Genomic DNA, 113,101 nt, shown 5'->3' with positions numbered 1-113,101 from the left:
TGGACATCGCCCCGCCCCCGTCACCCGCGCCCGCCCCGCCCCCGCCGTTCCCCGTGCTCGGCGTCGCCGCGCCGCTCGTGGTCAGCGTCGCCGTCTGGGCCGTCACGCGCTCGCCGTACGCGCTGCTGTTCGCGGCCCTCGGGCCCGTCGTCGCGGTGGCGGGCGTCGCCGACCAGCGCATCGGCGGCCGCCGGTCGGCCCGTCGTGCCCGGCGGGAGGCGCGGGCGGCAGCCGAGCGCCTGCACGCGGAGGTCCGGGCCCGCATCGCGGCCGCGCGCGTGCTCCTGCGCTCCCGCGCGCCGTCCGCGCGCGGCATCCTCGACGGATCCGCCAACCCCGCGCTCCTCTGGCGCACGGATCCCGGCGGCGACGGCGCCGCCTCGGTCCTCGTCCTCGGCACGGGGGAGGTGCCGAGCGGCCTGGTGTGGCGCGGTGACCCCCACGCGCTCGTGCCGGAGGAGTCGCCCGCCGAGCGGGGGCGCCTCCTCGTCCCGTCGCGCGGGGTCCCCTCCCGCCGGATCCTGCCCCGCCGGCCCGCGTCCCGCCGGCACCCCGCGGCGGATCGACCCGCGGCCCGGTGGGCGGATCTCGTCGGCTGGGTCCCGGACGCCCCCGTCCTCGTGCCCGCGGCCGGGGGCCTCGGCCTCCGCGGCGCACCCGCCGTGGTCGCGCCCGTGCTCCGCGGCGTCGTCGTGCAGCTCGTGCACGCGCTCCCGCCCGACGACCTCCGCATCGTGTCCCGTCCGCCCGACCCCGCGTGGGACTGGATCGCGCGCCTTCCGCACGCCGCCGACCTGCGCGAGGAGGCGCCCGACGCGGGCGGAGCCTCCGAGGCGGGAGCGTCGTGCATCCGGTTGCGCATCGGCGCGCGGGAGGTCGTGCTGGCCGCCGCCCGGCGCGTCGAGGCCCTCCCCGCCGCGTGCCGCACGGTGCTGGACGTCGGCACCCCCGGGTCCGCGCGCGTCCTCGCCGCGGGTCCCGCCGCGGGTCCCGCCGCGGAGGACGCCGCGCCCCGCCTCGCGGGCCGGGCGACCGGCGCCCTCGCGCTCGACGATGACGGGGACGAGGCCGGGACGCCGCGGCTCACCCGCACGGGCCGCGTGCGGCTCGAGCTCGTCTCGCTCCGCGAGGCGGAGCGCCTGGCCGACGAGCTCGCCGACCTCGCCCGCCGTCGCGGCCTGGCGGCGGCCCGGGCGCCCCTCCCCGCACGGGTGCCCTTCGCCGACCTGACGGCTCCAGCGGGCACGGCTGCGGGCGGGACCCGCGGTCTCGCGGCCGTCATCGGCGTCGGGCACGCGGGTCCCGTCGCCGTCGACCTGGTCGCGGACGGCCCGCACGCGGTCGTCGCGGGCACGACGGGCAGCGGCAAGAGCGAGCTGCTCGTCACGTGGATGGCGGCGCTGGCCGCCGCGCATCCGCCGGAGGAGGTCACCGTGCTGCTCGTCGACTTCAAGGGCGGCGCCGCGTTCGACCCGCTGCTCGTCCTCCCGCACGCAGTGGGCCTCGTCACCGACCTCGACGGCCAGGGCGCCCACCGGGCCCTGGACAGCCTGCGGGCGGAGGTGCGCCACCGCGAGCGGACCCTCCGGGCGTGCGGGGCACGCGACGTCGACGACCCCGCGGCGGCCGGGGCGCTGCCGCGCCTGGTGATCGTGGTCGACGAGCTGGCCGCCCTCCTCGCCGACCAGGACGGGCTGCACGAGGTCGTCGCCGACGTCGCCGCGCGGGGCCGGTCCCTCGGCATGCACCTGGTCCTCTGCACGCAGCGGCCCGCGGGCGTCGTGCGCGACTCCGTGCTCGCGAACTGCGACCTGCGGCTGTCCCTGCGCGTCAACAACGAGGCCGACAGCAGGGCCCTCCTCGGCACGGCCGAGGCGGCCGGCCTCGCGGACGCCCCGGTCGGGCGCTGCCTCGTCGCCGCCCACGGCGCGCCGGCCCGTCCGGTCCAGGTGGCGGTCACGACGGCGGACGACCTGGCGCGCATCGCCGCCGCCCGGACCGCGCGGGCCCCCATCCGGCGCCCGTGGTCGGATCCGCTGCCCCCGCGCGTCCCGCTGGCGGCCCTCGCGGAGGTCCCTGCTCGAGAGGCGGCATCCGGCCCGTCCGCGCCGTCGTCCGGGCCCGACGCGCCCGCCGCGGCGGACGGCCGCGGCCCCGCCGTCCCGTTCGCCCTCGTAGACCTGCCCGCCGAGCAGCGCCGGACGACGGCCGTCTGGCGGCCCGCCGTCGACGGCCACCTCGTGGTGGTGGGCGGCACCGGGTCCGGCCGCAGCACCTGCCTCCGCACGCTGTCGGCGTCGGCCCGGGCGCGGGGCGTCGCGGTGCACGAGGTCCCCGGCGACGTCGAGGGCTGCTGGGACGCCGTCGCGGCGGTCGTCGCGCGGATCCGGCGCCCCGACGGCCCGCGCGGCCCCCTGCTCGTGCTCCTCGACGACCTCGACGTCGCGGTGTCCCGCCTGGCTCCCGAGCACCAGGCCGCCCTGCTCGAGATGATGGCCGTCGTGGTCCGCGAGGGCCCGCACGCCGGGGTGGCGCTCGCCGTCTCGGGCCGCCGGGCGGGCGGGCCGCTGCAGGCGGTCGCCGCCGCCGCGGGGCCGCCGGTGGTCCTCGCCCTGCCGTCGCGCCAGGAGCACCTGCTGGCGGACGGGGAGCCCCGCCTCTTCGACCCCCGGGCGACTCCGGGCTCGGGGGAGTGGCGGGGCGAGCGGATCCAGGTGGCGCTCCCGCCCGACGGTGCCATGGGCACGGCGGGGGCCGCGGGCGCGGCGACCACGGCGGGCGTGCCAGCGTCGGCCGCAGATCCGGCACCCCGCCTCGCGCTCGACGGCCGCCACGTGCATGCGCTCGTCACCCCGTCGCCCGCGCTCGCGATCGCCCGCCTCCGCGGATGCGGCGTCGACGCGGTCGAGGCGGACCGCCTCCCCTCCGGCTGGTCGCCGGATCAGCCGTTCGCGGCCGAGTCGGCCGGAGCGGGCGCGTGGGGCGGCGCGCACGCGGTCGGTCGCGACGGCATCCGGCCGCGCGTCGTCGTCGCGGACCCCGACGCCTGGCTCCTCCGCGGCCCGCTCCTCGCGGCGCTCCGCCGCACCGGCAGCGTCGTGCTGGAGGGCTGCGCCCCGCGGGACGCGCGCACGCTCCTGCGCGTCCGCGAGGTGCCGCCGCCGCTCGCACCGGTCCCCGGCCGGGGCTGGATCGTCGCGCCGGACGGCCGCATCGACCGCTGCTCGTGGCCGCCCGTCACCGCCGCCGCATCCGAGCCCGCCGCGCACCCGCCGACCGCGCACCCGCCGACCGCGCACCCGACGACCGCGCCCCCGCCGACCGCGCACGCCGCAACGGAGCGTCCGGAGGGCCACGCACCCGGCGGGCTCCACCCTCTCGGGCCGGCGCCCGCGGTCAGCCGATGAGCGAGGGCGACACCCGGATCTCGCCGACGGGCGCGCCGCCGCCGAGCACCACGAGGTCGAGCTCGGGGCGCACGCGCTCCACGTCCCCCGGCGTGATCGCGCCCGCCTGGGCGAGCAGCTCCAGCGCCACGATCGTGGACGCCCGGAGGCTCCCGTCGAGCGTCTTCGACGCCACCGTGGTGCCGTCCGGCGCCGTCATGATCATGATGCCCTCGGCGCCGCCCTTGGCGAACAGCCCGAGGCGCTCGATCACGACCGTGTTCGCGCGGCCGGGGCCGTCGATCGCCCAGCCGTGGGCGCGCACCGCCGCGGTGAGCGCCGCCGCGTGGCGGTACAGCGCGAAGGGCGAGCCGGGCGCGGAGGTCGCGATGCGGTGGATCCCGCGCGCGAGCGCCGTGAGCGACATCGCGTGCACGGGAGCGCCGCACCCGTCGATGCCCGTGGTCGCGATGCGCTCCCCCGTGAACCGCTCGACGACGTCGCGGATGCGCACCTGAAGGGGGTGGTCCGGGTGCAGGTAGTCGTCGGTCGACCAGTCGTTGGTCACGCACGCGAGCAGCATCGCGGCGTGCTTCCCGGAGCAGTTCATGTAGACGGGGGAGGCGGGGATCCCGGCGCGCACGAGCTCGTCGCGGGCGGCCCGGTCCAGCGGCCAGTCGGCGGGGCAGCGGAGGGCGGACTCGTCGAGGCCCGCCTTCGCGAGGATCCCGCGCACGACCTCCACGTGCCGCGCGGTCGCCGCGTGGCTGGCCGTGGCGAGCACGTGCTCCTCCTCGGTCAGCTCCGCGCCGCTCGCGAGCACCGCGAGCGCCTGGAAGGGCTTCATGCTCGAGCGGGGGAAGACGGGCGTCGTCGCGTCCCCCGCCTCGCGCAGCACCTCGCCCGCGGGCGAGAGGACGACGGCCGCGCCGATGTGGCGCGACTCGACGAACCCGCTCCGGTCGAGCACCGCGAGCTCGACGGCGCCCTGGACGGGGATGGTCTCGACGGCGGCCGCCATCACAGCGCCCGGAACGCGTCGGCGATCACGCCGAGGGCGTCGTCGAGCAGCGCCTCGGAGATGGCGAGGCTCGGCAGGAAGCGGAGGACGTTCCCGTACGTGCCCGCCGTGAGGATGATCACCCCGTGGGCGTGGCAGTGCGCCGCGATGGCGGCGACGGCCTCGGCGTTGGGCTCCTTGGTGGTGGATCCGGTCCCGGGCTGCACGAGCTCGATCGCGACCATGGCGCCGATGCCGCGCACGTCGCCCACGATGTCGTGCTCCGCCTGCAGCGCGCCCAGCGCGCGGTGCAGGTGCTCGCCGATCCGCGTGGCCTCCGCGAGGAGGCCGTGCGTCTCGATGGCCTCGAACACGGCCACGGCCGCGGCCGCGGCCACGGGGTTGCCGCCGAACGTGCCGCCGAGCCCGCCGGCGTGGGCGGAGTCCATGATCTCGGCGCGGCCGGTCACGCCCGCGAGCGGCAGGCCGCCCGCGATGCCCTTGGCCGTGAGCACGAGGTCCGGCACCAGGCCGAGGTGCTCGCTCGCGAAGAAGCGCCCGGTGCGCGCGAGCCCGCTCTGGATCTCGTCCGCGATGAACACGACGCCGTTCGCCGTGCACCACTCCTGCAGCGCCGGCAGGAAGCCGTCGGCGGGCACCATGAAGCCGCCCTCGCCCTGGATGGGCTCGGCCACGACGCACGCGAGGTCGGTCGCGCCGATGCGCTTCTCGAGGTACGCGATCGTGCGGGCCGCGGCCTCGGCTCCGGAGAGCCCGTCGTGGTAGGGGTAGGAGCTCGGCGCGTGGTAGACGTCGCCGGCGAAGGGGCCGAAGCCGGTGCCGTACGGCGAGGCCTTGTAGTTCATCGCCATGGTGAGGTTGGTGCGCCCGTGGTAGCCGTGGTCCAGCACCGCCACCGCACGCCGGCCCGTGTGCTTGCGCGCGATCTTCACGCCGTTCTCCACCGCCTCCGCGCCCGAGTTCACGAGCACCGTGCGCTTCTCGTGCGTGCCGGGCGTGTGCTCCGCGAGGAGCTCCGCCACGCGCACGTACTCCTCGTAGGGCGTCACCGTGAACAGCGTGTGGATCACGTCGCCGAGCTGCGCCGTCGCGGCGTCCACGACCTCCTGCCGCGTGTGGCCGACGGTGGTCACGCCGATGCCGGCGCCCAGGTCGATGAAGCGGTTGCCGTCCACGTCCTCCACGATCGCGCCGTGCGCCCGGGCCACGTAGACGGGCAGGAGGGACGCGACCCCGGGCGGCACCACGCGCGTGCGGCGCTCGTGCAGCGCGCGCGAGAGCGGGCCCGGGATCTCCGTCAGGACGCGTCGCTCCTGCGGCACCTGCGGGCGCGCGTCGCGGTCGGTCGCGGCGGGGGAGCCGGGGGCGGTGCCGGCGGGGGTGCCGACCAGGGCGGAGTCCAGGGTGTCAGTCATGATCCGGCGAGCCTACCCGCGCGGACAGCGGGGTCCGGGAGGGCCGCGGCCCGGTTCGCTACCGTGGTCCCATGCAGATCGAGCACCGCTACGCCCTGTCCCTCGAGTGGACGGGCGACCGCGGATCCGGCACGTCCGACCACCGCGCGTACGGCCGCGACCACGTCGTGCGGGCGGCCGGGAAGCACGACCTGCTCGGCTCCGCGGACCGCCCCTTCCGCGGCGACGTCGACCGCTGGAACCCCGAGGAGACGCTCCTCTCCGCGCTCGCCCAGTGCCACCTCCTCAGCTACCTCCACGCGGCGGCCTCGGCCGGCGTCGTCGTCGTCGGCTACGCGGACGAGCCGACCGGCACCATGCGGCAGACGGACGGCGGGGGCGGCCACTTCGTCGAGGTCACCCTGCGTCCCGTCGTCACGGTGCGCGACGCCGACCAGGCGGAGCTGGCCGCCTCCCTGCACCAGGCCGCCTCCGAGCGGTGCTTCATCGCGAGCTCCGTCAACTTCCCGGTGCGCCACGAGCCGCGCACGGTGGTGGCCGGGACCGCCGACGCCGACGCCTGATCCGCGGCGGCACCCCGCCCGCATCGCGCCGACCCGGATCCCGGTGGTCCCCACGCGGTCCCTGTCAGCCGTCCCCCTGCCGCGTCAGGCAGACTGTCCGGGTCCCTCCTCCATACCTGGTGCGTCCGGCGCGCCGATGAAAGCGACTCCCGTGAAGCGACGCATCCCCCTCACCCTGGCCGCGGCCGCCGTCCTGGCGCTGTCCGCCTGCACCGGCGGAGGCACCACCACCGCGGACCCGAGTGCGAGCCCGACGGCCGGCGCGCGCACCGCGGGCGCGTCCTGCATCGACACGCCCTCGGGCGACGCGTCGGAGTCGGTCGAGGTCTCCGGCGACTTCGGCTCCGCCCCGGAGGTCACGGTCGACGGGCCGCTCACGGTCGAGACGACCGAGCGCACGGTGGTCACGGAGGGCGACGGCGCGGAGATCGAGGCCGGCGCCACGGCGGACATCGCGCTCGCCGCGTACAACGGGACGACGGGCGAGGCCATCTCGCAGCTCGCGTACAACGCGGAGACCCCGCTGCCCGCCACCATGAACGACGGCGCCCTCGTGCCCGGGGTCGTCCGCGCGGTGGAGTGCACCACGGTCGGCTCGCGCATCGTCGCGGTCGTCCCCGCGGCCGACGGCTTCGCCGGCGAGCAGGCCACGCAGCTGGGCCTCGGCGCCGACGACCCCATCGTGATCGTGGTCGACGTGCTCAGCCAGGCCGCCACGCGCGCCGACGGCGTCGACCAGCCCGCGCCCGAGGGCTTCCCCGAGGTGACCCTCGCGGACGACGGCGCCCCCACCATCACCATCCCGGACGCCGACCCGCCGACGGAGACGCGGATCGCGAACCTCAAGGTGGGCGACGGCGAGGAGGTCACCGACGGCGCCAGCGTCACGGTGCAGTACACGGGCATCAACTGGAACACGAAGAAGGTGTTCGACTCCAGCTGGGACCGCGGACAGTCCGCCACGTTCGTCACCTCGCAGGTCATCCCGGGCTTCACGAAGGCGCTCGTCGGCCAGAAGGTCGGCTCGCAGGTCATCGCGATCATCCCGCCGGCCGACGGCTACGGCGACGCGGGCTCCGGCGAGGACATCGGCGGCACCGACACCATCGTGTTCGTCGTCGACATCCTCGGCACCCAGCCCGCCGCCGCAGGCCAGTAGGTCCGCCGTGCGCCGCGTCATCGTCCTCGGGTCCACGGGCTCCATCGGCGTGCAGGCCCTCGAGGTCATCGCACGCCACCCGGAGCTCTTCGAGGTGGTGGGGCTCGGCGCCGGCAGCAAGCGGGAGGCCCTCGCCGAGCAGGCGCGCGTCGCCGGGGTCGAGCACACCGCCCTCGGGGCCGACGAGGCCGAGCAGCTCATCCGCACGGTCGACGCCGACGTGGTGCTCAACGGCATCACCGGATCCGTGGGGCTCGGCCCCACGCTCGCCGCGCTCGAGGAGGGCCGCACCCTCGCGCTCGCCAACAAGGAGTCGCTCATCGTCGGCGGCGAGCTGGTCCGATCCCTCGCGGCGCCCGGCCAGCTCGTCCCCGTCGACTCGGAGCACTCCGCGATCGCGCAGGCGCTGCGCGGCGGAACGGCCGAGGAGGTCCGCCGGCTCGTGGTCACGGCCTCGGGCGGGCCCTTCCGCGGGCGCACGCGGGCCGAGCTCGAGCACGTGACGCCGCGCGAGGCGCTCGCGCACCCCACCTGGGACATGGGGCTCGTCATCACCACGAACTCCTCGACCCTCGTCAACAAGGGCCTCGAGGTCATCGAGGCGCACCTCCTCTTCGACGTGCCCTACGACCGCATCGACGTGGTCGTGCACCCGCAGTCGCTCGTGCACTCGATGGTCGAGTTCATCGACGGGTCGACGCTCGCGCAGGCGTCGCCGCCCGACATGCGCCTCCCCATCGCCCTCGGCCTGAACTGGCCGCACCGCATGCACGACGTCGGCGTCCCCATCGACTGGACCCGTGCCGCGACGTGGACCTTCGAGCCGCTCGACGACGAGGCGTTCCCCGCGGTGCTGCTCGCGAAGCGCGTCGGCGAGGCGGGGTCGACCTACCCGGCCGTCTACAACGCCGCCAACGAGCAGGCCGTGCAGGCGTTCCACGCGGGACGCGCCGGCTTCCTCGACATCGTCGACACCATCCGCCGCGTCGTCGACGCGCACGAGACGGCGTCCGGGCCCCTCACGCGCGAGTCGCTGGCGGAGGCGGAGCGCTGGGCGCGGGCCGAGGCCGACCGGGTCCTCGCCGTCTGATCCCCGTAGCGCCTCACGGGTCGGCGCCCGCCCCGTAGCCGCGACCTCGCCCCGGAGGGGTCGCTCCGGCGCGGTGCGGGCCGGCCCAGGCGCGCGCGGGGAGACGCGGCTCCGTCATCCGGCTGCAGGGCGGCTGCCCTGCCGACGTCCGAGCGCCGTCCGCGGCTCCGCCGGCGACAGAGCGCAGGGAGGCGGATCCGCGGTCGTCCGACCCCCGGTTCGCGACAGCGCCGCCATCGGCCGACTCCGCGGCCAGGTCCCAGCTCCGCCGTCCTGCGGCCGACTCCGCGGCCAGGTCCCAGCTCCGCCGTCCTGCGGCCGACTCCGCGGCCGGGTCCCGGCTCAGCCGTCGTGCGGCCGACTCCGCGGCCGGGTCCCGGCTCAGCCGTCGTCGGACCCGCCGTTCCCGTTCCCGTTGCCGTTCCCGACCCCGCCGTTCCCGTTGCCGTTCCCGTTGCCGTTCCCGTTCCCGTCGTCCTCCGAGGTGGGCGTGGGCGACGGCGTCGGCGTCGGCGAGGGCGTGGCCGTCCGGGTGGGCGTCGGCGTCGGCGTCGCGGACGGCGTGGGCGTGACGGACGGCGTCGCGCTCTCCGACGGCGCGGGCGTCGGCGTCGGCGTGGAGTCCGCGGCCTCGCGCGCGGCCTCCAGCTCGGCGCGGACGGCGTCGATGCGCGCGATGACGTCGTCGTGCCGGGCCTGGTCGATGGTCCCCTCGGCGAGGTCCTCCTCGGCCGCCGCCCGCAGCTCCTCGAGCTGGGCGAGGGCCTTCTCGTAGTCGCCGTCGGCCGAGGACCGCGTCACCGCGAGCGTCCGCTGCTGGAGGTCGTCGAGGGCGCGTTCGGCGGGCGTCGCGGAGCCGGCGCATCCGGCCAGCAGGAGCAGCGCCGTCGTCGTCGCCGCGAGGCCGACGGCGACGCGCGCACGGAACGGCCGGCGTCCGTCGGCGCGGCTGGCGGTGCGGTATGGGGTGCGGATCACGGGGCGTCCTCCACGCTCTTCTGCAGCTCCTCGAGGCTCGCACCGAGGGGTCCGGGCACGGACGGGTAGGAGACGCTCCCGTCCTGCGACGACGTGTACGTGACGACGCCCACGACAGCCGCAGCGGCGACGAGGACGGAGACGACGGCGATGCTGAGCGTCCGGGCGCCGCGCCGCGCCGCCGGATCCCGGTCCGCCGAGGGTCGCGCGGCAGCGGGGGAGGTGCGGGGGGCGTGCGCGGTCGCGGCGTCGGCGCGTGCGGCGGGCGGCGTCGGCGCGGCGGCGAACCTCTCGGTGCGGGCATCCGGATCCGCCGCGGCCGGGTGGGCGGCGGCCGGGTAGGCGGCCGTCGCGCCGAGCCCCGTCGCGCCGAGTCCCGCGGCGGCGGGCATCACGCGCGTCGAGGCGGCGGTCGGCTCGTCCACGGCCGACGCGGGCGCCCGCCCGGTGCGGAGCTCCGCGGCCACCTCGCGCGCGGTCGGACGGGCGGCGGGATCGCGTCGGGTCATGCGGGACAGCAGGTCGACCCACGCCGGGCCGAGCCGCGCGGGGACCTCCGGGTCGCGCACCACGCGGGCCATGGTCGACTCCGCGGCCGTGCCCGGGAAGGTGCGCCGGCCCGTCAGGCACTCGAGGAGCACGAGGCCGAGCGCGTACACGTCGGTGGGCGCGCCGACCTCCTCGCCGAGCGCCTGCTCGGGGCTGAGGTAGCTGACGGTGCCGACGATGGATCCCGTGGAGGTGAGCCGCGTGCCGTCCACGAGGCGGGCGATGCCGAAGTCGGTGAGCTTCGCGGCGGCGGGCTCGTCGTCGTCCTCCGGCGTGGCGAGCAGCACGTTCGCGGGCTTCACGTCGCGATGCACGACGCCCCGGCGGTGGATGTAGCCGAGCGCGTCGGCGAGGATCCCGCCGATGCGGGCGACCTCGGGCCCGGGCAGCGGGCCCTCCTTCATGCGGTCGGCGAGCGTGGTGCCGTCGACGATCTCCATGACGATGAACGCGAGCACGCGGTCGGCGACCACGTCGTCGCCGACGTCGAAGAGGGTCACGAGGCCGGGGTGGCTGAGGCCCGCGAGCATGCGCACCTCGCCCTCCTGGCGCTCGACCTCGCCGGGGTCGGCGGAATCGGTCGCGAAGACCTTGACGGCCACCTCGCGGCCGAGCGTCTCGTCGTCGGCGCGGTACACGGTGGCCATGCCGCCGCGTCCGAGCAGTCCGCTGATGCGGTAGCGGCCGGCCAGCAGCGTGCCGGCGAGTCCGTCGGTCCGTTCTCCGGGCATGGGAGCACCTCTCGTCACGGGTCTCCAGCCTAGACCGCGGCTCCTGGCGGGACCCCGGGCGGCGTCGCCGCCCGATCGCGGGCGACGCCGGCGGATCCGCGCCACGGCGGCGTCCGCCCAGGGTGCGCGAGGTAGCCTCTCCCACCATGGACGGCGTCTTCCTCTACATCCTCGGGGTGCTCATCATCGTGGTCGGCGTCGCCGTGTCCATCGGGCTGCACGAGGTAGGGCACCTGGTGCCCGCGAAGCTCTTCGGCGTGCGCGTCACGCAGTACATGATCGGCTTCGGGCCGACGATGTTCAGCCGCCGGAAGGGCGAGACCGAGTACGGCGTGAAGGCCATCCCCCTCGGCGGCTACATCTCCATGATCGGCATGTTCCCGCCGCAGAGCTCGCGCGCCGGCACCAGCAGCACGGGCATCGCGCAGCTGGTCGGGCCCGACAGCCGGCGCCCGGCGGGCACCGCACCGACGACCGACGTCGCGGATCCCGCCGGCACCGCGACCGCCACGGCCCCAGACGCCGGCGGCACCGGGGACGGCGACGACCGCGCGGGCCGCGGCTTCTTCGACCTCCTCGTGCAGGACGCCCGGCGTGCGAGCGCCGAGAGCATCGGCGACGACGAGGACCGCGCCTTCTACAAGCTGTCCGTCCCGAAGCGCATGGTCATCATGCTCGGCGGGCCGGCGATGAACTTCCTCCTCGCCATCCTGCTGTTCGCCGTCGTGCTCTGCGGCTTCGGCGTCACGACCCCGACCACCACGGTCGGGCAGGTCAACGCGTGCATCGTGCCCGCCGGCTCCACCGCCTCGGCCGACGCCGCCACCTGCCCCGCGGGGGCGCCGGCCGCGCCCGGCGCCGCCGCCGGGCTCCAGCCGGGCGACACGATCGTGAGCATCGACGGCACCGAGATCACCGCGTGGGACCAGGTCACGGGCATCGTGCAGGTGTCCGCGGGCCGCGAGCTCGACGTCGTCGTGGAGCGCGACGGCGCGCGCGAGGCCCTGGCCATCACGCCCGTCCTCACGGAGCAGGCCGTCATCGGGTCCCGCGGCGCCCCGGAGGTCGACGAGCAGGGCGCCCCCGTCACGCAGGAGGTCGGGCTCATCGGCTTCAGCCCCACGCAGGCCGTGCAGCGGCAGCCGCTCTCGGCGGCCTTCGCCACCACGGGCGAGAACATGGCGGCGGTCGGGAACCTCATCCTGAACCTCCCCCAGCGTCTCGTCGACGTCGGCCGCGCCGCGTTCGGCGGCGGGGAGCGTGACCCCAACGGCCCCATGAGCGTGGTGGGCGTGGGCCGCGTGGCGGGCGAGATCGCCAGCCTCGACGAGACCCCGGTCGCGTCCCGCGCGTCCGCCATGGTCGGCCTGGTGGCGTCCCTCAACGTCGCGCTCGGCATGATCAACCTGCTCCCGCTCCTGCCGCTCGACGGCGGGCACGTGCTCGGCGCCGTCGTGGAGGGCGTCCGCCGGTTCGCGGCGAAGCTGCTCGGCCGCCGGGACCCCGGCCCCGTGGACGTCGCGAAGCTCATGCCGCTGACCTTCGTGGTCGTGATCCTGTTCGGCGCCATGAGCGCGCTGCTGATCTTCGCCGACCTGGTGAACCCGGTCCGCCTCACCTGACCCGCGGCCCCGCGGCCGTCGCGGCCGCCCGCGCCCCCGGCGCACCGGGTGCGCAGGAATCGGACGTAGGCTCTTCTCCGTGCCAGCAGTCAATCTCGGAATGCCGAAGGTCCCTGAGGTCCTCGCGCCCCGCCGGAAGACCCGTCAGATCAGCGTCGGCAAGGTGAAGGTGGGCGGGAACGCCCAGGTCAGCGTCCAGTCGATGACGACGACGCAGACCACCAACATCAACGCCACGCTCCAGCAGATCGCCGAGCTCACGGCCACCGGCTGCGACATCGTGCGCGTCGCGGTCCCGCACCAGGACGACGCGGACGTGCTGCACATCCTGGCCAAGAAGAGCCAGATCCCGATCATCGCGGACATCCACTTCCAGCCCCGGTACGTGTTCACGGCCATCGACGCCGGCGTCGGCGCCGTGCGCGTCAACCCGGGCAACATCCGCAAGTTCGACGACCAGGTGGGCGCCATCGCGAAGGCCGCCAAGGCCGCGGGCGTCTCCATCCGCATCGGCGTGAACGCCGGGTCCCTGCACCCGAGCCTGCTCCAGAAGTACGGCAAGGCCACGCCCGAGGCGCTCGTCGAGTCCGCCGTCTGGGAGGCCAGCCTCTTCGAGGAGCACGACTTCCACGACTTCAAGATCTCGGTCAAGCACAACGACCCCGTCATCATGGTGAAGGCCTACCGCCTGCTCGCCGAGCGCGGCGACTGGCCCCTGCACCTCGGCGTCACCGAGGCGGGTCCCGCGTTCCAGGGCACCATCAAGAGCGCCACCGCGTTCGGGATCCTGCTCTCCGAGGGCATCGGCGACACCATCCGCGTCTCCCTCTCCGCGCCGCCCGCGGAGGAGGTCAAGGTGGGCCTGCAGATCCTGCAGTCGCTCAACCTCCGCGAGCGGAAGCTCGAGATCGTCTCCTGCCCGAGCTGCGGCCGGGCGCAGGTCGACGTCTACTCGCTGGCCGAGCAGGTCACCGAGGGCCTCAAGCACGTCAACGTACCGCTGCGCGTCGCCGTCATGGGCTGCGTCGTCAACGGTCCGGGCGAGGCCCGCGAGGCCGAGCTCGGCGTCGCGTCCGGCAACGGCCGCGGGCAGATCTTCGTCAAGGGCGAGGTCATCAAGACCGTCCCCGAGGCCGAGATCGTCCAGACGCTCATCGAGGAGGCCAACCGCCTCGCCGCGGAGATGCCCGCCGGATCCATCGGCAGCCCCGAGATCCTCGTCTGACCCCCCTTCTCCCCGCCCGCCCGCGAGGCGGCCGCGCGTCCGCGCGCGCCGTCTGCGCGTAGGCTCTGCTAGTCGTCCGCCCGGCGGACCGCCCCACGAACTGAGGATGCTGTTGAACGGTAACGCCACATTCCGGCATCGGAACACCTCCCTGCTGGGGCTCGCCAGCGTCCTCGCCCCGCACACCGTGACGTCGGCCGAGATCGACGAGCGGCTGAAGCCGGTGCTCTCCCGCCTCCGCCTCCCCACGGGCCTCCTGCAGCGGGTCGCGGGCGTGCTGGAGCGCCGCAACTGGGACGCCGACATGTCCTTCGACGCGGCCGCGACCCAGGCCGGGCGCAAGGCGCTCGCCCAGGCGGGCGTCGACGCCTCGCAGATCGGGCTGCTCATCAACACCTCCGTGACGCGCGCGCACCTCGAGCCGAGCGTCGCCGTCAGCATCCACAACGGCCTCGGGCTGCCGTCGTCGGCCCTCAACTTCGACATCGCGAACGCCTGCCTCGGCTTCGTGAACGCGATGACCCTCGCCGGCCACCTCATCGACTCGGGGCAGATCGACTACGCGATGATCGTCGACGGCGAGGACGCCGGCGAGATCCGCCACAACACGGTGGCGCGCCTGCTCCGCCCGGAGACGACGCGCGCCGACTTCCTCAGCGAGTTCCCGAGCCTCACGCTCGGCGCGGGCGCCGCGGCCGCGGTCCTCGGCCGCACGAGCGACCACCCGGAGGGCCACCGGGTCCTCGGCGGCGTCACGCGCGCCGCCACCCAGCACCACGAGCTGTGCATCGGCGACGTGGACGGCATGTTCACCGACACGAAGGAGCTCCTCCGCGGAGGGATGGAGCTCGTCGTCGCCGCGTGGACCGAGGCCGCCCAGGACGACTGGGACTGGTCGGACATGGACCGCTACATCCTCCACCAGGTGTCGGACGTGCACACCAACGCCATCGTCAAGGCCGCGAGGCTCGACAAGTCGCGCGTGCCGCTGACCTACCCGCGCTACGGCAACGTCGGTCCCGCGAGCATCCCGATCACGCTCGCCGACCAGGCGGACAGCCTCAGCCGCGGCGACCGCGTGCTCTGCATGGGTGTGGGCTCCGGCCTCAACACGGCCATGACCGAGATCCTCTGGTAGCCGCGGCGTGAGCGCACCGTCCGCGGGCTCCGCCGCGACCGTCCCCGTGCCCGGCCCCGACGGGCGCCCGCTCCCGGGGCTCGACCCCGCGTGGTCGCGCGTGGTGCGCGCGGGCGGGCACGGCTGGCACGTCCTCGACACGGGGGAGCGGCTGGCGGCCACGGGCGCGCCGGTCGCGGGCACCATCCTGTGCGTGCACGGCAACCCGACGTGGTCGTACCTGTGGCGGCGCATCGCGGCGGAGTCGCTTGCGCGCGCCGAGCGCGAGCCCGCGCGGCCGGCCTGGCGCGTCGTCGCCGTCGACCAGCTCGACATGGGCTTCTCCGAGCGCACGGGCGTCGCACGCACGCTGCCGATGCGCCTCGACGACCTCCAGGCACTCACCGACGAGCTCGGGCTCTCGGGATCCGGTGCCTCCTCGCCCGTCGTCACCCTCGGCCACGACTGGGGCGGCGTCGTCAGCCTCGGCTGGGCGCTCCGCAACCGCGACGTGCTCGCCGGCGTCATGGCGCTCAACACGGCCGTGCACCAGCGGGCGGGCGCGCCCATCCCGTGGCCGCTCCGGCTGGCGCTCGCGACGGGCATCCACGACGCGGCGACCCGCGGCACGCCGGGGTTCCTCGCCACGACGCTCGCGCTCGGCCACCCGCCGCTCGACCCCGCCGTGCGTCGCGCGTTCTCCGCGCCGTACCGCGGCGCCGCCCGCCGGGAGGGCATCCGCGGCTTCGTCGCCGACATCCCCGTCGGCCCCGCGCACGCGAGCCACGCGACCCTCGTCGACATCGCGGAGGGCCTCCGCGACCTCGACCTGCCGGCCCTGTTCGTCTGGGGGCCGCGCGACCCGATCTTCTCCGACGTCTACCTGTCCGACCTGATCCAGCGCCTGCCGCACGCCGACGTGCACCGGGTCGAGGGCGCAGGCCACCTCGTCGCCGAGGACCACGACTACGCGTCCACCGCGCTCGACTGGCTCGCGGACCGCGTGGCGCCGGGCTCCGCAGCCCCCGCGCCGCGGCGGTCCGCATCGGCATCCGCGCCCGACGCAGGACGTGCCGTCGAGGCCGTCCGCCCGCTCGGCGCCCTCCTCGAGGAGCTGCGCGACAGCGACGCGCCCGTCCTCGTGGAGATGGCCCCGCGCGGCGGCGGCGGTCCGCGCATCGTCTCGTGGCGGCTGCTCTCCCGCCGCGTCCGCGAGATCGCCGCCGGCCTGCACGCCCGCGGACTGCGGGCCGGCGACCGGGTCTCGCTCCTCGTGCCCCCGGGAGCCGACCTCACGGCGCTCCTCTACGCGTGCCTGCGCATCGGCGCGATCGTCGTGGTCGCCGACGCGGGCCTCGGCGTGAAGGGCCTCGGGCGTGCCGTCGCCGGCGCCCGGCCGGACATGGTCGTCGGCATCCCCGCGGGGCTCGCGCTGGCACGGGCCCTCGGATGGCCGGGGGAGCGGATCTCCGTCACGACGCTCGCGCCCCCCGTCGCCCGCGCGCTCGGCGTCGCCGCGAGCCTGCCGGAGATCGCCCGCGACGGCCGCGCTGCGGCGCTGCCGCCGGAGCCCGCGGCCGACGACGACGCCGCGATCCTCTTCACCTCGGGTTCCACGGGACCCGCCAAGGGCGTCGTCTACACGCACCGCCAGCTGGCCGCCCTCCGCGACACCCTCGGCGGGCGCTTCGACGTGGGCGTCGGCACGGGCCTCGTCGCGGGCTTCGCGCCGTTCGCGCTCCTCGGGCCGGCGCTCGGCGCCACGAGCGTCACGCCCGACATGGACGTGACCCGTCCGCGCGACCTCACCGCGTCGGCCCTCGCGGCCGCGGCCCGGGCGGTCGACGCCACGGTGGTGTTCGCGTCGCCGGCCGCGCTCGCCAACGTCGTCGCGACCGCCGACGCGCTCACGGGCGACGACCGGGAAGCCCTCGGGCGCGTCCGCTCCCTGCTCTCGGCGGGAGCCCCGCTGTCGGAGCCCCTGCTGGCGCGCGCCGCCGCGCTCGTCCCCGCCGCGGAGGTGCACACGCCGTACGGCATGACCGAGGGCCTGCTGCTCACCGACGTGACTCTCGAGGGGATCCGCGCCGCCGCCCTCCGCGGGGACGCGGGGGTCTGCGTCGGCGCGCCCGTCGCCCCGGTCCGCATCCGCATCAGCCCGCTCGACGCCGACGGCGCCGCCACGGGCGCCCTCACCGACGAGCCGGGGATCACCGGCGAGATCGTCGCGGAGGCCCCCCACGTGCACGACCGGTACGACCGCCTCCACGTCACCGACCGGGCGGCCCGTCGCGACTCGGCGGACGGGATCCGCCGCCATCGCACGGGGGACGTCGGCCACCTCGACGCCACCGGCGCGCTCTGGGTCGAGGGCCGGCTGCCGCACGTCGTCACGACGCCCGAGGGCGTGCTCACGCCTGTCGCCCCGGAGCAGCGCGCCGAGTCGGTCGCCGGGGTCGGCCGCGCCGCCGCCGTGGGCGTCGGGCCCGCGGGGGTCCAGCAGCTCGTGCTCGTCGTGGAGCGGGTGCCCGCCGTCCGCCGCGTGGGGCTCGCGGACGCGGAACTCGCCGCCGCCGTGCGCACCGCCGTGGGGCGTGCCGTCGCCGCCGTCATCGTGGTGCCGGTGCTGCCGACGGACGTCCGGCACAACTCCAAGGTCGACCGCGCCCGCCTCGGCCGGTGGGCCGCGGGGATCCTGTCCGGCGGCCGGGTGACCGCGCCGTGACCGTCCTCGTGACGGGGGCCAGCGGGATGCTGGGCCGTGCCGTCGCCGAGCGCCTGGCCACGGCCGGCCACGCCGTCCGCACGTTCCAGCGCCAGCCGTCGGGCCTCGCCGCGAGCGGCACGGACCCCGTCGCGGGCGCCGTCGTCGACCTCCGGGGGAGCGTCACCGACTCCGCGGCCGTGGCGCGGGCGCTCGACGGCGTCGACGCCGTGGTGCACCTGGCCGCGAAGGTGTCGCTCGCGGGCGACCCTGCCGACTTCCGCGCGGTCAACGTCGAGGGCACGCGCGCGCTCCTCCGCGGCGCCCGCCAGGCCGGCGCGACCCGCTTCGTCCACGTCTCCTCGCCGTCCGTCGCGCACACGGGCCTCTCCCTCGTGGGCGACGACGCGGGCCCCGCGGACCCCGTGCGCGCCCGCGGCGACTACGCGCGCACGAAGGCCGAGGGCGAGCTGCTCGCCCTCGCCGAGGACTCGTCGGACATGCGCGTGCTCGCCGTCCGCCCGCACCTCGTGTGGGGTCCGGGCGACACGCAGCTCGTCGCGCGCATCGTCGACCGGGCGGCCCGCGGCCGCCTCCCGCTCCTCGGGCACGGCGCGGCGCTCATCGACACCGTCTACCGCGACAACGCCGCCGACGCGATCGTCGCGGCGCTCGACCGCGCCGACACGGCCCACGGCCGCGCGTACGTCGTCACGAACGGCGAGCCGCGCCCGGTCGCCGAGCTCCTCGCGGGCATGTGCCGCGCGGCGGGCGTGCCGGCCCCGCGGTTCCGCGTGCCCGCCGCCCTCGCGCGCGCCGCCGGGGGAGCGGTCGAGCGGGTCTGGGCCGTGCGCCCCGGATCCGACGAGCCGCCCATGACGCGGTTCCTCGCCGAGCAGCTCTCCACCGCGCACTGGTTCGACCAGCGGGCGACGCGGCGCGCCCTCGGCTGGTCCCCCGCCGTGAGCCTCGACGAGGGCTTCGAGCGCCTCCGCCTCTCCTACCTCGCCGGCGGCGCCGCGCGCCGCTGATCGACGCCGCCCGCGGCCGATCCGCCCCGCGCGGGCGGGAGGCTCCGAGCCGATCGCTAGGCTGGTCCGGTGTCCACACGCCTCTCCCAGCTCTTCGTCCGCACCCTCCGGGAAGACCCCGTCGACGCCGAGGTCGCGAGCCACCGCCTCCTCGTGCGCGCCGGCTACATCCGCCGCCAGGCCCCCGGCATCTTCGCCTGGCTGCCGCTCGGCCTCCGCGTCAAGCGCAGGGTCGAGGCGATCGTCCGCGAGGAGATGGAGCGCATCGGCGCCCAGGAGGTGCACTTCCCCGCGCTGCTGCCCGCCGAGCCGTACCAGGCGACGGGCCGCTACGACGAGTACGGCCCCGGGATGTTCCGCCTCGAGGACCGCAAGCGCGCGCCCATGGTGCTCGCGCCCACGCACGAGGAGTTCTTCGCGCTGCTCGTGAAGGACCTCTACTCGAGCTACAAGGACCTTCCCCTGTCGATCTACCAGATCCAGGACAAGTACCGCGACGAGGCCCGTCCCCGCGCCGGCATCCTCCGCGGCCGCGAGTTCACGATGAAGGACGCCTACTCGTTCGACGTCACCGACGAGGCGCTCTCCATCAGCTACCAGGCCCAGCGCGACGCCTACGAGCGCATCTTCCAGCGCCTCGGCCTCGAGTACGTCATCGTCGCCGCCGACGCGGGGGCGATGGGAGGGTCCAAGAGCGAGGAGTTCCTGCACCCCACGCCCATCGGCGAGGACACCTTCGTGCGCTCGGCCGGCGGCTACGCGGCCAACGTCGAGGCCTTCACGACCCTCGTCCCCGACGCGCTCCCCATCGAGGGCCAGCCCGCGGCGCGCGTGTTCGACTCGCCCGACACCCCCACCATCGCCACGCTGGTCGACCTCGCGAACGCGCGGGAGCCCCGCGAGGACGGCCGCGCCTGGACGGCCGCCGACACGCTGAAGAACATCGTGCTCGCCCTCACGCACCTCGACGGCACGCGCGAGGTGGTCGTCGTCGGCATCCCCGGCGACCGCGACATCGACCTGAAGCGCGCCGAGGTGGCCTTCTTCCCCGCCGAGGTCGAGCCGGCCACCGAGGGCGACCTCGCGAAGCAGCCGGGCCTCGTCAAGGGCTACATCGGCCCGTGGTCGCCCGAGGGCCCCGTGCTCGGCTCCACATCGTCGACGCGGGTCCGCTACGTCGTCGACCCCCGCGTCGTCGACGGCACCGCGTGGATCACGGGCGCCAACGTCGCGGGGCAGCACGTGCTGTCGCTCGTCGCCGGCCGCGACTTCACCCCCGACGGCGTCGTGGAGGCCGCCGACGTCCGCGACGGCGACCCCGCCCCCGACGGCTCCGGCCCCATCAGCACCGCGCGCGGCACGGAGATCGGCCACGTCTTCGAGCTCGGCCGCAAGTACGCGGAGGCGCTCGGCCTCAAGGTGCTGGACGAGAACGGCAAGCTCGTCACGGTCACCATGGGCTCGTACGGCATCGGCATCACGCGGAACCTGGCGCTCGTCGCCGAGGCCACGCAAGACGGCCGCGGCCTCCTCTGGCCCGCGTCCGTCAGCCCGTTCGACGTGCACGTGGTGATGACGGGCAAGGGCGACGAGATCGCCTCCGCGTCCGAGCAGCTCGTCGACGCGCTCGACGCGTCCGGCCTCGACGTGCTCTTCGACGACCGCCCCAAGGTCTCGCCCGGCGTGAAGTTCGGCGATGCCGAGCTCATCGGGGTGCCCACCATCGTCATCGTCGGCCGCGGCGCGGCCGACGGCATGGCGGAGCTCTGGGACCGCCGCACGAACGAGCGCACCCCCATCGCGCTCGGCGACGTCGTCGAGGCCCTCGCCGCCGCCCGCTGACCCCGCGCCGCCGCCCCGCAGGCTGCCCGACCCGTCCGGGTCGGGTAGCCTGTGGTGTTTCCAACCGAATAGAGGAGTCGCCCGTGGACATCGACCTGAGCGTCTTGCGCATGATGGAGCGCGAGCGCGAGATCCCGTTCGAGGAGCTCGTCTCGATCATCGAGCAGGCCATCCTCACCGCCTACCTCAAGCACACCGACCAGGCCGACGCCAAGCCCGTCGCCGACGGCGTGCCCCCCGCCCGCGTGCACCTGGACCGCAAGTCCGGCCACGTCTCCGTGCACGTCCCCGAGCTCGACGAGGACGGCCTCGTCATCGGCGAGTCCGAGGACAGCCCGAGCGACTTCGGCCGCATCGCCGCGTTCGCCGCGAAGCAGGTCATCAACCAGCGCCTGCGCGACATCGGGGACGACCGCATCCTCGGCGAGTTCAAGGGCCGCGAGGGCGACATCGTCGCCGGCGTCGTGCAGCAGGGCCCGAACCCCCGCATGATCCACGTCGACCTCGGCACCATCGAGGCGATCCTGCCGCCCGAGGAGCAGGTGCCGGGCGAGCGGTACGTGCACGGCTCGCGTCTGCGCGTGTACGTCACGAGCGTCTCCCGCGGCGCCAAGGGGCCGCAGATCACGGTCTCGCGCACGCACCCGTCCCTCGTCCGCAAGCTCTTCGCGCTCGAGGTGCCGGAGATCGCCCAGGGCCTCGTCGAGATCGTGTCGCTGGCCCGCGAGGCCGGCCACCGCACCAAGATCGCCGTGCGCGCGACCGAGCCCGGCATCAACGCCAAGGGCGCCTGCATCGGCGAGCTCGGCCAGCGCGTCCGCGCGGTCACCGCGGAGCTGAACGACGAGAAGATCGACATCGTCGACTACTCCGAGTCGCTCCCCGTCTTCGTCGGCAACGCGCTCTCGCCCGCCCGGGTCACGAGCTCGTTCGTCATCGACCAGGCGACCAAGGCCGTCCGCGCGCTCGTGCCGGACTACCAGCTGTCGCTCGCCATCGGCAAGGAGGGCCAGAACGCCCGCCTCGCCGCGAAGCTCACGGGTGCGAAGATCGACATCCAGCCCGACAGCATCCTCGAGGGCGACGACTGAGCGCCGCCCGTCACGACCCCGCCTCGCCGCCGCCGGACGGAGGGGGTAGTATGGGTCCGGTAAGAACGTGCGTCGGCTGTCGTCGGCGTGCCCCGAGGTCCGCTCTCGTGCGGATCGTCGCCGATCCCCGTACGCGCTCCCTCGTCCTCGACGAGCGTGCCGTGCTGGCCGGCCGGGGTGCGTGGATCCATCCGACCATCGAGTGCATCGACAGAGCGATCGCACGGCGTGCCCTCGGGCGGGCCCTGCGGAGCGACGCGGCGCTCGACCCCGCAGCTCTTGGGGGACTACGAGAGCGGCTCGCGGCCCAGCCGAGCGCGCGAGCATCCGAGAGAACAGGCTGAACGGCACATGGACAACTAATGAGCGGCTCGAAATGAGATCCGTCCAGCACTAGCGGTCCCCTCCTGCCTGGGAGAGGACCCCCAGACAGGAGAACAGTGGCAAAACCACGCGTACACGAGATCGCCGCCGAGATCGGCGTCGACAGCAAGACCGCACTCGCCAAGCTCAAGGAGATGGGCGAGTTCGTCAAGGGACCGTCGTCGAGCATCGAGCCCCCCGTGGCCCGCAAGCTCAAGGCGGCCCTCGAGGCAGCCGGCCTCACCGGACAGGCCGCGGCACCCGCCGCGACGCCGTCGTCCGCCCCGCGCCCCGGCGGCCGCACGTCGGCCCCGAAGCCCGGCGGCCGGCCCACCCCCGGCCCGCAGCCCACCGCCCCCGTCGCCGACGCCCCCGAGGCGTCCGACGTGCCGGTGCCCGCCGCACCGCTGACCGTCGCGGAGCGCCAGGCCCAGGCCGAGGCGACCCGCAAGGCCGCCGCGGCGGAGAAGGCCGAGGCCGAGAAGTCGGCCGCGTCCGCCACCCCGGAGGCGCCCGCCGCCGCGACCCCGAGCGCACCCCGCCCGGACGCCGGCAGCGCGCCCGCGCCCTCCACCGGCATCCCGCGTCCCGGGATCCCGCGTCCGGCGGCCCCGCGCCCCGGCAACAACCCCTTCGCGAGCAACCAGGGCATGGGCACCAAGCCCCGCCCGGGCAACAACCCGTTCGCGAGCAACCAGGGCATGGGCCAGCGCCCCGCCGCGGGAGCCGCAGGCCCCCGCCCGGCCGCTCCCCGTCCCGGATCCCCCCGCCCCGGCGCCCCGCGTCCCGGCGGCCCCGGCCAGGGCGCACGTCCCGGCGGCTTCGGCCAGCGTCCCGCGGGTGCGGGTCGTCCCGGCGGCGCTCCCGGCGGAGCGGGACGCCCCGGCGCCCCCGCGGCCGGCGGCTTCCAGCGTCCGGCCGGCGGCTTCGCCGGTCGTCCCGGCGGCGGCGGCCGTGGTCGCGGCCCCGGTGGCGGCACGGCGGGCGCGTTCGGCCGCGGTGGCGGAAAGAGCAAGTCGCGCAAGTCGAAGCGGACGAAGAGGGCCGAGTTCGAGCTGCGCGAGGCTCCGTCGCTGGGCGGCGTCAGCGTCCCCCGCGGCGACGGCAGCACCGTCGTCCGACTGCGCCGCGGCGCGTCCATCTCGGACTTCGCCGACAAGATCGACGCGAGCCCCGGCAACCTGGTGACCGTGCTGTTCCACCTCGGTGAGATGGCCACGGCGACCGAGTCGCTCGACGAGGCCACCTTCGAGGTGCTCGGCACGGAGCTCGGCTACAAGATCCAGGTCGTCTCCCCGGAGGACGAGGACCGCGAGCTGCTCGAGGGCTTCGACATCGACCTCGACCAGGAGCTCGAGGACGAGGACGACGACGTGCTGGAGATCCGGCCGCCCGTCGTCACCGTCATGGGCCACGTCGACCACGGCAAGACGCGCCTGCTCGATGCCATCCGCAACGCCAACGTCATCGAGGGCGAAGCGGGCGGCATCACGCAGCACATCGGCGCGTACCAGGTCTGGGCACCGCACGAGGGCTACGAGCGCGCCATCACCTTCATCGACACCCCGGGCCACGAGGCGTTCACCGCCATGCGCGCCCGTGGTGCCCAGGTCACCGACATCGCGATCCTCGTGGTCGCGGCCGACGACGGCATCATGCCGCAGACGGTGGAGGCCCTGAACCACGCCCAGGCGGCGAACGTGCCGATCGTGGTCGCGGTCAACAAGGTCGACAAGGAGGGGGCCAACCCCGCCAAGGTGCGCCAGCAGCTCACCGAGTACGGCCTGGTCGCCGAGGAGTACGGCGGAGACGTCATGTTCGTCGACGTCTCGGCGCTCACCGGCAAGGGCGTGAACGACCTCCTCGAGGCCGTCCTGCTCACCGCCGACGCCGGGCTCGACCTGCGCAGCAACCCGAACAAGGACGCGCGCGGCGTGGCCATCGAGGCGCGCCTCGACAAGGGCCGCGGCGCCGTCGCGACCGTGCTCATCCAGTCGGGCACGCTCCGCGTGGGCGACGCCATCGTGGCGGGCACGGCCTACGGCCGGGTCCGGGCGATGATGGACGAGAACGGCGACCCGGTCCACGAGGCCTACCCGTCGCGTCCCGTCCAGGTCCAGGGCCTCTCGTCGGTCCCCGGCGCGGGCGACACCTTCCTCGTCACCGAGGAGGACCGCACCGCCCGTCAGATCGCCGAGAAGCGCGAGGCCGTCGAGCGCAACGCCCAGCTGGCCAAGGCCCGCAAGCGCATCAGCCTCGAGGACTTCACGCGTGCGCTGGAGGAGGGCAAGGTCGAGTCGCTCAACCTCATCATCAAGGGCGACGTGTCCGGTGCCGTCGAGGCGCTGGAGGAGTCGCTCATGAAGATCGAGGTGGACGACTCCGTTCAGCTGCGGATCATCCACCGCGGCGTCGGAGCGGTCACCGAGAGCGACGTCAACCTGGCGACGATCGACAACGCGATCATCATCGGGTTCAACGTCCGCCCCGACCCGAAGGCCCGCGCCCGCGCGGCGCGCGAGGGCGTCGACATCCGCTTCTACAGCGTCATCTACTCGGCGCTGGAGGAGATCGAGTCGAGCCTCACGGGCATGCTCAAGCCCGAGTTCGAGGAGGTCCAGTCCGGTGTCGCCGAGATCCGCGAGGTGTTCCGCTCCTCCAAGTTCGGCAACATCGCGGGTGTCATCGTGCGCTCGGGCACCATCACCAGGAACGCCAAGGCGCGGGTCATCCGCGACGGCGTGGTGGTGGGCGACAACCTCGCCATCGAGTCGCTGCGACGGTTCAAGGACGACGTCTCCGAGGTCCGCACGGACTTCGAGGCGGGCATCGGCCTCGGCAAGTTCAACGACATCCAGATCGGCGACGAGATCGAGACGATCGAGATGAAGGAGAAGCCGCGGGCGTAGCCTCGGCTGATCCGGGCCCCGCTCCCCACCAGGGGAGCGGGGCCCTCCCCGTCCCGCCGCAGAGGCGGGGCACGCAGGACGCCGGGCGGCACCGTCCGGCCGCACCCGTCACGGAAGGACGTCGACCATGGTCGATCACGCGAGGGCCCGGAAGATGGCCGACCGCATCAAGGAGATCGTCGCGCGCAAGCTCGACCGGGGCATCAAGGACCCGCGCCTCGGCTTCGTGACGGTGACCGACGTGCGCGTCACGGGCGACCTGCAGCACGCCAGCATCTTCTACACGGTCTACGGCACCGACGAGGAGCGCGCCGACACGGCCGCGGCCCTCAAGTCCGCCACCGGCATGCTCCGCAGCGAGGTCGGCAAGAACATCACGGCGCGCCTCACGCCGTCGCTCGAGTTCATCCTCGACGGCGTGCCCGAGAACGCGGCCGCCATCGACGCCCTCCTCGAGGAGGCGCGCCGCCGCGACGCCGACGTGCACACGCAGGCGCAGGCCGCCGTGTACGCGGGCGACGAGGACCCGTACGTCAAGCCGCGCGTGATCGCGGACGACGACGAGGACGACGAGGACGACGACGAGGGCGGCGTCGACCGCTCGGCGCCCGGGTACGAGCCCGCGCACTGACGTGTCGGGGGCCCGTCGGCAGACGGGCCCCGCCCGCGGCCGCGACGCCGCGTCGGGGATCAGCTCGGGAGGGCGTAGGTCCCGTCCGCCTGGCGCACCGCGAGGCCGTCGGCCAGGAGCCCGGCCAGCGCGCGCTCGCGCTGCACGGGCTCCGACCAGGCCGTCGCGAGGTCGGCCCCGCTGACGGGGGAGTGGCTCGACCGCAGCTCGGCGAGCAGGAGGCCGCGCACCTGGCGGTCGGAGCCCTCGTATCGCTTCTGCGTCGGGCGCGCCGGCCCGTCGTAGGCGGGGTAGCCGGCGGCCCGCCACGCGCACAGGTCGCGCACCGGGCAAGCGTCGCAGCGCGGCGAGCGTGCGGTGCACACGACGGCGCCGAGCTCCATCGTCCCGGCGTTGAAGACGCGTGCCTCGACGAGGTCCTCCGGCAGCTGCGCCGCCATCGCCGCCAGGTCGGCGGTGGTGCGGGCGGGTCCCGGATCGCCCTGCCCGGCGACGGCGCGCGCGAGCACGCGGCGGACGTTCACGTCGACCACGGGATGCCGGTGCCCGAACGCGAACACGGCGACCGCGCGCGCCGTGTACGGGCCGACGCCCGGCAGGTCCAGCAGGGCGTCGACGTCCTCGGGCACCTCCCCGCCGTGGCGCTCGACGATCGCGACCGCGCACGCGTGGAGGGCCAGCGCCCGGCGCGGGTAGCCGAGCCGACCCCAGGCGCGGACGGCCTCGCTCGCGGGCGTGGCCGCCAGGGCGGCGGGCACGGGCCACCGGACCAGCCACTCCTCGAGCCGCGGGATCACCCGCGCCACGGGCGTCTGCTGGAGCATGGACTCGCTCACGAGGATGCCCCACGAGCCGAACCCCTCGCGCCGCCAGGGGAGGTCGCGCGCGTTCTCCCGGAACCAGGCGTTCACTCCACGGGCGAGGGCGGTCTCGGGCATCCGGCCAGCGTACGAGACGATGAGCCTAGGCTCGGCGCATGCCCCTGTACCGCGCCTCCCGCGCCGAGGTCCTGTCCTCGCTCGCCGACGAGTTCCTGCACAACTACGGCCGGGGGCGCGCCTTCCTCGCGGTCGACGGCGGTCCCCTCGCGGACGCGCCGGCCTTCGCCCGCGACCTCGCCGACGCGCTCCGCGCCGACGGTCGAAGCGCCTACGTGGCGTCGGCCGCCGACCACCTCCTCGACGGATCGGCGGACGCCCCGGACGCCGACGGGATCCGCGACGCTCTCGTGCGGCCCTTCCGCCGCCCCGGCACCCCGTTCGCGCTGCGGCCGGGCGCCGACCCCGTCACGGACGCGCCGCACGACGCCGTCCTGCTCGTGGCGGGCGACGGCCTCCAGACCGAGGCGCTCCGCGGTCTCTGGAACGCCGTCGTCTACCTGCTCCTCCCCGACGAGCCGCTCGCGACCACGGGCGGCGACGCCGCATCCGCGCCGCAGGAGGCGCACGCGCGCTACATCCGGGCGGTGGACCCGCGGCGGGCCGCGACGATGATCGTCGATGTCACCGACCCCGACCTCCCGCGCCGCGTCTTCGCCGACAGCTGCTGAGGCGGCGCCCTCGCCGCGTCCGCTCAGCGCGGGATGAGGCGCGCGAGCTCCGCGGGCGACAGGTGCCGCCCGCTGGTCTCCACGCCGTGCACGAGCTGCACGAGCGCGGCGTTGACGCGCGCGTCCTCGCCTGCGCCGGGCGCCAGCGCGGCGACCGCGCCGTTGAGGTGGTCGACCTCGGTGGGGCGGTCGCGGCGGATGCTCTGCAGCGTCGACCCCGGGTTCGGCACCCGGCCCATCGACCGCGCGAGCGCGACCGGCACCCGCTCCGCCAGCCCGAGCGGCAGCGACGCGAACAGCCGCAGCCGGCGGTGGGTGAGGCCGGCGAGCGGCCCGAACACGACGCCGCGGGCGAGGCCCGTCCGCACCGTCTCCTGCATGGCCCGCGTGACGATCCGGCGCATGGCGGGATCGGCGATCGCGGCCTGGACGCTGAGGCCGGTGACGGCCGGCACGGCGTTGATCCCGTTGACGACGAGCTTCGTCCACTGCGCCCCGCGGAAGTCGTCGGCGACCGAGACGGGCATGAGGGGATCCAGCACCTCCCGCACGAGCGCGACCCCGGCGCCCTCCGGCCCGTCCGCCGAGCCGATCTGGATGCCGGCGGCCGACGTGACGGTGACCAGCCCCGGCTCCGAGAGCGACGCCGCGACGAGCGCGAGCCCGCCGACGACCTGGGAGCGGGGGAGGCACTCGACGCCCATGGTGATGGCCGAGAGCCCGTTCTGCACGACGAGCACGGGGATCCCGCGGAGCCAGCCGGCGTTCTCCGTCATGGCGTCGCGCGCGTCGGCGATCTTGGTGGCGACGACCGCCAGCTCGGGCGGGCGGCCCAGCCGCTCGGCCGCCGCGACGCGCGCGACGTGCTCGCCCCAGCCGCCGGAGAGCCGCAGCCCGCGGTCCTGCACGGCGTGGAGGTGCGGACCGCGCGCCGTGACGTCCACCTCGTGGCCGTCGCGTTCGAGCAGCGCCGCGATGGTCCCGCCGACGGCGCCCGCGCCCAAGACACCGATCCGCACGCGTCCTCCTGTCGACCCCTCGATCCTAGGCCGGGCGCATCGGACGGACCCGGGAGCGCGGCCGCGCACGGCATGATGGTCAGGCCATGAGTACCCCGACCCCCCGCGCCGCGCCGTCCACCGCGAGCGGCCTCCTCCTCGTCGACAAGCGCGGGGAGTGGACGAGCCACGACCTCGTCGCCCGCACCCGCCGCCTCGCGGGGACCCGCAAGGTCGGGCACGCCGGGACGCTCGACCCGATGGCGACCGGGCTCATGATCCTCGGCGTCAACAGCTCCACGCGCCTGCTGACCTACCTCGTCGGCCTCGACAAGGAGTACCTCGCCACCATCCGCCTCGGCCGCGCCACCACGACGGACGACCGGGAGGGGGAGGTCGTCTCCCGCGCGGAGCCCGGCCGGGTCCGCGACCTCGCCGTCGCCGACGTGGAGCGCGCGATCTCCGGCCTCCGCGGCGTCATCTCGCAGGTGCCGAGCGCGGTCAGCGCGATCAAGGTCGACGGCAAGCGCGCGTACGCGCGGGTCCGTGCGGGCGAGGAGGTCGAGCTCGCCGCGCGCGAGGTCACCGTCTCCGCCTTCGACGTGCTCCGGTTCGACGCCGTGGCGCCCGAGGAGGGCGAGGAGGACGGCGCCCAGCTCGACCTCGACGTCCGCATCACCTGCTCCTCCGGCACCTACGTGCGGGCGCTCGCCCGCGACCTCGGCCGCGAGCTGGGCGTCGGCGGCCACCTCACGGCCCTCCGCCGCACGCGCGTCGGCCCCTTCCACGTCGACGACGCCGTCGCCATCGACGACCTCGTCGTCGCCGACCGGCTCATCCCGCCGGCGGACGCCGCCGGCCGCCTCTTCGAGGTGCTCCACCTCACCGAGCAGGAGGCCGTCGACCTCGGGCACGGCAAGCGGCTGACGACGCCCGACGAGGCGCCGACGGAGGACCCGCTCGCCGCGGTCGCGCCGGACGGCCGGCTCGTGGGCCTCGTCGGCTTCCGCGGCCGGACGGGCACCTCGATCGTGAACTTCCCCGCCGACGAGGCCGGTGCGCGGTGATCGGCTGGTTCACGGTCGCCCAGATCGCGGTCGCGGTCGTCGCGGGCGTGCTGTGCCTCGTGCTCGGGGCCGTCGGCCGGAAGCCGAGCGACCTGACGATGGGGCCCACCGCGCTCGTGGAGGTCCTGCTCGTCGTGCAGCTGGTCGTGGCGATCGTCGCGCCCGCGGTCGGCAACCCGCCCTCGGGGAACCTCGTCGAGTACTACGCCTACCTGCTCAGCGGCTTGCTGATCCCGCCGCTCGCGATGTTCTGGGCGCTCGTGGAGCGCACCCGCTGGAGCACGGTGATCCTCGGCGCCTCCTGCCTCGCCATCGCGATCATGGTCTACCGGATGGACGTCATCTGGAACGTGCAGGCGGCGTGACGCCCGCTTCCTCGGGTAGGGGATAATCGCAGGTGCCATGACTGACTCCCGTACCTCGCGCATGACCGGTCTCGGACGGGTCCTGGTCTTCCTCTACGGCCTGCTGGCCCTCGCCGCGACGGGTCGCTCGGTCACCCAGATCCTCACCAAGTTCGACGAGGCCCCCGTCGCGTACGCGCTGTCGGCGCTCGCCGCGGTCGTCTACATCGTCGCCACCGTGGCGCTGGTCGCCCCCGCGCGCACGCCCGAGGCCGCGCGCCGCTGGTACCGGATCGCGTTCGCCACCATCGCCTTCGAGCTCGTGGGCGTCCTGGTCGTCGGGACGCTGAGCCTCGTCGACTCCGAGCTCTTCCCGCACGACAGCGTGTGGTCGGTCTACGGGTACGGCTACGTGTTCATCCCGCTGGTGCTCCCGGTGCTCGGCCTGCTGTGGCTCCGCCGCGGCGGACGCAGCCGCGTGAGCGCGGTGGACGAGCGCCCGGTGCGCGGGGGCCGCTGACGTGCTCGTCGTCCACGACCCGGCCGACGTGCCGGACGGCTTCGGGCCGAGCGCCGTCACCATCGGCAAGTTCGACGGCGTCCACGCGGGCCACCGGGCGGTCATCCGGCGCCTCCTCGGCATCGCCGCGGACGACGCGCTGTCCTCCGCGGTCGTGACGTTCGACCGGCACCCCGCCGCGCTCCTCGCGCCCGCGGCGCGCCCGCAGAGCCTCGTCAGCAACCGGCAGAAGATCGAGCTGCTCGAGGAGCTCGGGGTCGACGCCACGCTGATGCTGCCGTTCGACGAGCGCCTCTCGCGGCTCGATCCCGCGGCCTTCGTCACCACCGTCCTGGTCGACGCGCTGCACGCCCGCGTGGTGCTCGTGGGCGAGGACTTCCGCTTCGGCGCGAAGGGCGCCGGCGACGCGGCCACGCTCACGCGGCTCGGCGAGGCGCACGGCTTCCGCACGGTGGTCGTCGGCGACGTCATGCCGGACGGCAGCCGCAAGGTCTCCTCCACGTGGATCCGCGACCTCATGGACAGCGGGGACGTCACCGCCGCGGCAGAGCTGCTGGGCCGCGCGCCCGCCGTCCGCGGGCTCGTGGTGCACGGCGAGAAGCGCGGCCGCGAGCTGGGGTTCCCGACCGCGAACCTCTCGCCCGAGGCCGAGGGCCTCATCCCCGCCGACGGCGTCTACGCGGGCTGGCTGCGCGACGGCGACCGGTCGTACCCGTCGGCCATCTCGGTGGGCACCAACCCCACCTTCGCGGGCGTCCGTCCCCGCGTCGTCGAGGCGTTCGTGCTCGACGAGACGCTCGACCTCTACGACCACGAGGTCGAGGTCGTCTTCGTCTCCCGGATCCGCGGCATGGTCGCCTACGAGGGCCGCGAGCCGCTGATCGCCCAGATGACGGACGACGTGGTCCGCACCCGCGCGGTGCTCGGGATCTAGGCGGCCGCGGCCGGACCCGCGTCGCCCCCGGGGCGGGGCGTGCGGCCGAAGAGGTACATGATCAGCGTCGAGGCCGTCGCCTCGATCGCGGGGCCGTGGCCGACGCTCCAGCCGCCGTCGGTCGCGCGCAGGGTCCGGGCGCGCAGCACGCCGCGGATCCCGGCCGGCGCGATGGCGGCGCGGGCCACGGCGACGGCTCCCGTCGAGCGCGGGTCGAGCTCCAGGTCGGCCTTCAGCGCGTGCGCGATGTCGAACGCGTGCACGACCACCTCGAGGAGCTCCGGCAGCCGCTTGCGGCCCTTCCCGGCGCGCTTGTCGGCGGCGATCGCGCGGATGCGGGCCACGAGCTCCTCGGGAGCGCGGGCGGCCTCGTCGGCGCTCAGGTCGTCCATCACGCGCATGGGGTTGAGGCGGGGACGGCGGCGCATCGAGCCGATGGCCGTGCGCACCATCGCCGCGTTGCTCGCGCCCACGCGCCACACCACGTGGCCCGCGACGTCGCGGACGGTCCACCCGTCGCACATGCTCGCGGCCTCCCAGCCCTCGGCGTCGAGCGACGCGAGGAGGTCGGCGGTGCGGTCGAGCACGTCCGCGATCTGCTCGCTCCACACGCCGGTGACCGCGGGCTCGGGTTCGGACGCGCGCTGGCTGAGGGGCAGGTGCCGGGAGATCTCGCTCATGGCCGAGAGCCTATTCCGGCCGCCGTAGAATCTGGTGGTGACGACACCTCCCGCCGCTCCCCGCGCGGGTGCGCTCCTCGCCCTGGTCGGCATCGTGCTGGTGGCCCTGAACCTCCGCACCGCCGTCGCCGTCTTCTCGCCGATCGTGACGGAGATCGGGCGCGACGTGCCGCTCGACAGCGTCGCCATCGGCGTCCTCGGGGCCCTGCCGCCCGTGTGCTTCGCGCTCTTCGGGCTCCTCGCGCCCGCCATCTCCCGCCGCCTCGGCCTCGAGCTGACCGTGGTCGTCGGCCTCGGCGCGATGGTGGCGGGGCACCTCGTGCGGGCGGCGTCCGGCGACGTGGTCGTCTTCGGCATCGGCACGGTCCTCACGCTCGCGGGGATGGGGCTCGGCAACGTGCTCCTGCCGCCGCTCGTGAAGCGGTACTTCCCCGGCCGGATCGGGCCGCTCACCTCGCTCACCACCGTGATGATGTCGATCAGCACGGGCGTGCCCTCGCTCGTCGCCGCGCCCCTGGCCGACAGCGCGGGGTGGCGCGTCGCCATCGGGGCGTGGGCCGGCGTCGCGGTCGTCGCGCTCGTGCCCTGGATCGCGCTCCTCGTCGAGCACCGCCGTCACACCCGGCGCGAGCGCGAGGCCGCCGCGGGCCTCGACCAGGTGGAGGAGGCCCCCGCCGCCGTCACCGGCCGCGTGTTCCGCTCGCCCGTCGCCTGGGCGCTCGTCGGGATCCAGGCCGCCTCGTCGTTCAACGCGTACTCGATGTTCGCGTGGCTGCCGGCGCTGCTGCAGGACACCGCCGGCCAGACGCCCGTGGCCTCCGGCGCGCTGCTCGCCGTGTTCGGGTTCATGGGGCTGCCCACCGCGATCGTCATGCCGATCCTCGCGGCGCGGATGCGCAACGTCGGCATCCTGATCCAGCTCGGCGTGCTGTTCTTCGTGGTCGGCTACGTGGGCCTCCTGGTCGCCCCCGCCGCCGCGCCGCTGCTCTGGGTGGCGGCCGCGGGCACCGGGCCCCTGCTGTTCCCGCTCGTCTTCGTGCTGATCAACCTCCGCACGCGCACGCATGCGGGCGTGGTCGCGCTCAGCGGCTTCGTGCAGGGGATCGGCTACGCGATCGGGGCGATCGGCCCGCTCCTGTTCGGCGTGCTCCACGAGCTGTCCGGCGGCTGGACCGCCCCGCTCCTCATGCTCTTCGCGATGGTCGCCGTCGCCTCCGCCTCGGGCTTCTACCTCGCGCGCCCCCGCATGCTCGAGGACACCTGGGACCGTCCGAGCCGCGAGCCCGTCCGCGGCGACTGACGGCGCCCGACGGGGCGCCGCCCGTGCCCGCCCGGATCAGAAGCTCGGGACCATCTCCTTGCGGTGCACGAGCGCGCCGGCGCCGATGATGGGGCCGTCCTCGGAGAGGCCGGAGGGCACCACGCGCGTCTTGGTGACGAAGCCGAACTGCTCGCGGAGCGCGATGGGCTCGCGGATCATGTCGAAGATGTCGGGCGTCACGCGGCTGAAGCCGCCGCCGATGGCGACGACGTCCAGGTCGACGAGCGAGCTGGCCGACGCGATGGCGCGGCCGATCGCGAGCCCGGCCCGCCGCACAGCCTGCACGGCGAGGTCGTCGCCCGCGCGGTAGCCGGCGGCGAGGTCCTCGCCCGTGGCCCCGGTCCAGCCGCGGGCGCGCGCCCAGGCGACGCTCCGGGGCCCGGACGCGATCGCCTCCACGCAGCCCTGCCCGCCGCAGCTGCACGGGTCGTCGAAGCCCGCGACCTCGACGTGGCCGATGTGGCCCGCGTTGCCCGTCGGCCCCGCGACGGTGCGGCCCGACAGCACGAGGCCGCCGCCGACCCCGGTCGACACGATCATGCCCATCACGTCGTCGTAGCCCCGGCCGGCGCCGACCCAGTGCTCGGCGAGCGTGATGGCGAGCCCGTCCATCTGGAGCGTGGTCGGCACGTCCGGGGTGAGCTCGGCGACGCGGTCGCGGAGCGGGAAGGAGCGCCAGGCCGGCACGTTGAGCGGCGAGACGAGGCCCTGCCGGACGTCGACGGGGCCCGCGGCCGCGAGGCCGGTGCCGACGAGCTCGGCGTCGTCGGGCAGGGCGGCGAGGGCCTGCCGGGCGACCCCGAGCACGGAGTCGAGCAGCTCGTCGGCGGAGCGGTCGGGGCCGGTGGGCCCGCGGAACCGGCTGCCCGCGAGCACGCGGCCCGCGTCGTCCACGAGAGCGGACTCCACCTTGGTGCCGCCGAAGTCGACGGCGAGCGCGAGCGTGCGAGGCATCTTCGTCCTGTCCCGGTCCCGGATCCGCCCGTGCACCGGCGTCCAGGATACGGTCGGTCGGGGCCCGCTCCCGGCGGCGCGCGGCCCGACCCCGCTCCGCCGATCGGCCGATGGGGTGCGCCGATCGGCTGGTCCGGCCGCCGATCGGCTGACGCAGGCCGTCCACCTGTGGGGAAACCCGCGTCCATCCGGCTACGCCGATCTATGCTCATGCCGTGCATCCCGACCACCGCCCCGGAGACAGCGCCCACGAGGCGCCCGCCCCGCGCGCCGAGCACGCGGCGTCCCCTCGCCGCGGCACGGCTCCCGCGCTCGAGTACGCGGACGCGGCCGAGGCCCGTCTCGCCTCGCGCCAGCTCGACGAGGGCATGCCCGCCTCCTCGGGGCTCGGCGACGACGACGGGGGCATCCGCACCCGCTTCCCGGCGATGCCGGGCGCCTTCCTCTCCGAGGCCCGGGCCTCCACCGTCTTCCTGCCCTACGAGTTCGTGTTCCGCCGCCTCATCGACATGCCGCCGCTCATCGTGTGGGACGCGGTGTCCGATCCCGACATGGTGTCCGGCTGGCTCGCGGAGGCGTCCATCGAGCAGGAGGAGGGCGGCGAGTTCTGGTTCGAGTGGATGACCGGCCCGGACCGCAGCCTCGCCTCGGCGTCGGGCGGCATCGTCACGCGCTTCGAGGAGGGGCAGGGCATCGACTTCACGTTCGTGGACGAGGGGGAGGTCACCGCGCGGTTCCTCCTGCGCCTCCAGGAGGTGCCCGGCGGGCCCCGCGACCGGCAGACGGAGCTGGTCGTCACCGTGACCGGCATGCTGCCCGCGGGCATCGCCAACGTGCTGAAGGCCAGCTGGCGCCTCCACCTCGACCTGCTGGACGAGCTCGTCCGCGGCCGCCCCGTGGACTGGGCGACGTGCGACGTCGAGCACGGCCCGACCTGGCGCCGGTACATGGCGGAGCTGGAGTCGGCCGAGGGCTGATCCGCCTCCGCGGCCCACGCCCGACGGCGCGTCCCCGGTAGGTGCCCACCGCGCGTCCCGGGTCCTGGGAGCCGCTTGCCAGGCAGATTGCCTACCGTGAGGGAATGACTTCGCCGAGCGCCGCCGCCCGTCTCGCCCTCGTGACCGGAGCGACGGGGTACATCGGCGGGAGGCTCGTGCCGCGCCTGCTCGAGGCCGGCTTCCGCGTGCGCGTCCTGGTCCGCGATCCCCGCCGTCTCACCGACGTCCCGTGGCGCGACGACGTGGAGGTGGTGCGGGGCGACCTGTCCGACGCCGCGACCCTCGCGCCCGCCGTAGAGGACGTCGACGTCCTCTACTACCTCGTCCACGGCATGGGCGCCAAGGGCGACTTCGCCTCGTCGGAGCGCGCCTCGGCCGAGAACGTCGCCACGGCCGCGAAGGCCGCGGGAGTCGGCCGCATCGTGTACCTCGGCGGCCTGCACCCGGACGTCGACCACCTCTCGAAGCACCTGGCCAGCCGCAAGGCGGTGGGCGACGTGCTGCTCGCGAGCGGCGTGCCCACCGTGGCGCTGCAGGCCGGCGTCGTCATCGGCTCCGGATCCACCTCGTTCGAGATGATCCGGCACCTCACCGAGGTCCTGCCGTTCATGCCCGCGCCCGGGTGGGTGCGGAACTTCATCCAGCCGATCGCGATCCGGGACGTCCTCTACTACCTGGTCGCCGCCGCGGACATGCCCGAGGGGCTCAACCGCACCTTCGACATCGGCGGGCCCGACGTGCTGCGCTACGGCCAGATGATGAACGGGTACGCGGTCGAGGCGGGACTGCCGCAGCGGCCCATCGCGTCCATCCCGATCTTCGCGCCGCGACTCGCCGCGCACTGGGTGAACGTCGTCACGCCCATCCCGCGCACGCTGGCGGTGCCGATCATCGAGTCGCTCCAGTACGACTGCGTCATGGGCGAGCACGACATCTCGACCTACGTCCCCGACCCCGAGGGCGGCCTCACGGGCTACCGCCGCTCCGTGCGCCTCGCGCTCGGCCGCATGCGCGACGGGGTCGTGGAGACCAGCTGGAAGGACTCCGCCGTCGTGGGCGCGCCCAGCGACCTGCTGCCGAGCGACCCCGACTGGTCGGGTCACACGGTCTACCTCGACCTCAAGGAGCGGTCGACGGAGGCGGCGCCCGAGGACCTGTGGGCCGTCATCGAGTCCATCGGCGGCGAGAACGGCTGGTACTCGCTCCCGGTCGCGTGGGCCGCGCGCGGGTGGATGGACAAGCTCGTCGGCGGCGTGGGCCTCCGCCGCGGCCGCCGCAGCGCCACGACCCTGCAGACCGGGGACGCGCTCGACTTCTGGCGCGTCGAGCACATCGAGCGCGGCACGGCACTGCGGCTGCGCGCCGAGATGAAGCTGCCCGGCGAGGCCTGGCTCGAGCTGAGCGCGACGCCGCGCGCGGACGGCGGCAGCGACTACCGCCAGCGCGCGATCTTCTTCCCGTCCGGGCTCGCCGGCCGGCTGTACTGGTTCGCGATCCTGCCCTTCCACGGCGTGATCTTCACCTCGATGGCGACCCGCATCACCGCGAAGGCGCTCGCCGCCACGCGACGGCGCGCGGCCGAGCGTCCCCGCGCGGGGGCCGCCCGGTGAGCCGGCGGAACGGGGCTCCGCGCATCGGCCTCATCCTGCTGACCCTGGTGGGCATCGTCCTCGCCTCGGCGGGCCTCGCCACGGCCGTGACCATGAGCGTGTCCGCGCCCGTGCAGGCGCGCGCCGACCTCGCGGCGCTGTCGGGCGGAGCGGCGGGCACCTCCCGCACGCCGTCCTCGGCGTCGACGCCGGACGCCGGCTCCGCCGAGGCGTGGAAGCCCGTCCCCGTCGACGCCTCGGGCAGCCGCAGCATCACCGACCTCACGGACGGCGCCACCTCGCGCGTCACCATCGACGTGCTCGGCGTGCCGCTCAGCGCCGGCCAGGCGGGGGCGCTCGTCGCGACGATCCTGTCGCTGCCCGTGCTCATCGCGCTGGCGTTGCTCGTGCTCTCGCCGCGGCGCCGCAGCTGGTGGCGTCGGGTGGTGCGCCGACAGCACGGATGACGTCCGATGTCGACCCGATGACATCCCCGCGGGCGGGGACCATGATGGGCACGACGAGAGGCGGATCCATGGCACCGCGCACGCGCACGACGGTCCTGCTCGGCGACAGCCTGACCGCGGACGGCCGGTGGGACGCCATCGTCCCCGACGGGGACGCGCGGATCGTCGACCGGGGCCGCCCCGGGCAGACCACGGACGACGTGCTCGCGCTCCTGTCCGAGGTCGTGGCCGAGGACCCGTCGACCGTGGTCCTCTCCTGCGGCACGCACGACCTCGGCGCCGCGCGCCGGGGACCCGAGCAGACCGTCCGGGCGCTGGAGACGATCCTCGCCGACCTGCGGCGCGACCTGCCGACCGCGCGGCTCGTCGTCGTCTCCGTGCCGCCGCGGGGGCGCGAGCACGCGGAGCGCATCCGCATCGTCAACGTGCACCTGCGCCAGTACGCGCCGGCCGTCCGCGCCGAGCACGTGGACCTGTGGCCGGCCCTCGGCTTCGGCGACGGCGAGCTCGACCCCACCCTGAGCGACGACCGCCTGCACCTCACCGACGCGGGCGCTGCCGCGGTGCGCGCGGTGCTCGCCCCCGTGCTCGCGCCCCGGGACGGGGATGCGCACGACGCGGCGGACGACGACGCGGACGCGGCTCCCGACGGGTCCGGCGCACCCGAGGACGCCGCCGGCGCCTAACGGCCGGGCGCGAGCGGGCCGGGGGAGCGGAGCCCCACCACGCCGTCCAGGACCACGGCGAGCTTGCGCCGCCACCAGTCGCGCGGCGTCGCGGCGGATCCCGGCGAGACCTCGCCCGCGAAGCGCGCCGTCACACGGCCCATGGTCCCGAGGGCGTCGCGCTGGGCCTCCTCCTCGCGGGCATGCACGGCATCCGGGGCGCCGGCCGAGTGGGCGGGGCCGCCGCGCCGGGAGGAGTGCCCCGGGTCCCCGCCCCGGGATCCGGCGTCCGCGCCGTGCTCGGCGGCCCCGCCCTCCGCCGCCCTGCCCTCCGCGGCCATGCCCTCCGCGGCCAGCGTGAGGAGCCCGCGGCCCATGGCGGCGGGCAGCGTGGCGTCGTCGAGGGGGGCGGACGAGTCGGGGCGGTCGCCCGCGGCGCCGGTCGCGGCGAGGACGCGCTCCCACCCCACGTAGGACTCGACGGCGATGTCGAGGACGGTGTCGAGCACCAGCACGGCCTCGGCCTCCGCGAAGCCCAGGCGGGTGAGGTCGCGGATGGCGCCCGTGAAGCGGAGGACGACCTGGTCCGGCGCGGCGCGCAGGTGGTGGATCGCGGTCGCGAGCCCCGGGTGCCGGTCGTACATGTCCCAGATGCGCTCGACGGCCTGCTCCAGGTAGGTGCGCCAGGCCGTGTCGCCCGCCGCCTCGAGCGTCCCGGCGGGGGCGTCGGGCACGACCGGCCAGTCCATCCGCGCGATCGCGGTGTCGCAGGCGAGGAGCACGATGTCGTCGCGGCTCGCCACGTGCCGGTACAGCGTCGAGTGGTCGACGCCCAGGCGGTTCGCGAGCGAGGTCAGCGTCAGCGTGCTGAGCCCGACCTCGAGGGCGCCCTCCGCGATCGACCGCCGCGAGACGCGCGCGGGCCGCCCGACCCGACCGGCTCGCCGTTCCATGCCGACGATCATACCGGGACGGCGCCAGTCATTAGGGCCCAAAGCGACGCGTGCCCGGGGACGCGGAGGAGCGGACGGGCCGGTCGCGCCGGTCGTCGCGACCGCCGGTGCCGGCGACGTGGGCGTCGTCCATGGCGTCGTCCGGGGCGTCGGCCGGCACGGAGCCGCCGCGGCTAGCGTGGGAGCATGCCCGACAACCGCACCCCCTTCTCCGAGCTCGACGACCTCATCGCCATCCCGCGCCTCGGCGGCCTCGTGCTCTCTCCCGACGGACGCCGCGCGGTGCTCACCGTCACGACCCTCGACGCAGCCCGCACCGGCTACCGGAACGCCCTCTGGGTCGTGCCCGCGGCCGGCGGCGGCGTGCCCCGGCGCCTCACGCGCTCCGCGAAGAGCGAGGCCGGCGCGGCCTTCACGTCCACCGGCGACCTGCTGTTCGTCTCCTCGCGGCCGGACGCGGACGACGCCGCCGAGGAGGACGCCGCGCAGCTGTGGATCCTCCCGGCGGACGGCGGCGAGGCCCGCGCGCTGACGCGGCTCGCCGGCGGCGTCGACGGCATCGCGGCCGTGGCGCGCGACGCGGCCACCGTGGTCCTGCACGCGCCGCTGCTGCCCGGATCCGACTCGCTGGAGGCCGACGCCGTGGCCCGGAAGCGCCGGTCGGACCTCAAGGTGAACGCGATCCTGCACGACAGCTACCCCGTGCGCTACTGGGACCACGACCTCGGTCCCGACGAGCCGCACCTGCTCGCGCTCGACCTGACGGACGCGCTCGTGGAGGAGCCCGCACGGCCCACCACGGCCGACGCCGCCACCGCGCTCGCCGCCGAGGCCGCGACCGAGGACGGCGGATCGGCGGCCGCCGCCCCCGCCGCCACGGCCCTGCCGTACCCGACCTCGCTGCCGCGCCCGCGGGACCTGACGCCGCAGCCCGGCCGGACGCTCGACCACGCGTCCGCGGCCCTCAGCCCCGACGGCCGCACGCTCGTCGTCGCCGTCGGCGTCAAGGAGCGCCGCGGCGACCGCCAGGCGCTCGTCTCCCTCGACGTCGCGACGGGGGAGCGGACGACGCTCGTCGACCTGCCCGGCACCGACGTCGAGTCGCCCGCCATCAGCCCCGACGGAGGGCTCCTCGCCTACGTCCGCGCCGACCGCGCGACCCCCGCCGGGCCCACGCAGCAGGAGATCTGGGTATCCGCGCTCGACGGGTCCGACGCCCGGCGCGTGGCCGCCGACTGGGACCGCTGGCCGTCGTCGCTGCAGTTCGACGCCGACTCCCAGGGGCTCGTCGTGACCGCCGACCAGGACGGCCGCGGCCCCGTCTTCCGCATCGGCCTCGACGGCGACGTCACGCAGCTCACGACCGACGACCACGCGTACACCGACGTGCGCGTCGACGCCGAGACGGGCGACGTGCTCGCGCTGCGGTCCTCGTGGATGGCGCCGGCCCACCCCGTGCGCGTGTCCGCCGCCGACGGGTCCGTGACCGAGCTGGCGACGCCCGCGCCCGTGCCCGCCACGACCGGCACCATGACCGAGGTCGCGACGACCGCAGCCGATGGCGCCCGCGTGCGCGGCTGGCTCGTGCTGCCGGAGGGCGCGTCGGCCGAGGCGCCCGCGCCGCTGCTGCTGTGGATCCACGGCGGCCCGCTCAACAGCTGGAACGCGTGGAGCTGGCGCTGGACCCCGCAGGTGATGGTGGCGCGCGGCTACGCGGTGCTGCTGCCGGACCCCGCGCTCAGCACCGGCTACGGCCTCGACTTCATCGCCCGCGGCTGGGACGCGTGGGGCGAGGCGCCGTACACGGACCTCATGTCGATCACCGACGCCGTGGAGGCGCGCGATGACATCGACGCGACCCGGACGGCCGCGATGGGCGGCTCGTTCGGCGGCTACATGGCGAACTGGGTCGCGGGGCACACCGACCGCTTCCGCGCGATCGTCAGCCACGCGAGCCTCTGGGCGCTCGACCAGTTCGGCCCCACCACCGACTCGTCGCAGTACTGGCAGAGCATCTTCTCCGCCGAGGGGCTCGACCGGAACTCGCCGCACCACTCGGTGCGGGACATCGTGACCCCCATGCTCGTGATCCACGGCGACCGCGACTACCGCGTGCCCGTGGGCGAGAGCCTGCGCCTCTGGTCGGAGCTCGCCGAGCACCACGCGGCCGACGACGGGACCACGCCGCACCGGTTCCTGGTCTTCCCGGACGAGAACCACTGGATCCTGAAGCCCCAGCAGTCGGTGGTCTGGTACCGGACGGTGCTCGCGTTCCTCGACCAGCACGTGCACGGGAAGGACTTCGTGCGGCCCGAGGTGCTCGGCTAGCACCGCGGTTCACGGGCCGGGCGGCGCGGGCATGCGGGATGATGACCGGATGCCCGCGCGCCCCGCCCCCGGTCCCACGCTCCTCCGCGCCGCTCGGGCCGTCGACGCCCACGGGACGACCGCCGACGCGTGGGTGCTGCTCGACGGCGACGCGATCGCCGCGGTCGGGAGCGGACGCGAGGCGCCGCCGGCGGAGCGCACGGTCGACCTCGGCGACGTCACGCTCGTGCCGGGCCTCGTCGACCTGCACGTGCACGGCGGCGCGGGCGGGTCCCACGACGACGGGGCCGACGGGCTCCGCGCGGCCGTCGCCCTGCACCGGCGGCACGGCACCACGCGCTCCGTGCTCAGCCTCGTCGCGAACCCGGTGCCCGACCTCGTGCGGTCGCTCGGCGCGATCCGGGAGGCGATGGCCGAGGATCCGCTCGTGCTCGGCGCGCACCTCGAGGGCCCGTTCCTGTCGCCGCACGCGGCGGGGGCCCACGCGCACGAGCACCTGGTGGATCCGACGCCCGCGCGCATCGATGCCCTCCTCGCGGCGGGGGAGGGCGTGCTGCGGCAGGTCACGATCGCCCCGGAGCTCGACGGCGCGCTCGACGCCATCCGCCGCCTGGTCGACGGGGGCGTGGTCGCGGCCGTCGGGCACACCACGTGCTCAGGCGACCTCGCGCGGGCGGCGTTCGACGCGGGGGCGACCGTGCTGACGCACGCGTTCAACGCGATGCCCGGCATCCACCACCGCGAGCCGGGCCCGATCATGGCGGCCGTCGCCGACGAGCGGGTGACGCTCGAGCTGATCCTCGACGGCGTCCACGTGGATCCGGCGGTCGCGGGACTGCTGTTCCGCGTGGCGCCCGGCCGCGTCGCGCTCGTCACCGACGCGATGGCGGCGACGGGATCCGCGGACGGCCGCTACCGCCTCGGCTCGCTCGACGTGGACGTGCGCGCCGGCGTCGCGCGGCTGTCGGGCACCGATACGATCGCGGGCTCGACGCTCACGCAGGACCGGGCGCTGCGGATCGCGGTGGGCGACGTGGGCCTCGCGCTGCCGGATGCGGTCGCGGCGCTCACGGTCGTCCCGGCCCGGGCGCTGGGCCTCCAGGGCCGCTTCGGCCTCCTGCGCGCGGGATCCGCGGCCGACGTCGTGGCGGTCACGCCCGACCTCGAGGTCGCCCGCGTCTGGGCCGCGGGCGTCGAGGTCCCGGGCGTGCCTCAGGCCCCGTCGCGGTAGACCACGCGGCGCTCGCCGGCGCGCACGGCGGCCGTCAGACGGTTGCCGGCGGGCGGGAGCGGGCAGTTCATCCAGTCGGAGAAGCCGCAGGGCGGGACGACGGCGCGCGTGAAGTCGAGCGTGACGGGTCCGTCGCCGTCCGGGCGCGGGAGGAAGAGGAAGCGGCTGGGCGCGTAGCTCTCGCGGCCGGTGGTCGCGTCGGCGAAGACGAGCTGGAGCCGGTCGCCGTCGGCGAACGCGCTGAGGCGCACCTCCTGGCCCTCGATCTCCACGACGATGTCGCCGGGCACGGGCAGCCCGCGGGTGCGGCCCTGGTCGGCGATGTGCTCGAACGGGATGACGCGGTCCTCGTCGACGCGCTCGAACCGGCCCTGGAGGATCCACTCGGGGGCGTAGGGGTAGACCTCGATGTCCTCGAACGCCCGGTTCCTCGGGGACGCCGAGTCCCAGAGCCGGTAGCCGTGCTCGGGCTCGCCCGTGTCGAGCGAGACGCGCTCGATGCGGGTGAGCTGCACGGTGTCGGGCTGGCCCTCGAGCGCCTCGAGGTCGCTGACCTCCTCGCCGGCAGCGAGCCACGTCGTCTGGATCAGCGCGAGGCTGCCGAACGGGCTCGTCACGGCCGCGAGGCGGGCGCGGTGCCAGGCCTCGTAGCGGGCGAGGGCATCGGGGTCGGCGGCGTCGGGGCGGGCGGCAGCGGTCGTCGTGTCGGTCACGTGAGGGTCAACGCGCCTGGTGCGGGCGCATTCCCGGAGCGCGCGCCTCGCGGATGCCGCTCGGAGGCGTCGGGTATTGACTGGACACCCGACGGAAGGACGCTCCCATGGCACGCACGGTCGCCGACCAGCTCATCGCCCAGCTCATCGAGGCGGGGGTGAGCCGCATCTACGGGGTCGTCGGCGACAGCCTCAACCCGATCGTCGACGCGGTGCGACGCACGGGCGGGAGCCGCAAGGGCGGCATCGACTGGATCCACGTGCGCCACGAGGAGGCGGGCGCGTTCGCCGCCTCCGCCGAGGCGCAGCTCACGGGCAGGCTCGCGGTGTGCGCCGGATCCTGCGGCCCCGGCCACCTCCACCTCATCAACGGCCTCTACGACGCGCACCGCTCGGGCGCGCCCGTGCTCGCCATCGCGAGCCACATCACCACGAACCAGATCGGCTCCGGCTACTTCCAGGAGACGCACCCGGACCGCCTCTTCGTCGAGTGCTCGCACTACACGGAGATGATCTCGACGGCCGTGCAGGCGCCCCGCGTCGTCGACCAGGCCATGCGGCACTCGCTCGCGCTCGGCGGCGTCAGCGTCATCACGCTGCCCGGCGACGTCGCCGAGCTCGACGCCGAGGGCGAGGCACCCGCGTTCTCGCTGCCGCGGCGCCCCGCGATCGTGCCCGCCGAGGAGGACGTGCGCGCGCTCGCGCAGGCCATCGACGAGGCGGACAGCGTCGCCATCTTCGCCGGACGCGGAGCGGGATCCGCGCACGCCGAGCTCATGGAGCTGGCCGACAGGATCGCCGCCCCCGTCGGCCACTCGCTGCGCGGCAAGGACGTCATCCAGCAGGACAACCCCTTCGACGTCGGGATGACGGGCCTCATCGGCTACGGCGCCGCGGCTGCGGGCATCTCGGGCGCCGACCTGCTGATCCTCATCGGCACCGACTTCCCCTACGACCAGTTCCTGCCCGGCAAGGAGGTGCGCACCGCGCAGATCGACATCGCGCCGGAGCGCCTCGGCCGCCGCACCGACGTGGACATCGCGATCCACGGAGATGCGCTCTCCACCATCCGCGCGGTGCTGCCGCTCGTGCGGCGGAAGACCGACCGGCGGTTCCTCGAGAAGCTGCTGGAGGAGCAGGACAAGAAGGTCGAGCAGGTGGTGGGCGCGTACACGTCGAAGGCCGAGAAGCTGAAGCCCATCCACCCCGAGTACGCGGCCAGCATCCTGGACGAGGTCGCGGGGGACGACACCGTGTTCACGAGCGACACCGGCATGTGCAACGTCTGGACCGCGCGCTACCTCACGCCCAACGGGCGACGGCGGATGATCGGCTCGCTCGTGCACGGGTCGATGGCGAACGCGCTCCCGCAGGCCATCGGAGCCCAGGTGGCGTACCCGGAGCGCCAGGTCGTGTCCGTCTCGGGCGACGGCGGGCTCTCGATGCTCATGGGCGAGCTCGTGACGGTCGCGGCCTACGGGCTCCCCGTGAAGATCGTCGTGTTCAACAACTCCACGCTCGGGCTCGTGAAGGTCGAGATGCTCGTCGACGGGATCCCCGACTTCGGCGTGGACGTGCCGATGGTCGACTACGCGGCCGTCGCCGCAGCCCTCGGGATCCACGCCCAGCGGGTCGAGGACCCGGCGGACATCCGCGGGGCGCTGGAAGCCGCGTTCGCCCACGACGGCCCCGCCCTCGTCGACCTCGTCACCGATCCGATGGCGCTCTCCATCCCGCCGACCATCACCGGCCAGCAGCTGAAGGGCTTCGCGCTGTCCATGTCGAAGATCGTCATGAACGGCGGCGTCGGCGAGGCCGTGCAGCTCGCCCGATCCAACCTGCGGAACATCCCGCGGCCGTGAGCGCGGGCGCCGCCGCGTCCCCTCCCGCACCGACCGCACCACCCGCCCCGATCGCACCGAACCCCACCGAACAGAGGAGCACCATGTCCGACCCCGTCGTCGTCACCGCCGTCTTCACGCCCGTCGAGGGGCGGCGCGATGACACCGTCGCCGCCCTGTCCCGCGGCATCGCCGAGGTGCACGGGGAGGCGGGCTGCGAGCTCTACGCCATCCACGACGCGCCCGACGGCACCATCGTCATGCTCGAGAAGTGGTCCTCCGGCGAGGAGCTCGACGCCCACGGCGCGGGGGAGGTCGTCGCGCGCATGAACGCGTCGCTCGCCGGCCTCCTGCAGTCGCCGCCCGTGGTCACGCGGCTCGTCCCCATCCCGGCGGGGGACGAGATCCAGGGCGCGCTCTAGCGCGACGCCGGTCCCGGCGGGCGGTCAGCCGAGCTCGACCAGCGTGATCCCCGCCGACCGGTCGCCGCCGGCAAGCGCCTCGAGCGCGGCCGGGGCGTCGTCGAGCGGGATGCGGTGCTCGATGAGCAGCTCCGGGCGGAGCGCGCCCGAGGCGACTATCGCCATCAGCTCGGCGTAGTCGTGCGCGGGCATGCCGTGGCTGCCGTGCAGGCTCAGCTCCTGGCTGATGATGACCGGGACGGGCACCGTCGGCTCGCTCGCGAACAGACCGATCTGCACCTGTCGGCCGGTCGGCGCGAGCGCGAGCAGGCTGATCCGGAGCGTCGACTCCCGGCCGAGCGCCTCCACGGACACCTGCACGCCGTCGGGGGCGACCGCGCGGATCGCGTCGAGCACCTCCCGCTCGGCGAGGCCCGACGAGTCGACCGCGTGCGCGGCTCCGAGCTCCCGGGCGCGCGCGAGGGCTGCGGGGTCGATGTCGACCGCGATCACCTCGGCGCCCACGGCCACGCCGATCATCACGGCGCTGAGGCCCACGCCGCCGCAGCCGACGACGACCAGGCGCTCGCCGCGTCGGATGCGCGCGCGGTGCACGAGCCCCCGGAACGCGGTCGCGAACCGGCAGCCGAGGAGCGCCGCGGCCCCCGCGTCGAGGTCGTCGGGGACGGGGATGAGGTTGACGTCCGCGTCGTGCAGCGCCACCAGCTCCGCGAACGAGCCCCAGTGCGTGAAGCCCGGCTGCGTCTGGTCGCGGCACACCTGGCCGTTCCCGGCCCGGCACTCGGGGCAGCGCCCGCACGCGCACACGAAGGGCACGGTGACGCGGTCGCCGACGCGGAAGCGGGTGACCTCGGGGCCCGTGGCGTGGATCCGGCCCACCAGCTCGTGCCCCGGCACCTGCGGCAGGGCGATGCCGTCGTCGTGCCCGAGCCAGCCGTGCGCGTCGCTGCGGCACACGCCCGTGGCCTCGACGCGCACGACGACGCCGCGCGGCGAGGGGACGGGATCCGGCAGCTCGCGGACGACGGGCGTCTCGCCGAACCGTTCGTAGACGACGGCGCGCATGGGGGCTCCTCGGGGCAGGCGGGGCCCGACGGGATCGGGCGGACGGGCCCGTCCACGGTATCCGACGGCGCGGGCCGCCCCTTCGCGCGCGGCGACCTGCTCCTGCGGAGGCGGAGGCCCCGGTCCTCAGCCGCGGTCGCCGAGCAGTACCTCGCGCACCGCGGCGGTCGTCGCGACCACCTGCCGGGCGCGCCCCGAGGAGAACAGGGCCGCGTCGGCCTCGGTCACGAGCGACTCCTCACGCCACTGCGCGTCGTACAGGGCGGCGCGGTAGCCCGTCGACGCCTGGCAGGAGGCGTCGGCGCGGGCGAGCACGACGTCCTCGGAGGGTGCGTCGGCGTGCTCGGGCTCGAGCAGGGTCATCGGATCCTCGGGCAGCGGGCGTCCCCGGTCGCGGAGCTCGTCGGCGGAGGACCCGGCCAGGCAGCCGCGCCAGGCGTCGGCCGCCGCGACGACCGCGGGGTCGCGCAGGGCGCGCTCCCGGGCGTCGGCGCGCAGCTCGAGCGCGCGCATCCGGATGCCCTGGTTCGTGCCCGAGTGCGCCCAGACGCCCGCGCGGACACCCGGGAGGCAGGCATCGAGCGCGCGGCCGCGCGCGTCGTCGTCGTTTCGCGCCATCCGCCACTCCCGCAGCTCGGCGCGCGCCGGATCCACCGCCGGCCCGTGGCCGTACCGGGCGGCGCGCCCCTCGTCGAGCGGCGGGGCGATGAGGCGGCCGTCCGCGTGCGACGCCGGGGCGAGGAGCACCGCCGGGTCGAGCGCGGGCGCCGCGTCCGCGATGCCATGCGCGACGAGGCACGGCCGCAGGCGGATGTCCTCGGCGACGTCGATCGCATCCATCGGGACGCCCGCGGCCGCGTCGAGCGGCAGGGTCCACGCGGCGGCGTCCCGCGCGGGCAGATCCGCGACCGGCTCGGTCCGGGGCGCCGGTGCGTTCGCGACGGCGACGCCGATGAGGCCCGCGGCGACCACGACCGCGACGACGCCGCGCGGGGTGCGGATCCGGCGGGCCAGGCGCCCGGCGGATCCGCGGATGGGGGATGCGGTCACGAGCGCACCAGTCCTCTCTCATGGGCGAAGACGACGACCTGCAGGCGGCTGCGGAGCCCGAGCTTCGCGAGCACCGCCTGCACGTGCGTCTTCACGGTCGACGCCGCGACGAAGGACGCCTCGGCGATCTGGACGTTGGTCAGCCCGCGGGCGACGAGCAGGAAGGTCTCGCGCTCGCGCGGCGTCAGCACCGCGAGCACGTCGACGTCGGGTTGCGGGGGAGCGGCGCCGAAGTCCCGCAGGAGGTCCTCGGTGTCGCCCGTGACCTCGCCCGCCGCGGCGGCGCGCACGGTCGCGAGGAGCACCTCGGGCCGCGCGTCCTTCGTGAGGAAGGCGGCGGCGCCCGCGCGCGCGGCGGCGCGCACGGCCTGGTCGTCGCGGAGGGTGGTGAGGACGATCACGCGGGGCGCCTCGGCGCCGCCGTCCCGCACCGCGGCGGTCGCGGCCAGGCCGTCGAGCACCGGCATGCGGAGGTCCATCAGCACCACGTCGGGAGCCTCCCGGCGCACGAGGTCGATCCCGTCGCGGCCGTCCCCGGCGATGCCGACGCAGACGAGGTCGTTCGTCGCGTCGATCTGCATGCGGAGGCCCTGGGCGAAGAGCGGCTGGTCGTCGACCACCGCGACGCGCACCGGCTCAACCACGGGGACCGGCGGCATCGGCGGCGGATGCGGCGGGGGATGCCGATGCCGCGGCGGATGCCGGCGAGGCGGTCGCGGCGACGGCCGTCACGTCGACGGCGGGCCGGACGGGAGCGCCACCCGCCCCGCCGGCGATCGGCAGGTACGCCGTCACGACGAACTCGCCCCCGCCGTCCTGCTCCGGCCGGGGCTCCGGCTCCGCGGTGAGCCACCCGCCCGCGAGCCGCGCGCGCTCGCGCATGCCGGCGATCCCGGCACCGGTGCCGGGCAGCGCTCCCCGGGCCACGAGCGGCGACCGGCCGGACGAGCGCACCAGGAGCGCGAGCCCGGGACCGCGCCAGTCCAGCACCACGGAGGCGTCGGCGTCCGCGCCGCCGTGCTTGAGGGCGTTCGTCAGGCTCTCCTGCACGATCCGGTAGACGGCGAGCTGGTGCGCGTCCCGCAGCGGCGGTCGGGCGCCCAGCTCGTCGAGGTCGATGCGCATGCCCACGTCCCGCATGCGCGCGACGAGCGCCAGCAGGTCGGCGAGCGACAGGAGCTCGTCGCCGGCGTCGGTGATCCGCTCGATGAGGCCGCGGACGTCGGTCAGGGCGTCGCGCGCGACCCCGGAGATCGCGGTCAGGACGCCGTCGACCACCTCCGGCTGCCGACGCGACAGCGCGGACGCGCCCTCCGACTGCGCCACCACGATCGTGAGCGCGTGCGCGATGGAGTCGTGGACGTCCCGGGAGATGCGGGCCCGCTCGGCGACCAGCCGCAGCTCCAGGTCGGTCTCGGCCAGCCGGCCCTCGGCCTCCTCGAGGACGCGACCGAGGCGGTGCAGGCGCAGCGCGGCCCCGACGCCGAAGCCCACGGCCCAGGCCAGGACGACCGCGCCGACCCCGGCGAGCAACAGCACGACCAGGGTCGGGTGCAGCGGGCTGCCGCCGGCCGAGCCGAGCGCCGCCCACGCGAGGAGGCGCGTGGGGTCGGCACCCGAGGGCACGGCCGTGTGCACGACGGCGGCCGGCGCGGCGACGACGCCGGCCGGCAGGGCGACGAGCCGGGTCCGGCGGGAGCCCGTCGCGGCGACCATCAGCACGACGAACCCGACCGCCGCGTACAGCGGCCAGGTGGTCGAGTCGACGGCGGAGGCCAGCCCCGCCAGCTGCAGCACCGGGATCGCGACGACGATCGCGAGCGAGGCGGCCGGCATCCAGACGGCGAGGCCGATCGCAGCGCCGAGCGCGACGGCCAGGGTGGCGACGCCGGCGAGTCCGGCGCGTCCGGCCTCGGCGAGGATCCAGAGGGCGGCGAACGCGGCACCGCCGAGCGGGGCGACCAGGTGGGCGGTCGTGCGGGGTGAGGGCATGGGCACAGGCTACGAGGGGCGGTGCCCGCGATCCGGGCGGGGCGCGGAACCTCATCCCCGCGGGGGAGGAGCGCGCCGACGGCCGCTCCCGGAGGCCGCTCCCGGTGGGCGCTGGCAGACTGGACCGGTGACCCGCACCCCCGCCGCCCCCGCCTTCACCCGACCGTCGCTCGCCCCCGGGCTCCTCGGCGCCATCGTGCTGCTGGCCGGCTTCGCGGTGATCGACGGCGACCTGTTCACGGTCGTGCGGTTCGCGGTCGCGATCCTCGCGCTGATCATGATCGTGTTCTCGGTGCGCGCCCGCAGCTGGTGGAGCGCGGCGCTGCTGGCGGCCGTGGCCGTGCTGTGGAACCCCGTCGCCGTGATCCCCGTCGAGGCGGTGACCTGGCAGTCGCTGCAGTACGTGGCGGCGATCGTGTTCATCGCCGCGGGGATCCTGGTGAAGGTCCCCGTCGAGGCGGACCCTACGCCGGGCCGACCCCGAACGCGCGCTCCTCGGTGAGCCCGCGGCGCAGGTAGGCGACGATCTCGTCGAGCGACCTGCGGGCGAGCGCCGGGTCCGCGGCCGGGTAGGCGAGCCAGCCGTGGTCGGCGCGCGGGATCCGCACCAGCCGCGCCTTCGTGCCCGCCGCCTTGAGCGCCGCGACGCCCTCCACGACGTCGTCGAGCCGCGGGTCCGCCGCCCCGACGTGGACGAGCGTGCCGGGCAGCCGGTCGAGGCCGTGCCCCTGGCGGTCGGGGGCCTGCAGCGTGGGCACCTCGCCGGACGGGCTCACGAGCACGAGCCGGAGGACCGCCGGGCCGTCGGCGTCCCGGGCGAGCGCGGTGACGCGCAGCGCCCGGTCGGCGCCGGGTCCGTCCCCGAGGATGCCGAGGCGCTCCGGGGTGCCGTTCCAGCCGGCGGCGTGCGAGGCGATCCAGGAGAGGCCCGCGAGGGCCTTCTCGTCGTCGTCCGGGGCCATGGCCACGACCACCGCGCGCAGGTCCTTCGCGAGCGTGGACGGCAGCCAGTCGCCGTCGTGCCGGGCGAGGACGACGAGCACCGGGGATCCGGTCGCCGAGCGGTCGTGGCCGGGCGGGGTCCAGACGGAGATGTCGAGCGGGAGGCCCTGCTTGCCCGCCGGATGCCGCACGACGCGCGCGCCGGCGGCGGGCGTGCCGTGCATCGACCGTGCCACGGCGGGCACGTGCCGGATGGCGAGGCCGAGGAGCCGGCGCCGGGGCGTGACGGTGGCGGAGGTGCGCGCGGCCATCAGGCGCTGCCCGCGCTGCCGGCGTCGGCGGAACCGGGGACGGGGCTCCCGGAGACGGCGGCGCGGGCCGCGGACGGGCGCGTCTCGCGGGCGCCGGATCCGGCGTCCCCGCGGGGCACGGCGCCGTGGCCCTCGGGCACGCGCTCGCCCTCGCGGACGGGTCCCGGGGGCGTGCCGTCGCCGAACGGGCGGCCGCCCAGCTCCTCGCGGCCGTGCGGCTCCAGCCAGCCCCACGTCTCGGGCCCGACGGGCACGACGCGGGTGGGGTTGATGTCGGTGTGCGTCAGGTAGTAGTGCTGCTTGATCTGCACGAAGTCGATGGTGTCGCCGAAGCCGGGCGTCTGGAACAGGTCGCGCGCGTAGGCCCACAGCACGGGCATCTCGTCGAGCTTCTGGCGGTTGCACTTGAAGTGCCCGTGGTAGACCGCGTCGAACCGGGCGAGCGTCGTGAACAGGCGGACGTCGGCCTCGGTGATCGTGTCGCCCACGAGGTAGCGCTGGCCGGCGAGGCGGTCGCTCAGCCAGTCCAGGCGGGAGAAGAGGCGGTCGTAGGCCTTCTCGTACGCCTCCTGGGATCCGGCGAACCCGCAGCGGTAGACGCCGTTGTTCACGTCGCGGAACACGAGGTCGGCGACCTCGTCGATCTCCGCGCGGAGGTGCTCCGGGTAGAGGTCGGGCGCGCCCTCGCGGTGGTGCTCGGTCCACTCCGTGGAGAGGTCGAGGGTGATCTGCGGGTAGTCGTTGGTCACGACCTGGCCGGAGGGGATGTCGACGAGGGCCGGCACGGTGATGCCGCGCGGGTAGCCGGGGAAGCGGGCGAGGAACGCGTCCTGCAGGCGCTCGATGCCGAGGACCGGGTCGCGGCCGTCGGGGTCGAGGTCGAAGGTCCAGCTGCGCGCGTCGTGCGTCGGGCCGGGGAGGCCGAGCGAGATGGCGTCCTCGAGACCGAGCAGGCGGCGGACGATGACGGAGCGGTTCGCCCACGGGCACGCGCGCGCGGCGACGAGGCGGTAGCGGCCGGCCTCGACGGGCCACCCCTGGGATCCGTCCCGGAGGATGCGGTCCTCGATGTAGTTCGTGTCGCGCGTGAACTCGCCCTCCTCGACGTAGCGGCCGGGGGAACCCGCCTCGTTGGTACCGGTGGGTGTCGCCTGATCCGTCATGGATCCAGCCTAGGCCGGGCGGCCCGCGGCGACCGGGCGCGCGGCGGGAGCGCGCGTGCCCTAAACTGCTCTCGTGCCCGTCCTCCCCGAGGCGGCCGGGCGCAGGCGGCGGACCCTCATCCCACCCCCGACCCGGGTCTCCCGGTTGCTCGAGGAAGGTCCCCTCGCCACCGTCCGACCGCACGCGTCACCGTGCGCGACGGACGCCGAGTCCTTCCGATCCGGGAGCGCAGGCGCGGCCTGGCCCCGGCAGTGAACAAGGAGTTGCATGGCTCGCACCGGCCAGCGGCGGTCCTCCGCCCGCACGCGCACGATCGACAACGACGGGCTCATCCCCGTCCTCGCGCGCGCCGTGCGCGAGATCGAGCAGGCCGCCCAGCGCGGCAAGCTGAAGCCGGTCAACCGCACGAAGTTCCAGGTCATCGCCGTGCTGATGCGCGAGGAGCGCACGCACGCGAAGGACCCGGCCACCCCGCTCAGCGACTCCGAGCGCGCGGAGACGCTGAAGCGCCTCGACGGCATCGCGAGCATCCTGGCCCGCACGGCCGCGCGCGACACCTCGGTGCTGCCGCTGCTGGACCCCGACGCCAAGCTCTCCGAGACCGCCCGCGCCATGCGCAAGCACATGCTGTTCGACGGCGGCGTCGAGATGGTCGTCGAGGACGAGCCGGAGCCCGAGCCCGAGGACCCGGCGATCGCGAAGCTGCACGAGCGCCAGGTCGTCCCGCCGTCGGTCAAGGCCCGCGTGCTGGCGAACCCGTTCCTCGAGCCCGACCTCGACCGGCCCGCTCCCGCGGCCCCGCCCACGCGCCTCCTCGCCAACTGGGAGCTGCTCGGCCCGCTGTTCAAGTCGTTCGAGTACGGCGCCGGCGGCGGCATCGCCAGCATGGACCTGCCGGAGAGCCCCCGCATCGACCGCCTGTCGCCGCACGGCCTCGAGCTCATGCGCCACCAGGCCCGCTTCCTCGAGAGCGTCCGCCTCGGCCACCGCGAGTTCCTGCTCGCCGACGAGCCGGGCCTCGGCAAGACCGCGCAGGCCCTGCTGGCCGCCTCCGTCGCCGACGCGTACCCGCTGCTCGTCGTCGTCCCCAACGTCGTCAAGATGAACTGGAAGCGCGAGGTGGAGCGCTGGACGCCGCACCGCCGCGCCACCGTCATCCACGGCGACGGCGCGGGCCTCGACGCCTTCGCCGACGTCGTCATCGTCAACTACGAGGTCCTCGACCGGCACATCGGCTGGCTCCGGACGCTCGGCTTCCGCGGCATGGTCGTCGACGAGGCCCACTTCATCAAGAACCTGCAGTCGCAGCGCTCGAAGTTCGTGCTGGCGCTCGCCGAGAGCATCCGGCAGCGCCAGTCCGCGCCGCTGCTGATGGCGCTGACGGGCACCCCGCTCATCAACGACATCGACGACTTCCGCGCCATCTGGCAGTTCCTCGGCTGGATCGACGGCGACAAGCCGACGTCCGTCCTCATGGGCGAGCTGGAGGAGGCGGGACTCACGCCCGCCGATCCCGGGTTCTTCGCGGAGGCGCGACGCGCGGTCATCGACCTCGGCATCGTCCGCCGCCGCAAGATCGACGTGGCGACCGACCTGCCGTCCAAGCGGATCGCCGACCTCCCCGTCGAGCTCGACGACGACCTGGGCCGCTCCATCCGCCAGGCCGAGCGCGAGCTCGCCGCCCGCCTGGTGCGGCGCTTCACGGCGCTCGTCGGCGCGCGCGGCACCACCGTGCCGGAGGTCCTCGACGGACCGGCGGCGGAGCGGGCGCACCTCGTGCGGCTCGTCGCGCAGTCGGAGCTCGACGAGGCCAAGGCGCAGAAGACCGGGGAGAACGTCTTCACCATGGTCCGCCGCATCGGCCAGGCCAAGGCGGTGCTCGCCGCCGACTACGCGGCGCAGCTCGCGCGCTCGGTCGGCAAGGTCGTGTTCTTCGCCAAGCACGTCGACGTGATGGACCAGGCCGAGGCCACGTTCGCGAAGCGGGACATCCGCAGCGTCTCGATCCGCGGCGACCAGTCGCCCGCGGCGCGCCAGGACGCCATCGACTCCTTCCAGAACGATCCCGAGGTGGAGGTCGTGGTCTGCTCGCTCACCGCTGCGGGCGTCGGCCTCAACCTGCAGGCCGCGTCGAACGTGGTGCTCGCCGAGCTCAGCTGGACCTCCGCGGAGCAGACGCAGGCCATCGACCGCGTGCACCGGATCGGCCAGGAGGAGCCCGTCACCGCGTGGCGCATCATCGCGGCGCAGACCATCGACGCGAAGATCGCGGAGCTCATCGACAGCAAGGCGGGCCTCGCGGCGCGCGCGCTCGACGGCGAGGACCTCGACGAGGCCGGATCCACGTCCGTCCAGCTCGATGCCCTGTCGCACCTGCTCGAGGAGGCGCTGGCCGCGTAGCCGTCGCGACCCGCACGACGACGCCCCCGCGACCTGCTGGTCGCGGGGGCGTCGTCGTCGCACGGGACGGCTCAGCCGCGCTCGGCCTTCCGGCGCTCCCGCTCGGCCTTGCGGGCCGCGCGGCGCTCGCGGGCGACGGCGTCCTGCGCGTCCTGCGTGGGGTTCGAGCGGGTGGTGCCGATGACGGCGAAGGCGATGAGGATCACGACGACGACCATCACGGCGACGACGACGAAGGTGGGCACCACGGTAGCTCCTCGGGGTCGGGCATCACGAGCGTACCGACCGGATCCGCCGGCTCAGTCCTCGAGGGCCTCGCCGCGCAGGTCCGGCAGGGTGAGCGCGGCGACGGCGGCCAGCGCGAAGACGCCCGCGAACACGCCGAACGGTAGGGCGACGCCACCGAGGGCGAGCAGCGGCGGCACGCACAGCGGCGCGATGATCGACGCGAGCCGCCCGAATCCGGCCGCGCTGCCCGCGCCCGTCGCGCGCACGCGCGTCGGGTACAGCTCGGGCGTCACCGCGTAGAGCGCGCCCCATGCGCCGAGGTTCGAGAACGACATGAGGGCGCCGAACACGAGGATCGAGGTCACGTCGTCGGCGGTGCCGAAGAGGCCCGCGGACACGGCGGATCCCGCGAGGAAGACCGCGAGCGTCACGCGGCGCCCCCAGCGCTCCACGAGCCAGGCCGAGACCGCGTAGCCCGGCAGCTGCGCGAGCGTGATGAGCAGGGTGTACCCGAAGGAGCGCACCAGCGAGAAGCCCTGCGCCACCAGCAGCGTCGGCAGCCAGATGAAGGCGCCGTAGTAGGCGAAGTTGACGCAGAACCACACGATCCAGAGGGAGAGGGTGCGGCGGCGCAGGCGCGCGCCGAAGAGGCGCTCTCGGGGAGCGGCGTCGGCGGCGGGCGCGGCGGACGCGGCCTCGGCGGCGGTCTCGGGCACCCGCGCGTCGTCGACCGGCGCCGCTGCTCCGGCCGACTCCTCCAGCCCGCGGACCACGCGCTCCGCCTCCGCGTGCCGGCCCTTCGCCTCGAGGAAGCGCACCGACTCCGGCAGCCGGAGCCGGACGAAGATCGCCCACACCGCGGGCACCGCGCCGAGCGCGAGCGCCCAGCGCCAGCCGTCTTCGCTCGTGGGGATGACCAGGTAGCCGATGAGCGCGGCCGCCGTCCAGCCGACCGCCCAGGAGGACTCGAGGATCACGATCACGCGCCCGCGGATCCGCGCCGGCGAGAACTCGCTCACGAGCGTCGACGCGACCGGCAGCTCCGCACCGAGCCCGAGGCCCACGACGAACCGCAGCGCGATGAGCGCGCCGACCGACATCGCGAGCGCGGACACGCCCGTCGCGAGGCCGTAGACGAGCAGCGTGAGGGCGAACACCTGCCGACGTCCGATGCGGTCCGCGACCAGCCCGCCGACGCTCGCGCCGATCGCCATGCCGAGGAAGCCCGCCGACGCGACGAGGCCGAGCTGCCCCGCGTCCGCCTCCCACACCACGGCGAGCTGGGCGATGACGAACGAGATGAGGCCGACGTCCATCGCGTCGAGGGCCCAGCCGACGCCGCTGCCGCCGAGGATGCGGGAGTGGCCGCGGGTCCAGGGGAGCGCGTCGAGGCGCTGGGCGCGGGTGGGCCGCGAGGTGGTCGTGGTCATGGTGTGGGGCTCCCGGGAGGCGCACGGCGCGCGATGGTCGCCGCGTCGGCGGTGTGGAGGACGGGCGACGCCGCGGGAGACGGGGATCCGTCGGCGGCGGGTCGAGCGTAGCGCCGCGGCGGTCCGCCTCCGGGAGTGTGACGCCGGCGGTCGCGCGCCGTCGGTGCACGACGTGAGATGACCGCCGGCGCGCGGGGACCGTGGCGTGCAGCGTGCAGCGTGCAGCGTGCGGCGTGCGGCGTGCGTCGTGCGGGCCCTGGTCCGGGACTCGCCGCGACCCTAGGCTCGTCACCATGTCCGTCCCCACCCCCGTCGCCGTGGATCCGGCCCCGCCGCGTCCCCGCCTCCTGCCCGCGCCGCTGGTCCTGCTCGTGGGCCTGGTGCTCGTGCCGCTCGCCCTCAGCCTGGCGGCGAACAGCTGGTCGGCGCCCGACGCGGCGGACTACGTGCGCATGGCCTTCGCCTCCGTCGCGGGGATCGTCGTCGCGATCGGCACGGTCGTCCTGCTCCTCGTCGACCGCATCCGGCACCGCGCGCCCGCGGGCACGATGGTCGCCCTCACCGTCGTGGTCGCGGTCTGGGGCGCGAGCAGCCTCGACTCCACCCTCGACCTGCTGCTGCAGCGGCTCGCCTCCGTGGGCTGAGCCCCGCGGACGCACGCGCCGCCGCATCCTCGCGACGCCGGACGCGCGCCGGGCGCGACCCGGCCGGTGCCGGATCAGCCGAGCGCCTCCGGGGCGCGGAAGAAGTCGCGCTCGTACGCCGCCGAGAGGCGGGACGCCTCGACCATCGCGGACCGGCGGACGGGGCCCGCGAGGACCGCCGCCTCGTCCACCAGCTCGCACGCGCGCCGGGTCGCGGCCGTGAAGGCGGGATCCGCGTACGTCTCGAGCCACGCCGCGTACGGGTGCGCGGACCCGGCCGCCGCCGCGGCGGATCCCGCCGCGTGGAGCCGGACGCCCACGTCGGCGTAGATCGTGAAGCAGGGCAGGAGCGCCGCGACGAGCACGGCGTAGTCGCTGCCGGCGGCGTGCGCGAGCAGGTGGTCGACGTAGGCGCGCGTCACCGGGCCGGCGACCGCGGGCGCGGGGTGCCGGGACAGCCACTCCTCGTGCAGCGTCGACTCGGCGGCGATCGCGTCGGCCGCGGACCGCGCCCACGCGACCTGCGCGTCGGGCGTCGGCGCGAGCTGGCTGGCCCGGGCGAGCACGCGGGAGTAGGCGCGGAGGTAGATCGCGTCCTGCGCGAGGTAGTGCGAGAACCACGCCTCCGGCAGGCTGCCGTCGCCGAGGCGGCGGACGAAGGGCAGGCCGTCGATCTCGCGGCGGAGGTCCGCCGATCCGGACCACATCTCCTCCGAGACGGGCGGCAGGTGCGTGCCCGCGGCATCCCACAGCGCGCGCAGGTGGTCGAGCGGGCCGGCCCCCTCGCCGACGTCGAGGTCCTCGGCGCGCGCCAGGGATCCCGTGAGCCAGCCCTTCGCCTCCGTGAGCGCCGCGAGCCAGTCGCCGCGCCGCGGCTGCAGGGTCGCGAGCGCGCTCGAGAGGGAGCAGCCGGTGCCGTGCGTGCTCGTCGTGGCGATGCGCGGGCCGGGGACGACGCGGACGGCGGAGTCCGCGGCGTCAGAGCCGTCCGCGCCGTCCCCGGCGGGAACGACGAGCGCGTCCGGGCAGTCGTCCACGCGGAGGTGCCCGCCCTTGACGATCACGCGCACGCCGTGCCGCGCGGCGAGGGCGCGGCCCTGCGCGAGCGCGGCGTCCCAGCCGTCGGCCTCGGGCTCGCCGAGGAGCGCGGCGAGCTCCGGCAGGTTGGGCGTCACGACGTCGGCGAGCGGGAGGAGGCGCCGCAGCGCCTCGGTGGCGTCGGCGTCGAGGAGGGCGTCGCCCGACTGGGCGACCATCACCGGGTCGAGCACCACGACCGGCGGGCGCACCGCGCGCAGCCAGTCCGCCACCTCGTCCACCACGGCGGCGGATCCGAGCATGCCGACCTTCACGGCGTCGATCACCACGTCGTCGGACACCGCGTCGAGCTGCGCCCGCAGGAACGCGACCGGCGGCACGTGGATCTCCCGCACGCCCCGCGTGTTCTGCGCCACGAGCGTCGTGACGACGGCCATCCCGTAGCCGCCGTTCGCCGCGATGGACTTGAGGTCGGCCTGCACGCCTGCGCCGCCCGTCGGATCCGTGCCCGCGATGCTGAGGACGCGCGGGACGGCGCGGCTGCCGCGGGCCGGGCCGGCGGCTGCGGCGTGGTCGTGGTCGTGGTCGTGGTCGGCAGCGGCCAACTCGTCGACGGCGGAGTCGTCGCCGGTGGGGGCGGGTTCGGCGGACGCGGACCCGTCGCCCGCTGCCGCCGCCCGCACCCGAGCCCACGCGTCCGCGAGCTCGCGGGTGGCCGCCGCGGGATCCTCGGCCGCGCACACCGCGGACACCACGGCGGTGCCCGCCCCTCCCGCGGCCGCCACCGCGTCCACGTCGTCCACGTCGACCCCGCCGATCGCGACGCACGGCACGGGGGAGAGGCCCGCGATGATGCCGAACCCGTCGTGCCCGAGCGCCGCCGGGTGGTCGGGCTTGGTGCTGGTGGGCCGGATCACGCCGACGCCGAGGTAGTCGACCGTGCCGTCTGGCAGGGCGCGGACCGCCTCCACGTGCTCGGGGGCGTTCGCCGTGAGGCCGAGCACGAGGCGCCGGTCGGGGCTCGCGGCGTCGAGCATCCGCCGCACGAGGTCGGCCGGCACGTCCGACTGCCCGACGTGGACCCCGTCCACCCGCGCGCCCCGGGCGAGCGCCGCGAGGACCACGTCGACGCGGTCGTCGACGAGGAGCGCGGGCCGCGGCGCGGTCGGGTGCCCGGCGGCGTGCGCGTCGATGACGGAGGCCGCCGCGAGCACGGTCGCCAGCAGGTCGGCCGCGCTCGCGTGCTTGTCGCGGATCTGCACGGCCGTCGCCCCGCCCGCGACGGCCGCCGCGACGACCGCGGGGACGCCGCGCGCGCCGCAGAGCGTCGGATCGGTGACGAGGTAGACGGAGAGGTCGAGGCCGCTCACGACAGGCGCTCGCGCTGCGCGACGAGCTCGGGGGTCACGGCGTCGAGGGCGTCGAGCAGCGCGACCGCGAAGGAGCCGGGCCCGCGGGCGCCCTCGGCGGCGACCTCCGCGGAGATCGTGTACGCGCTCGTCGCGGCGACGGCTGCCCGCAGCGGATCCGGGTCCAGCGACGCGAACGCGGCCATCACGGCGCCGAGGGCGCAGCCCCCGCCGGTCACCTTCGTGAGGAGCGCGTCGCCCGTGTGCACGCGCACGACGCGGTGTCCGTCGGTGATGTGGTCGACGGGCCCCGAGACCGCGACGACGGTGCCGTAGGTGCGGGCGAGGAGCAGGGCCGCGTCGAGTGCGGCCTCCACCGCGTCGGTCGCGTCGACGCCCCGGCCGCCCGCTCCGCCGGTCGCGAGCGCGAGGATCTCGGACGCGTTGCCGCGCACGATCGTCGGCGACAGGGCCACGAGCTCGTGCGCGAGCCGGGTGCGCACCGGCAGGGCGCCGACGGCGACGGGATCCAGCACCCATGGTGTGCCCGCCTCGCGGGCGGCGTGCGCGGCCTCGACCGCGGCCTCCCGCTGCTCGGCGTGCGGCGTGCCGAGGTTCACGAGCACCCCCGACGCGATCCGGGCGAACGGCCCCGCCTCGGTGGGCACGTCGGTCATCGCGGGCGCGGCACCGAGCGCGAGCAGGACGTTGGCGGTGAAGCCGGTGACGACGGCGTTCGTGATGCACTGCACGAGCGGCGTGCGCTCCCGCAGCAGGCGGAGGAGGTCCGCCGAGGCGGTCCCCGCTCCCGTGGTCTCGTGGGTGGACGGGCGCGCAGCGCTCATGATGACATCCCTCCGCCGGTGCGAACCGGATCAGGTGCGACGGGTCTCATCTCAGCCCTCGTGGGCACCCCGTGTCAGGGATCCACCCTAGGGGTGCGAGAGGCGGCTCGCCTGTGATCGACGGCGGCGATCGCGTCGCTCGCCGACACCGCACGACGGACGGGGCCGTGATGGACGACAGCCACATGATCCCCGCGCTCCGCCGCGGCCAGCCATTGCGGGAGTGGGACGACCTGCCAGCCGACCACGCATCGGGCGCGGCGATGCTGATGTTGCAGGGCGCGGGCGCGGGCGCGGATGGGTCGGTGGAGCGGCTCATCGCGGGCGAGCCCCTCTCGACTGAGGACGTCGTGGCCTTCGGGCGGTTGAACTTCGTGTGCTACCTCAGCGGATGGGTGCCGATGGTCGCCCTGTATCGCGAGCCGCTCATCGACCCCGTCGTCCGCGAACTGCTCGCGCGCTGATCGTGGCGCACGCGGCGGGGGCGTCCCACGCATGGATCGATGGGGCGCGCGGGTGCTGATCAACCGGGACTTCGCCTGGTTCTGGGCTGCCCAGGCGACGTCGTCCTTCGGTGAGTACCTGCTCGCCTCCACCGTCACCGTCTGGCTCATCACCGACCTCGCGGCAGGCGAGCCGGAGCTGCCTGCCCTGGTCTCGGCGGTTGTCGTGACCAGCACGCTGCCGCGCCTCGTCGTCGCGCCGCTGGTGGGGGTGCTCGTCGATCGCTGGCGAGCAGGCAGGGCGATGGTCTCCGCCGACCTGATCCGCTTCGCTCTGCTCCTCCCGATGCTCGCGATCGCGGCGAGGGGCGGCGACGCCCTCGTCATCGTGGCGCTGCTGGTGACCCTCACGTTGATCGGCGCGGCGTCGCAGTTCTTCCTGCCCGCACGAGCCGCGGCGCTCCAGGCGCTCCTCCCCGAGGATCGACGTGCGGACGCCGCCGGGAAGATGATGTTCGCCGCCGTCGGCATCGCCGTCATCGCCACGTCGGCGGGGGCCCGCGCTCTACGCGGTGCTGGGGCCTCTCCCCGCACTGGCGGTGAACGCCCTCACGTTCGCGCTGTCCGCGGTGTGCGTGAGCAGGGTGGAGGGTGCGCGGTCGGCACGGCCGGATGCGGACGCGGCACGTCGCTACTGGCCGGAGTTCGACGCCGGTCTCTTCGTGGCCTGGCGGACCCCGTCGATCCGCCTGGTCATCGTCGGGGTGTCGGTCTACGGCCTCTCGCTCGGGACCAACAACTCGGTGCTCGCCCTGTTCACCCTCGGACACCTGGGGCTCACGCCCGCGCAGTACGGCGTCGTCAGCGGCACGTTCAGCCTCGGCGGACTCGCCGGATCGGTCCTCGCTCCGCGCCTGGCGGCCGTCGCCACGCCGCGCGCGGCATTACTCGCGGGTCTCGGATCGATGGGGCCGTCTACGTCGCCTACTCGCAGGTGCGCGCCTTCGAGGCGGCCGTGGCGCTCACATCCCTCCTCGGCACCGTCGCCACGGGGTGGCTCCTGAGCGTCGTGCGGGACGCCCGGCAGGCGGCCTACGGGAACGCGATCCTCGTCGGAGCGCTCCTGCTCTGCCTGGGCGCGTCGGGGATGGCAGCCGGAGGGCGGACGGCCCGCCGCGGGTGACGGACGAGCCGCCGCTACCCGAGCCCCGCCACGTCGAGCACCCACGCGTAGTCCGAGGCGCGCTCGCGCCACGCGTCGTAGCGGCCCGACTTGCCGCCGTGGCCGGCCTGCATCTCGGTGCGCAGCAGCACCGGCGCGCCGACCTCGCGGAGGCGGGCCGTCCACTTCGCGGGCTCGACGTAGAGGACGCGCGTGTCGTTGAGGCTCGTGACCGCGAGGATCCGCGGGTACTCGACGCCCTCGCGCACGTTCTCGTACGGCGTGTACGACTTCATGTACGCGTACACCTCGGGGTCGTGCAGCGGGTCGCCCCACTCGTCCCACTCGATGACGGTGAGGGGCAGCGACGGGTCGAGGATGCTCGTCAAGGCGTCGACGAACGGCACGCCCGCGAGGATCCCGGCGAACCGGTCGGGCGCGATGTTCGCGACCGCGCCCATGAGCAGGCCGCCGGCGCTCCGGCCCTCGGCCACGAGGCGGTCGGGGCTCGTCCACCCGCGCGCGATGAGGTGGTCGGCCGCCGCGACGAAGTCGGTGAAGGTGTTGCGCTTCGTGAGCGTCTTGCCCTCGTCGTACCAGCGACGGCCCATCTCGCCGCCGCCGCGCACGTGCGCGATGACGAACGCCATGCCCCGGTCGAGCAGCGACAGCCGCGCGATGGAGAACGACGGGTCGATGCTCGCCTCGTACGAGCCGTAGCCGTACAGCAGGAGCGGTGCGGGCGCGCCCGGGTGCACGAGGCCGCGCTTGTAGACGACCGACAGCGGGATCTCGGTGCCGTCCTCCGCGGTCGCCCACTCGCGGGTCTGCACGTAGTCGTCCGGGTCGTAGCCGCCGCGCACCGGCTGCTGCTTGAGGAGGCGCAGCTCGCGGGTGGCCAGCACGTAGTCGTAGGTGGTGGCGGGCGTCGCGAGGCTCGTGTACCCGAGGCGCACGGTGGGCTGCGCGAACTCGGGGTTGCCCGCGGTGCCGACCGTGTAGATCGGCTCGTCGAAGGCGATCTCGTGCAGCTGCTCGCCGTCGAGGACCCGGTCGAACGGGATCACGCCGACGCGCGTGAGGCCCTCGCGGCGGTACGACACGACGACGTGGTCGGCGAACGCGCTGGCGTCCTCGAGGCGCACGTCGTCGTCGTGCGGGATGACGACCTGGCGATCCGTGGTGGAGGTCGGGTCGTCGGCGGGCACGTCGATCAGCTCGAAGTTGGTGGCGCCGTCGTTGTGCAGGATGAGGAGCCGGTCGCTGCCGTCGATGACCGCGTGGTCGACGTCGTACTCGACGCCGTGGCGGCGCGGCCAGACCGGGCGGAAGGTGCCCGTCGGGTCGCCCGCGTCGAGCAGCAGCACCTCGGTCGTGATCTTCGAACCGACCTGGATCATGAGGTACTGGCGGCTGCGGGTCATGCCGAAGCCCGTGAAGTAGCTCTCGTCGGGCTCGGTGAACACCTTCACGTCCTGCGCGGCGGGCGTGCCGACGCGGTGGCGCCAGACGGTGTCGGGGCGCCAGGCGTCGTCGACCGTGACGTAGAACAGGTGGTCGCCGTGGGCGGAGAACGTGGCACCGTGGCTGGTGCCGGGGATCTCGTCGGCGAGGTCCTGGCCCGTGGCGAGGTCGCGGATCCGGAGCGTGAAGCGCTCGTCGCCCTCGGTGTCGGTCGAGTAGGCGAGGAGCGAGCCGTCGGGGCTGACCTCGAACGCGCCGAGCGAGAAGAACTCGTGGCCCTCCGCCTCGGCGTTCGAGTCGAGGAGCACCTGCTCGCCCTCGACCGCGACGCCGTCCGCGGCGGCCTCGACGACGGGCGGCGTCCAGTCGTCCGGACCCTGGACGGGACGGCGGCAGCGGATCGCGTACTGCGACCCCTCGACCGTGCGGGCGTAGTACCACCAGTCGCCCTGGCGGACGGGGACGGAGAGGTCGGTCTCCTGCGTGCGGTCCTTGATCTCCGTGAACAGCGCCTCGCGCAGCGGCTCCAGGTGCGCGGTCACCGCCTCGGTGTACGCGTTCTCGGCCTCGAGGTGCGCGATGACGTCGGCGTCGTCCTTGTCGCGCAGCCACTCGTACCGGTCGACGAAGGTGTCGCCGTGGAACGTGCGCTCGACGGGGCGCTGCTCGGCGACGGGCGGGGTGGCGGATGCGGACTCGGAGACGGCCGGGACGGCGGGGTCGGTCATCCGTCGAGCCTACCGACGCGGCCGGGACCCTCGCCGGACGCGGCCCGGGCGACGGGCCCGGACGGCAGCCAGGGCGGCGCCGACGACGATGAGCCCGCCGCCGACGACGCCCCACCAGCCCGACCCGTCGGCGGATGCACCGGAGGGCCAGGAGAGGAGGATCAGCGCGATGCCGACGAGGGCGAGCAGCGCCTGTCCGAGCATTCGCGTCCCCTCCGTCGGCCACGGCCGGGCACGGACGCGAGCGTGCGCCGATGCTACCGGGCCCGAGCGCGGCGAGGACCGAGCCGTCCCCGGCTCCGGGTGCCCGCCGAGGTCAGGGGACGAGCGGCCCCGCCTCGCGCGGGCCGGTCGCGCCCGGCGTGGTCGCCGCGCCGAGCGTGCTCGAGCGGGTGGCGAGGCGGGCGACGGCCTGCAGCGGGATCGAGAGCCAGCCGGGCCGGTTGCGGACCTCGTAGATCGCCTCGTAGACGGCCTTGTCGATCTCGAACGCGTCGAGCAGGGCGCGGTTCGCGCGGAGGTCGGTGCCGGAGCGGGCGATGTAGCCGTCGACGAACGCACGGCGGGCGGCGGACGCCCAGGAGGCCGCGGACTTGCCGGGGTGGGCCAGGGCGTAGGAGCCGGCGACGTAGTCGAACGAGCGGAGCATGCCGGCGACGTCGCGGAGCGTGACGTCGGGCAGGGAGCGCTCGTGCATCGGCCGCAGCGGCTCGCCCTCGAAGTCGAGGAGGACCCAGCCCCGGTTCGGCACCGAGAGCACCTGGCCCAGGTGGTAGTCGCCGTGGATGCGCTGCAGCTTCGGCCACTCGCCCTTCTCCGCGGCGTCGTACACGCTCGAGATGGCGTCGTGGAAGGCCGCGATCTCCGGCACCTCGCTCTCGGCCGTCGCGTGGCGGCGGCGGAAGCTGACCATGATCCCCTCGATGACGTCCGGCGTGGCCTCGACGGTGGGGAGGGCGGCGGCGAGCGTGGCGTGCACGTCGGCCGTGGCCTCGCCGAGCGCGCGGGCCTCGGCCTGGAAGTCGGCGTCGGCCTCGGCGGCGCGGAGCGCGACGCGCCAGGCGTCCGTGACGCCGGGCAGGAACTCCTGCGCGAACGCGACGTGCCCGATGGCGTGGCCGACCTCGCGGCCGGAGTCGCTCCACTCGGCGAGCACGCTGCCCATGGTCTGCGGCACGAGCCGGGAGCCGGCGCCCGCGATGGCGGACTGCAGGACCACGTCGGGGTTCTCGCCGTGGTGCAGGGCGCGGAACACCTTCACGATCATCGGGTTGATGGCCTGGCCGTCGGCCGAGACCATGTCGTAGATGATCGACGTGTTCGACTGCTCGCCCGAGAGCACGTGGGACCCGACGACGGTCGCGATCTCGACGCCCGGCTGGCGCTGGCCGCGCGCGGTCGCGCCGAGCGAGGTCTCGTCGACGTCCGCGTCGCGCTCGTCGAGGATGGTGCGGATGAGCGCCCAGGCGTACGCGGGGTCGTGCGGTCCGTCGTAGACGTGCAGCTCGACGCCGTCGTCCTCGACGATGGTGCCGATGTGGAAGGGCTTCAGCTCCTCCAGCGGCGCCTGCCGGTACGTGAGCGGCACCTGGTACAGCACGGGCTTCGCGCTGCCGTGGTCGATGATCAGGTGCGTCTCGATGCGGGCGAACCAGCCCTCGTCGCTGAAGCTCCACCCGCCGATGCGCTCGAGGCGGGGCTCGGTGCCCTTGGAGGCGAACCAGCGCTGCTCGCGCATCCAGGCCGCGAGGAAGTCGGGGATCTCGCTGAGGTCGTGGTGCTGCATGGCTCAGGCCACCTTCGCGGTCACGTCGGCGAGCGACGGGTTGGTGGCGGACGAGCCGTCGGGGAAGAGGACGGTGGGCACCGTCTGGTTGCCGCCGTTGATGGCCTCGACCAGCTCGGCGGTGCCGGGGACCTGCTCGATGTCCACCTCGTCGTAGCCGATGCCCGCGCGGTCGAGCTGCGACTTCAGCCGGCGGCAGTAGCCGCACCAGGTGGTGGAGAACATCGTGATCCGCCCGGGGGCGGGCACGTAGGAGGAGGTCTCGGGCGCCATGGTGCTCACCCTACGCGCCGTACACGACGCCGGCCCGCGATTCCCGCACCTGGAGGACAGTGTCGTCGGTGGTGGGGATCGCGGGCCAGGTGCCGGTCAGGGCCGGATGCGCCTCAGCCGCGCAGCGAGCGGTCGAACCAGGCGTTGCGGAACTTGCCCTCGGGGTCGAGCCGCTCGGCGAGGGCGAGGAAGTCGCCGGCCCGCGGGTACAGCGGAGCGATGTCGGCCGCCCCGGCGGTGAACACCTTGCCCCAGTGCGGCCGGGCGCCGAAGGGGCGGATGGCCGCCTCGAGCTCGACGAGCAGCGCCTCCACGGCCTCCTGCTCGCGCTTCCAGGTGAAGTGCAGGCCGATGGTGGTCTGCCCGTACTGGGGGCTCAGCCACAGCCGGTCCTCGGCCACGGCGCGCAGCTCGCAGACGAGGAGGATCGGGCGGATCCGGTCGCCCATCGCGCGGAGCGCCTGGACGGCCTCGACGGCCCGGTCGAGCGGCACGTGGAACTCCGACTGGATCTCCTCGCCGTCGCTCGGGGTGAAGCCCATCTTGAAGTGCGACAGGCGATCGGACCAGAGGCCGACGACCCCGAGCTGCGAGGTGCTGTTCACGGGGTCGATGCCGAGGATCGGGTGGCGCTCCTCGGTCGCGGCGGGCGCCCCGAAGTAGTCGGGCACGACGACCTCGTCCTCGGGCTGGCCGTCGACGTCGAGCTGCACGCGGCTCTTCAGCCACACCTGATCGGTGGCCTCGCCGAAGCGCGTGAACACGCTGACGCTGTAGGCGCCCCCGAAGACGTCCTCGAGGTTCCCGTCGAACGCGTCCCAGGAGAGGCCCTCGAACACGCGCTGGCGCACGAGGTAGGCGGGCTCGACGTCGAGCGTGATGCGCGTGACGACGCCGAGCGCGCCGAGGCCCACCACGACCCCGTCGAAGTCGTCGTCGCCGCGGCGGTAGGTGACCGTCTCGCCGTCGGCGGTGATGAGCTCGAGGGCGGCGACCGCCGTGCCGAGGTTGCCGTTGCCGATGCCGGACCCGTGCGTGGCGGTCGCGATGGCGCCGGCGACCGAGATGTGCGGGAGCGAGGCGAGGTTGTGGATGGCGAGGCCCTCCTCGCCGAGGAGCTCGGCGAGCTTCCCGTAGGCGAGGCCCGCCGAGAACGTGGCCGTGCTCGCGTCCCGGTCGACCACGAGGTCGGCGGGGAGCTCCGCGAGCGAGACCAGCACGTCGGAGTCGGCGATGTCGTTGAACGAGTGGCGGGAGCCGAGGACGCGGAGGCGGGGCGACTCGCGGACGATGGTCCGCAGCTCCTCGACGCTCGTCGGCGTGCGCACGGCGCTCGCCCGGTACGCGTAGTTGCCGGCCCAGTTGGTGCCCGCGGTGCCCTGCTCGATGGTGTCGGTCATGCGTCCTCCTCGCGCCCGCCATCGGACGCCGTCGTCTCCAGCTTGCCCGCCCTCCGGCCGGAGGGCGAGCGACGGGCCGCCGGATGCGGCGGCCCGTCACGTGCTCCGCGTCAGCGGCTGCGGATGGTGAGCTCGAGCGTGCGCGCCGACGGCCAGAGCTGGTGCTCGGGCAGCACGTCGAGGCCGCACGCGCGGGATCCGAGCCCGTGCTGCGCCGCGTCGATGTAGAGGTGCACCGCCTCGCTCGCGGGCAGCTCGTGCGGGTGGGCCGCGCGGTCGAGCTCCTGCGGCGTGTGCCGCGAGGCCGTGAAGCCGGGGCGACGGCCCGCGGTGTCGGGCGCCGCGTGGATCACGATGCCGCCCTCGCCGTCGAACGTGCCGAGCTCCAGCTCCCGCAGGTCGCTGCGGTGGCCGGTCTCCTGGGGACGCGAGTACACGGCGCCCAGGTCGTCGACGAGCGACGAGAACCGGCCGACGAGCGCCGCGCGGCGCGAGTCGGGGTACGACTCGAAGGGCCCGGTGCCGAACCACTCCGCGTTGGTGACGCTCGCGGGGAGGTCGAAGCGGATCCCGACGCGGGGCCACGTGACGGCCCACCCGGCGCTCGGCACGATGTCGACGCGGAGGCCCAGGTCGCCGTCGGCGCCCTCGGTCCAGCAGTACGTCGTGTCGACGGAGTCGAAGGACTGCGCCGCGCTCGTGCGCACCACGACGGTGAGCGAGCCGGACCCGACCTTCACCTCGCGGACCCGGTGGGTCAGCCGGTCGAGGCCCGCGCCGCGCCAGCGCGCCTCGCTCGACGGCCCGGGCACGCCCTTGCCGAAGGTGAGGCGCGGGTCGGCGAGCTCGTAGGAGCCGCTGCTGTCGCTGCGGTCGTTGTCGGTCGGCGCGCGCCACAGCTCCAGGCGCGGGCCGTCGACCTCGAGGGAGCCGAGGCGCACGAGGCGCCCGGTCGCGAGGTCGAACTCGCCGTCGCCGAGGGTCAGGCGGGCGGCGCCGGACGCGGGGTAGGCGTCCTCGTCGGCGTCGACCCAGCGCGCGGGCACGGCGGGGCGGGGCGCGGGGGTGAGGTCGAACTGGGCGACGGCGACCACGTGGCCGGCCTCGGCCCACGGCGCGTCGTCGCGGAGGATCGCCTGCACGGTCAGCCAGACCTCGGCGCCCTCCACGGCGGAGCCGCCGGCGTCGAGCGCGTCGGCGGGCAGCGGCACCACGGCGGTCCCGCCCGCGGGCACGGACGCCGGGTCGAGGACGCCCGTGGCGACGTCGTCGCCGTCGACCGCGAGCACCCAGACGAGGCTCGTGTGCGCGGTGGAGACCGTGTGGTAGCGGTTCTCGACGACGAGGGACGCGGATCCGCCGTCGCGCTCGAGGCGGAACGCGACGGGCTGCACGACGGCCTTGTACTCGGCGAGGCCGGGCGTCGGGGTGTCGTCGGGCAGGACCATGCCGTCCATCACGAAGTTGCCGTCGTGCACGACCTCGCCGAAGTCGCCGCCGTACGCGTAGAACGCCTCGCCGTCGGCGGTCTCGGTGAGGATCCCGTGGTCGCGCCACTCCCACACGAAGCCGCCGTGCAGGCGCGGGTAGCGGAGCACGAGGTCCTCGTACTCGGCGATCTGGCCGGGGCCGTTGCCCATGGCGTGCACGTACTCGCAGAGGATGAAGGGCTTCGAGCGCTGGCGCATGCCCTCGCCCGGCGTGCAGCCGAGCAGGTCGCCGGGGACGACGTCGCTGCCGATGGACTCGGTCTCCTGGAGGTTCGAGTACATGCGCGAGTAGACGTCGGTGTACTCGCCCGTGTAGTCGCCCTCGTAGTGCACGGGACGTCCGGGGTCGCGGCGGTGGACCCAGGCGGACATGGCGGCGAGGTTCCGGCCGGTGCCGGACTCGTTGCCGAGCGACCACATGACGATGGAGGGGTGGTTCTTGTCGCGCTCGACCGTGCGCTCGATGCGGTCCATGTAGTGGTCGGCGAAGCGCGGGTCGTCGCTGGGGTTGCCGACCCAGCCGCCGAACTCGAAGCCGTGGGTCTCGAGGTCGCACTCGTCGATGACCCAGAAGCCGAGCTCGTCGGCGAGGTCGAGGACGCGGGGGTGCGGCGGGTAGTGGCTCGTGCGGATGGCGTTCACGTTGTGCTGCTTCATCAGCAGCATGTCGGCGCGCGCGTGGTCCTCGTCGAAGACGCGGCCGCGCTCCGGGTGGGCCTCGTGGCGGTTGACGCCGTGGAACACGACGCGGCGGCCGTTGACGAGGAAGCGGTCGCCCTCGATGCGCACCGTGCGGAAGCCGAGGCGGATCGAGAGGGCCTCGACGTTGGTGCGGAGGAAGCCCTGGTACTGCGTGGGGCTCTCGGCGCTCCACGGCTCGACCCGGTCGACGTGCACGGGGGCGACGTCGGCGGGGGTGTCCCACGTCACGTGGATCCCGAGGTCCTCGACCTCGAGGGTGACGGGGAAGGCGGCGGGCTCGGCGTCGACCTCGACGTGGACCGTGCCGGCCCCCGTCTCGTGGTCGTACTCGGCGCGGGTCCACGCGTCGTCGATGCCGCCCTCGGGGCGGCCGAGGAGGGTGACGTCGCGGAAGATGCCGGGCATCCACCACTGGTCCTGGTCCTCGAGGTAGCTGGCGATCGACCACTGGTGCACGCGGACGGCGAGCACGTTGGCGCCGGGCCGGAGGAACTCGGTCACGTCGAACTCGTGCGAGAGGCGCGAGCCCATCGCCGTGCCGACGGCGTCGCCGTTCCACCACACCTTGAAGGCGGATTCGACGCCCTCGAAGCGGAGGACGACGCGCTCGAGCGACTCCCAGGTGGTGGGCACGTCGATCTCGACGCGGTAGTCGCCCGTCGGGTTCTCGTCGGGCACGAAGGGCGGCTCGACGGGGAACGGGTACTGCACGTTGGTGTAGGCGGGGAGGCCGAAGCGGCCGTCCTGGCCGAGCACCCAGTGGCTCGGCACGGGGATCTCGTCCCAGCCGGAGTCGTCGAAGGCCGGATCGGCCATGGTCTCGTCGAGGCCGCGGGGGCTGGGGGAGAGGCGGAACCGCCAGTCGCCGTTCAGCACGATGCGCGGGGCATCCGAGTGCAGGCAGGAACGGGGGCGGCGGGCCGGGCCCGTCGTGGGGGCGAAGTCCTCGAAGTAGGGGAGGGCGTGCGTCATGGGCTTCCTTGCGCGTGGGCGGGTGCGGCGACGTGCCGCGCTCCCATCATCGTGGGTCGGGGGGCGCCGCGCCGAATGCGCGGACGGCCGGGCAGGTCGCCCTGCCCGGCCGTCCGCGATCGGTCGCGGGTGCGGTCCGTCGAGGTCGGCCCTCGACGGCGCCGCGGATCAGCCCTTGACGGCGCCGTCGGTCAGGCCGCCGCGCCAGTACTTCTGCAGGACGATCATCGCGGCGATGAGCGGGATGATCGAGACGAGCACGCCGCCGGTGGTCAGCTGGTAGAACTCCGGCAGACGGTCGACCTGGCTCCGCCAGTTGTTGAGGCCGAGGGTGATCGGGTACAGCTTGTCGTCGGCCAGCATGATCAGCGGCAGGAAGTAGTTGTTCCAGATGCCGACCAGCTGGAACAGGAACACCGTCACGAGCGCGGGCGTCATCGAGCGGAGCGCGAGCGTGTGGAAGATCCGCAGCTCGCTCGCCCCGTCGATCCGGCCCGACTCGATGACCGCGTCCTCCACCGACGCCTGCGCGTAGATGCGGCACAGGAACAGGCCGAACGGCGACACGAGCGACGGGATGAGCACCGACCAGTACGTGTTCGCGATGCCCATGCTGCTGAACAGCAGGAACAGCGGCAGCGCGGTGGCGGTACCCGGCACGAGCACGCCGCCGAGGATGGTGCCGAAGACGATGTTCGATCCCCGGAACCGGTACTTGGCGAGCGCGTACCCGCCGGCGGCGGCGAAGTACGTCGCGATGAGCGCGCCCACCCCGGCGTAGAGCACCGAGTTGAGGAACCACCGGACGAAGATGCCGTCGTTGTAGGTGAACACCATCGTGAGGTTCTGCCAGAGGTTCATGTTCGCGAACAGGAACCCGTTGGTGCTGAACAGGTCGGCCGTCGTCTTCGTGGCGGCGACCACGATGTAGTAGACGGGGACGAGGAAGTACAGGGCGACGAGCGCGAGGATCGCCGTGACGAGGATCCGGGTGGCGGGCCTGGTGCCCGCACCCGCGGCGCCGCCGGCCTTGGAGGGCCGGCTCACCTTCGCCTCGGCGGCCTGCGCGGCCCGCTTGTGCTCCGCCTTCGCGGCGGCCTGGTCGGTCGAGGTCGTGGCGACCTCCTGCGTGGCGGTCATGCGCGCGCCCCCTTCTTCCTCGCTGCGGCGGCTTCCCGCTCCTCCTTGGGCTTCCTGTTGGTGATCGCGAGGAAGACGAACGACAGCACGAACGCGGCGAGGGCGATGATGACCGCCTGCGCGGCGGCGACGCCGTAGTCGTTGTACGCGAACGCCGTGGTGTACGCCGAGAGGTTCGGCGTGTACTGCGAGTCGATCGCGGGGGCGGAGGTGGCGAGCACCTGCGGCTCCGCGAACAGCTGCAGCGTCCCGATGATCGAGAACACGGTGGCGAGCACGAGCGCGGGCCGGATGAGCGGCAGCTGGATGGAGAACGCCGTCCGCCAGGCGCCCGCGCCGTCGATGCGCGCGGCCTCGTAGACGTCCCCGGGGATCGACTTCAGCTGCGCGATGATGATGAGCATGTTGTAGCCCGTGTAGGTCCAGGTCACGATGTTCGCGATGGACCAGAGCACCGTCCCGGCGCTGAGGAAGTCGAGCTGCAGCCCGAACATCTCGCCGATGTCGATGATGGGCGACAGGCCCGGGATGTAGAGGAAGCCCCAGAGGATCGTCGCGATGACGCCGGGCACGCCGTACGGCATGAAGTACGCCGCCCGGAAGAACTGCGGCCACTTCGCCGACGCCGACTCCAGGAGGAGCGCGAGGACCGTGCAGAGGATGATCATCACGGGCACCTGCACGATGCCGAACAGCAGCACCCGGCCGATGGACGCCGTGAAGGCGTCGTTCGCGAGCGCGAGCGCGTAGTTCTCGAACCCGGCGAAGACGGTCGTGACGCCCTGCTCGCCGAAGAGCCCCTCCCGCCGCACGGTCGTGAACGACTGGAAGACGGCGTAGATGATCGGGAGGACGAAGGTCAGCAGGAACACCGCGAGGAACGGCGTGAGCATCACCCACGGCGCGACGGTCTGCGACTTCTTCAGCTGGCCCTTGCCGACGCCCGCGCGGGGTGCGCGGGCGGGGCGGTCGGCGGCGTGCTCGCCACGGTGGGCCCCGGCGGGCCTCGTCGCGGTGCTCATGCGGAGGCCGCCTCGACGCGCAGGCCCTTGTTGCGGAAGGCCTCGATCACGGCCTCCTGCGCCAGCGGCAGGGAGTCGACGAGGGTCTGCCCGCTCGTGAGCTTCCGGCGGAACTCGTCCTGGAGGGTGTTGAGCGTGTACTGCGTGAGCGGGGACCAGGTCCACTCCAGGTTCTGCTCGCGGGCTGCGGGCACGAAGACCTCCTCGTTGTAGGACTGCCCGCTGAAGAACTCGCTGGGCTCCTGCCGGGGTGCGCCGATGTAGTCGGGCGAGGGCGACCAGCCGATGCCGGAGTTCGCGATCATCGCGTCGATGCCCTCCGGGGAGGTGGTCATCCACGTCATGAACTTGAGGGCCTCGGCGGGGTGCTTGCTGTTCGCGAGCACGGCCGCGGTGGATCCGCCGAGGTAGCTGGACCCGTAGGACCCGTCGAACGACCACGTCTGCATGGGCGCGACGCGCCACTTGCCCTCGCCGCCGGAGACCGACTGGATGAGGGCGTCGCCCCAGCTGGCGCTCGTGCAGCCGAAGATCTTCGCGTCGGCGGCGGCCGCGTACCAGGGCGGCGAGTAGGCGGTGAAGCTGGTGTTGACGATGTCGTCGTCGATGGCCTTGTCGAAGAACGCGGCGACCTCGAGCGTGCGGTCGTCGAGCATGTCGATGACCCAGCGCTCGCCGTCGACCTTGAACCAGTTCGCGCCGGCCTGGGTCGCGTACGACGTGAAGACGGAGGCGTCCGACACGGGGAAGCAGTCGAGGTAGTTCCCCGCGCCCGTCTTCCGCACCTCGGCGCTGAGGGCCGCCCAGTCGTCCCACGTGGCGGGCGGCTGGCCGCCCACCTGGTCGAGGAGCGCCGGCTGGTAGTAGAACGCCATCGGGCCGGAGTCCTGCGGGATCCCGAAGACGCCGTCCTGGAAGCTGACCTGCTTCCACAGCGCCTCGTCGTACCTGTCGCGGTACTCGTCCACGCCGTAGCGGGTGAGGTCGACCAGGCCGTTGGCGAGGAGGAACTCGGGCAGCTGCCGGAGCTCGACCTGGCCGATGTCGGGCCCGCCGCCCGCCGTGATGGCGGAGTACATCTTCTGGTAGCCGCCGGCGTTGCCGCCGGGGATCCAGACGGCCTCGACCTGGATGTCGGGGTTCTGCGCGTTCCAGACGTCCGCGACCTTCTGGAGGTCCTTCAGCCACGCCCAGTACGTGAGCGTGACCTTCTCGCCCGCGGCGACGGCCGGGATGACCGGATCGGAGTTGACCAGCCTCCCGCCCGGTGCCGAGCACGACGCGAGCGCCAGCGTCCCCGCGGCGGCGGCCCCCACCCCCAGTGCCTGTCTCCTGCTGATCGAATGCATCGTCGCATCCCTCCCGTCGTCGTTGATGGCAGCGGCGCTTGGCGCCACTCCCACTGTAGGCGCGGGACGAAACTTATTCCTAACCCCTGGTCGGGATTCCTGCGAGGGAGGTGGGCGCCGGCCGGACGTCAGCGGCGCGCGGAGGAGCCGCGGATCACGAGGCGCGGCTCGGCGAGGAACTCGCGAGCCGGCGTCCGGTCGCCCTCGATGCGCCGCACGAGCCGGTCCACGGCCGTGCGCGCCATGAAGTCGTGGTCGGGGTCCACGGACGTGAGGCCCGGCACGAGGTATGCGCTCTCGGGGATCTCGTCGAAGCCCACCACGCGCACGTCGTCCGGCACCCGGCGCCCCGCGTCGGCGAGTCCCCGGAGGGCGCCCATGGCGACCGTGTCGGTGACGCAGAAGACGCCGTCGAACTCGGCGCCGGATCCCATCAGGCGCGTGATCGCGGCGTGGCCGCCCGCCATCGAGTACTCGAAACGGCCGACGAGCAGCTCGGGCGCGACGGCGCGTCCCGCGTCCGCATGAGCCCGACGGTAGCCGTCCATGCGCAGGGCGCCGGCGGTCACGTCGCCGGGATCCGGGTCCCCGATCATCGCGATGCGACGGCATCCGGCCTCGATGAGGTGCGCGACCGCGAGTCGGGCGCCCTCCGCGTTCGGCATGGCGACATGGTCGACCGGGCCCTCGAAGATGCGCTCGCCGAGGATGACGAGCGGATTCTCGACGCGCAGGAGCTCCGCGTCGCCGGCCCCGAGTCCGACCGCGCTCAGGATCAGCCCGTCGTACACGCTGTTGCGGGACATGGACAGGGACTCGAGCTCAGCGTCGCGACGGGCACCTGTCTGCTCGAGCACCACCCGGAAGCCGTGCGACGTCGCGGCCTCGACGATCCGGGCCGCGAGCTGCCCGAAGTAGGGCCGGTCGAACTCGGGCACGACGAGGCCGATGGTGCCGGTGCGGCCGGCGCGGAGGTTGCGGGCGGAGACGTTGATCCGGTAGTCGAGCCGGGTCATGGCGTCGACCACCTTCGTGCGCGTCGCGTCGCGCACGTGCGGATGGTCGTTGATGACGTTGGAGACGGTCATGGCCGACACGCCCGCTTCCCGGGCGACGTCGTAGATGGTCACCAGGCCCGTCTTCCTCATCGGATCACGAGTCTGCCACCCGGAGGGGCCCGTCGACTACGCCGACGGGCGGGCGTCGCGACCACGACCGTCGGCCCCGGCACGCAGCACGGCAGCCTCGGCGGCGGAGACGGCGAGGACCGACCCGTGGCGCGCACGGTCGGGCAGGCGGGCCTCGGGACGGTGCGTCCACGGCCCGGTGCCGTCGCCGCCGGTCGAGAGCACCTGGCAGCCCCGGTGCCCGAACTCGTCGACGAGGAGCCAGATGGTGTCGTCGCCCCCGATGCCGACGAACGGCGCGGGACCCTCACCGTGCACGAGCTCGGGCATGCCGACGCCGCGTGCCACGAGCCGGAACCGGCCGTCGACCCGGTCGCCGACCTCGACCGAGACGGCGGTGCCGCGTCGGGGCCCCGTGCCGCCCGACGCATCCTCGACCGAGAACCGGAGCACGCGACCGCCGTGGGGCAGGAGCGCCATGTCGATGAGGTCCCTCCCCGTGTCCACGGCGACGCGCGCGGGCGAGAACGTGCGGAAGTCGCGGGTCCGGGTCGCGAGGATGCGCTGGTGGCCGCCCGGCGCGCCGGCCCAGGTGCCGCTGCCGGCCTCGGACCCGGCGCGCGGGCCGGCGGCGAAGAGCACCTCCCACTCGCCGGTGCCCGGGATCCAGACGGCCTTCGGCGCCCAGGCGTTCCCCGCGTCGTCTGGGGCGACGCGGACCAGGCGGACGGCGGACCACGTGACCAGGTCCGCGGACTCCGCGACCGCGATGGACCGGCTGCCGCGGTGCACGGCGCGGTCCCAGTCCTCGTCGGGCCAGGTGCGGAGGTCGGTCGCGAGCAGGACGAAGACGCCGCGCCGCTCGTCGCGGAGGAGGAACGGGTCGCGGAGCCCGTGCTCGCCCACCTCCGACGCGAGCACCGGCCGCCCGTCGGCGACACGGGTCCAGGCGAGGGGATCGGGCCCGTCGCTGACGGCGAGGCGGATCCGCTCGCCGTCCTCGCGGTCGCCCGGCTCGAAGTAGGCCATCGCGTAGGCGGCGGGCTCCCCGGGCGTCACCCCTTGACGCTCCCCGACACGAGGCCGCCGACGATGTGCTTCTGCATCGCGATGAAGAACACGACCATCGGCAGCAGCACGATGACGCTGAGCGTCAGGAACGCCGGCCAGTTGACGCCGAACTGCCCGACCGCCTTGTAGACCTGCAGCACGAGCGTCTGCTTCTCGGGGCTGCTGATGAAGACGTTCGGCGTGATGAAGTCGTTCCACACCCACATCGTCTGGAACACGCCGACCGTGATGAGGATCGGGCGGATGAGCGGGAGCACGATGCGCCAGTAGATCTGCCAGGGTCCGGCGCCGTCGATGCGCGCCGCCTCGAATACCTCCACGGGCAGGGTGCGGAGGTAGCCCTGGATGAGGAAGTAGCAGAAGACGGCGCCCGCCGCGTAGAGGACGATGAGGCCGTTGCGGCTGTCCACGAGGCCGGCACCCGCCATCATCCGGTAGAGCGGGATCAGGGTCGCCTGCCCCGGCACCAGGAACGCGATGACGAGCACGACGGCGGCGATGCGGTTGACGACGGTCCTCCGCAGCAGCATCGCGTACGCCGCCATGGACCCGATGAGGAGCATCACGGCCACGGAGACCACGGTGATGTAGAGGGTGTTGAGGAACGCCCCCGCGATGGGCACCGACGCGAGCACGTCCGCGTAGTTCCCCAGGTCGAGGGAGGCGGGGAGCCCGAACGGGGAGCGGCTGGTCTCCGCCTGCGTCTTGAAGGTGTTGACGACGATGTAGTAGAACGGCGCGCCGACGACCGCGGCCAGCGCGATCATCAGGACGCTGGTGACGCCGGACGACCACCGCTGGCGGGCTCGGGCCCCGCTGCGGCGGCGTGGGCGGAGGGGGACGGGCGGGATGCCCGCGGTGCTGCCGCTCATGAGAGCCGCCCTTCGACGCGACGGGAGAGGAGGAGCTGGACGGCGACGATGGCGCCGACCACCAGGAGGAACACCACGGCGAGCGCCGAGGCCTTGCCGAACTGCGCCTGCGCGACGCCGCTCTGGATGATGGACTGCGTGATCGTGTAGGTCGAGAACCCCGGACCGCCCTTCGTGAGCGTGAAGGGCAGGTCGTAGACCTTGAGTCCGCCCGTCATCAGCAGGAGCGTGCTCACGGTGATCGCGGGGGCGAGCAGCGGGAGGGTGATGGACTGGAACCGCTGCCGGGCGGATGCCCCGTCGAGCCGGGCGACCTCGTAGTAGTCCTCCGGGATCGACTGCAGGTAGGCGAGGTAGAGGATCGCGTGCCACCCGGTCATGGACCACACGCCCACGATGATCACCGACAGCTGCGCCAGGGAGCTGTTCGACAGCCACGGCACCGCGCCGAGGCCGAGGAGCGTGCGCAGCACCCAGTTGATGGCGCCCGACCCGAGCGGCGAGAGGATCAGCCCCCAGACGAGCCCGAGGATCGCGATGCTGGGGATGGCGGGGAAGAACAGGATCGCCCGGACCGCGCCGCGGCCGCGGAACGGCTTGTTGAGCACCACGGCGAGGGGCAGCGCGAGGGCCGTCACGAGGACGGTGGTGCCGACGCTGAACAGCAGGGTGAAGCGGAAGCCGGCGAGCATGGCCGGGTCGCGGAGGATGCTCGCGTAGTTGTCGAACCCCACGAACCGCGCCTCGGCGGAGTACCCGTCGAAGTCGGTGAGGCTGAAGTAGAACGACTGCGCGAGCGGGATGGCGAACAGGACGACGAACACCAGCAGGATCGGGATCAGGAACGCCTGCGTGCCGAGCTGCTCGCGTCGGCGGGCGGCTCCGGCCCGGCGGGTGTCGCGCGGGCGGCCCGCTGGGGGCGGGACCGTGGGACGTGCAGGGGCGATGGTGGACATGACTACCTCTCGTGTCGGTGCGGGGAGACGACCGGGGGAGGGGGGGGGGGGAGGGGGGGGGGGGCCCCCCCCCCCTCCGCCAGATCAGCCCTCCTGCTCCTGGAGGCGGGTCTGCAGCGCTGCGGACACGTCCGCCGGCGTCGCCGAACCCTGGATCATGAGCTGGATCTGCGCCACCGCGTCGGTGTTGAGGGCGTCCTGGTAGCGGGGCCACGCGATCTGCGGCAGGTAGAAGTCGCCGCTCTGCAGGCCCTCGAGGTTGGGCTGGAGCGCCGGGTCGATCTCGGGGGTGTAGTTGTCGGTCGTGGTCAGCGCGGCCGTCTCCTTCTGGAACAGCCCGACGCCCTCCTCGCTGCCGAGGAAGGTGAGGAACGCCTCGGCGGCCTCCGTGTTCTCGCTCTTCGCGTTGATGGCGTAGCCCGGGGATGCGGCGCCGGCCCAGAAGGCGTCGCCGGTCGGGGTCGGCACGGGCGCGAACGCGATGTCCATGTCGGGGGCGGCCTCGCGGACGGCGGGCACGTTCCACGGGCCGGCGGTCATGATCGCGACCCGGCCGTTCACGAACTCGTCGACGATCTGGTCGCCGGTGAGGCTGATGACGTCCTGGCTCATGAGGTCGCGGTCGAACAGTTCCTGGTAGGCGGCGAGGGGTTCGTCCCAGAGGTCGGCGAACTCCGCGTCCCCGCTGAAGATGGCGGCGTCGACGTCGCCGCCGGCTGCCGCGTCCTCGGCGCCGACCATGGCGGCGACCGTCATCGGGATCTGACCGGCACCGTCGTAGAACGGCGTGACCCCCGTGGCCTTCACGTCCTCGAGCACGTCGAGGAAGTCGTCCCACGAGGTCGGGATCCCGGTGACGCCGGCGTCGGCGAGGAGCTGCTCGTTCACGAGGAGCCCGCCCGCCCAGGAGTTGGTCGACATCCCGTAGGCGCGGCCGTCGCGGCCGTACGTCTCGGTGTTGAAGGGGCTCATCGCGGCCATGAAGGGCTCGTCGGTGAGGTCCTTCACGTAGCCGGCGTCGATGAGGTTGGTCTTGTTCTCCGCGGCGATGGCGAAGACGTCCGCGCCGGTGCCGCCGACGAGGCGGGTCTGCAGCGTGGAGATGTACTCGGCGACGGGCGGGGCGCTGGAGAACTCCACGGTGATGCCGGGGTTCGCCGCCTCGAACGCGTCGATGACCGGGGTCATGGTGGCCTCGTTGTCCCAGGAGAAGAACGAGAGCCTGGTGGATCCGTCGTCGGCCCCGGGAGCGCAGCCCGACAGGGCGGCTGCTCCCAGGGCGAGGGTGGCGAGGGCGGCTGCGCTGCGTGCGAGCGGCCCGTGAGAACGATGCGACATTGCATTCCTCCGTGCGAGCGGTCCGTCCGGTGGACGGACCTGTATGGGTGGGTGAAGGGGTGGTGCTGCGGTGCGGTCGTGCGAGGGGGAGTCGAGGAGCCGGTCGGCCGCGCGCGGATCAGCGCGGGCGAGCGGGGAGCGGGAGCCGGAGGTGGTCGAGGGACGGGACGACGGGGACGAGCCCGCCGCCCGGGAGGTGGTGGAGGCGGTCGAAGACGACCTCGCGCCGGTGGCCGTTCCCGGACGGGATCGCGAACCGGTGGTAGGCGATGATCCAGTCGTCCGTGCCCGGGACGCGGTGGACGGCATGGTGGCCCGTGCCGAGGATCCCGAGCTCGGGGCGCTTCTCGAGGAGCACGCCGCCGTCGGTCCAGGGGCCGGTCGGGTGCGGCGCCTGGGCCCAGCGCACGCGGTAGTCGGCCTCCCGCGTGTCGTTCTCCGACCATGTGGCGTAGCAGACGCCCGCGTGCCGGTGGATGCTCACGGCCTCGCGGAACCCGGCGGGGGTCCAGGAGCGGACCGCTGCCGGGTCGAAGGACACGAGGTCGGGGGCGAGCGGCACGATGTGCGCGATCCCGTTGCCCCAGAGCAGGTGGACGGTCCCGTCGTCGTCCTCGAAGACGGAGGGGTCGATCGCGGTCCCGTGGTAGTCGCCACGAGCGACGAGCGGCCGCCCGAGGTCGACGAACGGGCCCGTGGGGCTGTCCGACCGCGCGACCCCGATGGACTGCTCGGCGGTGTAGTAGAGGTAGAAGACGCCGTCCCGCTCGAAGGGCGCGGGGGCCCAGGCGTGGTCGCTGGCCCAGGTCACGTCGCGGCCGAGCCGCAGCACCTCGCCCTCCTCTCGCCAGGTGACGAGGTCGGGGGAGGACCAGGCGTGGAAGGCGTCGGCTGCCCATCCTTCGCTGCCGTCGGTCGTGGGATACAGGTACCAGCGGTCGTCGACCACGAGGAGCGAGGGATCCGCCAGCAGACCGCGCACGGTCGAGGCGGCACCCGACGGCCCGGCTGCCGCATCGCGATCGATGGTCGTCATCGCACTCCCTCGTGCTTCATGTATCGATAAAACCTGTATCGATAAAATAGATCCGCGGGGCGAGGGAGTCAAGAGCCGACGCGACCGGATCGCGAGTCGGCCGGGCGTCAGCGGCGCGCGCCGCGGTTGCGGACCGCCCACTCGAGGGCGTGCATCGCCTGGTCCTTCGTGAGGCGCGTCTCGAGGCCGCACGTCGGGCAGACCACGCGGTAGGTCGAGCGCAGCCGGAGGAGGGGCACGAGGAAGAGCGTGAAGCGGAGCGTCCGGTGCAGGACGCGCTGGGGGGCCGTGACGCCGCAGCGGAGGCAGGCGAACGTCACGACCACGATGAGGGCGTCGCGGGCACGCGTGCCGAACAGGAGGATCACCCGTCGAGGCTACGCGGCGCCGGCGGAGCATAGGCGGTGGGGCGGCCCCCGGACGAGGAGGCGACGCTTCGCGGATCACCCGGTACCTTCGAAGGACACCACTCGGCAGATCGGCCCCGCATGACCACGCACCACGACGGCGCGCACGTCACCGCCGCGACGGCCTGCCCGGGAGCCGCCGCGTGATCGTCTTCGTGATCGTCGGCGCGGTCGGGCTCCTGCTCCTCCTCTCCAGCATCCTGCTCGGCGACCTCCTCGACGCCATCGGCGGCGGGGACGGCCTCGTCTCGGGCGTCGCGCTCGGCGCGGCCCTCGCCATCTACGGCGTCGGCGGCGTGCTCGCCGACCAGGCCGGCATCGGCGCAGGCGGCGCCATCGCCATCGCGGTCGCCCTCGCGCTCGTCGCGCTCGTGGTCGTGCAGCTCGCCGTCCGCTTCGTCGCGAAGCAGGAGAGCGGCGGCGGGTACTCGCCCGTCGGCATGGTCGGCGTCGTCACCTCGCCCACCTCGCCCACCGGCGGGGAGGTGCGGCTCGAGCACATCCGCGAGCTCGAGCGGCGGCTCGCGCAGAGCGACGCCCCGCTCGCCGTCGGCACGCGCATCCGCGTGGTGTCCGAGGACGGCTTCCGGGTGCGCGTCGAGCCGGATCCCGCCCCCGACGCCCCGCCCCAGACCTAGCAGCACCCGTCCCAACGAGAGGAACCATCCCGTGGACCTGATATCCGGCGGCACCACCGCCATAGCCGTGATCGTCGTCATCGTCATCCTGGTGGCGCTGGTGGCGTTCATCGCCTCGCGCGTGCGCCGCGTGCCGCCGAACCAGGCGCTCGTGATCGTCGGCCGCAACGCCGAGCGGAGCGAGGGCGGCGCCGGGTTCTCGAGCCCGCAGAAGGTCATCATCGGCGGCCGCACCTTCATCTGGCCGATCTTCCAGGAGGGCTTCACGCTCTCCCTCGAGCAGTACCAGACGAGCGTCACGGCTGAGGCGCGGGACGCGAACTTCATCAACACCGCCGTCGTCGCGACCGTCAACTTCAAGGTGACGGGCACCGAGGACGGCGTGCGCCGGGCCGTGCAGCGCTACCTGCTGCAGCAGGACCAGCTGCCGGAGATCGTGCGGCAGTCCCTCGAGGGCGCGATCCGCGGCCTCATCGGCGACCGTCCCGTGGACGAGCTCGTGAAGAGCTTCTCGGTGGTGGCGCAGGAGGCCGTGAACCAGACGAAGAACGACCTCGCGGAGCTGGGCCTCCAGATCGAGACGCTCAACGTCCGCGAGATCACGACGCCGGGCAGCACCTACCTCGACGACCGGGCCCGCTCGAACGCCGCGCGCGCCCGCCAGATCGCCGAGGTCGCGGAGGCCGAGAACAAGCGGATCTCCGCGCTCGCCGCGATCGAGAACGACCAGCAGACCGCCGAGCGCCAGCTCGAGCTCGACCTCCGCCGGGCGGCCATCAAGGCCGACACCGACCGGGCCAACGCCACCGCGCTCGCCGCCGGCGAGCTCGCGAAGGCCGAGCAGGACCGCCTGGTCGCCGACCAGGAGCGCACCGCCGTGGCCGCGCAGGCCGAGGTCTCCAAGGAGCGCCTGCGCATCGACGTGGAGCTCCCCGCCGAGGCGCGGAAGTACGCGACCGTCCAGGACGCGCAGGCCGCCCGTGACGCCGAGAAGGCGAAGGTCGACGTGGAGGTCTACCAGCGCACGCAGAACGCCGAGGCGGCGAAGACCGCGGCCGTGAACGAGGCGGCGTCCATCACCGCGCTCGGGAAGGCGAACGCGGACGCGATCCAGGCCCGCGGCCAGGCCGAGGCCGAGGCGGCCGCCGCGCTCGCCGAGGCGCAGAACAAGCTGTCCCGCGAGGCCCTGCAGGCGCGCATCATCGCGTCCATGCCGGAGATCGCCCGCGAGATGGCGGCGCCGCTCGCCAACGTCGACAACATGACGATCATCTCCGCGGACGGCGCCAACGCGCTCAACCGCTCGGTGGCCGAGAACATGGCGACGCTGCCGAAGCTCCTGAAGGACACCACGGGGATCGACGTCGCCACGGCGCTCAGCTCGTTCCTCGGCTCGACCGCCGCGGGCACGTCCGCCGGCGCCGGATCGACCTCCGCGGACGCGGGCCCGTGGACGGCCGCGCCCGAGGGCGCCGGGATCTGATCCCGGTGCCGGTGCCCGTCGGGACGCGCGGCGTCCCGACGGGCCCGGTGTGAGGACCCCGAGCCCGTTCCGGGTGCTGTGGGGCGCGAACGCGCTCTCCAACCTCGCGGACGGGCTCGTCTTCGTCACCCTGCCGCTCGTCGCGGCGTCCCTCGCCGACGACCCGCGCGCGGTCGCGGGGCTGGCGACGACGTACGCGCTGGTGCGGCTGGTCGTGGCGCTCCCGGTCGGGGTGCACGTCGACCGGCTCGACCGGCGGACGCTCCTCGTGACGGCGAACGCGCTCCGCGGCATCGCCGTGGTCGCGCTCGCCGTCTCCCTGCAGGCGGGCGCCGGATCGCTCGTCGCCCTGTACGCGGTGATGGCGGTCGTCGGCGTGCTGGAGAGCGCGGCCGACGGTGCTGCGGTGGCCGTGCTGCCGTCGCTCGTGCCGCGGGACCGGCTCGACCGGGCGAACGCACGCATCGCGGGCACGCAGCTCGTGGCCGACGAGTTCGCGGGGCCGCCGCTCGGCGGGTCCCTGTTCGCCGTCGCTGCCGCGCTTCCCGTGCTCGCCACCGGCGGGCTCTGGCTCGGCGCGGCCGCCGTCGCGCTGGCGCTGCCCCGCCGGACGGCGCCGATGCCGATGCCGACGCCGACGCCGACGCCGGCGCCGGCGGGGGAGACCGCCGCGGTCCCGCGTCCGTCGATCCTCCGGGAGGCGGGGGAGGGCGTGCGCTGGCTGGTCCGGCACCGGGTGGTCGGCACCCTGGCGCTCCTCGGCGGCCTGGCGAGCGTGGGCTACATGCTCCCGTTCTCGGTGCTCGTGCTCTTCGCACGCGACCGGCTGGGGCTCGACGCGGGCGGCTACGGACTGCTGCTCGCGGCCAGCGCGCTGGGCGGGCTGGTCGGGACGGGCCTCGCCGCGCCGCTGCGCGCCCGCATCGGCTCCCGGTGGACCGTGGCCGCCGCCCTCGCGCTCGGGGCGGCCAGCCTCGCGGGCCTCGCCGTCGCGCGCGACCCCGTGGTCGCGGGCGTCCTGCTCGCCCTCTACATCCTGCACGCGGTCGTCTGGGGCGTGTGCGCGACCTCGCTGCGCCAGCGCCTGGTGCCGGATCCGCTCCTCGGCCGGGTCGGCGCCGCCGGCCGCGTGCTCAGCCTACTCGGGCTCGCCCTCGGCTCGGCGCTCGGCGGCGCGCTCGCGACGGCCGGCATCGCCGTGCCGACGGCGGCCGGCGCCGTCGTGTTCGCCGGCTGCGCGGTGCTCGCGGTCGTGGCGCTGCGCCGATCCGACGAGCCCGTGCGCGCTGCGGGGGATGCCGGCTAGCCCGCGTTCGGCAGCCGCACCTCCACGAGGCCGGCCGTCACGCGCGTCTCGAAGCGCGGCTGCGGCGACGTGGCGGGGCCGTGGATCACCTCGCCCGTCCTGAGGCTGAACACGCTGTCGTGCCACGGGCAGGTGACGCACGCCTCGCCCGTCTTCGGGTCCTTCCCCAGCTCGCCCTCGTCGAGGGGCGCGGAGAGGTGGCTGCAGGTGTTGCTGAGCGCGTCCACCGTCATGCCGTGGCGGCGCACGAGGACCGGCAGGCCCGCCACGTCGCGCTTCGCGAGACGGCCGTCGGGCAGGTCGTCGAGCCGGCCGAGCTCCTGCCAGCCCTGGGGGAAGCGGTGCGGCACGTCCTCGGCGTGGTTCGCGCCGGCGGCCTGGCGGTACGCGAGATGGCCGCCGAGGAAGCCGCCGGCGGAGACGAGCCCGAGGCCCGCGAGGCCGAGGAGCTTGCCGCTGGTCTGCTTGCCGCGCGCCCGCTGGATCCATGACAGGCCGTAGAGGCCCGTCGCGAGGGCGTTCGCGGCGGAGTGCACGATCCCGACGCGGAGCTGCTGCTCATGCAGCTGCGACCAGTCGGCGTAGCCGGAGACGATGGAGGGCGCGGCGCTGAGGATCCCCACGCCCACGAGCGCCTGGCTGGCCTTCTGGTTGCCGGGCAGGAGGTCGAGGACCGCGGAGGAGATCCACGCGCCGGACGGGATGAGGACCGCCACCGGGTGCAGCGGGTGCCCGAACGGCACGCCGTGCAGCAGGTCGGCCAGGGCGCGGGGCTTGAGCAGGGCGACCACGGTGCCGCGGACCCTCTCGACGATCGGGTCGAGCGCCTCGGCGTCCTCGATCCTCGTGATGGCCGCGACGAGCTTCAGCTCCCTCATGGGGTCTCCGTCCGATTCCGGCGCCGCCGTCGGCGCTCCCTCCCAGGCAACGCCTGCGGGGGAGCAGTGACAAGGCCGGGCGGCCGGATCCGGTGCCGCCGCTCGATCGCCTGCCCGGCGTAGCTCGCGGCGACGATGAGGGCCGCGCCGCACAAACCGACCGGCCCGATCACCTCGCCCGCGAGGACGACGCCCACGCCGAGCGCCCACACCGGCTCCGTCCCCATGAGGATGCTCGCGCGCGACGCGGACGTCCGCCGCACCGCCCAGAGCTGCACGACGAAGGCGAACACGGAGCACAGCAGGCCGAGGAACAGGACGCCCGCCCAGCCGCCCGCGTCCAGCCGCGCGACCGCGGCCGGCAGCTCCGCCCCCGCCACGATCGTGGAGGCCGCGGCGCACACCGCCATCTGCACGAGCACCACCCCCAGCGAGCCCTCCGTGCGGCCGCGGGTGAGGTGCGCGCTCGCCGTGACGTGGACAGCCCGGACCGCGGCCGCGGCGATCACGAGCGCGTCGCCGGGCGTCGGCGTGCGCAGCCCGCCCTCGGAGACGAGGAGGGCGACGCCGACCACGGCGGCGACCGCGGCGACGAAGTACGGCCGGGGCAGCCACGAGCGCGACGCGACGCCCTCGAGGACGGGCGTCATGACGAGCGCCAGGCTGATGAGGAGCCCCGCGTTGGTGGCGCTGGTGAGGTGCACGCCCCACGTCTCGAGCCCGATGACCGCGGTCTGGGAGCAGCCCAGCGCCACCGCGATCGCGAGGCCCTGACCCCGCGGCAGGCGCTCCCGCCGGGCGAGGCAGAGGAGGGCCGTCGCGGCGGCCGCGACGAGGAACCGGAGGGCGAGCGCCGCCGGGACCCCGGTCAGGGCGGCGAGGTCCTTGGCCGCGAGGAAGCTGGCGCCCCAGACCGCGGCGACGCCGACGAGGAGCAGGTCGACGAGGAGTCCGGGTCGTGCGCGGGAGGCCATGACGCTACTGTCCAGAGGACCGATGCCCAAGAGCAACGGGCCATCACTTGATCGACGATGAAGGGCAGCCTTGTGGATCCGGCACGACTCCGCCTCCTCCGCGAGCTCGGCGACCGCGGCAGCGTCGCGGCCGTCGCCGCCGCCATGCACGTCAGCGCCTCCGCCGTCTCCCAGCAGCTCGCGGTGCTCCAGGCGCAGGTGCCCGTCCCGCTGACCGTCAAGCGCGGGCGGCGGCTGGTGCTCACGGACGCGGGGGAGGCGCTCGCCGTCGCGGCCACGCGGGTGGAGGTGGCGCTCGCCGAGGCCCGCGACGCCGTCGGGTCGTTCCTCGGCCACGACGAGCGGCCGGTGCGCGTCTCCGCCTTCCACAGCGCCGGGCTCGCGCTGTTCGGCCCGCTCCTGGAGGACCTGGGCCGGACCGGGGGCCCGCGGGTCTCCCTCGCCGACGCCGACGTCGCGCAGGCGGAGTTCGCCCGCCTCACCGCGGACCACGAGCTGGTCGTCGCGCACCGGCTCGCCCACGAGCCGGAGTGGCCGACCGGGCGCATGGTCGTCGTGCCGCTCCTGGTCGAGCCGCTGGACATCGCCCTGCACGCGGCGCATCCCCTCGCGGCTGCCCCGAGCATCCGCCCCGAGCAGCTGCGCGACGAGCGCTGGATCTCCACGCACGAGGGCTTCCCCCTCACGGGCGTGCTCGCGCAGCTGGGCGCCCTCATCGGCCGCGCGCCGCAGGTCGACCACCGCATCAACGAGTTCTCCGTCGCGGCGCAGGTCGTCCGCGCGGGCGCGGCCGTCGCCGTCATGCCGCGGATGACGGTGGCCCCGCTCGCCGTCGACGGGATGGTCCTGCGGCCCCTCGTCGGCGCCGCGCTCGTCCGCCACGTGGACGTGCTCGCCCGTCCGGACGCGATGGCGCGCGTGCCGGTCCGCCGGGTCCTCGACGCGCTCCGGCGGGTGGCGGCCGCGGCGGCGGAGAGCGCCGGCGGGAACGCGCCGGTGCCGCGCGGCGGGCTCGCGCGGTAGGGACGGGCCGGGGTCAGGCGTCGGGGTCGCGCGAGGGATGCCGGGAGGCGACGGGCGCGCCGTGCCGGGCCGCCCGGTACCCCGCGGCGCGGAGGCGCCGGGCCCACGGGTACGTCGTGTCGCCGGGCGGGGCCGCGAGCACGGGGTCCGCGCGGGTGGAGGTGTCGAGGGGACCGGCGGCGTCGTGCGCGAGCTCGATGCGCGCCGCCACGTGCCACCGGCCGCGCGGCGTCGCGTGCACGAGCCGCATGCGGAGCGGCTGCGAGGCGAGGGCGCGTCCGAGGTCGGCGGCGCCCGCGGGCAGGTGCGGCTCCCGGTCCACCACGACGCCGAGCAGGACCGGCCCCGCCGATCCGCGGTAGGGCATGAGCGTGGTCATGCGCGCGCCCGAGAGCGCGCGCCGCGGCTGCAGCAGGAAGCGCCCGGGGAAGCCGAGCCCCGTCGTCGAGAGCAGGACGTCGACCGTGGTGCCGCCGCCGTCGGGTATCCGGAGCGCGAGGCCGAGGACGTCGGGGAGGGCGGGCGGCGTGCCGCCGCCCCGCGAGAACCGGGCGTCGATCGCGAGCGGCTCGTCGAGCCCGTCGAGCCAGGCGAGGCCGGAGGCGGCGCGGCCCGGGACGGGCGCGAGCGACCCCGCGAGGGCGACGCCGTGCGGGTGCAGCGGCCGCGGGCTCCGGACGACGCGGAGCGCGGCGACGAGCCCCGCGAGGAGGTTCCCGCCGACGCGGGCCGGGATGTCGGTCATCGCTCGACCCTATTCCGGTGCGCGGCGCGCGTCCGGGTGCGACGACGCCCGGGCCGGCAGGGAGCCGGCCCGGGCGTCGGGCGGTGCAGGTGCGCGGTCGCGCGGCGCGCTACGGCGTCGGCATGCCGCCGTTGACGTGCAGCGTCTCGCCGACGACGTAGCTCGACTCGTTGGAGGCGAGGAACACGTAGGCGGGCGCGAGCTCCGCAGGCTGTCCGGCGCGGCCGAGCGGGGTCTGCTCGCCGAACTCGGGCAGCGCGTCGGCGGGCTGGCCGCCGGCGGTCTGCAGCGGGGTCCAGATCGGGCCGGGCGCGACCACGTTGACGCGGATGCCCTTCGGCGCGAGCTGCTGCGCGAGGCCCTTGGAGAACGTGTTGATCGACGCCTTCGTGGTGGCGTAGTGGATCAGGTTCGGCGAGGGCTGGTAGGCCTGGATCGACGACGTGTTGATGATCGACGAGCCGGGCGCCAGGTGCGGCAGCGCCGCCTTCGTGATCCAGAACATCGCGTAGACGTTGGTCTTGAAGGTGAGGTCGAACTCCTCGTCGGAGATGTCCTCGAGCGCGTCGACGTTCTGCTGCTTGCCCGCGTTGTTCACGAGGATGTCGAGGCCGCCGAGGCCCTCGACGGCCTTCGCGACGAGCTCGCGGCTGAACTCCGCGGTGGAGATGTCGCCGGGGATCGCGACGGCCGTGCGTCCGGCCTCCTCGATGAGGGCGACGACCTTCCGCGCGTCCTCCTCCTCCTCGGGCAGGTAGGACAGGGCGACGTCCGCGCCCTCGCGGGCGTAGGCGATGGCCACGGCCGCGCCGATGCCCGAGTCGGCGCCCGTGATGAGGGCCTTGCGCCCCTCGAGGCGGCCGGATCCGCGGTACGTGCGCTCGCCGCGGTCCGCGGTCTCGTCGAGGTCGGCGTCGAGGCCGGGGCCGTCCTGCTGCTGCGCGGTCGGGTCGATGTCGGCGTACATCTTCGTCGGGTCCTGGAACGTGTACTGGTCGGTGCTCATGGGTCTCCTGATGGCTGCGTGATGCGTTCGGGAAGGGGGTGCCGGGCGGATCAGCTCGGCGGGGTGTCGTCCAGGTCGATGTCCTGGCCGGCGAGGTCGTTCGGGGCGAGGGCGGGCTCGGCCTCGCCGTCGACGCCCAGGGCGTCGGCCTCGGGCTCGGCGTCCTCGGCGGTGACGGCGTCGTCGTCGTCGACCTGCTCGACCGGCTCGTCGGTGTCGGGGAGGACGGTCTCGCCGGCGACGGCGTCGTTCACGACCGTCGCCGTGTCCATGCCCACCGCGTCGAGGGCCGTGTCGTCGCCGGTGGAGTCGTCACCTGGCGTGGTGGAGGTGGCGTCCGTCACGGTCACTCACCCGCCTCGGGCTTGGGGTGGCCGGGGATCGAGTCGCCGCTGAGGTTGAGCTCGTCGGGGTCGACGTCGATCTCGCCGACGTCGTCGGGTCCGCCCGAGCCGGGGAGGACCTGCACGTCGTCCTCGGCGGCGGGGACGTCGTCGGAGACGCCCTCGCTCTCGACGATCTGCTCGCTCTGCTTCACCTGCGTGTCGTCCTCGCTGGGGGAGGTGAAGTCCTTGTCCTGGCGTGTGTCTGAGGTGTCCGCGGGCTGGAGGCGCGGGTCGTCGGTGTCCATGCGGCCGACGCTACGCTCGGCCTCCGCCCGTGTGGTCGGCATTCAGGGAACCCTCATGCAACGCGTCTCCCGGCGGCCGGCCGGCGGTGCGCGCGGGGCGTCACATGTCGTCCGGGCCCTCGCCGAACGGGTCGGGCGCGTCCTCGCGGGCGTCCTCCTCGGCGGCCTCGTCGCGGGAGGCTACCGAGTCGGCGTCGAGGGGCGCGGCGTCGGGCAGCGGGTGGCGGGGAGCGTCGGGCACGGCGTCCGTCACGTCAGCGCCCCTCGGGATCCACGTGGCCGGCGGCGTCGTCGGCGGGCGCGCCCATGTGCGAGTCGGCGGCGGTGACGGCGCGGTTGTCGGGGATGGCGGGGTGGTCGGGGCTCGCGGGCTCCGCGTCCTCCACCTCGAGGGTGTCCTCCTCCGCGTGGCCGTAGTCCGTGCCGTCGGGCGCACGGACCGCGTCGCCGGTCGGGGTCCGGTGGCCGTCGGCGGAGACCACGTCGTCCACTGTCACCAGCCCGTCGGGGTCGCCGGGGCCGCGCCCGGTGCGGATGCCGTCTGCGTGCTCGTCGCGATCGCTCATGGTGCCCACCCTACGAGCGTCCGGGTGCGGACGGCGGGTGCGGAGGCGGGCCGCGCGGGCGCGTAGAGGCGCCCCGCGGGGGGTCCCCGCGAGTTCGCCACAGCCGGTTGCCTTTCCCCGACGCACCCCCGATAGTAGGTGAGCCTTACCTAACCTCCGACGGTGCCCGTGACCCGGACACGGCTCCCCCACCGAATCGACGAAGGACCCATGACCCTCTCCCCGCACGCCTCCCGACCGACCGCCCCGACCCTCGCGGATCCCCGTCCCGCCGCGGATCCGCCCCCCGCCGACCCTGCCGCGGAGCTGTTCTCCGACCGGACGCTGCCCGGCTGGGACACGGCCCTCCGCGCGGCCGCCGACCGCGTGCGCCAGGCGGCGCAGCGCGCCGACGGCCCCTCCACGGGCATCGCGCCCTCCCGGCTCCGCGGCGCGTTCGCGGGCCTCGACCTCGACCGGCCGCTCGGCGGCCTGGACGAGGCCCTCGACGAGCTCGACGGCCTGTACCTCCGCGACGCGATCTGGTTCCACGACCCCTCCTACGTCGCGCACCTCAACTGCCCGGTCCTCATCCCGGCGCTCGCGGGGGAGCTCATCCTCTCCAGCGTCAACACCTCGATGGACACCTGGGACCAGAGCGCGGGCGCGACCCTCATCGAGCGGGCGCTCATCGACTGGACCGCGGGGCGCATCGGCCTCGGCGACGACGCCGACGGCGTCTTCACGAGCGGCGGCAGCCAGTCCAACCTGCAGGCGCTGATGCTCGCGCGCGACGAGGCTGCCGCCGTGCACGCGCTCGCGGCCGACGACCGGCACCGGATGCGGATCCTCGTCAGCGACGTCGGGCACTTCAGCGTGGAGAAGAGCGCGCGGATCCTGGGCCTCGCCCCCGACGCCGTCATCCGCGTCCCGAGCGACGACGCGCGGCGCATGCGCGTCGACGCCCTCGAGCGCGAGCTCGCCCGCTGCGCGGCGGCCGGCCTCCTGCCGGTCGCCGTGGTCGCGACCGCCGGCACCACCGACTTCGGGAGCATCGACCCGCTGCCCGCGATCGCGGACGCGTGCCGCCGCGCGGGGATCCGGCTGCACGTGGACGCGGCCTACGGCGGCGGCCTCCTCGCCTCCCGCACCCACCGCGGCCTCCTCGACGGCATCGAGCGGGCCGACTCCGTCACCGTCGACTACCACAAGACGTTCTTCCAGCCGGTGAGCTCCAGCGCGCTGCTCGTGCGCGACCGCCGCACCCTCCGGCACGCGACGCTCCACGCCGACTACCTGAACCCCGCCGACCGGGCGCACGAGGGGACGCCCAACCAGGTCGACAAGTCGCTGCAGACCACGCGGCGCTTCGACGCGCTCAAGCTGTGGCTGACCCTCCGCACGGTGGGCGCCGACGGCGTGGGGCGGATGCTCGACGACGTCATCGCGCTCGCCGACCGCACCTGGCTCGCGATGCGCCGGGATCCGGCCCTCGACGTGGTGGTGCGGCCCGAGCTGAGCGCGCTCGTGTTCCGGTACGTGCCGGCGGGGGAGCGTGGCGGATCCGCGGCAGCGGACGCGGGGGCGCGATCCGACGCCGTGAACCGCGGCATCCGGCAGGCGATCCACGACTCCGGGCGCGCGATGGTCGCGGCGACGCGGGTGGACGGCCGGGCCCACCTGAAGCTCACCCTGCTGAACCCCGCCACGACGGACGCGCACATCCGAGAGATCCTGGCGCTCGTCGTCGCGGCGGGCGACGCGCTCGACGCCGGGCTCCGCGGTGCGGAGGACGGACGATGAGCGGGGCCGCACCCGACCGCGTCCGCGACGTCGTCGCCGTCGGCCTCGGCCCGGCGAACCTCGGGCTCGCCTGCCTCGCGGACCCGCTCGACGTCGACCTCGTCGTGCTCGAGCGGAAGCCGCGCTTCGACTGGCACCCCGGCATGATGCTGCCGACCGCGCACCTGCAGACGCCGTTCCTCGCGGACCTCGTGACGCTCGCCGACCCGACCTCGCGCTTCTCGTTCCTCGCGTACCTCAAGGAGACCGGACGGCTGTACTCCTTCTACATCCGCGAGGACCCCTTCGTGCTGCGCAGCGAGTACGTCGCCTACTGCCGCTGGGCGGCGGAGCGGGCGCGGGGCGTCGAGCTCGACCGCGACGTGCGCGCGATCCGCTACGACGAGGCCGACGACGCGTACGTCGTCGAGTCGGTCGACTCCGCGGGCGGCGCGCACGTGCACCGCGGGCGCGCCCTCGTGGTCGGCGTGGGCACGCCGCCGTGGCTGCCCGAGGCGCTGCGCGACCTGCCGGGGGCGGTGCACAGCTCCGGCTACCTCGGCGCCAAGGCCGCACTGCAGGAGCGGGACGCGATCACGGTCGTCGGCAGCGGGCAGAGCGCGGCCGAGGTCTACCGCGACCTCCTCGAGGACGTCGACGCGCGGGGGTACCGGCTCGACTGGATCACGCGCTCGCCGCGGTTCTTCCCGCTCGAGTACACGCGCCTCACCCTCGAGATGACGAGCCCCGAGTACAGCGACCACTTCTTCGGCCTGCCAGCCGACGCCCGCGAGTCGCTGCTGCGCGCGCAGCGGGGGCTCTACAAGGGCATCGACTCCGCGCTCATCGACGACGTGTTCCAGGCGCTCTACCGCAAGCGGCTGGCGTTCGACGCGCTGCGGGCCGAGGGGCGGCTCGCCCCGGGCGGCGACGCGGGATCCGGGGTGCCCACGCGCCTGCTCACCAACGCGGAGGTGGTGTCGGCCCGTGCGACCGCGGACGGCGGCACGGTCCTCGGGCTGCGGCACGCCGAGACGGGTGCCGAGCGGGAGTGGCCGACGAGCGGGGTCGTCGTCGCGAGCGGGTACGACGCCGGCCCGCCGGCGATCCTCGCCGGGCTCGGCGACCGCGTGCGCCGCGACGCCCGGGGGCGCCTCGACGTGGCGCGCGAGCACACGGTCGACGACGCCGGCACGCTCTTCGTCCAGAACGCGGAGGTGCACACGCACGGGTTCGTCGCGCCCGACCTCGGGATGACGGCGCACCGCAACTCGCGGATCCTCCGCGCCATCACCGGGAGCGAGCCCTACCCGGTGGAGGAGAGGATCGCGTTCCAGGAGTTCGGGCTGCCGGACGACGTGCCCGCGCCCGGATCGGGGGTGCTCGCGTGAGCGCGCCGGCACCCGCCGCGACCGCCGCGGCCGAGTCCGAGGCGGGGCGCCGCCGCCCGCCCGCGTCGCCGCCGCTCGCGATGCGCCCGCTGGACGCCGACGCCGACGCGGCGCTCGTCCACGGCTGGGTCACCGCGCCGCGCGCCCGGTTCTGGCAGATGCAGCACGCGACCCTCGACGACGTGCGGGACGCGTACCGGTCCCTCGCGGCGGATCCGTGCCGCGAGGCATGGATCGGCCTCCACGACGGCGTGCCCGCGTTCCTCGTCGAGGCCTACGACCCGGCGGACGACCCGATCGGCGCGCACCTCGACCCGCTCCCCGGCGACCGCGGCATGCACCTGCTCGTCGCGCCGCCGTCCGGCGGCCCCCTGCCGGGCTTCACCACCGCCGTGATGCGGCACGTCGTCGCGCACCTGCTGCGCGATCCCGCCGTCCGGCGCCTCGTCGTCGAGCCGGACGTCCGCAACGAGGCCGTCCAGCGCCTCAACGCCGTCGTCGGCTTCCAGCCCCTCCGGGTCGTCGACCTCGGTTCGAAGCACGCGCTCCTCAGCGTCGCCACGCGCGACGACCTCCTGCACGCCACGCCCCTCGAGGGGACGCCCCTCGACGCCCCACCTCCGGACGGACACGCCATGACCCCCACCCCCGACCGCACGGCGGAGGCCGCCCCGGGCGTCCACCTCGCCGCGCACCTCCGGCCCGACGCCTGGGCCGCCGCCACCCGCCACCTCGTGCGCAAGGCGCTCGCCGAGTTCGCGCACGAGCTGCTCATCCGGCCCGAGCGCGTCGACCCCGACGTGCCGCCGGGCGCTCCCCGGCGCCCGCACGACCCCCGGGAGCGGGCCGCGTACCGCGTCACGAGCGGCGACGGGCGGAGCGCGTACGCGTTCCGGGCGCGGGTCCTCGAGCTCGACCACTGGGACGTCGAGGAGGCGAGCATCCGGCGCACGGTGGACGGCGCTCCCGCCGAGCTCGACGCCACCGACCTCGTGCTCGACCTCCGCGACCGGCTGGGGATCACCGACGAGGTCCTGCCCGTCTACCTCGACGAGCTCAACAGCACGCTGTCCGCCGCGGCCTTCTCGCGCCTGCGGGACGTGCCCGACGCCCGCGGGCTGCTCACGGCGTCCTACGCGGAGGTGGAGTCGACCATGGACGAGGGCCACCCCTGCTTCGTCGCGACGAACGGCCGCATCGGCTTCGACCTCGACGACCACGACCGGTACGCGCCGGAGGCGGGGCAGGACGTGCGGATCCTCTGGCTCGCCGTGCACGAGCGCCTCGCCCGGTTCACCGCGATCGACGGGCTCGACCGGGAGGCCTTCCTCGACGCCGAGCTCGGTGCCCCGGCCCGTGCGCGCTTCCGCGCGCGGATGGCGTCGCTCGGCATCGACCCCGCCCGGCGCGTGCTCGTGCCGGTGCACCCGTGGCAGTGGGAGAACGTCGTCACGGTGACCTTCGCGGGGCTCGTCGCCCGGCGCGACATCGTGCTGCTCGGCACGGGCGACGACGCGTACGGCGCGCAGCAGTCCATCCGCACCTGGGCGAACCGCACGACCCCGGAGCGCTGCTACGTCAAGACGTCGCTCTCCATCCTCAACATGGGCTTCACGCGGGGCCTGTCACCGGCCTACATGGCGGTGACGCCGGCCATCAACGACTGGGTGCACGCGCTCGTGACGGGCGACCCCGAGTTCGCCCGGCTCGGCTTCGGGATCCTGCGGGAGGTCGCGGCCGTCGGCGTGCGCGACGAGCGGGTCGACCGCGCGCTGCCGGTCGGCCACTCCCACACCAAGATGCTGTCCGCGCTCTGGCGGGAGTCGCCCGTGCCGGGCCTCGCGGAAGGCGAGCGGCTGATGAGCATGACGAGCCTCCTGCACGTCGACGGGCAGGGCGCCACGGTCCTGGGAGCGCTGATCGACGCGTCGGGCGTCGGCGCGGCCGCGTGGATCCGGAGCTGGCTCGACGCGTACCTGGTGCCGATCGCGCACGCGCTCCTCGCGCACGACCTCGCGTTCATGCCGCACGGGGAGAACGTGATCCTCGTGCTCCGCGACCACGTCGTCGTGCGCGTGCTCATGAAGGACATCGCCGAGGAGGTCGCGCTGCTCGACCCGGATCGCGAGCTCCCGGAGGACGTCCGGCGCATCCGCCTCGACGTGCCCGACGACGAGCGGACCCTCACGGTGCTCACGGACGTGATGGACGGCTTCCTGCGCTTCGCCGCCGCCCTCGTCGCGGACCGCGAGGACCTCGGGCCCGACGGGCTCTGGCGCGTGGCCGCCGAGGCGCTCGCGGACCACGAGCGCGCGCACCCGGAGCTCGCGGCCCGGATCGCGCGGAGCGACCTCTTCACCCCGTCGTTCGCGCGCTCCTGCCTCAACCGGCTGCAGCTGCGGGACAACCGGCGCATGGTCGACCTCGCGGATCCGGTGCTGCAGATCCACGGCTCCCTGCGGAACCCGCTCGCCGTCCACGCTGGGCTCCGGCCGCGGCACGGCTGACGTTCGCGGGCGGCTCCGGTCCCGGCGCCCCGCAGACGGCGAGGAGCCGCCGTCCGCGTGTGCGGACGGCGGCTCCTCGAGGTGGGCTGCGCCGCGGCCGGGCCGGGCCGCGTGCGACCGGGTCAGCTCGCGGCGGGCGCCGCGGATCCCACCGTCAGGGTCTCGGCCCGCTGCTCGCCGGACCCGTCGTCGGACGTGACGGCGATCTTGCGCGGCTTCGCCCGCTCGCTCACCGGGATGGTGACGCTGAGCACGCCGTTGGCGTAGTGCGCCGAGATGCGCTCCGTGTCGATGCCCTGGCCGAGCGTGAGCTGGCGCAGGAAGGTGCCGGCGACGCGCTCGCGGGTGAGCCAGCGGACGCCCGGGTCGCCCGCGAGGGTGCGCTCGGCGCGGATGGTGAGCAGCTGGCCGTCCACGTCGATGTCCACCGAGCCCGGGTCGATGCCCGGGAGGTCGGCGGCCAGCACGTAGGTGTCGCCCTCGCGGTGCAGGTCGATGGGCATCGGGCGGTTCGCCTGGCGCGTTTCGGCCAGCGCGCCCATCGCGCGGTCCAGCTCGCGGAACGGATCGAAGGTCATGTTCATGGTCGACTCCTCACTGGTGATCTGCGGGTTGAGCCCCCTCGGCTCAACTACGTCGAGATTAGCACTCGACCTGCACGGGTGCCAAGAGGTTCGCCGAGGGCGAATGCAGCCCTGATCTCCTCTTCGTCAGCGGCGGCGGAGGTCGCGCTCCATGCGCCCGATGAGCGTCCAGACCGCGCGCGAGAGGTCCGGGTGCTCGAGCGCGATGCCCCGCAGCAGGCGGTACTCGAAGCGCGCGACGACGCCGGGCGCGGTGGACGGGTGCCGCACCCGGGCGAGCTCCTCGGCCATCCCGTCGGCCTCGAGCGCGTCCTGCCGGAGGGTCGCGACCACGTGCTCGTCCACGGTCGGCAGCTGCGGGATGACCTCCCACGGGTCGTCGCCGTTCCGGCACCGGTGCTCGATGACGGCGTCCAGCTCGTCGCGGGCCTCCTGGCGCAGCACCTCGAGGCTGGCGGGGAAGCGGGCGTGCATGGGCGGTTCCCCTCGGACGGCGGACGGCGGACGGCGGACGGCGGGCGGTGGCGAGCCCTCGCTCGTGACGCGACGGCCGGATCCCCTTCACGCTACGTCATGCCCCGGACCCCGCCCGACGAGGGGGAGCGGCACCCTCGCTAGCCTGGGAGCCGACCCCGGAGCCGCCGCAGGAGGACCCATGACCGACACCGCCCGCCCCGTCGCCCTCGTCACGGGGGCCACGCGCGGCATCGGCCGCGCCGTCGCCCAGGACCTCGCCCGCACCCACCGCGTCATCGTCCACGGACGCGACCGGGAGGCCGTCGACGCGCTCGCCGCCACGCTCCCCGACGCCGTGGGGTGGGCCGCCGACCTCGCCGCGGGCGGCCTCGCCGACGGCGTGCCCGCCCTGGACCGGCTCGACGTGCTCGTGCACTCGGCCGGCGTGATCGGCGGCGACGCGGTCGGGGAGACGCCCGTCGACGAGTGGCGGCGCGTGTTCGAGGTCAACGTCTTCGCCGTCGCCGAGGTCACGCGCGTCCTCCTCCCGGCGCTCCGGGCGGCGGGCGGCCAGGTGGTGCTCGTCAACTCCGGGTCCGGCTTCACGGCCAACCCGACCGGCGGCGTCTACGCGGGGTCGAAGTTCGCCCTCCGCGCGCTCGGCGACGCCCTCCGCGAGGAGGAGCGCCCGAACGGCGTGCGCGTCTCCAGCGTGCACCCGGGCCGCGTCGCCACCGACATGCAGCGGGAGCTCCGCGCGAAGGAGGGGGGCGAGTACGACGAGACGCGGTACCTGGACCCCGCCTCGGTCGCCCGGGCCGTGCGCCTCGTCGTCGACCAGACGCGCGACGGCACGCTCGAGTCGGTCTCGCTGCGGCCGTTCGGGGGCTGATCCGCACCCGAACGCGGATCGCCGACAGTCCGGGGATAATCTCGCGCGGAGACGATCTGCGCGGCATATGATCTCCGCATGAGCGCATCCACCTCGGCACCCGACCACGACGTCGACGTGGACGCCGCGGGCATCGACTGGGACGCGGGCGGGATCGAGACGCAGCTCGGCTGGTCGCTCCAGGCGGTCTACCAGGGGTTCGCGCGCACGGCGCAGACGGCCGTCGCCGACGTGCCGGGTGGCCCCCGCGGGTACCAGGTGCTCGTCGCGATCACGACCGAGGAGCCCGCCTCGCAGCTCGCCCTCGCGCAGCGGCTCGGCATCGACAAGACGCAGATGACCTACGTCATCGACGCGCTCGCCGACGGCGGCCACGTCGAGCGGCAGCCGCATCCGCGCGATCGCCGGATCCGGCGGGTCGTGCCCACCGACGCCGGCCGGGCGCTGCTCGCGACCGCCCGCGTGGCCCTCGGCGAGGTGGAGGACGTGCTCATGCGCGACCTCGAGGCCGACGAGCGCATCGTCCTCCGGCGGCTCCTCGCGCGCGTCGCCCTCGGCGCCGGCGATGCCGCCGCGGGCCTCCCCGACACCGGCGAGGCGCTCGAGCAGCCCGTCGCCGCCCCCCACCGCTCGCGCCGCCCGGCGCGCCGACCACCCGCAGATGGAGAACCCTCGTGAGCACCCCCGCATCCGGATCCACCCCCGCGTCCCCGCCCGTCGTCGTGGCCGGCGCCACCGGCGACCTCGGCCGCCGCATCGTCCGCGAGCTCCTCGCCCGGGACGCGTCCGTCCGGGTGCTGACCCGCCCGGGCGCCCGGTCGTCCGTCGAGGCGTGGGCCGGCGAGCCCCGCGTCGAGGTCGTCGAGGCCGCGTACACCGACCCGGCGGCGCTGGTCCACGCGGTCGAGGGCGCGCGCGTCGTCGTGTCCGCCGTCAGCGGCGCCCGGTCCGTGATCCTCGGCGCCCAGCGCGCCCTCCTCGCGGCCGCGGTCGCGGCGGGCGTGCCGCGCTTCATCCCCTCCGACTACTCCTCGGACTACCGGCGGGTGACGCCCGGCAGCAACCGCAACTTCGAGCTGCGCCGCGAGTTCGCGGCCGACCTCGACGCCGCACCCGTGCGCGCCACCTCCGTGCTCAACGGCGCGTTCGCCGACATGCTCACCGGCCAGGCGCCCATCGTGCTGTTCGACCGGCACCGCGTCCTGTACTGGTCGTCCGCCGACCAGGTGCTCGACTTCACGACCAAGGACGACACGGCCCGCGTGGTCGCGCAGGTGGCGCTCGACGACGACGCGCCGCGCGTGGTCGAGGTGGCGGGCGACCGGGTCACCGCCCGGGACATCGCGCGCACCATGACGGAGATCACGGGCACGCCGTTCGCGCTGCAGTGGGCGGGCACCACGGGGGTCCTCTCCGCCGCCAGCAGGGCCATGCGCCGGGTCGGGCGCGACGAGCAGGAGACCTTCCCCGCCTGGCAGGGCATGCAGTACCTCGTCAGCATGTACAGCGGCGAGGCCGAGCTGCGGCACGTCGACCGCGCGCCGTTCGGCGACGCCCCGTGGACGAGCGTGCGGGACGTGCTCGCCGCGCACGTCGCCGAGCGGAGCGCCGCGACCGCCGCGTAGCGGGCGCCCGTCACGAGGCCACGGCTCGCTGGGTGCGGCATCCAGACGGCGGTGGTTGGGTGGGGCCGCGCCACGAGCGCCGCGGGCCGGTCGTCCGACCGCCCGCACCCCGGAACGAAGGAGACCCATGACGTCACGCAGCATCCAGTGGCAGCTGGCGAAGCGCCCCACCGGCGAGCCCACCCCCGACGACGTCCGCCGCGTCGAGGTCGACCTGCCCGACCTCGAGGACGGCGAGGTGCGCGTCGAGAACGAGTTCATCTCCGTCGACCCGTACATGCGCGGCCGCATGAACGACGTGCCCTCGTACGTCCCGCCGTTCGGGCTCGACGAGGCCATGACCGGATCCGCGGTGGGCCGCGTCGTCGAGTCCCGCTCCGACGACCTCGCCGTCGGCACGCTCGTCAGCCACATGCTCGGCTGGCGCGACGTCGCCCAGGGCCAGGCTGGCGCCTTCCGTCCTGTCCCCGAGGTCCCGGGCGTCGCGTCCTCCGCGCACCTCGGCGTCCTCGGGCTCACGGGCCTCACCGCCTACGTCGGGCTCACCCGCATCGCGTCGATCCGCGAGGGCGACGTCGTCTTCGTGTCCGGCGCGGCCGGCGCGGTCGGCTCCATGGTCGGCCAGATCGCCCGCCTGCTCGGCGCCTCGCGCGTCGTCGGCAGCGCCGGATCCGCGGAGAAGGTCGAGCGCCTCACCGACCACCTCGGCTTCGACGCGGCCTTCGACTACCACGGCGGCGACCTCGACGCGAAGCTCGCCGAGGCCGCGCCCGACGGCATCGACCTCTACTTCGACAACGTGGGCGGCGACCACCTGTCCGCGGCGCTCGGCGCGCTCAAGGACTTCGGCCGCGTCGCCAACTGCGGGTCGATCTCGACCTACAACTCCACGGGCGAGGAGGTCGCGATCCGCAACACGGGCCGCATCGTCACGCGCGGGCTCACGCTCCGCGGCTTCACCCTCGGCAACCACCAGGACCTCGCGCCCGAGTTCGCCGCGAAGATGGGCCCGTGGCTCTCCGAGGGCCGCATCACCGCCGACGAGACGGTCGTCGACGGCATCGACCGCGCGTTCGAGGCCTTCACCGGACTCATGCGCGGCGAGAACGTCGGGAAGATGGTCGTGCGGACGAGCGCTCCCGCCTGACCCGCACCTCCCGGGTGTCGTCCTCGGGGAGCGTCGGCGGCGCGTCCGCCCGGCGCTCCCCGTCGTCGTCCCCGGGCGCGTCCGCCGGGTTCCGCGCCTCGCGCAGCCGGCGTCCCTCGTCCTCGAGCAGCGCGCGCCGGCGGGCGAGCCGCTCGGCCCGCGTGGTGTCGCGCACGGGCAGCCGCAGCGCGTGCTCGGCGGGGATCCCGGCCTGCAGCTGCCGGGCGCGGATGATCTCCACGTCGAGCTCGCCGCCGAGGACGAGCGACAGGTTCCCGATGTAGAGCCAGAGCAGCAGCACGATCACCGCGCCGAGCACCCCGTAGGTCGACTCGTAGGTCGCGATCCGCGTCACGTACGCGACGAACCCGGCGGTGCCCAGCCCCCAGGCGACGATGGCGACGAGGCTGCCCCACGTCAGCAGGTCCACCCGGCGGCGGCGGAGGTTCGGGGTCGCGGCGTAGAGCACGCCGATGATCCCCGTCAGCAGCACCACGAGCAGCGGCCACTTGACGACCGCCCACACCACGAGGGTCGTGTCGCCGAGACCCAGGTGCTGCCCCAGCGCCCGGGCGCCCTCGTCGGTGAGCAGCAGCATGCCCACCATCACGACGCTGACGATCAGCAGCACGATCGTCACCACGAGCATCAGGGCCCGGTACTTGACGAGCGGACGGCCCTCCTCCGTCTCCTGCACGCGGTTCATCGCGCGGCCGAACGCCGTGACGTAGGCGGCCGACGTCCAGACCGCGCCGAGGAAGCTGACGGTGAAGGCGATGCCGGAGCGCGGCCCGTCGGCGAGCTGCTCGACGGGGTCGCGGATCACGTCGACCGCGGGGTCGCCGAGCACGGCCGTGAGCACGCGGAGCACGCCCTCGACGCCCGCGCGCGTGTCGCCGACCAGGCCGATGAGGCTGAGCACCGCGACCGCGGCGGGCACGAGCGAGAGCGTGGAGTAGAAGGTGAGGCTCGCGGCCGTGTCGATGCCGCGGTGCTTCATGAAGCCGTACACCGCGCGCCGGGAGGCGTACCAGCCGAGCTCGCGGCCGATGCGCTGGCGGCGGTGCAGGGCCCCGTCGTCGACGCCGCCGCCCGGCCGGACGGCGTCGGCGGCGTCGGGCGCGGCGAGCGCCGCGGGACCCAGCGCCGCCATGCGCTCGCGCGCGAGGTCGGCGGCGCGCGTCGCGGCGGCGGTCGGGCGGACGGGCATGCCTGCCAGTCTGACCCACGCCCGGGGCGCCGTCGCGCCCGCGCCCCTCCGCGGCTGGTCGCGCCCCGCCGGGTGCGGTACACAGGGAGGATGGTGCACACGGAGTCGGTCGAGATCGAGCGCAAGTACGACGTCCCCGAAGGGGTGCCCGTCCCCGGCTTCGTCGGCATCCCGGGCATCGCCGAGGCGCGGCCCGCGGAGGCCGTCACGCTCGTCGCCGTCTACCTGGACACGGCGGACCACGCGCTCGCCGACCGCCGCATGATCCTCCGCCGCCGCGAGGGCGGGCACGACGCGGGCTGGCACGTGAAGCTCCCCGCCGACGGGGCCGAGGGCCGCACGGAGCTCGGCTGGCCGCTCGACGACGGCGACGGCGAGGGCGAAGGGCACGGCGGCGACGGCGCGGTCCCGCCCGCGGTGCTCGACGCCGTCGCGGTGCACGTGCGCGGCCGGGAGCTCACGCCCCTCGCGCGCCTGGAGACGGTGCGCACCATCGTCACGCTGCACGACGAGGACGGACGGGCGGTCGCCGAGTTCGCCGACGACCGCGTCACCGGCTCCGACGTCCGCGGCGGCACCGTGCGCGCCTGGCACGAGTGGGAGGTGGAGCTCCTGCCCGACGCCCCTGCCGGGCGGAAGCGCCGCACGGCGCTCCTCGACCTGATCGAGCAGCACGTCCTCGACGCCGGGGCGCGGCCCTCCGACAGCGCCTCGAAGCTCGCCCGCGCGCTCGGCGCCGACGCGCTCGGCCGGCAGGCGCCCGCGGGCCCCGCCCTGCCGGATCCCGCGACCCTCCGGAAGGACAGCCCCGCCGCCGACGTCGCACGCGCGATCCTCGCCCGCGGCGTGCGCGACCTCGTCGCCGCCGACCCGCACGTGCGCGCCGACGAGCACGACTCCGTGCACCGGATGCGCGTCGCCGTCCGCCGCCTCCGCAGCGCCCTCCGCACCCATCAGGACGTCATCGACCCCGCCGCCACCGCACCCGTCCGGGCCGAGCTCACCGCGCTCGGCGCGGTGCTCGGCGACGCCCGTGACATGGAGGTCCTGCGCGACCGCGTCGTGTGGTCGGTGGTCGAGCACGACGCGGAGACGGTGCCGGACCACGTGGGCGACGCCCTCCACGACGTCCTCGACGAGCGCTACCACCGCGCCCGCGAGCGCGTCGTCCGGTCGCTGTCCTCGGCGCGCTACGTGGCCCTGCTGGAGTCCCTCGACGCCCTGGTGGCGGATCCGCCGCTCACGCACGACGCGTCCGCCCCCGCGGGACCCGCCCTCCACTCCGCGCTCCGCCGCGACGCGGAGCGGGTCGGGCGCCGGGCCGCCGTCGCCCAGGAGGCCGCCGGCGAGGCGGCGCGCGTCGACGCCCTGCACGAGGTCCGCAAGGCCGCCAAGCGGCTGCGGTACGCGGCCGAGGAGGTCAGCGGCCGCACGGTCCCCGTCCTCGGGCGGAAGACGATGCGGCTCGCGACCGCGGCGGAGGAGGTGCACGACGAGCTGGGCGAGCACCGCGACGGCCTCGCCATGCAGCGCGTCCTCCGCGAGGAGGCGCGCCGGCTGGCGGCCCGCGGCGAGGACTCCTTCGCGCTCGGCGTGCTGCACGAGGCGGAGCGCCTGCGCACCGAGTCGGCGCTCTGGCGGGCGCAGCGGGCGCTGGAGCGGCTGCTCGCGACCCCCGTCCCGGGAGCCTGAGCCCGGCTCGTAGAATCGTCGGGTGACCCCCGACGCCGCGCCGCCCACCCCGGCGTACGACCCGTCGGAGCTCGACGTGGACGTCACGGGCGGCACGGTCCGCGGGGTGCGCGAGCGGGGCATCGAGGCCTGGCGCGGCATCCCCTACGCGGCCCCTCCGCGCGGCGACCTGCGGTTCCGCGCGCCGCAGCCCGTCGTCCCCTGGGAGGGCGCGCGCTTCGCGCAGCACTTCGGCAAGGTCGCCCCGCAGGTCAGCGCCGGCGCCTTCATGGGGGCGCCGCAGGGGACGCCGATGGGGGAGGACTGCCTCACCGTCAACGTCGTCGCGCCGTCCGGGCTCTCGCCGGACGCCGCGCGCGTGAACCGCGAGTCGCAGCTGCGGCCCGTCATGGTGTTCATCCACGGCGGCGCGTACGTCGTCGGGTCCTCGCGCGAGGACCCCGTGCAGGGCGAGGGCCTGGTGCGCCAGGGCGGCATCGTCTACGTGAGCTTCAACTACCGGCTCGGCGCCCTCGGCTACCTCGACTTCAGCCGCTACTCGACGCCGGAGCGGCCGCTCGAGGCGAACCTCGGCCTGCGGGACCAGGTGCAGGCGCTCCGCTGGGTGCGCGAGAACATCCGGGCCTTCGGCGGCGACCCCGACAACGTCACGGTCTTCGGCGAGTCCGCGGGCGGCAACGCCGTCACCACGCTCATGGCCGTGCCCGCGGCGCACGGCCTGTTCGCGCGCGCCATCGCGCAGAGCTCGCCCACCAACGCCATCTACCCGGCGGAGCAGACGGCGCGGTGGGCGGAGCGCTTCGTCCAGCTCCTGGCCGACCGCGCGGGCCGCGCCCCCGACGACGCGGAGGCGGTGCGCCTCCTCACCGCCGCGAGCTCCTCGACCCTCGCGGCCGCGGCGAACGAGCTCATGGTCCGGACGCCCGACCTGGATCCGGGCACCATCACCTTCAGCCCCGTCATCGACGGCGACGTGCTGCCCGAGCGGCCCCTCGACGCGTTCAAGCACGGGCGGGCGGCGCGCGTGCCGCTCATCATCGGCACGAACGAGCGCGAGGGGTCGCTGTTCACGGGGCGCCTCGACATCCTCGCCACCACCCCCGCGCGCATCGAGGCCGTGTTCGCGAAGACCGACGAGGAGCACCGCGAGGAGCTGGCGGCGCTGTACCCGGGCCTGCCGAAGCGCCGGGCGGCCCTCGACTTCGGCGGCGACTACGCCTTCTGGTACCCGTCGGTCAAGGTCGCCGAGCGCCACGCCCGATACGCGCCCGTGCACTTCTACCGCTTCGACATCGCCCCGCGCCTCGTCCGCCTCATGGGCCTCGACGCCACGCACGGCCTCGAGCTCTTCGCGCTGTTCGACCGGATGGACTCCCTGCTCGGCCGGGGCATGACCCTCCTCGGCGGTCGGCGCGCGTTCGTCGCGGCCGGCGAGCGGATGCGCATCGCCTGGCTCCGCTTCGCGCAGGACGGCACGGTCGACGAGTCGTGGCCCGCCTACGTCGGCGACGACGAGGACGCGCTCCGCGACCTCGCGGACGACGACGCCCCCGCGGCGGGCACGGGAGCGCCGGGGGAGCGTCAGCCGGCCGGCACGGCGTCCGGATCCCGCCCGCCCCGCGTCCGCCCGGGCGGCGTCCGCGACCGCGGACCCCGTCGGAGGGCGACCCTCGTGTTCGACGTGGTCGACCGCGTCGAGCACGACCCGCACGCCGACCGCCGCGTCGCGTGGCGCGACTTCGTACCGCACATCTGAGCCCCCGACCCGTCGCCGGACGTCCACCCGGCCGCCATCCGCCCGTCACCCGTTCGAGCTGTGCGCATGCAGGCCGTTAGGATCGACGACTGTGATATCCGCTCGAGGGATCCGGTAGTGGATCTCACCCTCATCGTCGTCCTGGTCATCGTCCTGGCGCTGTTCTTCGACTTCACCAACGGCTTCCACGACACGGCCAACGCGATGGCGACCCCCATCGCCACGGGCGCGCTGAAGCCCCGCGTGGCGGTCGCGATCGCCGCGGTGCTGAACCTCGTCGGCGCGTTCCTCAGCACCGAGGTCGCGAAGACCGTCTCCGGCGGCATCATCCGCGAGGGCGACGGCGGCGTGCAGATCACCCCCGCCATGATCTTCGCGGGGCTCATGGGCGCCATCGTCTGGAACCTCGTCACGTGGCTCCGCGGCCTGCCGTCGAGCTCCAGCCACGCGCTGTTCGGCGGCCTCATCGGCGCGGCCGTCGTGGGTGCGGGCCTCGGCTCGGTCGACTTCGGCGTGGTGCTGTCGAAGGTCATCCTCCCGGCGCTCCTCGCCCCCCTCATCGCGGGGCTCATCGCCTACGCGACCACGAAGCTCGCCTACTCGATCACGCGTCGCTCGAGCGGCCCCAACGAGCGCGGCGGCTTCCGCTACGGCCAGATCTTCACGTCGTCCCTCGTGGCCCTCGCGCACGGCACCAACGACGCGCAGAAGACCATGGGCATCATCACCCTCACGCTCATCGCGGGCGGCTTCCAGGCGGCGGGCTCCGGCCCCGAGTTCTGGGTCATCGCGGTGTGCGCGGTCGCCATCGCGCTCGGCACCTACATGGGCGGCTGGCGCATCATCCGCACCATGGGGTCCGGGCTCACCGAGGTGAAGCCCGCGCAGGGCTTCAGCGCCGAGGCCTCGACCGCGGCCACCATCCTCGCGTCCAGCCACCTCGGCTTCGCGCTCTCGACCACGCAGGTCGCCTCGGGCTCGGTCATCGGCTCCGGCCTCGGCCGCCGCGGCGCGTCCGTGCGCTGGAACACCGTCGGCAAGATCGCGCTCGGCTGGCTGCTGACGCTGCCGTCGGCCGCCATCGTGGGCGCCGTCGCGGCCCTCATCGCGAGCACCGGCACGGTCGGCTTCGTCATCGACGCCGTCGTCGGGGTCGCCGTCATCATCTGGATCTTCTGGCGCTCGCGCCGGAACGCCGTCGACGCGCGCAACGCCATCGTCGAGGTCGACGCCGCCGGGTTCGCCGTGCGGGGACGCAAGGCCACCAAGGCCGCCCGGAAGGCCAAGGAGGCCGCATGATCGACTGGAGCGCGTTCCTCGTCGTCGCCGTCGCCGCCCTCGTGGGCGCCGTCGCGGTGGTCTGCCTGTTCTCGCTGGGCGTCCGGCTGCTCGCCGTCGGCACCGAGTACGACGACGAGGGCGACAAGGTCTCGGTCACGGGCATCCGCCCGCAGGCCGCCACGGTGGGCGGCTACGTCTGCTTCGCGCTGAGCGGGATCGCCGTGCTGTACGGCGTCTACCTCATCGTGCCCGCGCTGCACTCCTGATCCCGTCGCCCTCGCGCCCGCGACCCCGCCGTCGCTGGTGCGGGCGGCCCGCGCGCCCCTAGGCTCGACCCCGTCCCGACGCCGTCGTCGGCTCCTCCCTCCTCCTGTCGTCCGACCCGACCCCTCGCGGAAGAAGCCATGACCGAAGCGCGCACGTCGTCCCCCGCCCCCGAGTCCTCCGGAGCGCCCGGCGCGCTCGACCGCTTCTTCGAGATCACGAAGCGCGGCTCCACGTACGCGCGGGAGGTCCGCGGCGGGGTCCTCACCTTCGTGACGATGGCCTACATCGTCGTGCTCAACCCGCTGATCCTCGGCGGGTTCAGCGCGGACGCGGCCACGCTCGACGTGGAGGGGAACTGGCTGCAGGCCGCGCAGGTGGGCGCGGCGACCGCGCTCACGGCGGGCGTCATGACGATCCTCTTCGGGCTCGTCGCGCGGCTGCCGTTCGCCTTCGCGGCGGGCCTCGGCATCAACTCGTTCCTCGCCGTGAGCGTGGTCGGCGACGTCACGTGGCCGGAGGCGATGGGCCTCGTCGTGATCAACGGCCTCGTCATCGTGCTGCTCGCCACCACGGGGCTCCGCACGCTGATCTTCCGCGCCGTCCCGCGGGAGCTCAAGACCGCCATCACGGTGGGCATCGGCCTCTTCATCGCGTTCATCGGCTTCGTCGACTCGGGCTTCGTGCGCGGCACCGGCGTGCCGGCCTCGCCGCTCGCGCTCGGCATCGACGGGTCCATCGCGTCGCTGCCGACCGTCGTCTTCATCCTCGGCCTCGTGATCATGGGCGTGCTCATGGCCCGCCGCGTGCCCGGGGCTCTCCTCATCGGCATCGTCGCCACCACGCTCATCGCGATCGTCGTCGAGCAGGTCTTCCGCATCGGCCCGTCCAACACCTCGGGCGCCACCGGCTGGAACCTCAACGCGCCGGTGCTGCCGGGCGTCCCCGTCGCGCTGCCCGACCTCGGGCTCGTCGGCGCGTTCGACTTCGGCGCCTTCGCCCGCATCGGCATCATCTCGAGCCTCATGCTGGTCTTCACGCTGGTCTTCACGAACTTCTTCGACGCCATGGGCACCATGACGGGCCTCGCCAAGGCGGCCGACCTCTCCGACGAGCGCGGCGACTTCCCCCGCCTCAAGGGCGCGCTGGTCGTCGAGGGCTTCGGCGCGGTCGCGGGCGGCGCCACGTCGAGCTCGTCCAACACGGTCTTCATCGAGTCGGCCTCCGGCATCGGCGAGGGCGCCCGCACGGGCCTCGCCTCGATGGTCACGGGCGTGCTGTTCCTCCTCGCCATGTTCTTCACGCCGCTCACGCAGGTCGTGCCGCTCGAGGTCGCGGCCGCCGCGCTGGTCATCGTCGGCACGCTCATGGCGTCGCAGATCAAGGACATCGTCTGGTCCGACTTCTCCGTCGCGCTGCCCGTGTTCCTCACCGTGCTCGTCATGCCGCTCACGTACTCCATCGCCAACGGCATCGGCGTCGGGTTCCTCTCGTGGGTGCTCGTGCGGTCGTTCTCGGGCCGCGTCCGCGAGGTCTCGCCGCTGCTCTGGGTGGTCTCCGCGGGCTTCCTGGTGTTCTTCGCGCGCGGCCCGATCGAGCAGCTGCTCGGCGTCTGAGCCGCGCGGCCGGCGCCGCCCGGCGGGTTGGCGCGACCGGCGGCGGTCCCCGTAGGGTCGGTGGGGACCCCCATCCGACGACGCACGGGAGCCCGCCATGACCGACATCGACACGCGCGGCGATGTCCGCGAGCCGCAGGAGTCCGCCAAGCGCTGGCGCATCATCGGACCGGGCCTCGTGGTCGCGGCCACCGGGATCGGGGCGGGCGACCTCGTCGCGACCCTCGTGGCCGGCTCCCGCTTCGGCTACGCGCTGCTCTGGGCCGCGGTGCTCGGCGTCATCATCAAGATCTTCCTGGTCGAGGGCGCCGGCCGGTACTCGCTCGCCACGGGCCGCACGATCTTCGAGGGCTGGCGCAGCGTCGGCCGCTGGACCACCTGGTACTTCGGGCCGTACATCCTCATCTGGGGCCTCGTGTACGGCGCGGCCGCCATGAGCTCCTCCGCGCTACCGCTCGCGGCCCTGTTCCCGGGCGTCGACCTCAAGGTCTTCGCGATCGCCTGCGGGCTCCTCGGCGCCGTGGTCGTCTGGTTCGGCCGCTACTCGGCGTTCGAGAGGATCATCGCGGTCTTCGTCGGCCTGATGTTCGTGACCGTGGTGGGCGCCGCGATCGTGACGCTGCCCAACGTCCCGGCGCTCCTGTCGGGCCTCGTGCCGACCATCCCCGAGGGCGGCCTCGTCGTCGCGCTGAGCATCGCGGGCGGCGTCGGCGGCACCATCACGCTCGCCGCCTACGGGTACTGGCTGCGCGAGAAGGGCTGGGTGGCGCCGGGCTGGATGAAGGTCATGCGCATCGACAACTCCGTCGCGTACGTCATGAGCGGCGTGTTCGTGCTGTCGATGCTCGTCGTCGGCGCGGAGCTCCTGTACTCCGCCGACATCGCGCTGGCCGACGGTGAGGGCGGCCTCGTGCAGCTCGCCGACGTGCTGGGGGAGCGGTACGGCGCCTTCATGACCTGGTTCTTCCTGCTCGGCTTCTTCGCCACGTCGTTCTCGTCGATCCTCGGCGTGTGGAACGGCGTCTCGCTGATGTTCGCCGACTTCCTCGGCACCATCCGCGGCCTCGACGTGGAGGACCCGCGTCGCCGCCTCGGGGGCAGCTACTACCGCGGCTTCATCCTGTGGCTGACGATCCCGCCCATCGGGCTGCTGTTCCTCGACCAGCCGATCGGCCTGATCATCGCCTACGGCGTGCTGGGCGCGCTCTTCATGCCGTTCCTCGCGATCACCCTGCTCGTGCTCCTCAACACCGACCGCACCCCGCGGGCCTGGCGGAACCGGCCGATCAGCAACACCGTGATGGGGCTGTCGGCGCTCCTGTTCGTGGTGCTCGGCGTGCAGCAGCTCGTGACGGAGGTCGGGAAGCTCCTGTAGGGAGCGCCGCGACGCCTCAGTCCGCGGAGGCGGTGGCGCGCACGGCGGGGGAGCCGTCGGCGTCGGGCGCGTCGTCCCCGCGACCCCCGCCGGGGACCGCGGGCGCCCGGAACACGACGAGCCGGTACAGCGTGAAGTTCCACACCAGCCCGATGAGCACCGCCGTCGCCTTCGCGACGTTGATCTCGAGGAACTCCTGCTCCGCGCTCGTGCCGAACATGAACAGCGACCGGCCGAACGTCGTGTCGAAGCCGCGCTCGAACAGCCAGATGACGCCGCTCTGCAGCAGCAGCGAGCTGAAGCCGGTGACCGCGAAGAACCTCAGGAACCGGCCCAGGGTCACGGGCTCGCCGTACCGGAACACGAAGAAGTGGTTGAGGAAGTAGGAGATGGTGATGCCGACCGTCACCGAGACCAGGTTCGCGCCCAGCACGGGCATGCCGGCGGCGAGGATCAGCAGGTTGAGCAGCACGAAGTCGAGGCCGGTGTTCACGAGGCCGGCGACGAGGAATCGGACGCGGCGGTCGGCGAGGAGCTTCGCCATGCGGATCCCCCTCCCTGCGGCGCGGTCGCCGGTCGATCGGCGGACGCACACGGCGTCAGGGCGCCGAGCCTCCCGCCAGCGTAACAAGCGCCGGCCGCGCTCCCGCCGTCCCGCGGCCGGCCGGCCGGTGGCTGGCTAGACTCGACGGGGCCCGCATCCGGGTCGTCCCCCCGACGCGAAGACGGAACCACCAGCTTGAGCAGTCTCACGATCGTGATCCCCACCTACGAGGAGGCGCGCAACGTCGGGGAGCTGCTTCCCCGCCTCGCGGCCATGGCGGCGGAGAACGCCGACTTCGAGATCACGGCGATGATCGTCGACGACTCGTCGCCCGACGGCACCGCGGACCTCGTCCGCTCGCTGGCCCCAGCCGTCGAGACCGACACCTTCCACGTGCGCGTGGAGACCCGCGCCGAGAAGGCGGGCCTCGGCGCCGCGTACATCTGGGCGTTCGAGCTCCTCCTCGGGGCCGACGAGCCGCCCACGCACATCCTGCAGATGGACGCCGACCTGTCGCACGACCCGGCGTACATCACGGAGATGCTGCGGCGCGTCCGCGGCGGCGCCGACCTCGTGGTGGCGTCCCGGTACATCCGCGGCGGGGCGACGCCCGACTGGGACCTCAAGCGCCGCTTCCTGAGCGTGGGCGGCAACCTCTACACCCGCCTGTTCCTCGGCTCCCGCATCACCGACTACACGGGCGGCTTCAACCTCTACGAGGCGGGTCTGCTGCGCCGCATCACGCCGTCCACCATCACGACGACGGGCTACGGCTTCCAGATCGAGATGAAGCAGCGCGCGCTGCGGCACGCGGCGCGGCCCACGGAGGTCGCGATCGTGTTCATGGACCGCACCGAGGGCGAGTCGAAGATCCCGAGCGACACGCTCGTGAGGAACCTGCTCCTCGTGCTGCAGCTGCGCTTCGGGCTCCGCCGGGGCTGAGCCGGCCGCGCGCCCGGACCGCCGTCGCGCTACGCGGCGGGAGCGGCGGCGGGGGAGCCGGGTGGGAGCGCGGGCGCGGGCGCCGGCGCGTGCCGCGGATCGTGCGGCGCGCGCTGGTGCGGCCGGGCGGGCGCGATGATCGTGCCGCGCCGCCCCTGCTCGTCGACCACCGGGTCGGTCGCCCCGAGCACCTGCGAGCGCTCGGCGCCGTGCCTCGCCCAGTAGGCGGCGGTCCACGCGCAGATCAGCCCGTCGAGCAGGTCCTCGAGGTGCTTGTGCCGCCGCTCGACCATCGCGGGGCCGTCGGCCACGAGCGCGGCGGCGGCGGGGTGCGACGTCACGTCCAGGGGCGGATCCGCCCGCGCGAGCCCCGCGACGCGGTCGAGCACGACGCGGAACTCGGCGGCGCGCGAGGGCCGGCGCTCGGCGGTGGGGAGCGTCGGCGCGAGCCGCTTGTACCGGGGCTTCATGCCGTCGAAGCCGAGCTCGGGGGCGCCGACGAGCGTCGTGTAGGGGTAGCACTCGAGCATCGTCCGGGCGTCGGCGCCGTGATCGGCGGGGGACCCGTCGTCGTACCGCCAGCCCGCGTCCTCCAGCCGCCGCCGGAGCGCGACCGCGCCCTGGGCGGGCAGGCCGCGGTTCGACGGGTAGGCGGAGATGCCGAGGCGGCCGTAGCGCGAGGCGACCTCCTTCTCCGCGAGGCGGCTGCCCGTGGCGTTCGCGACGACGAGCGGTCCGTCCACGGCGGCGACCGCGCCGGGACCGTCCCACCGGGCGACCCAGGCGACCACCTCGTCGATCCCGCGGGCGGTCTCGAGGGCGAGCACCCGGCCCTCCTCGTCGATGCAGGCGAGGCCCGTCTCCCGGGCGGGGCGGGCCGCCGTGCCCTCCGCCCAGGCGAGGTCGATCCCGAGGAAGCGGCGCATCCGACGAGCCTATCCGCGGCGCCGGCCACCGCGGCCGGGCGCGGACCGCCGAGTAGTGTCGAGGGATCCTCATGCCACGAGCGACGAGACGATGGAGCCTTGCACATGACCCCGGTGAGCCCGAACGACGACCGCATCCCCACCCCGGACGGGCACCCCGTCCGCACCGAGACCGACAGCCTGGGGAGCCTGGACGTCCCCGCCGACGCGTACTGGGGGATCCACACGGCCCGCGCGCTCGAGAACTTCCCCATCAGCCTCCGGCCGCTCAGCGTCTACCCCGAGTTCGTGGTGGCGCTCGCGCAGGTCAAGCAGGCGGCGGCGCGCGCCAACGTGCAGATCGGCGTCCTCGACGCGCGGAAGGCCAAGGAGATCGACGAGGTCTGCTCCGAGATCATCGCGGGGGAGCTGCACGACCAGTTCGTGGTCGGCGTGATCCAGGGCGGTGCCGGCACGAGCACCAACATGAACACCAACGAGGTCATCGCCAACCGCGCGCTCGAGAGGGCGGGCCACGCGCTCGGCGACTACCGGCACATGCACCCGCTCGACGACGTGAACCGCAGCCAGTCGACCAACGACACCTACCCGACGGCGCTCAAGGTGGCGCTGATCCACTCGCTGCTGCAGACCCTCGACGAGCTGGAGCTCCTGCGTCGCTCGTTCCTCGCGAAGGGCGCGCAGTTCTCGCAGGTGCTGAAGGTGGGCCGCACGCAGCTGCAGGACGCCGTGCCGATGACCCTCGGCCAGGAGTTCCACGGATTCGCCACCACCCTTGGCGAGGACCACGCGCGGCTCGGCGAGCTCGTGCCGCTGCTCTCGGAGATCAACCTCGGCGCCACGGCCATCGGCACGGGCATCACCGCCGACCCGAACTACGCCGCCGCCGTGCGCGGTCACCTCAGCGCCATCACGGGCTACACGCTCGTCACGGCGAGCGACCTCATCGAGGCGACGAGCGACGCGGGCGTGTTCATGACCCTGTCCTCCACGCTCAAGCGCGGCGCCATCAAGCTGTCCAAGATCTGCAACGACCTGCGGCTGCTGTCGTCGGGGCCGCAGGCGGGCCTCGGGGAGATCAACCTCCCGCCCCGGCAGGCGGGCTCCAGCATCATGCCCGGCAAGGTGAACCCGGTGATCCCCGAGGTGGTCAACCAGGTCGCGTTCTCCATCGCGGGCGCCGACGTCACGGTGACCATGGCGGCGGAGGGCGGGCAGCTGCAGCTCAACGCGTTCGAGCCGGTCATCGCGCACTCGCTGCTGCAGTCGCTCAGCTGGCTGCGGAACGCCGCCCAGACCCTGCGGGTGAACTGCATCGACGGCATCACGGCGAACACGGAGCGGCTCGCGGCGCAGGTGGAGTCGTCCGTCGGCGTCGTGACGGCGCTCACCCCGTACATCGGCTACGCCGCGTCCTCCAGCCTCGCGAAGACGGCGCTGATGACGAGCGCGTCGATCCCCGACCTCGTCGTGGAGGCGGGGCTCATGACGCGGTCGCAGGTGGAGAAGATCCTCGCGCCCGACCGGCTCTCGGGCCTCGAGCCCGTCACCGCGGCCATGACCGTGATCACGCCCGAGATGCTCGCGGCCCATGCGGCCGAGCAGGGCGGCGAGGCCGACTGACCGACCGCCCGGTCAGACGACGGCGCGGGGGGGGGGGGGGGGGGGGGGGGGGGGGGGGGGGG

Annotated in this window: 101 protein-coding genes and 1 riboswitch (1 of these 102 cut by a window edge); of the genes, 52 read left to right on the top strand and 49 right to left on the bottom strand. The window is 74.6% G+C overall.

All coding sequences use genetic code 11. The features are described from left to right. On the top strand, positions 1–3,407 hold the 3' portion of the coding sequence (locus tag AC07VC_RS07590; RefSeq protein WP_494676245.1) for an FtsK/SpoIIIE domain-containing protein. Its footprint begins 1 nt before the window's first position; 3,407 of the gene's 3,408 nt are visible here — the last part of the coding sequence; the start codon is cut by the window's left edge — 2 of its three bases fall inside, at positions 1–2; its stop codon occupies positions 3,405–3,407. Here the strand turns inward: AC07VC_RS07590 and AC07VC_RS07585 are convergent. Beyond that, entirely contained in the window at positions 3,397–4,407 is a 1,011-nt protein-coding gene (locus AC07VC_RS07585) for an asparaginase (RefSeq protein WP_494676244.1), read from the bottom strand. The genes AC07VC_RS07590 and AC07VC_RS07585 overlap by 11 nt on opposite strands. Next, positions 4,407–5,822: a 4-aminobutyrate--2-oxoglutarate transaminase gene (gene gabT, locus AC07VC_RS07580; RefSeq protein ID WP_494676243.1), complete on the bottom strand. Its 1,416-nt coding sequence runs from the start codon at positions 5,820–5,822 to the stop codon at positions 4,407–4,409. The genes AC07VC_RS07585 and gabT overlap by 1 nt, the downstream gene beginning before the upstream one ends. A gap of 71 nt (positions 5,823–5,893) precedes the next feature. Between gabT and AC07VC_RS07575 the strand changes: the two genes are divergently transcribed. The 3 genes from AC07VC_RS07575 to AC07VC_RS07565 all read left to right on the top strand — a co-directional run bounded on the left by AC07VC_RS07575 (position 5,894) and on the right by AC07VC_RS07565 (position 8,634). After that, positions 5,894–6,385: an OsmC family protein gene (locus AC07VC_RS07575; RefSeq protein WP_494676242.1), complete on the top strand. Its 492-nt coding sequence runs from the start codon at positions 5,894–5,896 to the stop codon at positions 6,383–6,385. Positions 6,386–6,536: 151 nt separating this feature from the next. Further along, entirely contained in the window at positions 6,537–7,544 is a 1,008-nt protein-coding gene (locus AC07VC_RS07570; protein WP_317230609.1) for an FKBP-type peptidyl-prolyl cis-trans isomerase, read from the top strand. 7 nt (positions 7,545–7,551) lie between these two features. Then, the gene (locus AC07VC_RS07565) at positions 7,552–8,634 is read left to right on the top strand and encodes a 1-deoxy-D-xylulose-5-phosphate reductoisomerase (RefSeq protein WP_317230610.1); all 1,083 of its coding nucleotides are present in this window, start codon (positions 7,552–7,554) and stop codon (positions 8,632–8,634) included. Between the two features lie 381 nt (positions 8,635–9,015). Here the strand turns inward: AC07VC_RS07565 and AC07VC_RS07560 are convergent, their stop codons facing one another. After that, complete coding sequence (locus tag AC07VC_RS07560; RefSeq protein ID WP_494676241.1) at positions 9,016–9,612, bottom strand: hypothetical protein; 597 nt, start codon at positions 9,610–9,612, stop codon at positions 9,016–9,018. Further along, a complete protein-coding gene (locus AC07VC_RS07555) occupies positions 9,609–10,892 on the bottom strand; it encodes a serine/threonine-protein kinase (RefSeq protein WP_494676240.1) in 1,284 nt (427 codons plus the stop codon). The genes AC07VC_RS07560 and AC07VC_RS07555 overlap by 4 nt, the downstream gene beginning before the upstream one ends. Positions 10,893–11,038: 146 nt before the next feature. On the opposite strand from AC07VC_RS07555, the gene AC07VC_RS07550 reads away from it, so the two are divergent. The 10 genes from AC07VC_RS07550 (at position 11,039) to rbfA (ending at position 25,427) form a co-directional block, all read left to right on the top strand. Then, a complete protein-coding gene (locus tag AC07VC_RS07550; RefSeq protein ID WP_494676239.1) occupies positions 11,039–12,514 on the top strand; it encodes a M50 family metallopeptidase in 1,476 nt (491 codons plus the stop codon). 79 nt (positions 12,515–12,593) lie between these two features. Further along, positions 12,594–13,739 carry a flavodoxin-dependent (E)-4-hydroxy-3-methylbut-2-enyl-diphosphate synthase gene (ispG, locus tag AC07VC_RS07545; protein ID WP_012038846.1) on the top strand — a complete coding sequence of 382 codons (1,146 nt, stop codon included), beginning with the start codon at positions 12,594–12,596 and terminating at the stop codon, positions 13,737–13,739. A gap of 106 nt (positions 13,740–13,845) precedes the next feature. Beyond that, the gene (locus tag AC07VC_RS07540) at positions 13,846–14,877 is read left to right on the top strand and encodes a 3-oxoacyl-ACP synthase III (RefSeq protein ID WP_317230483.1); all 1,032 of its coding nucleotides are present in this window, start codon (positions 13,846–13,848) and stop codon (positions 14,875–14,877) included. 7 nt (positions 14,878–14,884) lie between these two features. Beyond that, complete coding sequence (locus tag AC07VC_RS07535; RefSeq protein WP_494676238.1) at positions 14,885–17,581, top strand: alpha/beta fold hydrolase; 2,697 nt, start codon at positions 14,885–14,887, stop codon at positions 17,579–17,581. Continuing rightward, entirely contained in the window at positions 17,578–18,591 is a 1,014-nt protein-coding gene (locus AC07VC_RS07530) for an NAD-dependent epimerase/dehydratase family protein (RefSeq protein WP_494676237.1), read from the top strand. Before AC07VC_RS07535 ends, AC07VC_RS07530 begins: the two co-directional genes overlap by 4 nt. A gap of 69 nt (positions 18,592–18,660) precedes the next feature. Further along, positions 18,661–20,433 (top strand): proline--tRNA ligase, encoded by a 1,773-nt coding sequence (locus tag AC07VC_RS07525; protein WP_494676236.1) that lies wholly within the window; start codon positions 18,661–18,663, stop codon positions 20,431–20,433. A gap of 83 nt (positions 20,434–20,516) precedes the next feature. Then, the gene (nusA, locus tag AC07VC_RS07520) at positions 20,517–21,524 is read left to right on the top strand and encodes a transcription termination factor NusA (protein ID WP_104291284.1); all 1,008 of its coding nucleotides are present in this window, start codon (positions 20,517–20,519) and stop codon (positions 21,522–21,524) included. A 50-nt stretch (positions 21,525–21,574) separates the two neighbouring features. After that, complete coding sequence (locus AC07VC_RS07515) at positions 21,575–21,868, top strand: YlxR family protein (protein ID WP_094116287.1); 294 nt, start codon at positions 21,575–21,577, stop codon at positions 21,866–21,868. Between the two features lie 96 nt (positions 21,869–21,964). Next, positions 21,965–24,796 (top strand): translation initiation factor IF-2, encoded by a 2,832-nt coding sequence (gene infB, locus AC07VC_RS07510; RefSeq protein ID WP_494676235.1) that lies wholly within the window; start codon positions 21,965–21,967, stop codon positions 24,794–24,796. 127 nt (positions 24,797–24,923) lie between these two features. Then, positions 24,924–25,427, top strand: a complete 504-nt coding sequence (gene rbfA / locus AC07VC_RS07505) for a 30S ribosome-binding factor RbfA (RefSeq protein WP_494676234.1) — start codon at positions 24,924–24,926, stop codon at positions 25,425–25,427. Between the two features lie 59 nt (positions 25,428–25,486). On the opposite strand, the gene AC07VC_RS07500 is transcribed toward rbfA, so the two are convergent. Then, positions 25,487–26,365 carry an HhH-GPD family protein gene (locus tag AC07VC_RS07500; protein WP_494676233.1) on the bottom strand — a complete coding sequence of 293 codons (879 nt, stop codon included), beginning with the start codon at positions 26,363–26,365 and terminating at the stop codon, positions 25,487–25,489. A 38-nt stretch (positions 26,366–26,403) separates the two neighbouring features. On the opposite strand from AC07VC_RS07500, the gene AC07VC_RS07495 reads away from it, so the two are divergent. Next, positions 26,404–26,976 (top strand): nucleoside/nucleotide kinase family protein, encoded by a 573-nt coding sequence (locus tag AC07VC_RS07495; protein WP_494676232.1) that lies wholly within the window; start codon positions 26,404–26,406, stop codon positions 26,974–26,976. A 23-nt stretch (positions 26,977–26,999) separates the two neighbouring features. On the opposite strand, the gene AC07VC_RS07490 is transcribed toward AC07VC_RS07495, so the two are convergent. Next, the gene (locus AC07VC_RS07490; protein ID WP_494676231.1) at positions 27,000–27,995 is read right to left on the bottom strand and encodes a ketopantoate reductase family protein; all 996 of its coding nucleotides are present in this window, start codon (positions 27,993–27,995) and stop codon (positions 27,000–27,002) included. Between the two features lie 86 nt (positions 27,996–28,081). Here AC07VC_RS07490 and truB point away from each other — a divergent pair, with 86 nt between their 5' ends. Genes truB through AC07VC_RS07470 form a run of 4 tightly spaced genes read left to right on the top strand, consistent with a single transcriptional unit; the run spans position 28,082 to position 30,839 of the window. Beyond that, positions 28,082–29,041 (top strand): tRNA pseudouridine(55) synthase TruB, encoded by a 960-nt coding sequence (gene truB, locus AC07VC_RS07485; protein WP_494676230.1) that lies wholly within the window; start codon positions 28,082–28,084, stop codon positions 29,039–29,041. Beyond that, on the top strand, positions 29,038–29,406 hold the full coding sequence (locus AC07VC_RS07480; RefSeq protein WP_104289677.1) for a hypothetical protein: 369 nt from the start codon (positions 29,038–29,040) through the stop codon (positions 29,404–29,406). Before truB ends, AC07VC_RS07480 begins: the two co-directional genes overlap by 4 nt. A gap of 37 nt (positions 29,407–29,443) precedes the next feature. Continuing rightward, complete coding sequence (locus AC07VC_RS07475) at positions 29,444–29,905, top strand: hypothetical protein (RefSeq protein WP_317229737.1); 462 nt, start codon at positions 29,444–29,446, stop codon at positions 29,903–29,905. Between the two features lies 1 nt (position 29,906). Then, the gene (locus tag AC07VC_RS07470) at positions 29,907–30,839 is read left to right on the top strand and encodes a bifunctional riboflavin kinase/FAD synthetase (RefSeq protein WP_317229738.1); all 933 of its coding nucleotides are present in this window, start codon (positions 29,907–29,909) and stop codon (positions 30,837–30,839) included. Here the strand turns inward: AC07VC_RS07470 and AC07VC_RS07465 are convergent. Then, the gene (locus tag AC07VC_RS07465) at positions 30,836–31,519 is read right to left on the bottom strand and encodes a maleylpyruvate isomerase family mycothiol-dependent enzyme (protein ID WP_317229739.1); all 684 of its coding nucleotides are present in this window, start codon (positions 31,517–31,519) and stop codon (positions 30,836–30,838) included. The two genes, AC07VC_RS07470 and AC07VC_RS07465, sit on opposite strands and share 4 nt — an antisense overlap. A 37-nt stretch (positions 31,520–31,556) precedes the next feature. Here AC07VC_RS07465 and AC07VC_RS07460 point away from each other — a divergent pair, with 37 nt between their 5' ends. Continuing rightward, positions 31,557–32,819 (top strand): MFS transporter, encoded by a 1,263-nt coding sequence (locus AC07VC_RS07460; RefSeq protein ID WP_494676229.1) that lies wholly within the window; start codon positions 31,557–31,559, stop codon positions 32,817–32,819. 36 nt (positions 32,820–32,855) lie between these two features. Here the strand turns inward: AC07VC_RS07460 and AC07VC_RS07455 are convergent, their stop codons facing one another. Beyond that, positions 32,856–33,794, bottom strand: coding sequence for an ROK family protein (locus AC07VC_RS07455; RefSeq protein ID WP_317229741.1), 939 nt, complete (start codon positions 33,792–33,794; stop codon positions 32,856–32,858). Positions 33,795–34,009: 215 nt separating this feature from the next. Here AC07VC_RS07455 and AC07VC_RS07450 point away from each other — a divergent pair, with 215 nt between their 5' ends. The 4 genes from AC07VC_RS07450 to AC07VC_RS07435 all read left to right on the top strand — a co-directional run bounded on the left by AC07VC_RS07450 (position 34,010) and on the right by AC07VC_RS07435 (position 37,534). Beyond that, positions 34,010–34,771 carry an SRPBCC family protein gene (locus AC07VC_RS07450; RefSeq protein WP_494676228.1) on the top strand — a complete coding sequence of 254 codons (762 nt, stop codon included), beginning with the start codon at positions 34,010–34,012 and terminating at the stop codon, positions 34,769–34,771. A gap of 104 nt (positions 34,772–34,875) precedes the next feature. After that, positions 34,876–36,402, top strand: coding sequence for an SDR family oxidoreductase (locus tag AC07VC_RS07445; protein ID WP_494676227.1), 1,527 nt, complete (start codon positions 34,876–34,878; stop codon positions 36,400–36,402). After that, entirely contained in the window at positions 36,399–36,848 is a 450-nt protein-coding gene (locus AC07VC_RS07440) for a hypothetical protein (protein ID WP_317229744.1), read from the top strand. The genes AC07VC_RS07445 and AC07VC_RS07440 overlap by 4 nt, the downstream gene beginning before the upstream one ends. Positions 36,849–36,916: 68 nt before the next feature. Beyond that, entirely contained in the window at positions 36,917–37,534 is a 618-nt protein-coding gene (locus AC07VC_RS07435) for a GDSL-type esterase/lipase family protein (protein ID WP_494676226.1), read from the top strand. Here the strand turns inward: AC07VC_RS07435 and AC07VC_RS07430 are convergent. Further along, the gene (locus tag AC07VC_RS07430) at positions 37,531–38,466 is read right to left on the bottom strand and encodes a TetR/AcrR family transcriptional regulator (protein WP_494676225.1); all 936 of its coding nucleotides are present in this window, start codon (positions 38,464–38,466) and stop codon (positions 37,531–37,533) included. The two genes, AC07VC_RS07435 and AC07VC_RS07430, sit on opposite strands and share 4 nt — an antisense overlap. 186 nt (positions 38,467–38,652) lie before the next feature. Between AC07VC_RS07430 and AC07VC_RS07425 the strand changes: the two genes are divergently transcribed. Then, entirely contained in the window at positions 38,653–40,794 is a 2,142-nt protein-coding gene (locus tag AC07VC_RS07425) for a S9 family peptidase (RefSeq protein WP_494676224.1), read from the top strand. Between the two features lie 49 nt (positions 40,795–40,843). Next, complete coding sequence (nagA, locus tag AC07VC_RS07420) at positions 40,844–42,025, top strand: N-acetylglucosamine-6-phosphate deacetylase (protein ID WP_494676223.1); 1,182 nt, start codon at positions 40,844–40,846, stop codon at positions 42,023–42,025. Here nagA and AC07VC_RS07415 read toward each other — a convergent pair. After that, positions 42,007–42,738, bottom strand: a complete 732-nt coding sequence (locus AC07VC_RS07415; RefSeq protein ID WP_494676222.1) for a DUF1684 domain-containing protein — start codon at positions 42,736–42,738, stop codon at positions 42,007–42,009. The genes nagA and AC07VC_RS07415 overlap by 19 nt on opposite strands. A gap of 107 nt (positions 42,739–42,845) precedes the next feature. Between AC07VC_RS07415 and AC07VC_RS07410 the strand changes: the two genes are divergently transcribed. Together AC07VC_RS07410 and AC07VC_RS07405 are read left to right on the top strand one after the other, a co-directional pair. After that, positions 42,846–44,600 (top strand): pyruvate dehydrogenase, encoded by a 1,755-nt coding sequence (locus AC07VC_RS07410; RefSeq protein ID WP_494676221.1) that lies wholly within the window; start codon positions 42,846–42,848, stop codon positions 44,598–44,600. 83 nt (positions 44,601–44,683) lie between these two features. Then, positions 44,684–45,001 (top strand): putative quinol monooxygenase, encoded by a 318-nt coding sequence (locus AC07VC_RS07405; RefSeq protein ID WP_317229653.1) that lies wholly within the window; start codon positions 44,684–44,686, stop codon positions 44,999–45,001. Positions 45,002–45,025: 24 nt separating this feature from the next. Here AC07VC_RS07405 and AC07VC_RS07400 read toward each other — a convergent pair whose 3' ends face one another. The 4 genes from AC07VC_RS07400 to AC07VC_RS07385 all read right to left on the bottom strand — a co-directional run bounded on the left by AC07VC_RS07400 (position 45,026) and on the right by AC07VC_RS07385 (position 49,108). Then, the gene (locus AC07VC_RS07400; protein WP_494676220.1) at positions 45,026–46,066 is read right to left on the bottom strand and encodes a zinc-dependent alcohol dehydrogenase family protein; all 1,041 of its coding nucleotides are present in this window, start codon (positions 46,064–46,066) and stop codon (positions 45,026–45,028) included. 126 nt (positions 46,067–46,192) lie between these two features. After that, entirely contained in the window at positions 46,193–47,116 is a 924-nt protein-coding gene (locus AC07VC_RS07395; RefSeq protein WP_494676219.1) for a hypothetical protein, read from the bottom strand. After that, positions 47,113–47,760 (bottom strand): response regulator, encoded by a 648-nt coding sequence (locus AC07VC_RS07390; RefSeq protein WP_494676218.1) that lies wholly within the window; start codon positions 47,758–47,760, stop codon positions 47,113–47,115. Before AC07VC_RS07390 ends, AC07VC_RS07395 begins: the two co-directional genes overlap by 4 nt. Then, complete coding sequence (locus AC07VC_RS07385) at positions 47,753–49,108, bottom strand: sensor histidine kinase (RefSeq protein WP_494676217.1); 1,356 nt, start codon at positions 49,106–49,108, stop codon at positions 47,753–47,755. Before AC07VC_RS07385 ends, AC07VC_RS07390 begins: the two co-directional genes overlap by 8 nt. Positions 49,109–49,235: 127 nt before the next feature. Here AC07VC_RS07385 and AC07VC_RS07380 point away from each other — a divergent pair, with 127 nt between their 5' ends. Continuing rightward, positions 49,236–49,610, top strand: coding sequence for a DUF6804 family protein (locus AC07VC_RS07380; protein ID WP_094116263.1), 375 nt, complete (start codon positions 49,236–49,238; stop codon positions 49,608–49,610). On the opposite strand, the gene AC07VC_RS07375 is transcribed toward AC07VC_RS07380, so the two are convergent. Next, positions 49,573–50,361: an alpha/beta hydrolase gene (locus tag AC07VC_RS07375; protein ID WP_494676216.1), complete on the bottom strand. Its 789-nt coding sequence runs from the start codon at positions 50,359–50,361 to the stop codon at positions 49,573–49,575. The genes AC07VC_RS07380 and AC07VC_RS07375 overlap by 38 nt on opposite strands. After that, positions 50,361–51,524 carry a glutathione S-transferase family protein gene (locus AC07VC_RS07370; protein ID WP_494676215.1) on the bottom strand — a complete coding sequence of 388 codons (1,164 nt, stop codon included), beginning with the start codon at positions 51,522–51,524 and terminating at the stop codon, positions 50,361–50,363. The genes AC07VC_RS07375 and AC07VC_RS07370 overlap by 1 nt, the downstream gene beginning before the upstream one ends. Before the next feature lie 268 nt (positions 51,525–51,792). Between AC07VC_RS07370 and AC07VC_RS07365 the strand changes: the two genes are divergently transcribed. Then, positions 51,793–53,925, top strand: coding sequence for a DEAD/DEAH box helicase (locus AC07VC_RS07365; protein WP_494676214.1), 2,133 nt, complete (start codon positions 51,793–51,795; stop codon positions 53,923–53,925). A 71-nt stretch (positions 53,926–53,996) separates the two neighbouring features. On the opposite strand, the gene AC07VC_RS07360 is transcribed toward AC07VC_RS07365, so the two are convergent. Next, positions 53,997–54,173, bottom strand: a complete 177-nt coding sequence (locus AC07VC_RS07360) for a hypothetical protein (RefSeq protein ID WP_181034762.1) — start codon at positions 54,171–54,173, stop codon at positions 53,997–53,999. Positions 54,174–54,224: 51 nt separating this feature from the next. After that, complete coding sequence (locus AC07VC_RS07355; RefSeq protein WP_494676213.1) at positions 54,225–55,583, bottom strand: MFS transporter; 1,359 nt, start codon at positions 55,581–55,583, stop codon at positions 54,225–54,227. A 293-nt stretch (positions 55,584–55,876) separates the two neighbouring features. On the opposite strand from AC07VC_RS07355, the gene AC07VC_RS07350 reads away from it, so the two are divergent. Continuing rightward, positions 55,877–56,227, top strand: coding sequence for a hypothetical protein (locus AC07VC_RS07350; protein ID WP_494676212.1), 351 nt, complete (start codon positions 55,877–55,879; stop codon positions 56,225–56,227). A 74-nt stretch (positions 56,228–56,301) separates the two neighbouring features. Here the strand turns inward: AC07VC_RS07350 and AC07VC_RS07345 are convergent, their stop codons facing one another. Both AC07VC_RS07345 and thiM read right to left on the bottom strand, forming a co-directional pair. Beyond that, entirely contained in the window at positions 56,302–58,635 is a 2,334-nt protein-coding gene (locus tag AC07VC_RS07345) for a bifunctional hydroxymethylpyrimidine kinase/phosphomethylpyrimidine kinase (RefSeq protein WP_494676211.1), read from the bottom strand. Continuing rightward, positions 58,632–59,459 (bottom strand): hydroxyethylthiazole kinase, encoded by an 828-nt coding sequence (gene thiM / locus AC07VC_RS07340; protein ID WP_494676210.1) that lies wholly within the window; start codon positions 59,457–59,459, stop codon positions 58,632–58,634. Before thiM ends, AC07VC_RS07345 begins: the two co-directional genes overlap by 4 nt. After that, positions 59,450–59,541, bottom strand: a riboswitch (TPP riboswitch). It overlaps the preceding gene by 10 nt. Before the next feature lie 31 nt (positions 59,542–59,572). On the opposite strand from thiM, the gene AC07VC_RS07335 reads away from it, so the two are divergent. Together AC07VC_RS07335 and AC07VC_RS07330 are read left to right on the top strand one after the other, a co-directional pair. Further along, on the top strand, positions 59,573–59,923 hold the full coding sequence (locus AC07VC_RS07335; protein WP_494676209.1) for a hypothetical protein: 351 nt from the start codon (positions 59,573–59,575) through the stop codon (positions 59,921–59,923). Positions 59,924–59,975: 52 nt separating this feature from the next. Beyond that, positions 59,976–61,085 (top strand): MFS transporter, encoded by a 1,110-nt coding sequence (locus AC07VC_RS07330; RefSeq protein ID WP_494676208.1) that lies wholly within the window; start codon positions 59,976–59,978, stop codon positions 61,083–61,085. 14 nt (positions 61,086–61,099) lie between these two features. Here AC07VC_RS07330 and AC07VC_RS07325 read toward each other — a convergent pair whose 3' ends face one another. The 16 genes from AC07VC_RS07325 to AC07VC_RS07250 all read right to left on the bottom strand — a co-directional run bounded on the left by AC07VC_RS07325 (position 61,100) and on the right by AC07VC_RS07250 (position 80,158). Beyond that, complete coding sequence (locus AC07VC_RS07325; protein WP_494676207.1) at positions 61,100–63,256, bottom strand: S9 family peptidase; 2,157 nt, start codon at positions 63,254–63,256, stop codon at positions 61,100–61,102. 9 nt (positions 63,257–63,265) lie between these two features. Continuing rightward, positions 63,266–63,460 (bottom strand): hypothetical protein, encoded by a 195-nt coding sequence (locus tag AC07VC_RS07320; protein ID WP_317229290.1) that lies wholly within the window; start codon positions 63,458–63,460, stop codon positions 63,266–63,268. A gap of 112 nt (positions 63,461–63,572) precedes the next feature. Further along, on the bottom strand, positions 63,573–65,042 hold the full coding sequence (locus AC07VC_RS07315; protein ID WP_494676206.1) for a maltokinase N-terminal cap-like domain-containing protein: 1,470 nt from the start codon (positions 65,040–65,042) through the stop codon (positions 63,573–63,575). 3 nt (positions 65,043–65,045) lie between these two features. Further along, positions 65,046–65,315 (bottom strand): mycoredoxin, encoded by a 270-nt coding sequence (locus AC07VC_RS07310; protein WP_043582728.1) that lies wholly within the window; start codon positions 65,313–65,315, stop codon positions 65,046–65,048. A 113-nt stretch (positions 65,316–65,428) separates the two neighbouring features. Beyond that, a complete protein-coding gene (locus AC07VC_RS07305) occupies positions 65,429–66,715 on the bottom strand; it encodes a D-arabinono-1,4-lactone oxidase (protein ID WP_494676205.1) in 1,287 nt (428 codons plus the stop codon). Between the two features lie 110 nt (positions 66,716–66,825). Further along, on the bottom strand, positions 66,826–69,879 hold the full coding sequence (locus AC07VC_RS07300) for a glycoside hydrolase family 2 TIM barrel-domain containing protein (protein WP_494676204.1): 3,054 nt from the start codon (positions 69,877–69,879) through the stop codon (positions 66,826–66,828). A gap of 168 nt (positions 69,880–70,047) precedes the next feature. Beyond that, complete coding sequence (locus tag AC07VC_RS07295) at positions 70,048–71,019, bottom strand: carbohydrate ABC transporter permease (RefSeq protein WP_494676203.1); 972 nt, start codon at positions 71,017–71,019, stop codon at positions 70,048–70,050. Beyond that, on the bottom strand, positions 71,016–72,041 hold the full coding sequence (locus tag AC07VC_RS07290) for a carbohydrate ABC transporter permease (RefSeq protein ID WP_494676202.1): 1,026 nt from the start codon (positions 72,039–72,041) through the stop codon (positions 71,016–71,018). Before AC07VC_RS07290 ends, AC07VC_RS07295 begins: the two co-directional genes overlap by 4 nt. After that, positions 72,038–73,390 (bottom strand): extracellular solute-binding protein, encoded by a 1,353-nt coding sequence (locus tag AC07VC_RS07285; RefSeq protein WP_094116248.1) that lies wholly within the window; start codon positions 73,388–73,390, stop codon positions 72,038–72,040. The genes AC07VC_RS07290 and AC07VC_RS07285 overlap by 4 nt, the downstream gene beginning before the upstream one ends. A gap of 128 nt (positions 73,391–73,518) precedes the next feature. Then, the gene (locus AC07VC_RS07280; RefSeq protein ID WP_494676201.1) at positions 73,519–74,538 is read right to left on the bottom strand and encodes a LacI family DNA-binding transcriptional regulator; all 1,020 of its coding nucleotides are present in this window, start codon (positions 74,536–74,538) and stop codon (positions 73,519–73,521) included. A gap of 36 nt (positions 74,539–74,574) precedes the next feature. Continuing rightward, entirely contained in the window at positions 74,575–75,576 is a 1,002-nt protein-coding gene (locus AC07VC_RS07275; protein ID WP_494676200.1) for a glycoside hydrolase family 43 protein, read from the bottom strand. Continuing rightward, the gene (locus AC07VC_RS07270; protein WP_317229282.1) at positions 75,573–76,460 is read right to left on the bottom strand and encodes a carbohydrate ABC transporter permease; all 888 of its coding nucleotides are present in this window, start codon (positions 76,458–76,460) and stop codon (positions 75,573–75,575) included. Before AC07VC_RS07270 ends, AC07VC_RS07275 begins: the two co-directional genes overlap by 4 nt. Then, complete coding sequence (locus AC07VC_RS07265) at positions 76,457–77,416, bottom strand: carbohydrate ABC transporter permease (RefSeq protein WP_494676199.1); 960 nt, start codon at positions 77,414–77,416, stop codon at positions 76,457–76,459. The genes AC07VC_RS07270 and AC07VC_RS07265 overlap by 4 nt, the downstream gene beginning before the upstream one ends. 84 nt (positions 77,417–77,500) lie before the next feature. Beyond that, entirely contained in the window at positions 77,501–78,754 is a 1,254-nt protein-coding gene (locus AC07VC_RS07260) for an ABC transporter substrate-binding protein (RefSeq protein WP_317229280.1), read from the bottom strand. Between the two features lie 118 nt (positions 78,755–78,872). Next, positions 78,873–79,790, bottom strand: a complete 918-nt coding sequence (locus AC07VC_RS07255; RefSeq protein ID WP_317229279.1) for a family 43 glycosylhydrolase — start codon at positions 79,788–79,790, stop codon at positions 78,873–78,875. Between the two features lie 107 nt (positions 79,791–79,897). Next, positions 79,898–80,158: a zinc-ribbon domain-containing protein gene (locus tag AC07VC_RS07250; protein ID WP_094116241.1), complete on the bottom strand. Its 261-nt coding sequence runs from the start codon at positions 80,156–80,158 to the stop codon at positions 79,898–79,900. Positions 80,159–80,340: 182 nt separating this feature from the next. Between AC07VC_RS07250 and AC07VC_RS07245 the strand changes: the two genes are divergently transcribed. From AC07VC_RS07245 to AC07VC_RS07235, 3 genes are read left to right on the top strand one after another with little or no spacing between them, the layout of a single operon-like run. Then, complete coding sequence (locus AC07VC_RS07245) at positions 80,341–80,835, top strand: NfeD C-terminal domain-containing protein (protein ID WP_494676198.1); 495 nt, start codon at positions 80,341–80,343, stop codon at positions 80,833–80,835. 31 nt (positions 80,836–80,866) lie between these two features. Beyond that, positions 80,867–82,318 carry an SPFH domain-containing protein gene (locus tag AC07VC_RS07240; RefSeq protein WP_494676197.1) on the top strand — a complete coding sequence of 484 codons (1,452 nt, stop codon included), beginning with the start codon at positions 80,867–80,869 and terminating at the stop codon, positions 82,316–82,318. Positions 82,319–82,367: 49 nt separating this feature from the next. Continuing rightward, positions 82,368–83,624 (top strand): MFS transporter, encoded by a 1,257-nt coding sequence (locus AC07VC_RS07235; RefSeq protein WP_494676196.1) that lies wholly within the window; start codon positions 82,368–82,370, stop codon positions 83,622–83,624. Here AC07VC_RS07235 and AC07VC_RS07230 read toward each other — a convergent pair. Further along, positions 83,621–84,502: a Rieske (2Fe-2S) protein gene (locus AC07VC_RS07230; RefSeq protein WP_494676195.1), complete on the bottom strand. Its 882-nt coding sequence runs from the start codon at positions 84,500–84,502 to the stop codon at positions 83,621–83,623. The two genes, AC07VC_RS07235 and AC07VC_RS07230, sit on opposite strands and share 4 nt — an antisense overlap. Next, positions 84,499–85,476, bottom strand: coding sequence for a DMT family transporter (locus tag AC07VC_RS07225; protein WP_494676194.1), 978 nt, complete (start codon positions 85,474–85,476; stop codon positions 84,499–84,501). The genes AC07VC_RS07230 and AC07VC_RS07225 overlap by 4 nt, the downstream gene beginning before the upstream one ends. A gap of 72 nt (positions 85,477–85,548) precedes the next feature. Here AC07VC_RS07225 and AC07VC_RS07220 point away from each other — a divergent pair, with 72 nt between their 5' ends. Then, a complete protein-coding gene (locus tag AC07VC_RS07220; RefSeq protein ID WP_494676580.1) occupies positions 85,549–86,499 on the top strand; it encodes a LysR substrate-binding domain-containing protein in 951 nt (316 codons plus the stop codon). A 13-nt stretch (positions 86,500–86,512) separates the two neighbouring features. On the opposite strand, the gene AC07VC_RS07215 is transcribed toward AC07VC_RS07220, so the two are convergent. From AC07VC_RS07215 to AC07VC_RS07190, 6 genes are all read right to left on the bottom strand, one after another. Beyond that, the gene (locus tag AC07VC_RS07215) at positions 86,513–87,244 is read right to left on the bottom strand and encodes a hypothetical protein (protein WP_494676193.1); all 732 of its coding nucleotides are present in this window, start codon (positions 87,242–87,244) and stop codon (positions 86,513–86,515) included. 109 nt (positions 87,245–87,353) lie between these two features. Further along, the gene (locus tag AC07VC_RS07210) at positions 87,354–88,250 is read right to left on the bottom strand and encodes a glucose 1-dehydrogenase (protein ID WP_317230674.1); all 897 of its coding nucleotides are present in this window, start codon (positions 88,248–88,250) and stop codon (positions 87,354–87,356) included. Positions 88,251–88,300: 50 nt separating this feature from the next. Next, positions 88,301–88,594, bottom strand: a complete 294-nt coding sequence (locus AC07VC_RS07205; protein ID WP_494676192.1) for a hypothetical protein — start codon at positions 88,592–88,594, stop codon at positions 88,301–88,303. A 2-nt stretch (positions 88,595–88,596) separates the two neighbouring features. Beyond that, the gene (locus AC07VC_RS07200; RefSeq protein ID WP_104289719.1) at positions 88,597–88,881 is read right to left on the bottom strand and encodes a hypothetical protein; all 285 of its coding nucleotides are present in this window, start codon (positions 88,879–88,881) and stop codon (positions 88,597–88,599) included. A gap of 100 nt (positions 88,882–88,981) precedes the next feature. Next, the gene (locus tag AC07VC_RS07195) at positions 88,982–89,134 is read right to left on the bottom strand and encodes a hypothetical protein (RefSeq protein WP_494676191.1); all 153 of its coding nucleotides are present in this window, start codon (positions 89,132–89,134) and stop codon (positions 88,982–88,984) included. A gap of 1 nt (position 89,135) precedes the next feature. Then, positions 89,136–89,447, bottom strand: a complete 312-nt coding sequence (locus tag AC07VC_RS07190; protein WP_494676190.1) for a hypothetical protein — start codon at positions 89,445–89,447, stop codon at positions 89,136–89,138. Positions 89,448–89,657: 210 nt separating this feature from the next. Here AC07VC_RS07190 and AC07VC_RS07185 point away from each other — a divergent pair, with 210 nt between their 5' ends. From AC07VC_RS07185 to AC07VC_RS07175, 3 genes are all read left to right on the top strand, one after another. Continuing rightward, positions 89,658–91,229 (top strand): pyridoxal phosphate-dependent decarboxylase family protein, encoded by a 1,572-nt coding sequence (locus AC07VC_RS07185; RefSeq protein ID WP_494676189.1) that lies wholly within the window; start codon positions 89,658–89,660, stop codon positions 91,227–91,229. Further along, the gene (locus AC07VC_RS07180) at positions 91,226–92,599 is read left to right on the top strand and encodes a lysine N(6)-hydroxylase/L-ornithine N(5)-oxygenase family protein (RefSeq protein ID WP_494676188.1); all 1,374 of its coding nucleotides are present in this window, start codon (positions 91,226–91,228) and stop codon (positions 92,597–92,599) included. The genes AC07VC_RS07185 and AC07VC_RS07180 overlap by 4 nt, the downstream gene beginning before the upstream one ends. A gap of 80 nt (positions 92,600–92,679) precedes the next feature. Next, positions 92,680–95,106 (top strand): GNAT family N-acetyltransferase, encoded by a 2,427-nt coding sequence (locus AC07VC_RS07175; protein WP_494676579.1) that lies wholly within the window; start codon positions 92,680–92,682, stop codon positions 95,104–95,106. Positions 95,107–95,228: 122 nt separating this feature from the next. On the opposite strand, the gene AC07VC_RS07170 is transcribed toward AC07VC_RS07175, so the two are convergent. Then, the gene (locus tag AC07VC_RS07170; RefSeq protein WP_317230397.1) at positions 95,229–95,690 is read right to left on the bottom strand and encodes an Hsp20/alpha crystallin family protein; all 462 of its coding nucleotides are present in this window, start codon (positions 95,688–95,690) and stop codon (positions 95,229–95,231) included. Positions 95,691–95,816: 126 nt separating this feature from the next. After that, positions 95,817–96,164, bottom strand: a complete 348-nt coding sequence (locus AC07VC_RS07165) for a hypothetical protein (RefSeq protein WP_094116231.1) — start codon at positions 96,162–96,164, stop codon at positions 95,817–95,819. Between the two features lie 181 nt (positions 96,165–96,345). Here AC07VC_RS07165 and AC07VC_RS07160 point away from each other — a divergent pair, with 181 nt between their 5' ends. The 4 genes from AC07VC_RS07160 (at position 96,346) to AC07VC_RS07145 (ending at position 99,810) form a co-directional block, all read left to right on the top strand. Next, positions 96,346–97,038, top strand: coding sequence for an SDR family oxidoreductase (locus AC07VC_RS07160; RefSeq protein WP_317230398.1), 693 nt, complete (start codon positions 96,346–96,348; stop codon positions 97,036–97,038). 78 nt (positions 97,039–97,116) lie between these two features. Then, a complete protein-coding gene (locus tag AC07VC_RS07155; protein ID WP_494676187.1) occupies positions 97,117–97,716 on the top strand; it encodes a MarR family winged helix-turn-helix transcriptional regulator in 600 nt (199 codons plus the stop codon). Further along, positions 97,713–98,663 (top strand): NmrA family NAD(P)-binding protein, encoded by a 951-nt coding sequence (locus AC07VC_RS07150; RefSeq protein ID WP_494676186.1) that lies wholly within the window; start codon positions 97,713–97,715, stop codon positions 98,661–98,663. Before AC07VC_RS07155 ends, AC07VC_RS07150 begins: the two co-directional genes overlap by 4 nt. Positions 98,664–98,790: 127 nt before the next feature. Beyond that, the gene (locus tag AC07VC_RS07145; RefSeq protein WP_494676185.1) at positions 98,791–99,810 is read left to right on the top strand and encodes an NADP-dependent oxidoreductase; all 1,020 of its coding nucleotides are present in this window, start codon (positions 98,791–98,793) and stop codon (positions 99,808–99,810) included. Here the strand turns inward: AC07VC_RS07145 and AC07VC_RS07140 are convergent. Then, entirely contained in the window at positions 99,755–101,020 is a 1,266-nt protein-coding gene (locus tag AC07VC_RS07140) for a YihY/virulence factor BrkB family protein (protein WP_494676184.1), read from the bottom strand. The two genes, AC07VC_RS07145 and AC07VC_RS07140, sit on opposite strands and share 56 nt — an antisense overlap. A 90-nt stretch (positions 101,021–101,110) precedes the next feature. Here AC07VC_RS07140 and AC07VC_RS07135 point away from each other — a divergent pair, with 90 nt between their 5' ends. The 6 genes from AC07VC_RS07135 (at position 101,111) to AC07VC_RS07110 (ending at position 109,004) form a co-directional block, all read left to right on the top strand. Next, positions 101,111–102,712: a CYTH and CHAD domain-containing protein gene (locus tag AC07VC_RS07135; protein ID WP_494676183.1), complete on the top strand. Its 1,602-nt coding sequence runs from the start codon at positions 101,111–101,113 to the stop codon at positions 102,710–102,712. A gap of 22 nt (positions 102,713–102,734) precedes the next feature. Beyond that, positions 102,735–104,468 (top strand): carboxylesterase/lipase family protein, encoded by a 1,734-nt coding sequence (locus AC07VC_RS07130; protein WP_494676182.1) that lies wholly within the window; start codon positions 102,735–102,737, stop codon positions 104,466–104,468. Between the two features lie 117 nt (positions 104,469–104,585). After that, a complete protein-coding gene (locus AC07VC_RS07125) occupies positions 104,586–105,767 on the top strand; it encodes an inorganic phosphate transporter (protein ID WP_317230177.1) in 1,182 nt (393 codons plus the stop codon). Beyond that, positions 105,764–106,015: a hypothetical protein gene (locus tag AC07VC_RS07120; protein ID WP_086522029.1), complete on the top strand. Its 252-nt coding sequence runs from the start codon at positions 105,764–105,766 to the stop codon at positions 106,013–106,015. Before AC07VC_RS07125 ends, AC07VC_RS07120 begins: the two co-directional genes overlap by 4 nt. A 138-nt stretch (positions 106,016–106,153) precedes the next feature. Continuing rightward, entirely contained in the window at positions 106,154–107,629 is a 1,476-nt protein-coding gene (locus tag AC07VC_RS07115) for an NCS2 family permease (RefSeq protein WP_494676181.1), read from the top strand. 97 nt (positions 107,630–107,726) lie between these two features. Further along, a complete protein-coding gene (locus AC07VC_RS07110; protein WP_494676180.1) occupies positions 107,727–109,004 on the top strand; it encodes an Nramp family divalent metal transporter in 1,278 nt (425 codons plus the stop codon). Between the two features lie 16 nt (positions 109,005–109,020). Here AC07VC_RS07110 and AC07VC_RS07105 read toward each other — a convergent pair whose 3' ends face one another. Next, positions 109,021–109,548 carry a GtrA family protein gene (locus tag AC07VC_RS07105; protein WP_494676179.1) on the bottom strand — a complete coding sequence of 176 codons (528 nt, stop codon included), beginning with the start codon at positions 109,546–109,548 and terminating at the stop codon, positions 109,021–109,023. A 195-nt stretch (positions 109,549–109,743) separates the two neighbouring features. On the opposite strand from AC07VC_RS07105, the gene AC07VC_RS07100 reads away from it, so the two are divergent. Next, positions 109,744–110,490 carry a polyprenol monophosphomannose synthase gene (locus tag AC07VC_RS07100; protein ID WP_494676178.1) on the top strand — a complete coding sequence of 249 codons (747 nt, stop codon included), beginning with the start codon at positions 109,744–109,746 and terminating at the stop codon, positions 110,488–110,490. Between the two features lie 29 nt (positions 110,491–110,519). Here AC07VC_RS07100 and AC07VC_RS07095 read toward each other — a convergent pair whose 3' ends face one another. Next, positions 110,520–111,416: a DUF429 domain-containing protein gene (locus tag AC07VC_RS07095; protein WP_494676177.1), complete on the bottom strand. Its 897-nt coding sequence runs from the start codon at positions 111,414–111,416 to the stop codon at positions 110,520–110,522. A 105-nt stretch (positions 111,417–111,521) separates the two neighbouring features. On the opposite strand from AC07VC_RS07095, the gene AC07VC_RS07090 reads away from it, so the two are divergent. Next, positions 111,522–113,039, top strand: a complete 1,518-nt coding sequence (locus tag AC07VC_RS07090) for an aspartate ammonia-lyase (protein ID WP_494676578.1) — start codon at positions 111,522–111,524, stop codon at positions 113,037–113,039. Positions 113,040–113,101 lie beyond the last annotated feature (62 nt).

The sequence above is a fragment of the Clavibacter sp. GW821-FHT01D01 genome (assembly GCF_059422605.1).
Note: the sequence above shows the minus strand (reverse complement) of the source record. Positions and strands in the feature narration are given on the sequence as shown.

What these genes read in the sequence shown, in the direction of transcription:
- AC07VC_RS07585 (WP_494676244.1), bottom strand. Translation starts at nt 4,407, where the DNA reads ATGGCGGCCGCCGTCGAGACCATCCCCGTCCAGGGCGCCGTCGAGCTC.
- gabT (WP_494676243.1), bottom strand. Translation starts at nt 5,822, where the DNA reads ATGACTGACACCCTGGACTCCGCCCTGGTCGGCACCCCCGCCGGCACC.
- AC07VC_RS07575 (WP_494676242.1), top strand. Translation starts at nt 5,894, where the DNA reads ATGCAGATCGAGCACCGCTACGCCCTGTCCCTCGAGTGGACGGGCGAC.
- AC07VC_RS07555 (WP_494676240.1), bottom strand. Translation starts at nt 10,892, where the DNA reads ATGCCCGGAGAACGGACCGACGGACTCGCCGGCACGCTGCTGGCCGGC.
- AC07VC_RS07550 (WP_494676239.1), top strand. Translation starts at nt 11,039, where the DNA reads ATGGACGGCGTCTTCCTCTACATCCTCGGGGTGCTCATCATCGTGGTC.
- AC07VC_RS07540 (WP_317230483.1), top strand. Translation starts at nt 13,846, where the DNA reads ATGCTGTTGAACGGTAACGCCACATTCCGGCATCGGAACACCTCCCTG.
- AC07VC_RS07515 (WP_094116287.1), top strand. Translation starts at nt 21,575, where the DNA reads ATGGGTCCGGTAAGAACGTGCGTCGGCTGTCGTCGGCGTGCCCCGAGG.
- rbfA (WP_494676234.1), top strand. Translation starts at nt 24,924, where the DNA reads ATGGTCGATCACGCGAGGGCCCGGAAGATGGCCGACCGCATCAAGGAG.
- AC07VC_RS07500 (WP_494676233.1), bottom strand. Translation starts at nt 26,365, where the DNA reads ATGCCCGAGACCGCCCTCGCCCGTGGAGTGAACGCCTGGTTCCGGGAG.
- AC07VC_RS07495 (WP_494676232.1), top strand. Translation starts at nt 26,404, where the DNA reads ATGCCCCTGTACCGCGCCTCCCGCGCCGAGGTCCTGTCCTCGCTCGCC.
- truB (WP_494676230.1), top strand. Translation starts at nt 28,082, where the DNA reads ATGAGTACCCCGACCCCCCGCGCCGCGCCGTCCACCGCGAGCGGCCTC.
- AC07VC_RS07475 (WP_317229737.1), top strand. Translation starts at nt 29,444, where the DNA reads ATGACTGACTCCCGTACCTCGCGCATGACCGGTCTCGGACGGGTCCTG.
- AC07VC_RS07465 (WP_317229739.1), bottom strand. Translation starts at nt 31,519, where the DNA reads ATGAGCGAGATCTCCCGGCACCTGCCCCTCAGCCAGCGCGCGTCCGAA.
- AC07VC_RS07455 (WP_317229741.1), bottom strand. Translation starts at nt 33,794, where the DNA reads ATGCCTCGCACGCTCGCGCTCGCCGTCGACTTCGGCGGCACCAAGGTG.
- AC07VC_RS07445 (WP_494676227.1), top strand. Translation starts at nt 34,876, where the DNA reads ATGACTTCGCCGAGCGCCGCCGCCCGTCTCGCCCTCGTGACCGGAGCG.
- AC07VC_RS07435 (WP_494676226.1), top strand. Translation starts at nt 36,917, where the DNA reads ATGGCACCGCGCACGCGCACGACGGTCCTGCTCGGCGACAGCCTGACC.
- AC07VC_RS07430 (WP_494676225.1), bottom strand. Translation starts at nt 38,466, where the DNA reads ATGGAACGGCGAGCCGGTCGGGTCGGGCGGCCCGCGCGCGTCTCGCGG.
- AC07VC_RS07425 (WP_494676224.1), top strand. Translation starts at nt 38,653, where the DNA reads ATGCCCGACAACCGCACCCCCTTCTCCGAGCTCGACGACCTCATCGCC.
- nagA (WP_494676223.1), top strand. Translation starts at nt 40,844, where the DNA reads ATGCCCGCGCGCCCCGCCCCCGGTCCCACGCTCCTCCGCGCCGCTCGG.
- AC07VC_RS07410 (WP_494676221.1), top strand. Translation starts at nt 42,846, where the DNA reads ATGGCACGCACGGTCGCCGACCAGCTCATCGCCCAGCTCATCGAGGCG.
- AC07VC_RS07405 (WP_317229653.1), top strand. Translation starts at nt 44,684, where the DNA reads ATGTCCGACCCCGTCGTCGTCACCGCCGTCTTCACGCCCGTCGAGGGG.
- AC07VC_RS07400 (WP_494676220.1), bottom strand. Translation starts at nt 46,066, where the DNA reads ATGCGCGCCGTCGTCTACGAACGGTTCGGCGAGACGCCCGTCGTCCGC.
- AC07VC_RS07385 (WP_494676217.1), bottom strand. Translation starts at nt 49,108, where the DNA reads ATGCCCTCACCCCGCACGACCGCCCACCTGGTCGCCCCGCTCGGCGGT.
- AC07VC_RS07375 (WP_494676216.1), bottom strand. Translation starts at nt 50,361, where the DNA reads ATGGCCGCGCGCACCTCCGCCACCGTCACGCCCCGGCGCCGGCTCCTC.
- AC07VC_RS07370 (WP_494676215.1), bottom strand. Translation starts at nt 51,524, where the DNA reads ATGACGGATCAGGCGACACCCACCGGTACCAACGAGGCGGGTTCCCCC.
- AC07VC_RS07365 (WP_494676214.1), top strand. Translation starts at nt 51,793, where the DNA reads ATGGCTCGCACCGGCCAGCGGCGGTCCTCCGCCCGCACGCGCACGATC.
- AC07VC_RS07355 (WP_494676213.1), bottom strand. Translation starts at nt 55,583, where the DNA reads ATGACCACGACCACCTCGCGGCCCACCCGCGCCCAGCGCCTCGACGCG.
- AC07VC_RS07350 (WP_494676212.1), top strand. Translation starts at nt 55,877, where the DNA reads ATGTCCGTCCCCACCCCCGTCGCCGTGGATCCGGCCCCGCCGCGTCCC.
- thiM (WP_494676210.1), bottom strand. Translation starts at nt 59,459, where the DNA reads ATGAGCGCTGCGCGCCCGTCCACCCACGAGACCACGGGAGCGGGGACC.
- AC07VC_RS07325 (WP_494676207.1), bottom strand. Translation starts at nt 63,256, where the DNA reads ATGACCGACCCCGCCGTCCCGGCCGTCTCCGAGTCCGCATCCGCCACC.
- AC07VC_RS07320 (WP_317229290.1), bottom strand. Translation starts at nt 63,460, where the DNA reads ATGCTCGGACAGGCGCTGCTCGCCCTCGTCGGCATCGCGCTGATCCTC.
- AC07VC_RS07315 (WP_494676206.1), bottom strand. Translation starts at nt 65,042, where the DNA reads ATGCAGCACCACGACCTCAGCGAGATCCCCGACTTCCTCGCGGCCTGG.
- AC07VC_RS07310 (WP_043582728.1), bottom strand. Translation starts at nt 65,315, where the DNA reads ATGGCGCCCGAGACCTCCTCCTACGTGCCCGCCCCCGGGCGGATCACG.
- AC07VC_RS07305 (WP_494676205.1), bottom strand. Translation starts at nt 66,715, where the DNA reads ATGACCGACACCATCGAGCAGGGCACCGCGGGCACCAACTGGGCCGGC.
- AC07VC_RS07300 (WP_494676204.1), bottom strand. Translation starts at nt 69,879, where the DNA reads ATGACGCACGCCCTCCCCTACTTCGAGGACTTCGCCCCCACGACGGGC.
- AC07VC_RS07295 (WP_494676203.1), bottom strand. Translation starts at nt 71,019, where the DNA reads ATGACCGCCACGCAGGAGGTCGCCACGACCTCGACCGACCAGGCCGCC.
- AC07VC_RS07290 (WP_494676202.1), bottom strand. Translation starts at nt 72,041, where the DNA reads ATGAGCACCGCGACGAGGCCCGCCGGGGCCCACCGTGGCGAGCACGCC.
- AC07VC_RS07285 (WP_094116248.1), bottom strand. Translation starts at nt 73,390, where the DNA reads ATGCATTCGATCAGCAGGAGACAGGCACTGGGGGTGGGGGCCGCCGCC.
- AC07VC_RS07280 (WP_494676201.1), bottom strand. Translation starts at nt 74,538, where the DNA reads ATGAGGAAGACGGGCCTGGTGACCATCTACGACGTCGCCCGGGAAGCG.
- AC07VC_RS07270 (WP_317229282.1), bottom strand. Translation starts at nt 76,460, where the DNA reads ATGAGCGGCAGCACCGCGGGCATCCCGCCCGTCCCCCTCCGCCCACGC.
- AC07VC_RS07265 (WP_494676199.1), bottom strand. Translation starts at nt 77,416, where the DNA reads ATGTCCACCATCGCCCCTGCACGTCCCACGGTCCCGCCCCCAGCGGGC.
- AC07VC_RS07260 (WP_317229280.1), bottom strand. Translation starts at nt 78,754, where the DNA reads ATGTCGCATCGTTCTCACGGGCCGCTCGCACGCAGCGCAGCCGCCCTC.
- AC07VC_RS07255 (WP_317229279.1), bottom strand. Translation starts at nt 79,790, where the DNA reads ATGACGACCATCGATCGCGATGCGGCAGCCGGGCCGTCGGGTGCCGCC.
- AC07VC_RS07230 (WP_494676195.1), bottom strand. Translation starts at nt 84,502, where the DNA reads ATGAGGGAGCTGAAGCTCGTCGCGGCCATCACGAGGATCGAGGACGCC.
- AC07VC_RS07225 (WP_494676194.1), bottom strand. Translation starts at nt 85,476, where the DNA reads ATGGCCTCCCGCGCACGACCCGGACTCCTCGTCGACCTGCTCCTCGTC.
- AC07VC_RS07215 (WP_494676193.1), bottom strand. Translation starts at nt 87,244, where the DNA reads ATGACCGACATCCCGGCCCGCGTCGGCGGGAACCTCCTCGCGGGGCTC.
- AC07VC_RS07210 (WP_317230674.1), bottom strand. Translation starts at nt 88,250, where the DNA reads ATGAGCACCGACCAGTACACGTTCCAGGACCCGACGAAGATGTACGCC.
- AC07VC_RS07200 (WP_104289719.1), bottom strand. Translation starts at nt 88,881, where the DNA reads ATGGACACCGACGACCCGCGCCTCCAGCCCGCGGACACCTCAGACACA.
- AC07VC_RS07190 (WP_494676190.1), bottom strand. Translation starts at nt 89,447, where the DNA reads ATGAGCGATCGCGACGAGCACGCAGACGGCATCCGCACCGGGCGCGGC.
- AC07VC_RS07185 (WP_494676189.1), top strand. Translation starts at nt 89,658, where the DNA reads ATGACCCTCTCCCCGCACGCCTCCCGACCGACCGCCCCGACCCTCGCG.
- AC07VC_RS07180 (WP_494676188.1), top strand. Translation starts at nt 91,226, where the DNA reads ATGAGCGGGGCCGCACCCGACCGCGTCCGCGACGTCGTCGCCGTCGGC.
- AC07VC_RS07175 (WP_494676579.1), top strand. Translation starts at nt 92,680, where the DNA reads ATGCGCCCGCTGGACGCCGACGCCGACGCGGCGCTCGTCCACGGCTGG.
- AC07VC_RS07170 (WP_317230397.1), bottom strand. Translation starts at nt 95,690, where the DNA reads ATGAACATGACCTTCGATCCGTTCCGCGAGCTGGACCGCGCGATGGGC.
- AC07VC_RS07165 (WP_094116231.1), bottom strand. Translation starts at nt 96,164, where the DNA reads ATGCACGCCCGCTTCCCCGCCAGCCTCGAGGTGCTGCGCCAGGAGGCC.
- AC07VC_RS07160 (WP_317230398.1), top strand. Translation starts at nt 96,346, where the DNA reads ATGACCGACACCGCCCGCCCCGTCGCCCTCGTCACGGGGGCCACGCGC.
- AC07VC_RS07155 (WP_494676187.1), top strand. Translation starts at nt 97,117, where the DNA reads ATGAGCGCATCCACCTCGGCACCCGACCACGACGTCGACGTGGACGCC.
- AC07VC_RS07145 (WP_494676185.1), top strand. Translation starts at nt 98,791, where the DNA reads ATGACGTCACGCAGCATCCAGTGGCAGCTGGCGAAGCGCCCCACCGGC.
- AC07VC_RS07140 (WP_494676184.1), bottom strand. Translation starts at nt 101,020, where the DNA reads ATGCCCGTCCGCCCGACCGCCGCCGCGACGCGCGCCGCCGACCTCGCG.
- AC07VC_RS07135 (WP_494676183.1), top strand. Translation starts at nt 101,111, where the DNA reads ATGGTGCACACGGAGTCGGTCGAGATCGAGCGCAAGTACGACGTCCCC.
- AC07VC_RS07120 (WP_086522029.1), top strand. Translation starts at nt 105,764, where the DNA reads ATGATCGACTGGAGCGCGTTCCTCGTCGTCGCCGTCGCCGCCCTCGTG.
- AC07VC_RS07115 (WP_494676181.1), top strand. Translation starts at nt 106,154, where the DNA reads ATGACCGAAGCGCGCACGTCGTCCCCCGCCCCCGAGTCCTCCGGAGCG.
- AC07VC_RS07110 (WP_494676180.1), top strand. Translation starts at nt 107,727, where the DNA reads ATGACCGACATCGACACGCGCGGCGATGTCCGCGAGCCGCAGGAGTCC.
- AC07VC_RS07105 (WP_494676179.1), bottom strand. Translation starts at nt 109,548, where the DNA reads ATGGCGAAGCTCCTCGCCGACCGCCGCGTCCGATTCCTCGTCGCCGGC.
- AC07VC_RS07095 (WP_494676177.1), bottom strand. Translation starts at nt 111,416, where the DNA reads ATGCGCCGCTTCCTCGGGATCGACCTCGCCTGGGCGGAGGGCACGGCG.
- AC07VC_RS07090 (WP_494676578.1), top strand. Translation starts at nt 111,522, where the DNA reads ATGACCCCGGTGAGCCCGAACGACGACCGCATCCCCACCCCGGACGGG.